This window comes from Exiguobacterium sp. RIT594, assembly GCF_003339585.1.
GTDB lineage: Bacteria > Bacillota > Bacilli > Exiguobacteriales > Exiguobacteriaceae > Exiguobacterium_A.
Window position 1 is genome coordinate 1,778,686 of the sequence record NZ_QPKF01000001.1, and the last position, 114,940, is coordinate 1,893,625.

The following is a 114,940-nucleotide window of genomic DNA, read 5'->3' on the forward strand; positions in this document are numbered from 1 at the left end:
TCAGCAACCAGTTCCAGGGACGTTTGATCGTTTCCCACATCCTGCGGGACAGTAATAAAAAGATCGTCAATCCGACGGTCAGTTGAAATCCAACATCGTACAGATACGTATACGAGACTGCCAATTGAAATGCCCCGATTGTACCGCTGACCACCAAGGGATCCGGTCGCCGGTTGATCCGGTGACAAAACAGTAGTACCATGGCAACACACACTGCACGTGTGACCGGAGCACTCCACTCCGTCAACCATCCATACAACGGCAGGGTCATTAATAGAAATTCAAATCTCCGTTCCCGTGTCAACCGCAGTTTTTTTAAAAGCCATAACATCGTCACAATTAAAAAGGCGATATGTGAACCGGAAATAACAATCGCATGAAGCAAACCGAACTTTTTGAAACGTTCCATCGTCGTCTGATCCATCAAACGATCTTCCCCTAATACTAAGGCTTCCACGTACAAGGCTTGTTTGAGCGGAAGTTGCTCAATCCGCGTCATCCACTGCTGACGAATACGGCGTCCATTCGCCCCAAGTCCCGGTGTCTCAGTACATCCCCCCCACGTTACGACCTCATATTTCCCTCGTAACTGCTCGATTCGCATCCAACGGGCTTCATCAAAACCGCCCAGATTCACTCGAGGCAATACCGGCCGTTCCTCCAACTCGACTTCACACCGTTGTCCGATTCGCTCATAGTCGATGTCTGTTTTTTCATCTAACGTGGCGGCGACAACGATTTGCTGATTTTTGGATTCGGCGAGATAACGGATTCTGTCGCCATTCTGCTTCGCGTCCAGAATATCGATGACCTGAATCGGTTTAATCAGCTGTTCTGTCGTCATACTCATTAAAAATACAATCGTCAGTCCAACGAGGGAGAAAGCAGAGTACTTCGACATCGACCAGGATTTCAGTACAAGAATCATCGAACAAACCGCGACCAGCCACAGAGATTCTTTTAAAGCGATGAGTCCGATCATAAAAAACAAAGGCAACAGCGGCATCAGTAGACGATGAGATAAGCTTTCAGATTTTCCAACGTCTTCGGTCCAAACCCTTTCACATCGCCAAGATTCTCATATGTTGCAAAGCCGCCCTTTTCTTCTCGGTATTGTAAAATCGCATCGGCCTTTGCAGGACCGATTCCCGGTACTTCCAACAGTTGTTCTTCCGTCGCTGCGTTTAAATCAACTAATCCTTTTGGCACTTTCGCTTGTTCAGACCTTTCGGGCACTGCCTTCTTTGATGACTTGGTCTTTTTCCTGGTCGGAACAATCACTTCCTGACCGTCAATTAAACGTGCTGCTAGATTAAGTTGTTTGATGTCCGCTTCCGCCGTCACTTCCGCTCGTTTAATGGCATCTTGAACGCGATCACCGAGTCGGAAACTGTATGGACCGGGCCGCTTGACCGCCCCTTTGATATCAACCATGATTTTTTTCCGGATCAGCGTCTGATCCGACGACTGCTCTTCTGCCCGTGCTTCCTGTTCCCGCTCGACGACGGCCGGTTTTTCAACCAATGCTTCGTTGGAACATGAAGGCAGCGGAACGAATAAGACAACAATCAGTAAGAGAACAACCGCCAGCGTCGCTACCTGTTGCAAGCGTGGAATCGTCATCCATATCCCTCCTGTTTTCTCGACTGTATCAGTCTTCCCGCTGCTTATGAACAGGACTAATCTTCATTTTCCGGTGACGCGCCTCTCCTGACCGCCTGTATTCTTCCCTTTGATTAAATCATCCATCGGTTCAACAGAAAACAACATCAAAAAAACCATCAACATGATTTCTGTTGATGGTTGGATACTTTATATTTTTTCAGCAACGAAAAAAATACGTTCGGCTGTTTCAGTCGGTGCATCGGATGTAAAATCACCGGTTACGGCACATACACGAAAACCTGCTTCGCGCAACCAAGTGATATATTGTTCCGGCGGATACGTCCGTTGATGATGTGTCTCATCGACACGATCGTACCGGCCGTCCTCGCCTTCAATAAAGAAGGTCAGTTCATGGACAACCGATAACGGTTCTTCACCGGGATCCGCGAACCAGATATACGAACTTTGCTCGGCATGGGTGGCGTATGTTTTCCCGTTAAATAATGTCTCCATTTTATAAGGGGAATGAACATCAAACAACAACTTTCCACCGTCCGTCAACAAACGTGCTGCACTGTCGAACGTCTGTTTGACATCTGCTTCCGTCTGCAAGTAATTCAAGGAATCACATAAAATCGTTATCGCATCCACCGGTTCCGGCAATTCCAGTTCCCGCATGTCCTGTACCCAAAAATCAACGTGCCGATTGGTCTCCATTGCTTTTTCTTGGGCAATTTCAAGCATCTCTTCCGATAAGTCGACACCGGTGACTTCATAATGGTCAGCCAGTAACAAGGTTGCCGTTCCGGTTCCGCAACCGATATCCGCAATTCGCTTGCCGGGCTCGACCTGTTCAAGTACCCACGCGACCCATTCGGGATACGGGACGTCTTGCATCAGTTCGTCATAGACATACGCAAACTGTTCGTACGCCATTAGTCAATCTCGACTTCGACTTTAGGAGCATCTGCCCATAGCTTCTCAAGGTTGTAGTAATCACGGTCATCACGGTGGAAGACATGAACGACAACGTTCTCAAGATCTGCGAGGACCCAGCGTGCCGCGTCCATTCCTTCTAGTCGTTTGATCGGTAATTCATTTTTGTGCGCGACTTCTTTCACTTCACGCGCGATGGCTTGCACTTGTTTTTCCGAGTTCCCTTCACAAATTACGAAGTAATCCGCGATCGGTGAAATGCTCGACATGTCGAGTACGACGATGTCCTCGGCACGCTTATCATCAATTGCATTTACGATTAATTTTAATTCTTGTTCGACTGTCATAGGACGGTCCCCTTTCGTTTTTCCGGCACGAACGCATTATACGTCTCAATCGTCAACGGAAAAATCACTGTTTGTTTTTTGCATAAAAATGAAATCGTCTGAACAAGTGTCGCTATGACAGCTTGCGTCAAATCTTCCTGCGCGATTTGCCGAAGCTGTTCGACACCCGGATAATGACGATTCGGTTCAATCGCATCTGCGACAAAAATGACTTGATCGAGCAGCGGCATGTTCGGAGCACCCGTCGTATGGTTGGCGATGGCTTGATAAATATCAGCGTCTTCCACCCCGAGTTCTCGCTTGACGAGCTCTGCCCCGACCGGTGCATGCAATAATTCTTCATCATAATTGAGTAATTCATCCAGTCCAAGTTCCACTGCTACACGTTGCATCTCGGACACATTCCGATATTTCGCATAATCGTGCAGCATGGCTGCCAAAGCAGCCTTGTCTTCTTGAACTCCGTATTGTCGTGCCATTTGAATGGCGGTCTCGACGACACCGAGTGTATGGATGTAGCGTTTTTCAGGCAATGTTTCCTTAATGATTCGTTTCGCTTCTTCAAGTCGCATAGAGGTTCCACTCCTCGATTAATTGTCGGACCGGTTCCGGAACGAGATAACGAATACTGCGTCCTCTCGCCACCCGTTGCCGGATATCGGTCGAAGAGACTTCAAGCAACGGCATATCGACTGCTGTGACACGCGCACCTTCCGGAATCAGATAACGACTGCCCGGACGTGCGACTGCCCCGAACTCGATTTCCTTGTACAACTCTTCCGACCGGTGCCATGTCCCTAAACTGACTAATGAATCCGCACCAATCAGGAAAAAGAATGCATGCTCGGGATAACGTCTCTTCAGTTCCCGGATTGTATCAAACGTGTACGATTTCGTTTCCCGTTCGAACTCAATCTCGGAGACTGAAAAATCCTGATTGTCCCGGACGGCTGCTCGGACAAGTTCCAGCCGTTTCGCCGCACTCGTCACGGTCGATTGTTTGTGCGGAGGCAGTTTTGCCGGCAAAAACCAGACCGCATCCAGTTGAAGTTGCTCTTTCGCTTGTTCGGCAATCAGCAGATGACCGATATGGGGTGGATCAAACGTTCCGCCCATCAAACCGATCTTCATCGCGGTAATTGAAGTGTCTTATTCTCTTTCGATTCCTTGTAGAGAACGATGACTTTTCCGATGACTTGAACGAGTTCGGCATTCGTTCCGTCAACGAGCTCAGCCGCGACATCTTTCGGAGCGTCAGCACAGTTTTGAAGCACTTGTACTTTCAAAAGTTCACGTTTTTCGAGTGCATCCATCAAGTCTGCACACATCGCTTCACCAACACCGTTTTTTCCGACTTGGAAAATCGGGCTTAAGTCGTGAGCCGTTGCGCGTAAATACCGTTTTTGTTTACCTGTTAACATATTATGATTCCTCCAATTGCTTTCTAATCACCTGCTCGCCGAGAGCGATGTCAGGTTTATGACCGGTGAAGCGTTCAAATGCTTCAGCCGCTTGTAGTACAAACATTAAAACACCATCAAGTGTATCAAGCCCGTTTGCGGTCGCTTCCCGCAAAAGACGGGTCGGGGTCGGTCGATAAATAATATCACAAATCAAAGCCGCCGTCGCTGTCAATTCAATCGGCGTCTGATCAATCGCGGGCGCCATTCCGACAGAAGTCGTATTGATGACGACATCATATGGCGTCAAATCCAGAGTGCTTGACCACGGAACAGCAGATTGTCCGAATTCAGCAGCCACCTGTTCAGCCGTCTGATTCGTCCGGTTCATGACAGTAACATGACCGGGAAGCATCGGAATAATTCCGCGGGCTGCTCCGCCTGCTCCAATCACTAAACTGTTTTTCGCATTCGTTCGTGTCGCAAGGGCACGGGCAAATCCGGTTCCGTCCGTATTGGCACCGACCAGTTCCTCCCCGTCCCAGTAGACGGTATTGACGGCACCGGCGCGGGCTGCTGCCGGCTCCAGACGATCAAGAAAAGGAATGATGGCCGACTTATGTGGAATCGTCACATTGATTCCATCAAACTGCCGTTTTCTTACCTTCTGAACGAACGCTTCCAGCCCGTCCCCTTCGACATCTAACGTGGTATAACAACCGAAAAGCCCAGCCGCTTTCAGCCATGTTTCGTGCAACATGGGTGAAAGTGAATGGGCAATCGGATGACCGATGACAGCAAATTGCATCAGACAAGCGCCTCACGTAATGAGACAGCAACACCTTTTGGTGCATAGGCAGCAACTCGTCCGCCTTTTCCGTGAACTGCCACCCAACCGAGTCCACTGAAAACGATATCCGTTTTCATGTTGTCGCGTAGACTGAACTCGTGTCGAACGAGCGGCGGAAGCATCTCAAGCGTCTTCTCATTCGGCGGTGATAACAATTCTCCGTTATGATTCGCATACAGATCGTCTGCTTTATCGAGCTTCGTCCGGTGTACTTTCAAATCATTTGACATATAGATGACGAATGACCGTTTGTTGCCTTCCATGTAGTCAAGACGAGCCAGACCACCGAAGAACAATGTTTGTTGTGGATGAATTTGGAACACTTGCGGTTTGATTTCTTTTTTCGGCGTAATCAATTTCAAGTCTCTTGCATCCACGTAATGTGCCATTTGGTGATGATTGATGATCCCTGGTGTATCGTACAGATTACAGTTATCGTCCAGCGGAATGTCAATTAAATCAAGTGTCGTTCCCGGGAAGTGACTGACTGTGATGACCGCCTCTTCTTCTTCCCCGAATCGTTTAATGACTTGGTTAATCAATGTCGATTTACCGACGTTCGTACAGCCGACGACGTAAACGTCGCGTCCTTTGCGGTAATAATCGATTTTCTCTGCCAGTTCATCCACACCGTGTCCTTTTTTCGCACTGATCAGATGGACGTCGACCGGACGTAAGCCCAGCTCTTTTGATGTTTGGCGCATCCAGTTCATCAGACGGTTCGGATTAAGTGATTTCGGTAGCAAGTCGGCTTTGTTTCCGACGAGCAAAACATCATTTTTTCCGACGAAACGGTGTAATCCAGGTAACCAACTTCCATTGAAATCAAAGATATCAACGATCTTAACGACTAATGCATCTTTTTGACCGATTCCATCTAAGATTTTGACAAAATCATCGTCCGTTAATGCGACGTCTTGAATTTGGTTGTAATGCTTCAGTTTAAAACAACGTTGGCAAATGACCATTTCCCGGTCAAGTGCAGATTTAGGCGCATAACCAGGTGCTTTCGGATCCTCTGTCTGGATCGCGACACCACAGCCTGCGCAATTGATTTCTTCCATGTGTGTGTTGAGCCGCATCGGGACTTTCCCTTCTCTATTCAACGTAGCGCCCTGCACGCCACTCCAAGAGCGTAACTTCCGACCTTTTGCCGTACATGTTGCGACTGCTGCCTATCCTTTCATCTACCGGTATGACAGGGTCATTGTTGCTTATCTTGACGAAGCGTCTCAATCGGGTGTTTTAACGCTGCCGGATCTTCTTTGACACGTTGCGTCAATTTGTAGATGCCTTTACGTTTCATCCGACGGAAAATCAACCGTTCCATCAAGCGATTAAATTTTGTGACGACACCGTCTGTCTTGACGACGGGCTGAACGTGGATGACTTCGATACCTACTGAATTTGCGCCTAACACATCGGTAAACAATTGATCTCCAAGGAAGACAACTTCCTTCGCGTGATAACCAAATTCTGTCAACGCACGTTTGAAACCAATCGGTAAAGGTTTACGGGCCGGTGCAATATAATGTAAGCCAAGTGGATCCGCAAATTTCTTGACTCGATCGCCGTTATTATTCGAGACGATGATGACGTCAAATCCGTATTGGTTATTCACCATGTCGAGCCATGACACCAATTCGTCTGGAGCATCGGCAATATTCCAAGCAACAAGTGTATTATCAAGATCCGTCAAAATTGCTTTGACACCGTTTCGTTTTAACATCTCTAAGTCGATATCATAAATCGACGCCACAAAATGTTTTGGATAAAGTCGTTTAAACAAGAATAAAACCTCCAGATAATGGTCTAGCTCTATAGTTAAGTTTAAGAAACAGTTATGTTCTTATCGTTCGATTATAGCACAATCCATTTGATAGAGCGACGACCAAAAGAAAACGGAAGAGCACAGGTCTCTTCCGTTTCAAAAATTCTCTTCAATAATAGCGGATCCATAAATAGAGTTGCGACAAAATGAGTGTCACGATCGTAATCGGGGCCCCGTAAAGTAAGAATCGTCCGTAGGTGAACTTCTCCCCTTGACGCGTCGCTAGTCCCGCAACGATCACATTGGCAGATGCACCAATCAATGTTCCGTTCCCCCCGAGACATGCTCCGAGCGACAAAGACCACCACAGGACGTCGACTTGCGGGCTGTCCGGCGACAAACCGATTCCTGTCGCCACATCGTTGATCAACGGAATCATCGTCGCGACGAAGGGAATATTATCAATCGTTGCACTGGCAATACCGGATAACCAAAGAACAGCAGTTGCTGTCGTTTGGATGTCTCCGCCTGTCAATGTAATCGTTTTTTCTGCCAAGAAGCGGATGACGCCCACTTCCTGAATTCCACCTACCAGAATAAATAGTCCGGCGAAGAAAAAGATCGTCGTCCATTCCACTCGGGCGAATACTTCTTCCAATTGGTGGTTATTTTCAATCGTCAGCAGCATTAAGACAGTCGCTCCAAGGATTGCGATGGCCGGGGCTTCCAAATGAAGCCCGATTCGACTCAGTAACGGATGAATAACGAACAACGCAATCGTACTTATCAGGACGATACTACTGCGCGTGACTAATTTACGGCTGACGATGTAGCTGTTTTCGTCGATTTCCATTAATTTTTGTTGATTTTCCGGTTCCACGTGTAAGTGTTTACGGAAAATCAGATACAAAATACCGATCGTCACGACTGTAATCAACACAATCACAGGTGCGAGATTCAATAAAAAGGCATTGAACGTCAAGTGCGGATTAGCGGCTCCAATCATGATGTTCGGAGGGTCACCGATCAACGTGGCCGTTCCACCGATGTTGGCAAACAGGACTTCCGCCAGTAAAAACGGAAACGGCTTGATTTTTAAGACCTTCGTAATCGAAAACGTAATCGGAACAATCAACAGGACCGTCGTGACATTGTCTAAAAAGGCAGAACCGAGTGCCGTCAATCCGGACAATAAAATCAAGATTTTCACCGGATCTCCCTTTGTTTTTTTAGCCGCCCGAATAGCAATGTATTCAAACAATCCCGATTGATTGGCAATCGTCACTAAAATCATCATCCCGATCAATAAGACGATTGTTCCCCACTCAACGTATTCAAACAAGGCGGATTCCAACCGGACAATCCCGAATATCACCATTGCCAATGCACCTAACAAGGCGACAATCGCCCGGCTGATTTTTTCACTGATGATGAATGCATAGGTCACTAAAAAAATGAATAAGGCCCCGTAAATTTGAAGTGATGAACCCGATGCCCCCGTAAACATTAAAACCTGCATGACAATTTCCTCCTAAGCATGACGAAACGCTCCCTTCGTAACGGGAGCGTCTCCATTCATGAATTCCAATAACCGATGCGTTGCCCCATCAAAACCGGACCTTTAATATTCGCTTCTAGTGTGATGGCATCTTTCGGGCAAATCAAGACGACCGTTGAACCGAACGAGAAATAGCCGAACTCGTCACCCCGTCTGACTTCTCGATTTTGATTCGTTTGGACGATGGTATTCACGTTCAAGGCACCGACCATGACATGTTCAATTGCATGTTCACCATGTGTGATACGTGTGACCCGACGGTAGTTCCGTGTCAACGGTCGTTTTCCATAGGAAAGACCTAAATCGTTGACCGGTGCCGAATCACGTCCGAGCGTGTAACTTGTCCGGATTGTCCCGTCAACCGGTACATGGACACGATGGTAATTTTGCGGACTGAGGTAAAAAATCAATACCTGACCGCCGATGTAATTTTGAGCCTCGTGATGCGAGCCGAGCAGCTCGGACACCGAATACGTCTGTCCTTTGACGGTAAAACGGCTGTCTTCCGTCAAATCCTCGACAACGGATAAAACGCCATCACACGGGCTGACGACAGCCTGTTCTGAATTGTCAACCGGACGAACCGTTTCTTTTAAGTTTCGAACGAACAATTGATGGAGCGTCTTATATGATGCAAGGGGCTGATCGGCCTCTTGCATTTGTAAATCATACATTTTGACGAACGGTTGGATCAGCGGTCGGCTGACCGGGCTCATCGCAAAGCGGCGCAGTTGTTTCGCGACGGTTGGATGACCGTTCAGTTCAAACAGTTGTGTAAAAAACCATTTTTTAATCATTTAAATCACCTGACGATTCTTCTTCAGAATTTTTAACCGCTTTACCGGCAAAAAATTCTTTATAGGCGTCTTCTGTCTGCTCACCGGATACCCGGCTGACTTCTTTTCCGTCTTTGAAATGAACGACGGTTGGTGTCCCTTCGATGGCAAACGTATCCCAAGCCGACTGTTCAACTGCCAGATCAATTTGTTCAAATGGAATGTCCTGTTTCTCACCGAGCGGTACTAAATACGGCTTTACTTTCTCACAGTGTACGCATCCCGTCTGATAAAAATACGTGTAAAATTCATCGCCGGATTTCAGCTTATCCGCCACTTGACTGGCCGTTAAATTGCCGTTTTTCGATGCAGAATCCTCTCGATCCATAAACAGTAACATCGTCGCCCCGATTAAGACGATCAGCGCGATCACACCAGCTGTAATCCAGTTGGCTTTCGATTGCGGTTTTTTTGTTGGTTTTACACGGTTAGATTTCTTTGACACAGTATCCCTCCGTCATTTTGGCAACAGCCATTTTTTCTGAATCATTATAGCACGCCCCTCTGCAAGAATCGTATCGATTTGCAAAGCGTCATCAATCAGTAACAGATCAGCACGCTCGCCTTCCTGGATGAGTCCTCCGGAAATGCCATATGCTTCTGCAACGTTTGATGTAACCGTTCGGATCGCGTCCTTTAATTGTACGCCATGTTTCACCGCATCACGGACCGCATCCAAAATCGATGTCGGCTTTCCGGTCTCAAGACGAAGCAGTTTCCCGCTTTCATCAAAGGCGGGTAAGCTGGCCCCGGCGTCACTGGACATCGTAATCTGGGGTAACGGGATGCCGGCAGCAAGAGCACGCTGTAGTGCCTGACCTGCTGGTATCTCCCCTTCTTCAATGAACGCTTCCGTCGTACAGGTCGTAAAATCAATCCGTCCACCTTGTTTCGCCCAACGTAAACCGGCGTCAAATATCCGTTCGCTACGGTTAATGTGGGTCGGTAAAAATTGTGTAATCGGAAGATCCGTCGTTTCGACCACCTCTTCTAGCAGGTCAAGCGCGTGTTTTCCGTCACCGATATGAACATTCATCGTTCCCCGGACTCCCTTCAAAAGACCGGCAATCCGTGCTTGCGAAGCAAGGCGGGCCACCTCATGGACAGTCGGTTGTGTCGAACGATGGTCGTTAATGGCAATCTCACCGATCCCGATGACTTCGTTGATCAACAGGATATCTTCTGCAATCGATTTCGTAATTGAAACTGGCGGGACGGCGTAACTGCCTGACAAGAGGAAGGAACGGATACCTTGACTCGTATAACCCCGTACGTGGGCGAGCAGATCGATTCCGGTCCGCGTCCATCCATCTGTTCCCAGCAATCCGACGACGGTCGTGACACCGGCTTCCAAAAAATCAGTCGCCGAAAGGGGCGATGTCCGTGTCGAAAAACCGCCTTCCCCGCCTCCACCAATCGGATGAACATGTCCATCGAGCAATCCCGGGATCAGATGTTTGCCTGATCCGTCAATCGTCTGCGTAATCAGCCGGTCGTCCATTGTATAGGAACCGATGGCGAGAATCTTTCCGCCACCAACCCATACATCCGTTAATTCCCCGGCCAGGGTTACATTTTTAAGTACAATCATCGCTTGCCTCCTAAACTATAAAAAGCGAGCCTATCGTCCAAATGACGATATCTCGCTTTTAACTTATTCTGCCTTTGTCCCTTGACCAAGACCAAGATCTTCGTTGACTGCATCAAGTGCGAAGACGACAAGTGAAGTCACGACTGACATAGCTGTCGCGAATCCGAAGTTATACGTGACTGCATCGACCGCTGATACGATGAACACAGCTGTGTTCACGAGTAAGAACGACCAGAAGAATGTAACGAGAAAACGCATTCTTCCCCCTCCATTTCTTAACTTACTTTTTTAATGTCCTACGTTTCGTAGTATATCATTTTTTAGGACCATAGACAGCTTTTCTCCGATTTTTTTAAACGCTTTCCTGAATTCAAAAAGCAGACAATTCCAGATATTTTTCAGCCGATTATGCTACAGTAAGCGTAATGAATCCAGAGTGGAGTGAGTATCCTATGCAACGTCATCTGATTGCCGTCGATTTGGACGGGACATTATTACGCGACGACAAAACCATCAGTCAGGCCAACTTACACGCGTTAAGAACTGCACGCGACAACGGTCATGAAGTCGTCATCGCGACAGGGCGTCCTTTCCGGCATGCCAAACGCTATTACGACGAACTCGGATTGACGACACCGATCGTCAATTTTAACGGCGGACTTGTTCACCATCCGCAAGACCGTCATTTTGAAGTCAGCCATCATCCGATTCCGCTGAAAACCGTTCAGCACATCTTGGAATCGGTAGCGGACTCGAAAACACAAAATATCGTCTGCGAAGTAACGGATCATGTTTACTTCCAAAACGATCCGACCGGTATTTATGAATTCTACACGGATCATGCCTTATCCGTGACGACAGGTGATTTACGAAAGGTCTTGCAACATGAACCGACATCCCTGCTGATTCATGCGAAAGGCGAACATGTCCAGGAAATCCGGTCCGAACTTTCGAGCATTCATGCCGAAACGGTCTTAAACCGCCAATGGGTCAAACCGGAATATATGGTCGAGGTCATGCGAAAAGGTACGAGTAAAGCCATCGGTTTACAACAAGTCTCGCGTCATCTCGGGATTGAACAAAAACAGATCATTGCTTTTGGTGATGAAGAAAATGACTTGGAAATGCTCGAGTATGTCGGGCATGGTGTCGCAATGGGCAATGCCATCGGTGCGTTAAAACTGGTTGCTAACGGCACAACGAAGTCGAACCAGGAAGACGGGATTGCCTACTACCTGAAACATGTTCTCGGTCTGATTTGATGTCATTAAACAAAGCCGGCTTCTCTGTCCATCAGACAGAAAAGCCGGCCTTTTTTTGTTCAACCTCATCCTTTGCGGAAGTACCCGACTACAGAATCTGTTGCAACGACGTTGATGAACACCGTTTCGTCTGCATCGCGGCAAATCCGCTCGATATCGCGCAACTCGTGCCGTTCGATGACCATCATCAGCGTCGACTTCTCAGCCCGTGAATACGTACCGATTGCCGGCATCTGGGTGATGCCTCGAATGATGTGTTGGTGAAGTGCCGTCGTAATATCGTCGGCATGATTCGTAATGATGAAAATCGTCAACCGTTGATTGCTTGTATGGATTTCATCAACGACTTTCGACGTGACATAAATGAAGACAATCGTATAAAGTGCCGTCGACCAACCAAACAATGCTCCTGCAAGGATTGCAATCAGGAAGTTCAACACAAACAGGTATAACCCGACGCTCCGGTCGGAGAAACGGGCAAAAATCAATGCCACGATATCAAAGCCACCCGTCGATGCCCCGAATTTAATCGTAATTCCGGTTCCGATTGCCAGTAAGACCCCGCCAAATACGGCATTGAGTGTTTGATCACCCGGAATAACAGCATACTGAGGAATAAGTCCGATAAAAATCGTTGTCGCCAAAACCGATATCAATGTAATAATGGTAAAACTGCGTCCGAGCATTATCCATGCTAAAACAATCAATGGCAGATTCAAGACTAAGAACCAGACGTTTTCCCCGAAAGCAAACGCCGTTCCTTGTAACACCTGCGTTAAAATCTGGGCAAGTCCCGTAAATCCTGTCGAGTAAACACCACTTGGAATCAAGAACCAGTTCATCGCTACTGCGATGACGAACCCGCCAATCGAGGCGACAATCACTTTTAACATACTTTCCTTTACAACCGCTGTCACACCTTGTTCTCCTCTCATTCGTAAACTATCTTGGAACACTTTAGCACATAACAATTGTGTCCGGATAGTCAAGATGATGAAAGAATTGTATTTCTTTTTTTGGTAACGCTCTCATTTTCAGAAGTTGAACACATTCTTCCTCAAACAAAAAAAGGCGGCAGATTTGACATCCGCCCCCTTGTTTCATATGCGATAAAGATCCTTCTTTTTTTCGGGTTTTCTTAAACAGTCATTGAAGCTGGAATGGTAACCGCACCTTCTGCCGGCACTTCAACCGGTTCACCGTGAAGCTGTAACGTAAAGGCTTCACCTGTGTTTTGTTCAATGCACACTTCGTTCTGTTTGACTTGAACGAGAATGTGATGTCCTCGCCATTGCATCCGGAACGAATAACTTGTCCAGCCCTTTGGCAACATCGGCTTGAAGGACAATGTCCCCTGCTCGACACGCAGTCCGGCAAATCCGTGAACGATCGACATCCAGGATCCGACCATCGACGTGATGTGGAGACCATCTTCCGTATCGTTGTTGTAGTTATCAAGATCGAGCCGTGCCGAACGTTGATAGAGTTCCATCGCTTTTTCTTCATAACCGACTTCAGCCGCAATGATCGAATAGATACAAGGGGAAAGTGATGATTCATGGACCGTCCGCGGCTCATAAAAATCAAAGTTTTTCTTCTTCTCTTCGATCGAGAAACGATCCGTCAGGAAATAGAGTCCTTGCAAGACATCGGCCTGTTTGATGAAGACAGAGCGCAGAACACGGTCCCATGACCAATTTTGGTTTAACGGGAGATGTTTTGGATCAAGATCCGCGACCATAATCTGTTCCTTATCCATGAAGCCGTCTTGCTGCATGAATACATCCGGAACAGAATCGTCTTTCGGATAATACATTTTTTGATCGATCTCGGCCCAGTGGGCTAATTCTTCATCCGTGACAGCTAATTGATGAATTAATTCTTCGAGACGTGCCGGTTCTTCCTGCTCCAGGTGACGATACACTGTCTGCGCGTACTCGAGACACCAGGCAGCCATCAAGTTCGTATACCAGTTGTTATTGACGTTATTTTCGTATTCATTTGGTCCAGTTACACCAAGAATCATATAGACATCTTTATGCGGGACATAGTTGACGCGGCTCGCCCAGTAACGTGCGATTTCAACGAGCACTTCAAATCCGTATTGTCCGAGGTAGGATGTATCTCCTGTGTAGTTCGTATAGTTATAAATCGCATGGGCAATCGCACCGTTCCGGTGAATTTCTTCATGCGTAATTTCCCACTCATTGTGGCACTCTTCCCCGTTCATCGTCACCATCGGGTATAAAGCACCCTTCATCCCGACATTTTTATCCGCATTTTCTTTCGCTTGCGGGAGTTGGTTATGACGGTACTTCAACAAATTCCAGGCAACATCCGGCTTCGATGTCGCAAGATAGAAGTTCAGGCAATAAGCTTCTGTATCCCAGTAAGTCGCCCCACCGTATTTTTCTCCGGTAAATCCTTTTGGTCCAATGTTCAAGCGGGAATCTTCGCCTGTATACGTTTGGAACATATGGAAGATGTTAAAACGAATCCCTTGCTGCGCTTCAACATCGCCTTCAATCTTCACATCCGCTTCTTCCCAGTGTTTCAGCCAGGCCGCTTCATGCGCTGCAAGCACTCCGTCAAATCCGGTATCAAATGCGTCGTTGACACGTTTCATCGCCTGCGCCAATAAGTCTTCAATCTCATAATCACGATTCGTCACGAGTGCTACTAATTTTTCAGCTGTCACCGCTTCGCCTGCCGGTACCTGTTTTGTGAAACGATTCGCGACATACTGTAATGTACTTTCAAGCACTTCACATCTCGCACCCTCGACATCGGTAATCATCGCTGCCGTGACGTGCCAATCCAGTTTCTTCGTTTTAGAAGTAACATAGGCAAATCGCTCTTCCGCTCCGTGCTCTACAGGAAGCCAGAATTTTTCATCATAGTTGGAGTCTTCGTTTTCAACGTCAGCGTCAAGGTATGATTCGATGACCACTTCCGCATCAAAGTTGACGGGTGTGACGGTATATCGAAGTGCAGCCAGTTCTTTATCAACGATTGAAAAGAATCGTTTTGATTCAATTTTTGTTTCCTCCACACCATTTCTGATCAGCATCGTCCGCGTCAGAACTCCATGCTGCATATCGAGTTCCCGTTTGAAGTCGACAACTTCCCACTCGTTCAAATCGACATTTTTTCCATTGATTGAAACACGAAGTCCCATGATGTTTACCGCATTCAAAACTTTTGCGAAATATTCCGGATAGCCGTTTTTCCACCAACCGACTCGTGTTTTATCTGGGTAGTAGACACCGGCGACGTACATCCCTTGATGCGTGTCTCCCGAGTAATCTTCTTCAAAGTTTCCGCGCATTCCCATATGACCGTTCCCAATCGCCGTCATCGATTCAGCAAGGCGGTTATCCTCCGGATGAAAACCCTGTTCCGTAATTTTCCACTCATTAATATCAAACAATCGTTTCATTATAAGTCGCTCCTTTATTCTTAATCACATAGATGCTCAAACATCTTTTTTGTAAGCGTTTTTATTTTCTCTACATTCTTTATTCTACACATAATCATCGTTAATGCAATCGTTTGCACGAAAATAAAAATCTTTTTCGATTCGCACGGTCATTTCGTGTTCCTGATTGGTTTACGGTTCTTTTTTCTCCAAAAAAAAACACCACTTTTTCCTGAACGGACAAGTGGTGTTTCGGGAGGGTATTCAATTATTTTACCGTGCCGCCACAAGATTGACGCACAACTAAATAATGAGGAACAATGACACGTTTGCCATAAGGTGTCGCCTCTTCGTTCATTTGTTCAATCAGACAGTTCGTCGCTTCAAATCCTAAGCCGAAGATGTTGATTTCAACCGACGTCAACGGCGGACTGGAAAACTCCGCGATGAATAAATTATTGAAACTGACGACCGCCATTTGATCGGGTACGCTGATTTCCATCTCATTCAGCGTACTCATGACACCAAGTGCCATCATGTCATCACTGACGACAACAGCCGTCGGCGGGTGTTCCAGCGACATCAACCGTTTGACGGCGTCCGCTCCACCAGTCGTCATGAATGGTGCACTGACGATATAAGATTCATGGATGGGTAGTCCCTCTTCCATTAAAGCTGTCTTATACCCGCCAACCCGTTCCTGCGTGACCGCTAAATCCTGTGATCCTCCGACAAACGCGATGCATTCGTGTCCGAGTTGATGTAAATACTTCGTGACCTCTCGTCCTGCAAGATAGTTGTCCGTATCAACGTACGTGACATGTGAGGAATCACTAAATGGTTTCCCGACAACGACGAACGGAAACTTCGAATCTTGTAAAAATTGAACGACCTTGTCATCTGTTCGGGAATACAAGACAACAACGCCATCCACTCGACGACCCTGAACCATCGAGACAACGCCTTCGTAAACTTCTTCTTCCGAAACCCCTGTCGTCATATATAAGGAATAACCGTTTTGATGTGCTTTCGTACTAATGCCGCGAATCACTTCCGAGAAAAATGGATTTTGCAGTGTTTTCGTTGCCGCACTCGGCATGACAAGACCAATCGCTTGAGTCGTTCGATTGGCAAGACTCCGGGCATGAACGTTCGGATAGTAACCTAACTCCTCCATTGCCTGGCGGACACGTTCTTTTGTTTTTTGACTGATGCGCGGACTGTTGGCAATTACACGTGAGACCGTTGATGGTGCAACGTTCGCTTCTCTTGCGACATCCTTGATTGTTACTTGCATCCCTTTCACCTCATCATTTCCCTACAAATGTATTTTAGTGTGTTTCCTTTGTCCGATTGATCCGTCGTCGATGGACGAATAAAATGATTAAGGCAAGGATTGGAGCGATTGATCCAATCGCAACGAGCGAGACCCAGTTGACCTGTGAACGTTCCACGACATAGCCGTTCGCGCTGCCTGCATCGAGCGTCACTTCATAGGCATCTCCGTCTTGACGTACCACGTCAGAGAATAATAATCCCCGAAGGCGTTGATCGTCACCGATTTCTGATGCTTTCACACGCAACGTCGTTTTCTTTTCCCCTAAATTGATGGCATATAAGACAGACTGATCTTTAGTTTTTCGTTCGAAGACGGCCATATGATCGGTTTTAGCCACCAGCCGTTGTTTCCCTGTTTCGAAAGCCGGATAGTTATTACGCATCTTATTTAACGTCTGTACATATTCCTGCATCTTATCGTTTTTATCGAATTCCATCATCATTCGATTTCCCGGGTCTTCGCCACCAGGCATCGCGACCTCTGTCCCTTGATAGACGATCGGCATACCGGGTGCTGCATACAAGGCGAACAACGCTAAACGCAGTTGCCGTTCCTCATCAGCGGCTCCGCCAATCTTGGCTTCCGTAATGAAGCGTTTTAAATCATGATTATCAATAAAGTTCGCTAATGACATCGCTTTCGGATTAAACGTAGTATCTCGATTATAAACTGAATCGAGTTCTTCCGCTGAACCATTTTTGCGGGCGAACTGATCTTTGATCCCGTAGTAAAACGGGAAGTTCGTCACGGAATCAAATCCTAATTTAGAATAGGTCGCAATCTTACGCGGATCGCCGTCAAATACTTCTCCGAGTAAAAAGAGATCCGGATGTTCTTTTTTGACGGCCGGGATGAAAGTTTTCCAAAAAGCCGGTGGCACATGACGGACTGTATCGAGTCGGTAACCGTCGATTCCGGTCTCATCCACCCAGTAGTTCGCGACGTCAATCAAGTACTTCACGACTTCTTTATTTTCTGTATTAAAATCCGGTAAATCAAACAGCCAATTGTTCTCGACTTCCGCTTGATTGTTCCAGTTCATGATCGTCTGCTCTTTATGGAACCAGTCCGGTTTTTCTTTTACGAGCGGATGGTTTGGACCTAAATGGTTGACGACTAAATCGAGTACGACTTTAAGATCACGTTTATGTGCTTCTTTGACGAGTGTTTTAAATTCTTCTTTTGTTCCGAAGTGCGGATCGATTTCGTAATAATCGTCCGTCCAATATCCATGATACCCATTTGGTCGGTTTTTAAAGATCGGTGTCAGCCAAATCGATGTGAACCCTTCATCCTTGATGTAATCCAAACGTTTCGTGACACCTGTCAGGTCACCGCCCTGAAAAGCTTTTGGATCGTTTGGATCTGCCTCTAAATCATTACTTTTGTCACCGTTCTCAAACCGGTCGACCATGATGAAATACATTCGTTCTTTTTCCCACCCTGCAGCTTCGCTTGTCTGCGGAAACATTCCGATAGACAAGAGAAGCGGCAAGAGGAGAAGCATCACGCCTCGTCTCATGCCGCTGATTCCCCCTTGATTGATTAACCTTTCGTTCCGCCTGCCGTCAATCCAGATACGAAGAAACGCTGGAAGGCGAAGAACAGAAGAACGATTGGTACTGCTGATAATACGGCACCTGCCGCAAACAATGTGAAGTTATTATCGAATTGCTCCGAAACCATGTTGTACAATCCAACAGCTAACGTTTGTTTCTCCGGTGAACGGAGAACAAGTGACGCCAGGATAAAGTCGTTGAACGGTGCCATGAAGTTGAACAAAGCAATAACAGCAACCATTGGTTTTGCAAGTGGAAGAATGATCTGCCAGAAAATCCGAAGATGTCCTGCTCCATCCATCCGTGCCGCTTCATCCAGTTCTTTTGGTATTGTATCAAAATATCCTTTCGCAAGATACGTGTTCATCGGAATCGCTCCCCCTGCATACAGGAGAATCAATGCCAAATGCGTATCAAACAATTGCAACATGTTCAACAGAACGTAAATCGCGATGATGGCAACAAATTGCGGAACCATCTGCAGTACGAGGAACAGGATCAATGAATTTTTACGTCCGACGAACCGGTAACGTGAAAAGATATAACCTGTCAACGTAATCAATGCGACTGAGACGACCATTGTAATGACAGCGATTTTGATGGTGTTCAAATACCACATGCCATAATCCGTTTGTGTTGCATCAAATAAATCAAAGTAATGGATTAATGTCGGATTGCTTGGGAAGATATCCGAAGTGATGCTTTTTCCCGGGTTGAGCGATGTGCCGACAACCCATAAGAGTGGATACACGATAATTATTGAGGCGATCGTCAAAATGAGGTATGACAACGCCATATTGATTCGGTTTTGTTTTCTCATTAGATCATATCCTCATCTTTGAATGATTTTGAACGTTTAAACTGAATGACGGCAATCGTCATGATGAAGAACGACAGCACAAGTGTAATCGCCGCGGCAAATCCGTATTGCGGATTCGAACCAAGCGAGAGTTTGTAAATCCAGGAGATCAGGATATCCGTTCCGCCGGCCGATTGACCCGGAACAGCCGGTCCCCCGTTGTTAAAGAGATAGATGATATTGAAGTTGTTGAAGTTAAACGTATATTGCGTGATCAAGATTGGTGCTGTTGCAAACAAGATCATCGGTAGTGTGATCAAGCGGAACTTCTCGCCCGACGTCGCACCGTCAATCGTTGCTGCTTCATATAGATCTTCCGGAATCGACTGCAAGATCCCTGTCGTCAATGTCATGATGTACGGGAATCCGAGCCACCACTGGATGCCGATCAAGGCAAGCTTCGTATATGTCGGATCCGTCATCCATTCGGCACCGCCGTCAATTCCAATTGCCGGTAGCAATGTCGTATTAAAGACACCAAATGTCTCATTGAACATCGAACGGAAAATCAAAATCGTGATGAATGCCGGTACAGCCCATGACAGGATTAAAATCGAACGGAAGAAACGTTTTCCTTTTAATCCTTTTTGATTTAACAAGACCGCAAGACCAATCCCAATCGCAATGACACCGGTTGTCGAAGCAACGGTCCAGACGAGCGTCCATCCCAAGACACTGACGAACGTGTCACGGAAGATATCGACCGTAAAGATGTTCAGGAAGTTTTGAATCCCGATCCAGTCGACAAGCTTTGCAGGCGGTGAGTTGTTGAACTTATAGTTCGTAAAGGCAATCAAAAACGTGAAAATCAACGGTAAGACGACCGTGAAGACGAGGAGAACCAACGATGGAATCAGCATCGCGTACGGGAATCCATTGTCCCGGAAGTTCCGCAGCTGCATTTTCAAAGAAGGTACTTCTAATTCCAAATCACGAAGTTTACCGATTCGATACGCATCGATAAAGTTCCAGACGTAAATGGCGATACCAAACACAAGCAGAATCAATGCAATGATTCCCTCGACCATCAAGAAGATCGAGTGATCCCCCCTTACGCCTGGTACCTCACCGAGTGTAATCAATCCCCAGATCGCCCCGCGATCTCCAGGACCGTTCCCGGCACCTTTAAAAAACAGCTCGAAATTTACTAAAAAATATGACAGAACGACGATAAAGAATGTCGCACCTTTTAAAAATTGTTTATTGTACAGTTGCCCCATCCCTGGAACGATCGATATCGCTGCTGCAATCGTCCGGTGATTCGTTTTTGGCTTTGGTGTTTTCGTCGGTTGTGGTGTCGCAATGGCCGCCATCGTCTGTTCTCCTTTCCAAAGGTCATGTCTGACCTCAGGCTTCTCTTCCAACCATAAAGATAAGGGGGAATCCAAGATCCCCCTTTCTTTAATTCTGTGTCAGTGATTCAGTTGATTATTGATTGTTTGCTTCGATTTGTTGCTTGATTTGTTTTACAGCGTCATCAGCTGATTTTTGTGCGTCTTGTTTGTTTGTAGCAACGAGTTGAAGTGCTGCTGCCATCGGCTCCCAAACTTGACCCATCTCAGCGATGTTCGGCATTGGTACACCGTCTTTAGACTGTGCGAAGACGGCTGCTGCCACTTCGTTGTCTTTGATTGTTGCATCTTCTTGAAGTGAAGTGACCGGTGGGATTTCATTGTATTTCTCAAACATCGCTTTCGCGTTTTCTTCGCCAGTCAGTGACGCGAGGAACTTTTCTGCCCATTCTTGGTTTTCAGAGTAAGCTGAAACAGCATACGTCTTCACACCTACGAATGTTTTGATCGCTTCACCGTTTGGAAGCTTCGGAAGTGCCGAAGCACCTAAGTTGATGCCTTTTTCTTTATAGCTTGCGACTGCCCATGGTCCGTTCATGACTGCGACTGCTTTCTTGTCGCCGAACAATTGGTCCATTGCTTGACCACCGCCACCGCCGATCAAACCTTTCGGGAAGAGACCTTCTTTGTACCATTTACCGATGTAGTCCATTCCTTCAACTGCACCCTTGTTGTTAAGACCGATGTCAGCAGGATCAAGTTTTCCACCGTTTTCTTTAAAGACGTACCCACCGTATCCACCGATTGGACCGTGTGCGAAGTAGAAGTTATCCCAAAGTGCGAGGAAACCGTACTTTCCGTCTTTTTTCTGTTCTGTTGAGATTTTGTATAAGTCGTCCATTGAAGCAGGTGCTTCTTTTAACTCATCTTTGTTGAAAAGAAGGATTGGTGTTTCGACTGCTTTAGGATATCCGTAAACTTTACCGTCAAATGTAACAGCTGATTTAGCTGTATCGATGAAAGGTTCGAGTGCTTTTTCACCGTCTTTGAGTTCAGCAATCAACCCTTGGTCAACGACTGTTCCGATTTGATCATGTGGAAGAAGAATGATGTCCGGACCTTTTCCTGCTGGACCATCAAGAGCGACTTTCTTTTGTTGATCCGTCATTTTAACTTCTTTGACTTCAACTTTGACGCCTTCTTTTTCTTCAAATGCTTTAGCAGCGGCTTTCGTTGTTTCCGCTTTTTCTGTATCTTCCCAAATCACGATTTTCGTTGGTTTTTTACCACCTTCTGAACTTGTATCAGAAGAACCTGAATCCGTTCCACCGCCACATGCTGCAAGAGCACCGATTGCCATGACAGATACTGAAAGACCTGCTACTAATTTTTTGATTTCCATGTTCGAAAATTCCTCCCCAAGTTAACGTACGAATGATAAGTTCTGATGCACAACGTTTGCATAAAGGCACAACCATTTTCTCATGATAACAACCGAGCGGTTGTAAGCGTTTTATGAAAACGTTTGCATCACCTTTACATTTTTATTATACAATCTAAAATCCTTTTGACAAGTCCTTTTCTTTAAATATTTCCTTACATTCAAAAAAGATTTTCGAAAAGTATTCTTAAAAATCAATTGGATGCATTAGTTAAATCACTTTAAAAAGAAAACGTTTACATTCAATCGATTTGCACAACTAAGTGCAATCGATTGCGCTGATGTGGAAGAATTCCCTATCTCCTCTTGTTTTTTCTGGAATTCCAATTGACTTTAAGAAAGCGCTTCACTATCCTTAGGTCGAAGACAATTATATTAGAATGCAAGCGATTGCACATAGGGAGTGACCAAAATGCTGAAAGAAGCTGTTTTCCACCGCGCAATGTCACCGTTCGTCTATAAGTATGATGACAAAACGATTCATGTTCGATTGCAGACCAAAAAAAATGATGTAGATCACGTCGATCTTATCTGGGGAGATCCGTATGATTGGCATACCGAAAACCCGGACGATGCCGATTGGAATTTTGATCCGTCCAAATCGAATTATTGGAACACATTCGAAACACCTATGAAACGGAGTGGTTCAGACGAGTTGTTCGATTATTGGTTCATCGATGTCGTGCCTCCTTTTCGTCGTCTGCGCTACGGATTCCGACTCCATGACGGACATTCGAGCCAAGTGTTTACCGAGCGTGGTTGGTTCGATGAAAAACCGTTAGATGACACCGGGTACTACTTCTGTGTACCTTATTTAAACAAAGTTGATGTCTTCCATGCTCCGGACTGGGTCAAGGATACGGTTTGGTATCAAATCTTTCCCGACCGTTTTGCCAATGGGGATTCAGCCAATGATCCTGCAGGTACGCTTCCTTGGAACAGTACGGCACCTACAACGACAAATCTGTTCGGTGGCGATTTCCAGGGGGTCATTGATCAAATCGATTACTTAGTTGATCTTGGAATCACCGGTATCTATTTCTGTCCGATTTTTGAAGCCAAGTCCAATCATAAATATGACACGATTGATTATCTAGAAATCGATCCCCAGTTCGGAACAAAAGAAAAGTTCAAGGAAATGGTTGATTTACTGCACGAAAACGGTATTCGAATCATGCTTGATGCCGTCTTTAACCATGCCGGTTTCCACCATAAAGCATTTGCTGACATTCGGGAACACGGTAGTAATTCTTCTTACCGCGATTGGTTCCACCTCCGAAACTTCCCGCTCGTAACCGAGCCGATGCCAAACTACGATACGTTTGCCTTTGTTCCGGAAATGCCGAAGTTCAATACGGAAAACCCGGAAGTAAAAGCATACTTACTCCATGTCGCCCGTTACTGGGTCGAAGAATTCGGAATCGACGGCTGGCGTCTTGATGTTGCTAACGAAGTCGATCATGCCTTCTGGCGTGATTTCCGTTCTGTCGTTAAAGAAGTGAATCCGGAGACGTATATTCTCGGAGAAATTTGGCATGACTCACAGGAGTGGTTACTCGGTGATCAATTTGATGCCGTCATGAACTATCCGTTCACGAATGCTGCGCTCAATTTCTTTGCACTCGATAAAACATCCGCTTCTGCCTATGCCAACGACATGTCACATGTCCTATTTTCGAACACGGTCAATGTCAACGAAGTGACGTTTAACTTGATTGGTTCACATGATACGCCACGTGCCTTAACGCGTGCCGGAAACGATAAAAATAAGATGCGCCTGCTGCTGTTATCCATGCTGACATTCTCCGGAAGCCCGGTCATCTATTATGGCGATGAAATCGGGCTAGACGGTGATCAGGATCCCGGTTGCCGGAAATGCATGCCGTGGAATCCGGAAGAGCAGGATTTAAATCTACTGATGTATACGAAACATTTGCTTCAGTTGCGAAAGCAGCATAAGACACTTGCCAATCACGGGCATATCTCATTCGTCCATGCCGACGATGAAACGAATACCATCATCATGCGCCGGATGAGTCAAGACGGGACATATTACGTCTACTTCAATAACTCCAATCATCAAGCTACCATCCCCGCTCCTCAGTCTGGTCAAGGAATGGATCTCTTTTCAAACACGCCGCTTCCTTCATTAGAGGTGACGCTCGCTCCATATACCGGAACAATCATTCAAGTAATTTGATTTTCAGACAGCCTTTTTGCTCAATAGCAAAAAGACTGTCTTTTTTCATTTCTGTTACAAGCCAATTAAGGCTTTTGATTTAGGGTAAAGAGGAAAGAAAGGAGGGAATACTCTCTCATGGAAATATTTCTTTATGCGGGGTTGATTCTGATTGGCTTATTCGCAGTCAGTTATCTCAGTGAACGGTTTCATCTCCCGAGCATTCTTGCCTTCATCCTAATCGGAATTGTACTTGGCCTTTACTACGATTTGCCGGAAGAGTTAAAGCTGGGTGGGGAAGCTGGCATCATCGTCTTGTTTTTCCTGTTAGGTCTAAAGTTTTCTGTCGCTGACTTATTAATCCAGTTTCGGAATATTTGGAAAGCCGGACTGATTGATCTTATCCTGTCGTTTGGCGGTACCTTCCTCTTGACCTTGGCCTTTGGGTTTTCCGTACCCGAAGCGTTTTTAATTGGTTGTGTCCTTTATGCAACAAGTTCATCGATTTCCGCTCGTCTGCTCGACCGGGAGCCAGACAAACACAAAGACGTGAATCGGTTTGTCCTCTCGTTACTCATCTTTGAAGATTTGGCGGCACCCCTTTTATTAACAAGTGCCCCGTTTGTTCTCGGAACACAAGAGTTCACCTTCGTAAAAGTCGGAACGATTTTTCTTGGATTTATTTTCTTATTCAGTGCATTGATTTTTTTAACGGTCTTCATCCGCCAAAAATCGAGAGTCGTCGACTCCCTTTATCGGCACCCGGACGCCGGGATCGGAATCATCGGATTAATTTTGACTTTCTCAGGAATTGGAATTATGTTTGGTTTGTCCGAAGTCCTTGGTGCGTTCATCGTCGGGATTTTACTAACTGAAATCAAAGAGACACGTTATTTGAAAAGACTAGTCACACCATTCCAAGATTTACTGTTACCTTTATTCTTCATTTCGTTCGGGATGTCGTTTGAGATGACGGAAGGACTTCCATTGGACTGGTTTTTCTTTGCATTAGTCGTTTGGGGACTTTTGTCGAAATTTCTTGTTGGTTTCCTGGGTGGACGATCGTTTGGACTCTCCAACTATCATGCGATTGAGTCCGGATTCTGTTTAGGACCGCGCGGAGAATTCTCGATTCTCTTCATCACGCTTGCCAGCGGAGCTTTTGTTACGTTGACCGGATTGTATATTTTCGTTTCCGCCTTTCTTGGAATCATGCTATTTCGAATCTCAACCGGCCTAACGGATCGCACTCATGCGACCGCTCAAAAGATCAAACAAAAAATCAAGTGAATCACAATAGGACCTTCCGGCGGATTGCCGGAAGGTCCTATTGATCGTTCACACTGTCATCAGCGACCGCTGAAAACGGGCGCCTTTTTCTCTAAAAACGCTTGAACCGCTTGCTGGTGGTCTTCTGTCTTTCCGGCACGGGATTGATAGATAATCTCCTGAGCCAGCATATCCTCGAGTGTCGATTCGGAACTTGCGGCTTGTAACTGTTTGATATACCCGATGACTTTCGTCGGACGATTGGCAAGTAGCTCGGCAAAAGAGGCCACTTCCTGCTCAAACTGTCCGGTCTCAACACTTTTTGTTACCAAGTGATAGTCGTACGCTTGCTGCGCCGTAATCGTTTCACCTAACAGAGCCAGTTCCAACGCTTTGGCCGATCCAATCAACCGGGGTAAGAAGTACGGAGCACCGGCATCCGGAACCAGTCCGATATTGATGAAGCCAAGGGACAATTTTGCGTCATCGCGTACGATCCGGAAATCACAGGCTAATGTAAGAGAAAGTCCCGCCCCGGCAGCTACGCCATTAATGGCAGCGATGGTTGGTTTCTTTGTCGTTGCCAATGCCCGAATGACCGGGTGGTAATATTTTTTTAAGTAGTCCCCATGGTCCATACCGGGTTGTACGGTTTTTAAATCTTGCCCCGCACAAAATCCGCGCCCGGCCCCCGTCAAAACGATGACCCGGACAGTATCATCTTGATTTGCCTCTTCGATGGACTCCGCTAATTCGGTTAAAAGTGTTGATGTGAGCGCATTCAGCCGTTCCGGACGTGACAACGTGATGGTCGCAACCTGCTCTTCGACGGTATAACTGACTTCAGTTTTCATTCCATTCCCCTCCATTTCAAAAATGAACATCCATTCATTATGATGTATTCGTGATGTTTTATGAAAATCCTTTTAAATACCTTCTTTTTTTATGAAAGCTCCACTTTTGCTCTTTCATTATGAAAATTGAAGGCGTATAGTTTCCAAAAGATACAGAAAGACAATACGTTTTAAGGACTTAAAGGGGAATTAAATTTATGAAAACAGTTAAACAACAATCATTATTCCAAATTACATGGCCGCTATTCATTGAAATCGCGCTTCATATGAGCCTCGGAATCATCGCTACATTGATTCTCAGTTATTATTCTGACAGTGCAGCAGCAGCTGTCGGTGTTTCCAATCAGGTGCTGAACATTTTCATCATCCTGTTTAACATCACATCCGTTGGAGCAACAATCATCATCGGTCAATATCTAGGGGCGAAACGGATTCAGGATGCCCGCCAGACCGCACGATCTGCTTTTTCCATCAATCTATACATCGGTTTAATCATTTCCGTCCTTGTTGCCTTGTTCGGAAAACAATTGCTCGGATTCTTCTCTTTAGAAGGAGAAACACTCGTATATGGCGAAACGTTCTTAAAGATTGTTGGTCTCTTCTTATTCTTGGAAGCCATCTCTCTTACACTCGGTGCCATCTTACGCAGTCACGGTTTTACAAAAAATGCTATGTACGTCACGTTACTGATGAACTTCGTCAGTGCCTTCGGTAATGTCATTGCCGTCCTCGGATTATTTGGTATTCCTGTCCTTGGAGTCGCCGGAGTCGCTTGGTCCATCGTCATTGCCCGGTCTGTCGCCGTCGCTTTACTCTTTTTCGTTGTTTACCGGAAACTGTCTTTACGATTTAAGTTAAAAGATTTGGTGCAAATCAACCGACGCGATATTAAAAGTATCATGAACATCGGAATTCCTTCTGCCGGAGAAGGTGTCTCGTATCAGTTTTCTCAACTGATCATTACCGGCTTCATCGCAACCATCGGAGAGTCTGCTCTCTCTGCACGCGTTTATGTCTCAAACATCACAATGCTTTGTTTCTTATTCACATTAGCCATCGCACAAGGAACACAATTATTAGTCGCCCGCCAAGTTGGGGCTCAGCAATTCGAAGCAGCACATACTCGTGCTGTAAAAACGCTGAAAATCGCTGTTTTTGCCAGCTTCGTCTCTGCCGTTGCACTGGCCTCTGCCGGGACATCCATTCTGTCCATGTTCACATCAAGTCCGGAAATCATCGCCATCGGTATTCCGTTGTTATGGGCGAGTGTCATTCTTGAACCGGGCCGTGCCATGAATATCGTTCTGATGGGAACATTAAAATCAGCCGGTGACGTCCGTTTCCCTGTCGCAATCGGTATTCTCTCGATGTGGGGAATCGCTGTTGTGCTCAGTTATACACTCGGCTTGCAATACGGACTCGGATTACTTGGTATCTGGATTGCCTTCTCTGCCGACGAGTGGTTCCGCGGTATCTTTGCCTTAAAACGTTGGAACAGTCGGAAATGGGCTCAATATGCTGTCGTCAAAGGAGAACAACATGACCACAACGAACGTCGCGAGACTTCTAAAGCAGTCTGACATCCCGTTTGACTTGCTTTCCTATCCTGTTGATGAACAGGATTTATCCGCTCAACATGTCGCTAGAAAGATTAATTACCCGCTTTCGTCTATTTTTAAAACATTAGTTTTAGAAACAGACGCCCATCAATATGTGTTTGCTGTCATTTCCGGCGAAGAGGAAGTCAGTTTAAAAGCCGTCGCCCGCACAGTGTCTGCCAAGAAAACACATTTGGTACCAATGAAGGACTTGAAGCAACTAACGGGGTACATCCGAGGGGGTGTCGCCCCGATTGGTGCGAAAAAGCCTTTTCCGGTTCTTTTGTCGGATTCGGCTCTGAATCAGGAATTCATCATTATTTCGGCTGGGAAACGTGGTCTGCAGGTCAAACTCGCTCCTGATGATTTTCTCCGCTTCACGAACGGGATTGTCTTCATGAACCGCTGATATCTATCAGTTGTTTATGATATGATGGATAGTATCGAAGAAGTGGCAGGAGGAATCATTTTGTGGAAAGAACGTGTGCGTAACTCTATTCCGAACCTCTTTACGTTCGGAAACTTATACTGTGGTTTTCTTGCCATCGTCATGGCGGCGCGGGGAGATTTTCAAAATGCGACCTTACTGATCGTCATCGCAATGATGCTCGACAGTCTGGATGGTCGGATCGCCCGGATGCTTGGTGTCGCGGGTGACTTCGGAAAAGAGCTGGACTCACTCGCTGATGTCGTGACCTTTGGTGTCGCTCCAGCCATGATGGCCTATTACACTTATTTTTATGATTTTGGAGAAATCGGTTTGCTGATTGCGGCTTTGTTCCCACTATTTGGTGCCTTTCGCTTAGCCCGTTTCAACCTTTCAGCTACCAATGTAGCTTCAGCTTATTTTTCCGGTGTCCCGATTACAGCAGCTGGAGGTATTTTAGCTGTCGTCACCCTGTTCAGCGGACGGATGAATGATTTAATGGTGCCGCTCGTCTTTACGGCTCTTGCTTTTTTGATGGTAAGTCGAGTCAAAATTCCGAGTTTCAAGGATATTCCGGTACCGCGACATACATTCGTCATCACATTTACACTGCTGTATGTAACGTATGTGATGATTGCCCGTAGCAACGAGTGGTCGACCTTCTGGTTCGTCGCCGTTCCGCTCTATATCGCTTTTTTATTATTTTCCTTCATCAAAAAGAAAAAACAAAAAAATCATCAAATCGATTAAACAGACCGCTTCATACGGTCTGTTTTTTTAATACCATGAATTCCACCTCCATCCTGGCTCGTCGCCCTTTCCTACAGGTATACTAATATCAGAATAAATTAAGATGGAGGTACGCTTATCATGGATCGGTTTCAAAAAAAACTTTGGTTATTTTTCACGATTTGGTTTTTCATCGGACTGATTTTAGTCGGTTTCTCATTACTGCCCCCTTGGCTTGAGTGGGCGAACGCCGTGTTCTTATTTGCATCCGGCTTATATGCCGCTCTTTATCTTTGGGATGCCCTACCAAAAGGACGCTTCATCATTCCGGTGATTTTCTTCGGTTCAATTCTTATCGAATCCATCGGCGTCCATACGGGGTGGCCGTTCGGTACATACGCCTATGAAGCAGATTTTGGTGTCCAACTGCTCGGTGTACCGATCACGATTGGTGCCGCCTGGTTATCCGTCATGGGAGCAAGCCTTGCCTTCTCACGCCGGTTTCCATTTCGCTTCAATACTGTAACTTTGGTGCCGCTGTTTGCCGTTTGGTTGGATTTAGCGATTGATCCGGTAGCAGCTAACGTCAAATCGTATTGGATTTGGCAAGATGGTGGATTCTATTATGACATCCCGACCCAAAACTTTTTGGGCTGGTATGGAACGGCACTTTTCTTTGCGCTTCTGATTTCCCGGTTCGAACAGCAGGTTACCATTACGGCACTTGAACGAAACAACCAGTATCTGTTTTTAATGCTCCATACGCTGTTCGGTCTGACGGCAGGTGTCGCCGGCCTTTACGGCGTCACGTTGATCAGCCTTCTCGCAGGTGTCACGTATTGGCTCACACAAGGAGGTGCTCCTCTTGCAAAAAGCAAACAAAAGCAAGTTGGCTGAACATGCTTTTCATCTATACGTCAAAGAACGTTTAATCCGAAAACAATTCCACCGGATTCTCTACCGGGCGGATGATTTACCGACCCCCGGCCTGATGCTCGCGACGCACGGATCGTGGTGGGACGGCATGATTTTGTTTCATCTCGATCAGACGGTTTTGCGTCACGATCCTTATGTCATGATTGATGAGCAGGGACTGGAACGCTTTCCTTTCTTTACTCGACTTGGCGGTTTTTCCATTGACCGGAGTTCGTTTGCGGAAATCAAGCAAAGCCTGCAATATGCAAAAAATCAACTCGCAAACGGTAGCAGTGTCTGGATGTTCCCTCAAGGAGAAGAACGGCATCAGGAAGAACGGCCGCTTCAGCTCAGCAGCGGAGCAACACATCTGGCAAAATCAGCCCGCTCCATCTCCCTGTTTTCGTTTTACTATTCCTTCAGTCATGAACAACAGCCGGACGTCTATATCCGGACCCGGACGATCCAGCTACCCGATTCACGAAGTTCGGAGCAGTTGCGTTATTTAACAGATGCGATGACCCGACTGTATGATGATGTCCGGACCGACGCAATCGAAGAACGGATTGAATCGTATCGTGTGTTGACTACGAGAAAGGAACCGCTCCCCGTTAAAACGGAACAGTGGTTACAGGCAATCCGTTCATGATGGTAATACTGTTTGTCGTTGCAACTCTTGTTTGTCTCTACACGTTCATCAATCTGTCCTTCTTACCGAAATTAAGCGAACCTGTTCTTCCACCTAGTCTTGCAATTTGTATTCCGCTTCGAAATGAAGAACGGAATGTCGAGAAACTGATTCATTCGTTACGACAAGCACTTCATCCGAATATGCATGTCTACTTATATGAAGACCGCTCGACTGATCAGACACGCGACTTGTTAATCCGGCTTGTCGGCAGAGAGGATCAGTTCACAATCATTGATGGTCTCGATTTACCATCCGGCTGGGCGGGGAAAGTCCACGCTTGTCATCAACTCGCGAATGCGACTCATGAAGACTATCTGTTATTCTTAGACGCTGATATCACGTTGACAGCAGATACGATTCCCCGGCTGTATGCGACGTTGCAGAATGAACACGCTGTGTTCCTGTCGGGTTTCCCGTCATTCCCTGTTCCGACTTTTCTCGGAAAGTGTCTGATTCCGATGCAGCACGTCTTGATTGCCCAACATCTGCCGATTGCCTTTCGGAAGGTCAAACACCCTGCCTTTGCAGCGGCAAACGGTATGGTCGTCCTCGTCGAACGGCAAGCTTACGAACATGTCGGCGGACATCAGGCCATTCAAATGGCACTCGTCGACGATTTGGAGCTGTGTCGTGCTTTTAAACAAAACGGTTTTACGACGACACTTGTTCATGTGGCTCCCTACGTCAGCTGTGACATGTACGCGACTAATCGCGATGTCTGGCAAGGTTTCCTGAAAAATGTTTTCCGCGGTATGAACGATTCCTATGCAGTAGGAAGCTATTTCCTGTTGTTTTACCTTATCCAGGCCGCCGCTTTACCGCTTGTGATCCTATTTCCATCATTTTGGACAATCGGGGCTTTTTTAATGATCATGATGGCCCGTTATCGCATTGACCGGAAGGCAATGATTTCTCATGCCTGGTTTTGGCATCCGCTTGCGGTCATTCTTTATGTCATATTGCTCGCGACGGCAATGATTCGAAGATTCAATAAAAGGGAAATCAGTTGGAAGGGTAGGACATATTCTTAAGGAGGCTTCATTGTCATGAAACATATCGCAGTCATCGGAGCGGGACTTGGCGGTTTGAGTGCCGCCATCTCACTGGCTTCAAAAGGGTTTAACGTCACTGTCATTGAACGCAACGAACACATCGGTGGAAAGATGATGCCGATTACGTCAGAGGGACACCGGTTTGATTTCGGTCCCAACACCATCACGATGCCCGAAATCTTTCAATCCGTCATTTTGGAATCGGGAGCAGATCCGGATGATTACTTTACCTTTGAAAAATTGACACGTCATACCGTCAATCACTTTCCGGATGGACGTTCGTTAACATTCGCCAGCGGTCGTGAGGCGATGCGGACCGAAGTCGACCGCTTCACGAATGGTCAGCTTGCTAAAAATGACATTACTGGCTACCAGGACGAGGTGAAGGGACTGTACAACATCGCTAAACAACAATTTTTCATCAATATCGACTCGTATTTTAATTTTTCTTTATTACGCGACATGATCAAGGTTCACCCGTTAAAGACACTTCATGGACTGCACAAAAAATATTTTAAGGATCCCCAGCTGATTCAAGCACTTGACCGCTATGCGACCTACATTGGAAGCAGTCCGTTTCAAGCACCCGCTACATTCGGTTTGATTGCCCATCTCGAGTTAAATGACGGTGTGTATTTCACACGTGGCGGAAATACGGCCATCGCCGAAGGATTTGCCCGTCGTGCCCGTGAACTTGGTGTTACGTTCCGCTTAGGAGACGAAGTGACACAGATTGAAGTGACGAATCAGTTGGCAACGGAAATCGAACTCAATCACGTCGATTACCTGTCTGTTGATTTCATCGTTTTAAACGGGGACTTACTGACACAGTATCCACGATTGATATCAGAAACCGTCCGACCTGACTTCAAAAATCCAACACCGTCACAAATGGAACCGTCGATTTCTGCTTATGTCCGGTGTATCGGACTTGGACGCCGTATTGATGGACTCGCGCATCACAATGTCTTTTTCTCTTCTGATTATGAAGCCGAGTTTGAAGCTTTGTTCAATCAACATCGTTATGCGGAAGAGCCGACCATCTACATCTCGAACTCTTCGGTCACTGCACCGGAAATGGGAGAAGCCGGCGATAATCTGTTTGTTCTTGTAAATGCTCCCGCTACTCATAAAGGATCGGCCATTGATTTTGATACGTACGATACAATTATTAATCAACGTCTGCAACAGTTTGGAATCGATATCACGTCTGACGTTTTATTCGAACAGCGGATCACTCCGCAAGACATCGAACAAAAATTTTCAGCGTATCATGGTTCGCTGTATGGTCTTTCTTCGAACGGCACACGCGGGGCTTTCATGCGTCCAAGCAACCGTTCAAAGAATGTTCACAATTTGTTTTTTGCCGGCGGATCGACGCATCCCGGTGGCGGTAGTCCAATGGTGACGCTTTCAGGAAAACTGGCAAGCGAACGAATCGTGTCCGCTGTCGCTTCCTCCCTGTGAACGTTATGTGAATTGCATATCAATTACTTGTACGGACAACTTAGATTTGATACGATTACTTCGAGTTCAAGAGGTAGTGATTGACCCCACATCCTCAATCAAGCGCATGGTGACTTCCCCGAGTCAAAAGCGTTTAGGAACTTAACATATCTGTTTTGTCTCAATCATTTGTTCAAGACCCACTTGTTCAATGGATACACCACCGTAAACTGTTTGGCATGACTTACGACGTTCCCCCTTAGATCGTCTCATCCCAATCAGTTTACAGACGGCTCAATCATTAACAGATCCATCCCCGTGGATCGCGACCTGTCTTATTGGAACTATGTATCTGATTTTGCACAAACAGATTTCAGTTTAGACTCCCCGGTCTAAATTCCATAAAAAAAAGACCTTGGTCCCCGCCGAGGTCTTTTTTTTATGGAGTTTTCGTTAAATCGTAGCGAGTAACTTCATCTTTTGCCACCGGCTGACATAGGCACGTTTTGTGAACACATCATATTGATTATCACGTGCCGCGTCCAAAATGCCCCGGTAAAGTAAGGCTGCCACCTTCAGCGCACGGCGACTCTCTTTCGGGTAGCGGTCAAACGAAGGCGTTGCTGCATCATATAAATACTCGGCTCTTAAAGCCAATGCTTCCCATAATCCAGCAAAGTCTCCAGAAGGAGTTCCTGTTAATAACGATTCTGTTGTCACACCGTACTGGTCCATCCAATCTTTCGGTAAATAAACACGTCCCCGTTTTGCATCCTCGCCGACATCCCGAAGAATGTTTGTCAATTGCATCGCGATTCCGAGTTGAATGGCGGACTCCCGTAAATCATTTTGTTTGGGTGCAAGAATCGGCAACAGCATCAAACCAACCGTACTCGCGACATAATAACTGTATTTTTCCGTTTCTTCCAGTGAGTGGTACCGATTTTTTTCGATGTCCCACCGCATGCCTTCTGCCAGTTCTAAAAACGGTGTTTCATCCATCTCATACCGCTTAAAGACATCTGCGAGTGCAATCCAAAGTGGTTTATTAATCGAGTGACCCGACCGGAATAGACGAAACTCTTCCAAAAATTCCGCTAAGCTTTCTTTTGGTGTCGCCGATTCATCCACCGTATCATCGAGATGACGACAAAACGTATAGATGGCGTAGACTGCCATCCGATCTTGCTTCGGCAGTAAAGAGAAGGCTTTATAAAAGGTTTTTGATCCACCTTGAATCGTTTGTTCACATACCAGATATGCGTTCGTCACTGTATCCATTTTTCCACCTCATCTCTTGTTCCATTCGATTGACAAGTAATGTCGCTCCCATCATTACGATCGGAACGCCTCCACACGGATGGACAGATGCGCCTACTGCATACAACCGTTCAATATCAGCATAAGGTTTGGCTTGTGTTTTCAAGGCGGCTGATTGGCGAATCGTCGGTGCAATCCCAAAACTTCCACCTTCATACAATCCAAAATCTTGTGCGTCTTGAGGTGTACGTATTTTCATTTCTGTAACTTTACTCTGGAAGCCGGGTAGATGCTGCTCAATTTTAGCTAAAATCCGATCGATGAATCCATGAGCTTCGTACCGGTCCCGGTCAAAACCGCGTGGTGACGGAACCAGTGCATAAACGACACTGTCATCCACTTCCGTTAATGTATCATCCACCTTACTCGGATTAAACAGATACACCGCCGGATGCTCCGGCAACTCATCTTTTTTGAAGATCGATGTCATCAAAGGTTGAAGATCGCTTGGCATCAGGAAGCGATGCACTGGTAAATCCACTTTTCCCTTTATCTTAAAGTACAATAACAGTGTACCGCCGGATGGAACATATTTTTTAGGTTGTTTACCTTCCACCAGATATTCCATCAGTGGGAACTCGCCATTCAACACGACGGTGTCATACAGATGTTCCTGTCCATTGACAAGCACTCCTTTAGCCTGGCCTTCTCTAATCATTACACGTTCGACCGGCTGATTAAACTCGAACCGCACACCCCGTCGAACCAGTTCCTCGTACATCCGCTCCGCTAAAGAAAAGTATCCACCTTTGACATACCAGACACCCTCTTCCTGTTCCCGGTAAGGAATCAGTCCATAAATCGAAGGAGTCGTATAAGGATTACCTCCAATGTAAAACGTCGGAAAACTGTAAGCCATTCGTAAATACTTACTTTTAAAATAACGCTTCAAATGATCGTGCGCCGTCTCAAGTGCATGCATTTTCACAAGTGGCGCTAACATATCCGGCTGTAATAAATCACGTTTACGGAAATAGGTCCGCTCTAAAAATTTCGATACACTGACGTCATAATCCTTTGCTTTTTGTTGCATAAATTCTTGGAACCCGCGACCTTCTCCAAATTGACGCTCAATCGCAACCGTTTGATCGACCACATCCGCTTGTTTTGTCACGATCGTTCCGTCATCGAAATGCAAATCATACAACGGGTCAATCCGCTCCAACTCGACACCTTCAAGACCGGCTTCTGTCAGTTGTTCCTGCAATTTCCCGGGCATCAAGACGATTGTCGGTCCCTGGTCAATTCTTCCGCCTGTCTCGAAATCAACGGAGGCGAGTCGACCGCCTGGACGTGACTCTTTTTCAAAAATTGTGATTTCCACTTCCGGATATCGTTTTGTTAACAATAACGCGGCGTGTAAAGTTCCGACACCTGCTCCGACGAATCCAATCTTCATTTTCCGACACCTACTTCACTTGTCAATAAGTCTGCCGTGATCCGCGCTGATTCAAAGATGGTCGGAAGTCCACTACCAGGATGTGTTCCGCCTCCGACTAAATAAACATGATCCAGTTCTTCAAAACGATTGTGTGGTCTAAAGTACATCATTTGTGTTAATTGATGTCCCAAATTAAATGTTGCCCCCTGGTGCACGCCCATCGCTTCCCAATCATCTGGTGTAAACATCTCTTCCACTTCGATTGCCGCTTCGACACCTTTATAAGGAGAACGGTGTTCGAGTGCATCAAGGACACGGCGACGTAATTTAGGTCCTTCAATCGCCCAGTCAAGTTCGGAATAATTATTCGGAACGGGCACTAAGACGTACAAAGATGATTTCCCTTCCGGTGCAAGTGTTCCGTCGATGATTGATGGATTTTGGACATAAAATGAAAAGTCATCTGATAATTCCAATGTCTGAGTCATCTCCCGGACATTTTTTTCATAATCATCCGCAAAATAAATCGTATGATGCGGGGCATCAAATGATTTATTGACACCTAAGTACAGCATGAACGTCGAACAAGAGAACTTTTTACGATCGATTTTCGGACGCGACCATTTTTTCAGAACACCTTCCGGAACAAGATGATTCATCGCATGGGCAAAATCTGCTCCGACAACGACATCATCGTATAAAACATGTTCACCCGACTCGAGAATGACTCCTGTCGCGGTCGTCCCTTCCAAAATCAATTGGCTGATCCCTGTATTGAGATGGACGGTTCCACCCAATTCTTCCACCGCCCGTTTCATCGCTTCCGGAATTTGATTCATTCCACCGATTGGATGATGAACACCGTAAGCATGTTCCATATAAGACAAGATGGAAAAACCGCCTGGGCATTCCCATGCTGACATACCTAAATATTTGGCTTGAAAAGTAAAAGCGTATTTCAATTCTTCACTCGTAAAATAATCGGACAGGACGTCGTATAACGAACGTCCGAGAGAAAGACGCGGTAGCGCCGTAATGACGCGTGGAGACAGATAATCTGTTAATTTATCGTGCTTCGTCTGCAGTATCGGCATCAGTTTCGAAAGCTTCAAGGCTTGTTCTGCCATGAAACGGTCATATCCTTCTCCATTTCCCGGAAAGTGCTGCTCAATCGTCTGTTTCATCCGATCACGATCCGTCGTCATCGTAAAGTGATCTTTCCCCCCATTAAAATAGAGCGTGTACATCGGATCCAGCGCTTTCAAATCCAAATAGTCCTTCATATCCAGACCGATACTCGTAAATAACTTTTCTAAGATATGCGGCATATTTAAAAAGGTGGGTCCACGATCAAATTTATAATCCCCGACCTGTACGCGAGATGTTCTTCCCCCGACAATCGGCTGTTTTTCATATACGGTGACATCTATTCCTCTACCTGCAAGCAACATCGCACAAGCGAGCCCTCCAGGTCCTGCTCCAATAACGGCTACACGCTGCTTCACACGAATCTCTCCCTTTTTCTCTACTCGTTTTAACTATTATACTAATCACATACTACTCCCCACAAATTTGAACTGTCCTGAAACTGTAAAAAACGCCAAGCTTCCTTTAGGAAGTGGCGTTTGCAGTTACGATATACCAAGCTCCTTCTTTTAAAAATGGTGAAATCGACACATTTTTAAAACCTGCAGCATGAAGTTGTTCTGTTAATTCTTCTTTCCCCGGCAACGGGTAAAGATTTTCATGTAACGTCATGAACGCATTGAACGCAGCAGAAAACGGTGCCCCATGTTCGCTGTCGCGTAATGGTGTGACCAGAATGACCGTCCCGTCATCTTTAACGAAACGCCGGACACCTTCTAAAAGACGAAGCCGTTCTTCTTTCGGGAAATAATACAAAATATTATTCATCATGACACCGTCATATGTTTCTGTGACGTCGTATGTTTTGATATCCCCGACAGTAAAGTCAATGTCTCCGGTCGTATCCCGTCGTTTCGCTTCCGCGATGACCGATTCCTCGATATCAATTCCTGCCAGTCGTAGTTCAGGCAGTGCTTCGTGAATTTTACGTAAGTAACCACCGTAGGCACAGCCGATATCAAGGAGTGATGTCACATTTTGACTGCGGATGATGTGACGGACAGCAGGAAATGCTACAGTTTCCACCAACGCAGATGTTTCTGCTACGATATCACCGTGCTCTTCTCCATCAAACTTTTTTTGTTGGCCATGTTCCAAAAATTGCGGATAGGAGAATAAGGCCGGCAAATGAAGTTCCATCAACTCGGATAACATAAAGCCGATGCTTCTCTCATCTGTTTTTGATAATTCAGGTAAAACATGACGTGTCGCTGTATAGCGCAAGTCTTTCTTTTTTAAATGTCCTACCGCCAACCCGACTTCAAACCAACGGGATAAAGCTTCTGTCGTCAACGGCTGCTTAAGACGGACTTGTGCTTCGGCTCGTGTCGCCCCTGATCCTAAAACATCAAACAGACCATACTTATATCCAATATAACCGTGCCATAACGGTAAAATCGGTTCTGCTCGCTTCATCCACTTTCTTGCCCGGAAAACTTTTGTCCATTCTTTCAACTGTGCCACAAGCGTTCCCCTCTCGACTGCGTAATATATCCCTTTTCCCAAATAACAACAGATTGTAAACACAAAAAAACACACGTTTCTCTCCATCGTGAGAAACGTGTGTTTAAACCAAGCAAACGGATTATCTTTTCCCGTTTTGATTAAAATCGATTTAGAAGAATTGCATGCCGTACGGTAACGAGTAACCAAGGAAAATCGTTACGAGTACAAGCACTCCAAACCCAAGTAAGAAACCAGAATAAGATTTTCCCTTTTTCAAACGAACGAGTGTCAACTCACCCAAAATCAAGACGAGAAGACCCGCAGTGATTTTCGCATGGTACAAACCATCCGGATTAGCGGACAGACCCATGATTGTGATGTAGAGATAAAGTCCTGTCGCAAACGTCAAGAGCAGCAAGAGACGAAACGCCATGTGAACGCCTTTGGCAGCACTTTTTCCATTTTTGTACATCGAGAATGCAACAAAAAATGTAACGAGCAGTAAAACCCATAATAAAACGTGTGTGTGTACAAATGCAGTAATCGGCATTTGAATTCCCCCTTTATTCATTCTCCATTCATCGTATCTGATTTTCTCTTTCAGATATAGTGTTATTTTCCTGACATATCAATCCCGTCAGAAATAACGGCGTACTCCGAGACGTGTGTCGGTAGCTTTACGGTAAACGTGCTGCCCTGCTTTTCAATCGACTCGACCGTAATCTCTCCGTCATGTCCTTGGACGATTTCCTTACAAATTGCAAGACCCAGACCTGTCCCGCCAATTTTCCGGCTGTCTGAATTATCCACCCGGTAAAACTTATCGAATAACTTCGCTAACGCCGATTTCGGAATTCCGATTCCCTCGTCTCGTACGGCAAACTGGACATGATGTCGATTTGCTTCCAATACGACTTCGATTTTTCCGCCCAACGGAGAGTACTTGACGGCATTGTTCAACAGATTGTTCATCAGCTGTTTCATCTTTTCCTCATCAGCTTCAATCAGCGGACGAACGTCTGTTAAGGAACGGAACGTGATTGTATGGTTTGTTGTCGACGCCGCATAGAATTGCGTCGTTTCTTCTAGAAGCGGTTGTAGATCAAGTAATCCTTTTTGATAGGATTGAATTCTCGCTTCCATCCGTTGAACATCAAGAAAATCATTGACGAGATTCGACAAACGTTCCGTTTCTGAATGGATGGTTTTTAAATACTTGTCTTGTTTTGAGAGGTCCATCTTCCGGTTCAACATCAACTCTGTAAAGCCATAAATGGATGACAACGGAGTCCGTAATTCGTGGGAGACAGTCGAGACCAACTCTGATTTCAGACGGTCCATCTCTGTTTCCTTCGTCACATCACGCAAGACGAGCATCGTCCCTTTTCGAATTCCTTCGACTTCAATCGTTTCCACATAAAACTGAATAAAGACAACTTGTTGATGGATTGAAAACTGGAGACTGTCTTTTGGAACTTCGCCTCGTAAAATGCCTTCCATGTAGCGTGCAAACACTTCCGGTTCATCGACCACTGCACGAATTGTATTGAGGCACCCTTGAAGGGTTTCGTTTTTTGCTGCTCCATATTGAAGCTCCGGAAATAAATCATACAAAGGACGATTGACGAATACTTCGTCTTTCCCCGGTTCGATATAAATGACCGCTTCGCGGATTGAGTCCAAAATCCGTTCTGTTTTTGTCTTTTCACGGTTCATTTCATCAAATAAGCGCATCCGGAGCAACGAAAGAGACAGCTGACGTGAAAATGACATGATGTCACGCATCTGTTCATTCGTAAACTGATCCCGGTAACGAACCAGATAAATGAACGCAATCGCCTCTTCCGATGCCGGATCGAGAATCGGGACTGCCGTCTCATACATATAGTATGGATACGGTAACGGATGATCACTTGCGACCTGTTTAGAGGAATGGACGGCTTTTTTCAATGACTCAGCACGTTTCAATAAAGAAAGATCGCTTCCTAACAACCGCTCCGAAAGTTCTTCTGTCATCCCGTGTGTCACAATCGAGTAGGCAGATCCTTCATCGACGAAGACAAGTGCTCCGATTTCCGAATCCGTGATGGCAATTAACTTTTCAATGATTTCCGGATAAGCCGTCAACGCTTCCCGTGCTGCCAACGTTTCAGTCAAATCATTACGGTATTGCAGGTGTTGTTCGTTGCGCATCGTCAACTCGAGTGCTTCCTCCAGTTCCTGCTGCTGCGCCTGCAATTCTTCCTGTTGCGCCTGCAGTTCTTCCTGCTGTGCCTGCAATTCTTCGTTTTTGGCTAAAAGATGTTGTTTGTTTTCGGAAATCGAACTCGCCATTTGATTGAAGGACAACGCTAAAATTCCGATTTCATCTTTCCGTCCAGAAACGTTGACATGTTTGATGTCTTCACCACCGGCTAGACGCTGACTGTTTTTGACGAGTGATAACAACTCTGCTGTAATTTTACGAATGAACGGATAAACGAAGAAAATCAATACACCGACTAATACGATGATGTTCGACAGCCAAATCAATTGGGTCGTCTGAATTTCCCGCTCCAACTGTCCGCTGGTTTTTTCTGACCAGTCTTCTAAAAAGTCTCGATATCCGCCGAGTGCTAACTCACTTTTATTGATTTCCGACAAGACATCAATGTTTCCAGAAGTGTCTAGCTTGATTCTTCCATTCGCCTGCAGCTCTTTTCCGAGCGGTAAGGAAGTTAGTGTCTTCCCTTCCAAAAAAGATTCCGTGACCGTTCCGGATTCCTTCGCTTCCACATACGACTGGATCAACGGTAAAATCGACTCGAAGTAGTACGCATAGAGTTCACGTGAAGAACGAGCATAATCTTTTCCTTGTTGATAAATTGAATTTTCTTCAAACCAGCGTGTTTGTTCATCAATGGTTTTCCGTTGATTAACCATCTTCTGATAAATTTCCTGATCACCAATCAGCGCATAGCCCCGCATGTTAAACTGCAGGTCCTGCCATTCTTCCCACAGGGTGCCGGCACGGGCACTTCGTTCTCTGATGTCTTCTAGCTTCAATCGGGTTTCTTGTAATTTCGTATCGGTATAATTGTAGACAATCAGTGAAGAAATCATCAGTGTCGTTAACACGATATAAAAGGAGGCCATTAACTGGCGTCCGATTTTTCGATTAATCCACTGGATGATCACTCAATATTCCTCCTACGACACCAATCAATTCGAGTGGACTAAACGGTTTAGAAAAGAAATAATTCGCTCCGATTTCTTCTGCCCGTTCCCGATCGGATTGTTGGCTTTTCGCTGTTAACATCATGATTTTTAAATTTTGTTTATCTGGATGACGTCGTACTTTTTCTATAACTTCAATCCCCGTCATTCCCGGCATCATATAATCGAGCAAAACGAGATCATAATGCTGACTCATGATTTTCTGATAGGCTTCATCACCATCTGTTGCTTCATCAATCGTATACCCTTCGTCTTCTAATGTATCGAGCACCAACATGCGTAACACATCTTCGTCTTCCGCTAATAAAATACGTGCCATCTATAAAACCTCCTACGGTATCTGGTTATTCTTTTTACATACCTTTTCATTTTACACAGTTCTTTCATATTTAGAAATGAAAATCGTCTAACGAATTCGTTCTGTTCCCTGAACAGGTGACAGAATCAATTCGTCAGACGTGAGGCAATCAGTAAATTTCAATCACTTCTTGGAGTGCAAACGCATAAATTAATTTCCGGCTGATCTGAATGTGTAAGATGGCTTCCAGCGCTTCTTGATATAAATTCAATTGTGTTGCATAACGTGTTCGCAACATCTCTGCCTGATCCTGACCGTCAGTTGTTTCAAAAACCTGGTCCGATTTATAATCGAGCAGAATATATGTTTCGCCGTCGCGAATCAGACAGTCGACAATCCCCTGCATGACGGCCTGATCACTTGGACCATGCCAATCTGTCCGGAACCGGGCTGAATCAATCTTATAGGTGAAGGGCAGTTCGCGGTAGACATCTCCTGTCACAAGACGCTGTTCAAACAATCGCCCGATTTCCGAAGCAAAGAACATCGTCAATTCAGGCATAGCTTCCTGCATCGTCTGCGCTTCCAAGTCTGAAATGCGTTCTGCCTGTTGCCAGTCGAGAATCTGCTCTTCAAGGGGACGACCGGACTCATACAACTGCATCGCTAAATGCAAGACCGTCCCGCGTTCTGCTCCCGTTAATGTCGGACCTAAAAATTGGGGTGTCCGGTAATAGGTCGATTGCCGGTAGGTCGATTCAAAAGCAGCCCGTTCGAGTTGTTCTGTCCGCTTCAACTCCGTAACGGTTTGTTTCGCAGCGGTATCCGTCGCGACTTGATACGGATATTGATATGCAAAAGCAGATTCAATCTGCGCATTCAGCGTCTCGTCACCCGCATAATCAATTTTCTCAAGGACACGGACGTGTTCGAGCTGCTCGACCATCTTGCTCAATTCTTGATAAGGAGCAATCTCGTCATGTGCAATGACCCGGAATGACCAGCTTTGTTCCTGTTCGCTCAGTAGGAAATTACGCAAAACAGCTGGTGCCACCCAGTCCGCATAGGTCTTGGCATTTCGGCGATCCAGTTCCGGCAACAAAAGCTCATCGAGCGGTTGATCCTGCCATTTGGCAAGTTGATCTTCCAAACCTTTGATTGCCCCTACAAGAATCAGTTTTTCTTTCGCACGTGTCATCGCAACATACAGAACACGCATCTCTTCCGCTTTCATTTCGCGGTCCATTTCCCGGCGGATGACTTCTTTCAGAAGCGTTCCGGAACGCAGGCGTTTAACGGGATCAATCGCATCCAGCGCAATGCCATACGTTTTATGCAGTTGAATCGCTTGGATTTGATCCTGTTTATTAAACTGCTTGCCTAACTGGCTGACGATCGTTACCGGGAATTCCAGTCCTTTTGATTGATGGATGGTCATGATCCGGACGACATCTTCGTCTTCCCCTAACGAACGGGCTTCTGAAAAATCTTCCCCACGTTCGACTAAACGATGAATCAAACGTAAGAAGCGGTACAATCCCCGATAACCCGAGGCCTCATACTGATGGGCTCGTTCGTACAAAGCATTTAAATTCGCTTGTCGGCTCCGTCCGCCGTTTAAACAACCGACGTACTCAAAGTAACCAGTTTGATCAAACAAGGAACGAATTAAGCTCGCAAGCGACTTCCCGCGTGCTTCCGTGCGCCAGTGTTGCAACTGACTGAGCGCTTCATCGACACGCAAACCGAGCGGTGTCTGTTCTTTCGCCACAAGAGTAGCTGCTTCGTAGAACGACCCGTCTTTCGATTTAGCACGAATCCGCCCTAAATCCCGGTCCGTTAATCCAAAAATCGGTGACCGCAAGACACTGGCAAATGGGATATCCTGCAACGGATTATCAATCGTCTTCAAGAGCGACATCATGATTTGAATCTCGGTTGCTTGAAAATAGCCGCCCGTCGTATCCGCATAGACAGGAAGTTCATATTGTTCAAAGACGTCGACGAGTGCCTGGACCCGTTTTCCTCTCGAACGTACGAGGACGACGATATCACGGTATTCACATTTACGGAATCGTTTTTGCTTTGCATCAAATACGAGATACGGATTTTCATCATTCACCATCTCGATGATACGTGTCGCTATGACTTGAGCTTCCAATTCTTCTTTATTCGTGTCTGTTTGGTCCACCAACAGCAATTCGGGATCGACTTGGGTTGATTCGACGTACCCGAGATTCCCTAGCCGCAGATAAGCTGCTTCGTCATAATCAATTTCTCCGACGGCTTCGTCCATGACTTGGCGGAAAATATGATTGGTTCCATCCAAGACTTCTAAACGGCTTCGGAAATTTTTCGTCAAATCAATTCGTGTCCCGACTTCTGTTTGTTGGAATCGTTTAAACTTATTCAAAAATAATCCGGGCTCGGCATGACGGAATTTATAAATCGATTGTTTGACGTCACCAACCATAAACAGATTTCCGGTTGCTTCATCTGATTTTGAAACAAGCCGCAGAATCCGTTCCTGCACTTCGTTTGTATCCTGATATTCATCCACTAAAACTTCGATGAAACGTTCTTGCAACAAGCGAGCAACATCTGTCGCCTCTCCGTCCTGTTCCAAGATGGCTAATGCAAAATGCTCAAGATCGGAAAAATCAACGATTCCCCGCTGCTGCTTCGCTTCAAGATAAGCTGCCGAGAAACTTCGAACGAGCGTGACGATCATCTGGACATGTCCCAGTTGAGAACGTAAATCTTCCAGGTAATCGACCCCGTCCTTCTCAACGAACAAATCACGCATTTTTTTGAGATCACCGACGAGACGCGTCCGTTCGGTCTGGAATTTCTTCATTTCTTCGTCCCCGCGGATTCCTTTCCAACGACCGAATTCAACAGCTTGAAAAGCAAGAGCGACGGTCGTCCAGCGGTCCTGTTCCGGATTAATCCGCCGGATCGGTGCGACGTCCTGCACCAACATGTCTGCCATCTCGTCGTATCCGGCTTGTCGGAGACGATACGATAATTCCATATAACGATTGATGACCGGTGCGACACGTTCCCATTCAAGTTCAAATAATCGTGTTAATAAACTGGACTCATCCGGATCAATCGGTTGATCGTACTGCGCAATTAAATGGTCATAAAATGCTTCCGGATCCGGGAGGGACCGGGAAAATCGATATAAGTTCGAGATTAAAGTCAACATTGCTTGATCGTCCCGGTCTGATGTGTAACTATCAATCAATTCATAAAACGCCGGATCTGCTAGAGCATAGTAATTCTCAAACACTTCTTCCAAAACATCATCCTGCAATAACAGCAGCTCTGCTTCCTCCGCAATGCGAAACGCCGGATCAAGACCAATCCGGTAATAGTTTTCGCGTAAAATCGATAAACAAAAGGAATGGATTGTCGTGATTTGAGCACGGTTCATCATTTGCCGTTGTTTTTTTAAATAAAGATCATCTGGAGCATCTTTAATTTTTGCTTCGATTGCTTCGATGACACGTGTTTTCATCTCTTTAGCTGCTGCGTTCGTAAACGTCGCGACAAGAATCCGGTCGGCTGTCAACGGATCTTCCTGATTGATGACACGTTGTGTCAACCGTTCGACGAGTACGGCTGTTTTTCCCGAACCGGCAGCAGCGGACACTAAAATATGTCCACCCCTTGCATCAATTGCCTGTTGTTGTTCATCCGTCCACTGCACACTCATTCCGTCTCCTCCTTCAACCGTTCCAAGACTTCTTTTTCCGACAACGGTTTCAATTGCCGGTAGTCGTTTCCGAGAGATTGATCAAACTGACAGACGGAACGGTATTCACAAAATGTACATGGTGTCCGTTCCTGATAATCAAACGGATCAATCGCAATATCTCCTGCATACATTGCCTGGCTGCTCGTTTTCAATTCATCCCAGGCATGATCCATCAGCGCCGTCAATTCTTCTTCTTTGACGACACCTTTCGTGTGCGACTTATGAAGACCGGTTTTCGTGAATGTCACTTTGACGAGCGGCGACTTTTTACGTTCATCGTACGCAATCTGATCCATTGCCCGTAATACTTCATCATTTTCAACGATGACGCCTTGCATTTGGTACGATTCGAGCAGCAACCGGTTCCGTTCGATTTCATCCGCCGATAAATCTCCGCGCATCATCGGGTTTTTGACGTGGAAATACAAGGCACCGGCCGGTTTTGCCTGCTGATTAAACAGAACTTCCGACTGTTCAACGACTGTTTTTAGATACAACAGCATTTGAATCGCCAACCCGTAATAGATTTCTGCAAAATCCAACTCTTTGGCACTCGATTTGTAATCGATGACCCGGACGTATAGTTGATCGCCAATCGTCGCCTGATCCACCCGGTCAATTCGACCGGTGAATTCAATTTCGGTACCATCCGGTAATGTGAAGCGAAGTGGCGGAAACATGGCGTTCCCAAAACTGATTTCAAATAAATCAGGTTCGAACTCAGAGCGTTCCGCTTGTTTGACGAGCATTTTTGCGGTTTGTTCGACGACGTCCGTTAATTTTTTCTTGATGTATCCAAAACGGTTCGAACTCATCAAAATCGCATTTTGAATTTCCGGTGTCACCTTCTCGACAGCTTCTTTCGCGAAATCACTGCACGATTGGTCATCCAGTTCACGCCAGCGTTTTCCTGAAGCTTTGATGTTCACTGACAAATCATTGAGTGCCCCGTGGAACAGGTTCCCGATGTCCGGCGCTTCGAATTTATATAATTTCCGTTCTTTTAACCGCAATCCATACCGGGCAAAGTGTTTATAGGAACATGCATTGTAGGTCTCAAACCGGGAGACGCTGGCTTTGATGGTGTCACCATACAGGTTACGCGCCAAATCATCCGGTAACGGTTCTGCATGATTTTGATAAAACAAGGCACTGGAAAACAGCGCCATTCGTTCGCGGCCCCGACCGTTTTCGAGCAAACGATTGTACACATCAAACCAGGACGGTTGAATCGGATAACGACGTTGCAGCCGTCTCAACTCGATTGCCGCTGCCGCTGCCGCCCGTTCCGGACTCGTCACGAACTGAAGTTGATCATCCGGTGCATGATCACCGGCTTCTGCAAAGGATGTTTTCACAGGGCGATCCTGCAACAGTTGATGTTTGATCTGCTTGACGATGGATGCCGGCTGAAGGGCTTTGCCGTCCTCGTCAACCAGCGCATAACTGATATGCAACGCTTCACTTGGCGCTGTCACCCCTTGATAGAGGTAATACAACTCGTCGTCAAATACGTCCAAAGAGGCTTTACCGACCGGAATGCCTTGATCGTGGAGGAAGTCATGATCTCCTTCTGACAGCAATTTAGACTGATCTTCCACGAGTGGAATCAATCCGTCATTGGCCCCGAGTAAAAAGACCACTTTCACCTGTTGTAAACGTCCGCGAACGTAATCCGTCGCAATCACTTGATCGAGCGAAGGCGGAACAAGGGAGAAGCGGAGACTTTCAAGTCCAGTCTCGACCATCTGGACGAATAGTTCTGTCGTCAATGTGGCTTCCGGTGCCGCAGCTTCCAACTGTTCAAAGAGATGCAGTACCGCTTCGTACACCTGATCATGTTCTCGTGCTTGGCTGAGTTCATTGACTTCGAGTGCTTGTTGCTTCCAAACCGTTAACCGGTCCGTCAAGTGATGTTCTTCCAAGAAACGGTATAACGCCCGTGTATATTCACTCATCGTCTTAGATGCTTTGAATCGCTTCTCCAGTGGTTCAATTGCTTCGACCAGGAATTGACGCCATTCGTTCAGTTCCTGTTCTTCTTGTAACTCAGCATCCGTCAAACTGATTTCATCAGCTAGACGCCGCTTCAATTGCCAAGGTTTTTTCCACATCGAACCTTTGATTCCCCGCTCCAGGACAAATGTTTCCAGACGATCAAGTGCTAATCGTGAATCCTCTGCCGGAAGTGGAATCAGCTCTGTTTTCAGCAGACGAAAAACAGATTCTTCCCGGTATCCCGTCATGACGATTTCAAGGACGGCATGGACTAATTCGACAATGGGATGATGGACCATCGATTCCCGTTGGTCCAGGAAGTACGGAATATCATACAGTTGAAAAGCACGTTCTAAATGGTCGGCGTACGGTTCCAGGTGGCGGACAAGAAACGCGATGTCCTTGAACCGATATCCTTCATGGCGTACCAGTTGAATCATCTTTCTGACAGCCGCTTCCGCCTCAACTTGACGATTAACTGCGGCAGAAAGCGTCAACCCATTCACTTCGTCATCTGTCGCCGGGTATCCGGGCGACAGTAACGCTTGTTCAAGCATCTGTAACCCTGTCGTCTGAAATTTAACGGTCTGTGTGTAATAGATGTCTTCATGCGCAATCTGTCGTTCTTTCATCTGTTCGATCAACTGCATATAGCAGCGTTGTGACACACCAAACTCAGACTGTTTCGCATAGACGTCTTCGACATCCAGTGTAAAACTAAGATGCATCTCTTTCGTCAATTCCATCAATCGCAGTAAGACCTGCTGTTCCTGCAACGAAAATTCATAAAATCCATCAACGAAGACTGAAACGCCACTTAAATCAGCTTTCGGTAACAGCTCAATCAACGTCGTGAAATAATCGTCCGCATGAAGCGCCTTATTTGAGATTCGTTCAGTAAAGCGTTCGTAAATCAGCGCTAAATCATTTAATTTCGGTGAACGTTCGGGAGATGCACTGCTGATTTGACGCAACATATCCGGATTTACCAAAGAACGTTTAAACGAGGCAATCAATTCGTCCAGTCCTTTGTAAAAGCCGGGCATATTTTTCGTCCGTTTAAAAATCTTCAATTCCTCTTCCGCTTCTTCGACGACTTGACGCAGTAATAACTGTGTCCCGGTCTCGTCTAAAAAGGGAATCGCCTGGTTTCCATGATCCCGGATGATATGGAAAGCAAACCGGCGTAAACTCATGACTTCCATCCGGACAAGACCCGACAGGCGGGAATCCGTCGCAATACGCCGTTCCATCTCAAAAGACATCTGATCCGGTACGATGAAATAGATGGATGGACCAAGCGGTTGCTCAGCTAACCGGTCAATTACCTGCTCAATTAATGTTGTCGTCTTGCCTGTACCGGCACGACCTAAATGCATGTAATTCATTGTGTCAGATCAGCCGGCACCTGTTTTCGTATCATCAGGTGGGCTGATCTTCACCTCCTTTAATTAATATCGAGGAGCTTTATGCTGTCTTTTTTCCGTTCATATGAGATGAATATTGAAAACAACAAGCGCGCTCATCTATAAGGATGATTATATGTACTATTATCTCACAAATACGAACAAACGTCCGTTTTTTAATTCCGATAACTTGTTTTCTTTTTCGTCCTCTTCCCTGTCCATTTTAGATCATTTGTCGATCGGTTTGTGTGGAGTTGCAAAAAGCGGGTAAAGATTGAGATAATGATTGTCTTCATCAGCTGGAACAGAAAGAGGGACAAGCATGCTATACGAAGACCTTGGTCAAAAAGACGCACTCGAACAGCTTGTCACACGATTCTATAATCGTGTGTATACAGATGATGTTCTCCGTCCGTTATTCCCGCCGGACCGCCAACGTGTCGAACAAGCGCAAATCCGATTTTTGATTCAACTCACAGGTGGTCCAAAACAATACGATGGGCAGGATGAACGGATGAATCTGGCGATGATCCATCGCCTTTTGCCCATCAAAGAAGTACACGCTGTGCGATGGATTGAATTGATGACGCTGACCATTGAAGAGACCATCGAGGACACAGAGGCAGCGACGCGTTTAATTGAACGCTTACGAATCGGTGCCTTCAATGTGCTACGCATTTGTGATGCCCATCAGAACGGATGAGGGATTTTTCTTTCTCATCGGTACGTTTCAATGTAAAATAAGAACTGGAGGCGATAACTATGACTGAAGAACAAGATAAAAAGAGTGAATTGGTAAAAAGCGCACTCGAACAGGCTGAAGCAGCTAAAACGACAGAAGAACCTGTTGAAGAAGAAAAGTCAGATGAACAAAAACGTTTAGAACATATTCGGGCACTTGTGACGCTTGAACGTGGCTCTGATTATTACCGGGTTGTCTTCTACGATGATCATAAACATTTGATTTTCAAAGAACTCGATTACGATCGAGTCGAATTCGTCGGCCGATTCTACAATGACAGTTTTGATCCAACCAATCAAAAAGAACTAGAAGAAATTTCTGAGAAGGCTCTTGCGACATCGATTCGTAAACGTTTTTTATAAGAAACTGCAGTCTTCCTCACATAAAAGCCGTGCTACCCTCATTCATTCATGGGGAGAGCACGGCTTTTACTATATCCAGACGATTCGTCATCTTCTTTAAATTATAGCTGTTCTTTTGTATTTCGTTTTTTCCGGCGCATAACGTACGCCAATACTCCACCGGCAACTGCCAATCCTGTTGCCGCCAGTACAGGGAAAAGTACTTTTTTCGACGTCAGTTTTTGTTTCACTTGCTCCAAGCGAGATTCCGTAACCTCTTTCTGAGCAACAGATGCACGACGGTTGATGGTCATGTGTTTTGCAGCATCCGTTACGACGATTCGTTTCGTCACCCAACGCCGATCGCCTGACTCGTCGACGACAAGTTGACGGGCACGCTTGACACCTTTGACTCGTTTACCCGGCGTATTTTCCGGTCGAACGATACGTGAACTGATAAAACGACGTCCGCCGTTCACACCAAATCCAGGTTGTAATTTTCTTCTGTTTAACCATTCATATGATTCATTCATCGTGTAGCGGTCTTTCGACCGCTTCACCTCCCTTTAATTCTCTCTCTCGCACTTTACTGTCTATTCGCTGTATTAAGTAGTGATTCCTGTTAGATTGTTCCACTTATCGCGCTTTATTAAACGTCATCGGCCGTTCTTCTTGAAATCTCCGTTGCATTTCGTAAGCCAATTCCAGTGTTTTGATCCGTTGCCGTTCGATGCTGTAAGCCGAAGCATCCGTATCAATCCGTTGTCCTGTTTGAAATTCCACTTGAACGGTATTCCCTTTTTTTTGAACAGTTTTCATCTGCTTAAAATTAATCCAAATACATTCCGCCTTCTCCTTCGCAGTCGTCGGGAAGAAAATCGTTTGCGCCTTCCAATCAATTAAGACCGGTGTCTTTCGATTCGGTCCCAGGATATGCCGAGCCGCTTCAATTCTTCCGCGCATCGACGAACCAAAATACAAACAAGATTCTTCAATTAATTTGATTGGATGACCTTCTAAGACAACTTCTGACTGTTCTTGAATAAGTAAGGTTTGCGGTTCACCGTATGGACCATATTTCGGTACAAGGGCTAATGTTTCTTCCGTAATTTTATGTCGCATCCTGATTTCTCCCTTCCTGTATTAGTATGGTTATATCAAATTCAACACGACTTCGTCTGAAGGAACTCGTTATTTCCCAAAATAAAAAACGAGATATGGCTATCTCGTTTTTTAAGATTTTATTTTTTTCCGGCTGTTTCTTCGTCAAAATGCCTTGGAAAATTAAATTTCACGCAAACTTTATTTTCTTCATTTCCCGCAGTCAGATTATCAATCGTCACTTCTCCTTCGTGCCGTTCGACAATCCGCTTAACGATGTATAATCCAAGACCAAACTTGCCTTCTTTTCCACGCGAAAATTGATGGAACAGCGGAGAGGACGTTTCTAACGGCGGACCGTCGTTCAGGATTTCGACTGTCGCAGACTGCCTTGTGCCGGACAGACGAATCTCAATCGTGGACTCCGCATAACGAATCGCATTATCCAATACATTTTCCAGCGCCACACGCAATTGTTCCCCTTCGCCTAACACGATGCCCGCTTCGCCGGAGATTTTCCACGTCAATGCTTTTGTGCCGACAAACCGTTTTTGAAGCAAGTGAACCATCCGGTCCAAGTCCACATGATCCCATGTTGAACGATCCAGTTCAAAATAATCAAGTTTCGTTACATATAACAAAGCTGCGACTTTTTTCTCCAATCGTTCCGCTTCTTCTTCGATGACGGAAACAGAACCTGTCAAATCACCGTCCGGATAAATTCCGTCCGAAATTGACTGGGCATAACTGCGAATGACCATGATCGGTGTTTTTAAATCATGTGAGATATTTTGAAGCAAGGATTTTTGAGCTTTGTCCTGTTTTTCCAAGTCCATTCGCATCGCATCGACTGACCGGGCCAATCGCCCGATTTCATCGCCACGGTCCAAAGGTAGAGGTGTATCCCACTTCTGAGCTGCAATCTTACCGACCGCCCGCTCAATCTCGATTAAGGGATGGGTCAGTCGTCTGGCTAGCCAAAAGGCAATGAATAAGGTCAGGATACTGACGATTGCGACAACCCAACCGATTTTCGAAAATAACTGAGTGATCAGTTCCTGTCGATAGGCATCCCAGACATATGAAACACGGTAATAGGTTTCCCCTTTAATCTCCATCTTTAAGATACTGTAGTAGACATCTTCCTTATCGAGACGGGTCGTATATTTTTGCATCTCTTTTTCTTGATCGATGGCATCCCGATACATTTGATTGACCAACTGTTGCGGTGCTCCGCCATAGTACAACTTTCCATTTTTCGATAACAATAAGACGTTGACCGAGCGCGACTCCTGTTTCCGCCGGTCAAATTCAATCGGATTGTCTTGTAACATCTCGATGACAGAGGCATCTTCCGAAAAAAAGACTTCACTGTTTTCGAGTGTCGCATAGACTTGCTCATCGATGAAGTTACCAATCGATGATCGCATGACGACTAATATGACAATGGAGAGTGTTGCAATGACCAACAGGAACATCGCCCAGATTTGAAAACCCAGACTCCGATTTTTCATGCAGCCACCAGACGGTATCCGATCCCGTAAATCGTTTCAAGTTCTAGTTTGGAAAGTTTTTTTCGTACACGGCGTACGAGGTCATCGACGACACGGTCTGAACCAAAATAATCGTCGCCCCATACGCTTACTAAAATTTGTTCCCGGGACATCGGTGTTCCGATTTGCGTGGCAAACAGAATCAGTAAATCATATTCTTTTGAGGTCAAATCAATCTCTTGACCATTCTCTTCGATAACTCGTTTTTCCGGATAAATCGTATAGTCACCATACCGGATGAGACCGGTTTTAGGTGTCGCATACGCACGTGCTAAAATTTTCTTTACACGAATGACCAGTTCACGCGGTAAAAACGGTTTAGCGATGTAATCGTCCGATCCCATCTCCAGTCCAATGATTTTATCAATGTCTTCATCCCGGGCCGAAATGAAGATGACCGGCGTCGTTTCGTCATGTGCTTTAATCCGTTTGATCAACTGAAAACCGTCCAAGTCCGGCAACATGATGTCAAGGATCCACAAATCAGGTTTTTCAATGATGGCAGATGCCGCCGCTTCCCCTGATGTAAACGATTTTACTTGCCAACCTTCCTGTTCCAAATACTTGACCAAGACGCGGTTCAAGTTCACTTCATCGTCAACTAAATAAATCGTATGCATCATCATCACTCCTGCTTAAGTTCTTTTTTTCAGTGTAACAAAGGATTTCCGCAGAATTATGGGAGAATCTAAAATTATACAAAAAAACGCTCTTTTCTGAAGAAAAGAGCGGCGTTCAGTCCAACTAATTATTTTACAAGGCGCAACGACGGATATGTCGCGCGTTCTGCGTGTGTTTTGGTATTTGCCGATACATGACGACGTTCCGTTTTCACTACATGAGTCAGGAACGTGGCACCGCCGCCTAGTAAGACGGTTACACCAGCCATTAAAATAATTTCCATTGTTTTCGCCACCCTTTTCTATCGCAATTGATAATCAGTATCATCCTCAAGATGACTATATCATGCTTGATAGAAAATGAGAAGCATTCTCAGAGAATTAATCGGTTAAAAATTTTCGTTGTTCTTCTTCATGACGTTTCCGAATGATTTCACGCCATTTAAACTCGCCCTGTTCCAATCCGTTAATCAAGATCTCGGCGGTTCCGACGTTTGTCGCAAGCGGTAAATCATAGACGTCACATAATCGAATTAAAGCCGACACGTCCGGCTCATGGGGCTGTGCTGTCAGTGGATCACGCAGAAAAATGACAATATCAATTTCTCCCCGGGCGACCATCGCACCGATTTCCTGATCTCCTCCGAGCGGTCCCGACTTACAGCGGTGGACCGTCAGTCCTGTCGCCTCCATGATGCGTTGCCCTGTCGTACCCGTGGCATATAACGTATTTTTGGCAAAGTAAGCTTCATACGCTCGTGTAAACATCATCATCTCGTCTTTTTTCTCATCATGTGCAATTAAAGCAATATTCATTTTCTCTCCCCCCTCCTTACCTATATGCACACAAAAAGAACTTCAGAAACCTGAAGTTCTTTTTTCTATATTAAAATCATGAACCAGTTGGTTGTTTTTTCAAGACGGTCCGTAAAATCTTACCTGTTGTATTTCGTGGCAATTGTTCAATGAATTCAATTCGTGTCGGACACTTATACTTCGCAAGTGAGATGGCACAGAAGTCCAGGACTTCCGCTTCCGCCAACGGTTCACGCACGACCACAAATGCTTTTACCGCTTCGCCCATTTCTTCGTCGGGTACACCGATGACGGCGGCTTCGACAATCGATGGATGTTGATATAAGATTTCCTCGACTTCACGCGGATAGACATTATATCCGCCGACGATAATCATATCTTTTTTTCGGTCGACGATATAAAAGTATCCATCCTCATCTTGTCTTGCCAAGTCGCCGGTGTAGAGCCATCCTTCTTTTAACGTCGCTTGCGTTTCTTCCGGCATTTTGTAGTAACCGGTCATGATGTTCGGACCGCGTACGATTAATTCTCCGACTTGACCGATTGGGACTTCCTGCCCGAGTTCGTCGACGACCCTGTTTTCGACATCGATGATTGAAGGTCCAATCGAGCCCGGCTTTTGTACTCCGTCCAAAGGATTGAAGCAGGTGACGGGAGACGCTTCGGACAGACCGTATCCTTCAAGGATATGACAGTTAAAGGTTTGATCAAAGGATTGAAGCAGCGGTACGGGTAAACTCGCTCCACCTGAAACGAACAAACGGATCGATTCAAACGCATTTGTATATTCCGGATGCGCCTTTACTGTCTGTAACAGGAAGTTATACATCGTCGGCACACCCGCAAAAATCGTCACCTGTTCTTTTTTCGCCAGTTCAAACGTCTCCTGTGGTGAAAAACGTGCAGCAATGACAACCGTTGCCCCGTGTGCCAGTGATGCATTGACGACGACCGTCAAACAAAAGACATGGAACATCGGTAACACAGCGAGTGTTCGGTCCTGTTCCGAGACATGTAAGTATTCCCCGATGGAACGGGCATTGGAAGTCAGGTTTCGATGTGATAACATCGCTCCTTTTGGTTTCCCTGTCGTTCCGCTCGTATACAGGATGACGGCGGTCTCATCGAGTTCATACGTCACTTCCTGAATCGGATGTTCAATCTCCAGCCAACGCTCAAGCGTCGTAAACTGAACATTTCCAAGACGTTCTTCCGGACCAACCTGCCCGTTAAACGGAACGGAGACGACGACAGAAAGATGCGGTAAATGAACCAATCGCTCTTTTGCTGCTTCGACAAGCGGTGCGATTCCTAAAATTCCTTTAACATCCCCGTTCATTAAGATGTAACCGAGTTCATCCGGCGTATAGGTCGGGTTGATTGGGATGGCAACTGCCCCCTGCTTCATAACAGCATAATACCCAATCAAAAAAGCCGGACTGTTTCCAAGTATTAGAGCAACGTGATCCCCTTTTCGAATTCCATGTGACTCGAGTGCTCCGGCGGCCCGGTGAAACTTCTCAACAAATTCACGATAACTGACTGCGACATCTTCAAATACGTAGGCGATGCTGTCCGGACGTTGCCGAGCTGTTTCTTCCACCGAATGAATCAATCCCATCATAACTAGCTTCCCCCTTCGAATGAATAACCGTTCATTTTTAACGCAAAAAAAATCCATACATGACGTGTCCGCCTGTATGGATAGTGTAGCATTTTATGGAAACGTTTTCACGTTCTTTCTTTTTAACCGTTGACGATGACGCCGCCGTTTAGATGCAGGACCTGCCCCGTCATATAACTTGAATCGTTACAAGCTAAGAAGACGTAAGCCGAAGCCATTTCTGCCGGTTGTCCCGGACGATCCATCGGTGTATTTTTACCAAACGTTTTTACAGATTCATCCGGGAACGTATCTGTAATCAATGGTGTCCAAATCGGGCCGGGTGCAACCGCATTGACACGGATTCCCTGTTTCGCAAGGTTCATCGACAGACTGCGTGTAAAGCTGACGATAGCACCTTTCGTTGATGAATAATCAATCAACAGCGGATTTCCTTCGTACGCCGTCGAAGACGTCGTATTGATGATGGCTGAGCCGAGCGTCAAGTGAGGTAAGGCCGCGCGTGCTAGACGCATCATTCCGAAAATATTTGTTTTGAATGTTTTTTCCATCGATTCATCTGTGATGTCGAGTAATGAATCTTCCGGCTTTTGCATACTCGCATTGTTGACGACGATATCAAGACGACCAAAACGGTCGATGGTTTTTTTGACGAGTTCTTCACAATACGCACCGTCTCCAATATCCCCTTGCGAAAGTAACACTTCGCCACCGAGTTCTTCGAGACGGGCTTTTGTTTCTTCAGCACCTTCTTGATCACCATAAAACGCAATGACGATTTTAGCTCCTTCTAATGTATAGGCAATCGAAATCGCACGTCCGATACCTGAATTACCACCCGTTACGATTGCAACTTTGCCTTTTAATTTCCCGGCAGCACGGTAATCGTCCCGTTCGTAATATGGTAACGGTTGTTGATCTTCTGTTTTTGGTAAGCCTTCAGAAACTTTTTCAAAATTAATGAAGTCGTTTAATGTACCCTCTAAAAAGTTATCTTTATTGTAGCCCATGAAAAAAGCTCCCCCTATGCAAGTTGATAGAGAGAGTTTTCCCAAAAAAGCTTATGCTAAAACGTCAAGCACTTCGTCCAGCTCAACGGCACCAAAATATTTCTTTAATTCATACTGACTCAATACTTCGCGTAACGAAGACCGGTCATACCGTTTTCCTTCGAGTGCCCGAGCAATTTCCCCGGCATCCTCGACTCCGAAGAAATCACCGTAAATTTTCGCTTCTTCGATGACTCCCTTTTTCACATTCAAACGGAAATCGATCGTTCCGATCGGGAAACGTTTTTTATGAATCACATCAAACTTCGGTGATTTACCGAAATTCCAATCCCAATTCCCGTATCGTTCTGCTGAAATCGCATGGACTTTTGACCAGTCTTCGTCCGTTAAGACATAACGTTCCATCTCTTTTCCTTCATAAATGGATTCTAGGAGATGTTCGACGAATTCATCCATCGTCAACGGCTCTGTCAAAAATTCAGAAATGTTCGCGACCCGGCTGCGGACCGATTTAATTCCTTTTGAACGCATTTTTTCTTCACTGACGACCAACGCATTGACGACTTCCTCAATGTTTGAATCAAGCATCAATGTACCGTGGCTGAACATCCGGCCTTTTGTCGTAAACTGCGCGTTTCCGCTGATTTTCCGGGTTCCAACATGAATGTCATTACGACCGGACAGCTCTGCTTCGACACCCAATTTGTGCAGTGCTTTTACGACCGGCTCCGTGAATTTTTTATAGTTGTTGAACGAATCTCCATCATCTTTCGTCAGGAAACTGAAGTTCAGGTTGCCGAGATCGTGGTAAACGGCACCGCCGCCTGATAAGCGACGGACAACATGAATGCCGTTTTCTTCAACGTATTTCAAGTTGACTTCCTCGTTCGTGTTTTGGTTTTTACCGACGATGATCGACGGACCGTTGATGTAGAACAGGAAATAATCTTCTTCGCTGACATTTAAATTGTTCAAAATAAAGTCCTCGACAGCAAGATTGATCCGTGCATCGTGAATATCTGGATGGAAAATGAATTTCATAAGTTTCGTGTACTCCTTTGACAATCAAATTTAGTTACAGCCGTCAACTCCACAGGCATCACCTTCAGCGACAATCTCTACTTTTTGTTCTTGTTGCACCCGGTCCAATACTTGGCTGAATGCTTCAACAGGTTGCGCTCCGGAAATGGCATACTTCCGGTCAAATACAAAAAACGGGACACCGGTCACACCGAGTTCACGAGCCATATCTTCTTCCTGACGCACTTCATCGGAAGACTCGTCAGATGCGAGGAAGGTTTTTACCGTTGTTGGATCGAGTCCGACAGCAGTCGCGATTCGCATCAAAATCGAATCGTCGTTTAAGTTCTCCCCGTTCATGAAATAAGCTTGGAATAACTCTTCTGATACTTCATCCATCTTATCATGCTTTTTCGCAAGTTGAGTCAGACGGTGAGCCTTAAATGTGTTTGCCGGAACAACGCGGTCCATCTCATAGAACAGACCATCAGTTTTCGCCGCATCGACGACACCTTGCGACATTGATCGAGCTTGATCAACTGATGTCCCGTACTTTGATGCTAAAATTTCGTACAATCCCATCGTTGGTGTTTCCGGTGCTGACGGATCAAGTTCAAAACTTTTAAATTCCACTTCAACGTTTGTTGCTCCATTCTCCTGAATCGCTTTTTCCAAACGTTTCTTACCGATATAACAAAATGGGCAGGCATAATCTGACCAGACTTCAACTTTCATCGTGTTCCCTCTCCTTCATGTAGTTATCATGTACATTTAGCATAATCGCCCGGGCGTTCGCTTGCAATGAATCTGATTTCATAGGACAGTAAAAAACTCCTTCGCGAAAAGCAAAGGAGTTTTTGTCGAACAAGTATTTATTCTGTGACGAGTGCGTGAGCCGCGTCCTCAATTTCGATTTCAAGTTCTTTTGTATATTCTGCTGTTTGTGCAGCTGTCCAGTTCAAGTGACGGGCCATCTCTTTGATGACTGCTTCTTTATGCTGGCGTGCCCAAGAAATATCGAAGAAGACGGCGCCGGTCCGACGGATGAAGAAGTCGATTGGACGTGCCACCATTTCGTGGTTGATTCCGTAATGAAGCTGCGCATAGACATCACGCGGTAATTCTGTTTCCGCCGCATCATACTCTGCCGCATATTCAAGAACGACCGGTATGTTCGAACCGTATCGTTTCGCAAGGAATAACACTTCTTCTGATGTTAATCCGTTTGCTGGTGCTTGTGATTTCAAGAACTTCGCGTACCCGGCTGCTCCTCCTACATGGCCACCTGAAATCGGCATGTTTTTTGTCGCACATCGTGCATAGGCACGGTTTGTTTCTTGTTTTAATAATTTGGCGACAAGATCAACGACGTGCTCACCCATTTTACGGTAGCCTGTCAGTTTTCCGCCGGCAATCGTAATCAAACCGGATTCAGACTGCCATACTTCGTCTTTCCGCGAAATTTCAGACGGGTCTTTTCCTTGTTCATAAATCAATGGACGAACACCAGCCCAGCTTGATTCCACATCTTCGGCTGTCACTTTCACTTCAGGGAACATGTAATGAATTGCATCGAGAACATATTCCTGGTCTTCGACTGTAAATTTCGGATGTGATGTGTCTTTGTCAAAGAACGTATCCGTTGTTCCGACATACGCTTTTCCGTCACGTGGAATGGCAAAAATCATCCGGCCATCCGGTGTATCGAAATAGACGGCTTGTTTCAGCGGGAATTTTGACTGGTCGATGACGACGTGAACCCCTTTTGTCAAACGGAGTTGTTTGCCGACTTTCGAACCGTCTTTTTCACGCAATTCATCGACCCAAGGGCCGGTTGCATTAACGACTTTTTTCGCACGAATTTCATGTACGTCTCCTGTCGCAAGATCCGTCACACGCATTCCGACGACTTTTCCGTTTTCATACAGAATTTCTTCCGCTTTCGTGTAGTTGACGACACGTGCTCCGTGAGCAACCGCTTCTTTCATGACTTCGATCGTTAAACGGGCGTCATCTGTCCGGTACTCGACGTAGTAACCGCCGCCTTTTAGACCGTCTTGTTTTACAAGCGGTTCTTTTGCCAATGTTTCTTTGGCTGACAACATTGAACGCCATTCTGAACGTTTAACGCCTGCCAGGAAATCATAAACACGTAATCCGATTGACGTACTGAACGGTCCGAATGTACCGCCTTTATGCATCGGTAACAACATCCATTCCGGTGTCGTAACGTGTGGTCCGTTTTCATACACGATTGCCCGTTCTTTCCCGACTTCGGCAACCATTTGGATTTCGAATTGTTTCAAATAACGTAAACCACCATGTACCAATTTCGTTGAACGACTTGACGTTCCCGCTGCAAAGTCTTGCATCTCAACGAGTCCAATCTTCATGCCACGTGACGCGGCATCGAGAGCGATCCCGGCTCCCGTGATTCCTCCACCTACGACAAGTAGATCAAGTTCTTCACGCGTTAATCGATTGTAGACCTCTGCACGGTTTTTGCTTGAAAATTGTTGGTTTGCCATGAATAGTTCCTCCTGTATAGGTTCGAAAAAAAAGAGACCACAACAAACAGACTGACGGTGTCAACTGTTGCTGTGGTCTCTCCATATTCTCCGACCGGTTTATTAACTTGTACCTAATATAACATATGTCACATCATTTAAACAACATCGCCGCTTGAACAGCTTTTTTCCATCCGGCGTAAAGATCTTCGCTCTCTGCTTCCGCCATATTCATCTCAAAGCGACGATCCATCTTCCAGTGCGCCGAAATCTGTTCTTGATTCTCAAAGAATCCGACAGCCAGTCCTGCAAGATATGCCGCCCCAAGAGCCGTCGTTTCATTGATTTCCGGACGCTCGACCGGTGCTTGAATGATATCACTCTGGAATTGCATGAGGAAATCATTTTTAACGGCCCCGCCGTCGACACGTAAGGCAGACATTTCGATTCCGGAATCCTGTTCCATCGCCGTCAAGACATCACGCGTCTGATACGCGAGTGACTCAAGTGTCGCCCGGATGAAGTGCTCTTTTTCCGTTCCACGCGTCAGACCGAAGACTGCACCACGGACATCGCTGTCCCAGTAAGGTGTCCCGAGACCAACGAAGGCAGGAACGACGTAAACACCGTCTGAAGACGTCACACGCGTCGCGTAAGCTTCCGTTTCCTTCGCATCGTTAATCAGGCGAAGACCATCCCGTAACCATTGAATCGCTGAACCGGCCACAAAAATACTGCCTTCGAGCGCATACTGGACTTTTCCGTCGATTCCCCAGGCAATGGTCGTCAAGAGACCATGTTCCGATGTCACAGCTTTGTCGCCTGTGTTCAGTAACATAAAACAGCCCGTTCCGTATGTGTTTTTCGCCATTCCTTTTTCAAAACAAGCCTGACCGAATAAAGCAGCCTGCTGATCTCCGGCAGCTCCGGCAATCGGAACCGATTCACCGAAGAAATGATAGCCAGCTGTATGGGCATAAACTTCAGAAGACGGACGGACTTCAGGAAGCATCGCTTTTGGGACATCGAGAAGCTGAAGTAATTCGTCATCCCATTTCAGTTCATGGATGTTATACATCAACGTCCGGCTGGCATTGGAATAATCCGTGACATGGGCTTTACCGCCTGACAACTTCCAAATCAGCCATGTATCAATTGTTCCAAACAACAGTTCACCACGTTCTGCCCGTTCCCGTGAACCTTCTACATGATCAAGAATCCACTTTACCTTTGTTCCGGAGAAATAGGCATCAATCAATAAACCTGTTTTTGCACGGAATAGTTCGGCATGACCGGCACTCCGCAACTCTTCACAAATCTCAGCTGTTTGTCTCGATTGCCAGACAACTGCATTATGAATCGGTTTTCCAGTCTCTTTCTCCCAGACGACTGCTGTTTCCCGTTGGTTCGTGATACCGATCCCGGCGATTTGTGTCGCCTTAACGTTAGCTTCCGTTAAACAGGTTGCAACAACTGCAAGGACACTCCCCCAAATTTCATTAGCATTGTGTTCAACCCAACCCGGTTTTGGAAAGTACTGCGTAAACTCACGTTGTGCGGAATGAACGATTTCTCCAGAACGGTTGAATAAAATCGCCCGTGTACTCGTTGTTCCTTGATCTAATGACAAAATGTAGTTCTCCATCTCTTCCCCATCCTTTGTATCTAGTAAGTTAAGCTCAAGCTGACTTCGACTTCACTGACGTTGATTTATTCGGACGAACACCGAATTTATAGCATAAACCTAATATGATGATTGTCACAAGTCCGACAATCACAAATGCCGGTGTATCTTTCCCGGAGAAGACAGATCGGTAAAACAATCCACCGAGACTTCCACCAAGAACCGGACCAAGTACCGGAATCCAGGCATAACCCCAGTCAGAAGAACCTTTTCCTGCAATTGGTAAAATGAAATGTGCAATCCGCGGACCTAAATCACGTGCCGGATTCATTGCGTATCCCGTCGTCCCCCCAAATGACATTCCGAGACCGACAATCAAGACACCGACAACTAGTGGATTCAGACCGTCTGAAAACGTATTGGCTCCAATCGATAAAATTCCAATGACGAGCAAAAATGTCGCAATCAATTCACTCATGACGTTCGCAAATGTGTGTGGAATCGCAGGTGATGTCGCGAAAACACCCAGTTTTGCCGCCGGGTCTTTCGTTTCTGCCCAGTGTGGTAAGTAATGAACGAATACGATACTCGCTCCGGCAATTCCGCCTAATATTTGTGCCACGATGTATCCCGGAACGTCTGCCCAGGAAAAAGATCCGTCAAAAGCAAGACCAAGTGTTACGGCCGGATTCAAGTGGGCACCACTGAATTGACCCACCGCATAGGCAGAGAGCGCCACTCCAAACCCCCAGGCTAACGTAATGACGATCCAGCCGGCGTCTTTTGCGTAGGATTTGGTTAATGTGACACCTGCTCCGACACCGTTCCCGAATGCTACGAGAAGCGCTGTTCCTAAAAATTCTGCTAGTACCGGTGACATATGTGTTTCCCCCTTTGTATGTGAAAAAAGCAACAAAAAAAGAGATTCGCGCCTCGGCTTTTTGAATGTTCTCAAAAAGCGTGAAAGCGTGAATCTCCGATTTCTCCGTCACTTCGTATCAACTTGTTTTCACTATAACAATCGATGAAAACGCTGTCAAACGATTTACGTGATCTTTATCATAGCGTTTTCATTTGTTTGGTTCAAAGTATTTCCATAACTCTTTATTGGATGTCGTAATACTCGATGCTCCAGCCGCGATTGCCTGTTCTACTTCCTCAACGGTATCAATCAATCCACCCGCGAATACCAGTTTGCCGGTTTTTCGTTTGACCTCTTCGATATACTTCGGCATCAATCCCGGTAATACTTCGATATAATCAGGTTGCGTCCGCTCCATAAGATGATAACTTTTTTCAAGTGAACTCGAATCAAGTAAAAACATCCGTTGCATCGTCTTGACCTTTTTTTGACGGGCTTTTAAGATGACGCTCGCTTTTGTCGAAATGACCCCATACGGCTTTAATTCCTGGCAGACATATTCGGTCGCAAATTCATCGTTTTTTAATCCTTGGACTAAATCCATATGCAAAAACATTTTTTTATCATACCGGTGTGCCAATTCATAGACGGCCTTTAAACGCGAGACATGCATCTCGAGTAGTACACCGTACTCATAAGGACTTTTCAACATTTTTTCAAAGTCTTCCAACTTTCTGACAGACGGTAGAATCTTTTGACCAAAGTACGTCATATAGCGTCCTCATTTCTTTGATTTGTTCTTAGTATGTCGTCTCCGCAATGTTTTCCGCAATCCTCTTTTTATGAAAACAAATGAAAAGAACGATTAAATTAGGGTATAGCTTAACGATACTGATTTGAAATGGAGGTGAGAAGCATAGGGAGAAGCTTTTCCCCTGTGCCTCGCATGAGTCAACAAAAAAGAATCATCATTTATTTATTTTCCATCCTTATCAACGCCCTCGGCAACAGCTTCATGGTCACGGCCGCTATCGGGAGCGCCCCGTGGACATCTGCCAGTGAAGCGTTAGCCCGAATTTCGCCGTTGACCGTCGGACTCGCCATCGTCGTCCTGCATATTTTTGCGCTGATCAGTGCTTTACTCCTGGGCAGCCGTTTCAGTTGGTGGACGATTTTACTTAGTTTTTCCCTTGTCGTCCTGTTCGGGACAGCGATTGATTTCTTTTTATCGATTCACCAGCTCCTCTATACACCGGTCGCCTTGTGGGCGCGTATTTTGTATATGATCATCGGGATGCCGCTGATTTCGCTGGGACTTGCCCTGTATCTGCAAATCGGTTTCGTCCTGATGCCGCCCGATTACTTGATGAAGTCGTTGATCAGCCGATTCAATAGTACTTCGATTGGTGCAACGGTCAGCTTGGCAATTCCTTTTTTGATTGCCAGCATCTTGTCGTTCGTCGAACACGAATTGATCGGGATCGGTGTCGGAACGTTCGTCTTTCTGGTGTTAAATGGTCCCCTGATTGAATTTTTCCAAAAGACATTTCCAATCACCCGTCGTGTTACCTGACGAAGAAAATCCTGTCCGCGCTGTGAATGTCACAGTGGAGACAGGATTTTTTTAGATTTAAAGATATGATTTTTTTTGGAAAATCAGGATTGATCCGCCGAATAACACCAAGATGTGCGCCAGAACGAAGATGACAGAAAACGTCAATGTCGTTCCCATCGGTTCTGCCGTTCCGTATGTCAAGGCGCCTTTGAAGTACATCGACCAGTCCAAATGCATCAAAACAATCCATTTCGCGATTTCCGGTTTGAAGGCGAGTAACACATTCCCGACAATCGACGTAAAGAACTGGGCGAGCACGGTAAAGCCGATAATCATTCCGACAGAGCGGAAGACAAGTGAGAAGAATAACGTCATGAAAATTGTAAAAACCGGACTAACGAGCGACAACACTGTATCACGCCACTGGATGCTGTCACCGGCTTCAGAAAAGGCAAACGAAGCAGCATACGTAATGACCGCGATGAAGATGAATTGTCCAAGCATGACTAAAATTGAGAACAACAGTTTTGAAAAATAAATCATCATCCGCGAATATGGACTCATCAATAAGTGTTTCATCGTATCGTAGCGGACTTCATTCCCGACGGTTTCCGCCGTGAAGACAATCGTAATGATACCAAGCAGGCCGAATAAAATCGTCGAAACCAACGTATAATAATCACTGCGGGTCATGTCAAAATCATTCATTTTCGCGATAATGACAAGTCCGACGACGATAACGACGTATAGAGCTAAGACGATTTTTGATTTTTTCATCGTCCACCATTTCATCCATTCATTTTGTATGAGCGAAAGCATGTGAATCCCCCTCTTTTTTCGTAACTTGCAAGAATTGTTCTTCCAGTGTCATCCGTTTCACAATCAGTTCGTGTAAATCGGCAATCGGTACGATCAATCGAGCGATGGCCGGCGTCTCACTTTCAGGTGCCGTGATAATGATGTGGTCGTTCAAGCGTTCTGCCGGATAGTTGGCAATCCGTAACGCTTCAATGACGTCGCGTACATTATTTTCCGGAACACGAATCATGATTTTGGCTCCTGTCTCATTTCGGACAGACTCGACCGATTTGATGACACCTTGGTCGATGATCGCATACCGGTCACTGATTTGTTCCATCTCACCTAACATATGGCTGGAAATCAAAATCGCGATATCCTGCTCGCGTGCCATTGCCCGGAGATATTCGCGCAGTTCGGCAATCCCGGCCGGATCCAGTCCATTCGTCGGTTCATCCAAAATCAAAACCCGCGGATTATGTAACAAGGCCCGGGCAATTCCAAGACGTTGCTTCATCCCGAGTGAATATTCACCGACTTTTTTCGACAGTTTTCCTTCAAGACCGACAAGTTTCGCTAATGCCTCATAATCCACCTGGGTCAGACCAGGAATCAGATTCTTGGCATGAACAAGATTTTGCTTTCCCGTCATGTATGTGTAAAATGCCGGATTTTCGACGATAGCACCGATTTGTGTCAATGCTTTCGAGCGTTCATGGACGACGTCAAAACCGTTGACGGTGACTGTCCCCTCATCCTGTTCCATTAGTCCTGTAATGATTCGGATGGTCGTTGTTTTCCCTGCCCCGTTTGGTCCAAGAAATCCAAATACTTCTCCCGGTGCTACTTCAAAGCTGACATCCTTTAAAATCTGTTCTTTGCCTAAACGTTTTGATACGTGTTCGATTTTCAGCATCTTATTTCCTCCTCTTGCTGTTCTTCTTACTTCAGTGTACGTGATTCAACGTAAAAAAGTTCCTATCCTTACAATTATGTAATCCATTTCCAATTAAAAATCGTATACTAAAAGATATTCACTACTCTCTTTAACTGGAGGAATCCGGATGCCACTTCGATTCGTTCCTGTGACAAAAAAAGATTTTCCAACCATTCAATCCATCTATGCTGAAAACCCGCACTATGTTCAACTGGAAGGTCGATTACTTCCTTTATCAGAACACGAATTAGAAGCAGAATTTTTAAATCCCGATACGATTAGCCTCCTTTGTCTTGACGGGGAAGATATACTTGCCCTCATCGATTATTTACCGGAACACCCAACCGATCACTCCACCTGGATCGGTTTGTTTTTAATACCTGGAAGACTGCACCGGCAGGGTATCGGTTCGATGATTTATCGGATTTTTCACGAACACCATCTACAGGATTGTCCTGTCATTCGTCTAGCCGTCCTACCTGCAAATATATCAGGACATCGCTTTTGGGAACATCTCGGTTTCCGCTTCGAACGATATGGAAAATCCAATCACAATCAACCCGTCGAAGTTTTCATCAAAATGAAATCATCCGATGATCATATGCTAAAATAATGAGAAGAATCCTGTTTATCTCATTAATGGAATTGGAGTTTATTATGAAAACATTTTCTATCCGTTTTGATGTTTTACTCGCCTTATTGATTGCCGGTCTTTTTTTCGTCATGACACTTTCCTTGACGTTTTTAATCAGCAATCGTGCAACAGACCGTCTGCAGGATGAGGTAGGAACGACTTTGTCTGCCACTGCCTATCAGTTATCCGATAAACTGGATCACTATATGTGGTCCCGTACTGCTGAAGTGAATGTCTTACGGACGTTACCGACGATTCGTGACGAACAAAATCCGGCTGAAACACGCAATACGCTTGAACAGTTGCAACAACAAATCCCTGACTTCTCATGGATTGGCGTCATGGATCCGGATGGACAAGTCGTTGCGTCGACAGGGAAAATTCTAGAAGGTCAGTCAATCAAAGCGCGTCCTGTCTTTCAAGAAGCACAAAAAAAACCGTTTATCGGAGATGTACATGATGCTGTTTTACTGGCTAAACTACTTCCCAACCCGAGCGGCGAACCGTTACAGTTCGTCGATATCAGCACACCGTTATTTATAAACGGAAAAATGAGTGGTGTCCTCGCCGCACATCTCAGTTTTGAATGGGCGAAGGAAATCGAACAAAGCTTCCAAAGTTCCACCGCACAGATTAAAGATGTCGAATTCTTCATTGTCAGTAAACAAAACCGGACGGTCCTTCTCGGTCCGAAGCAGTGGCGCGGAAAAAACTTACCGTCTGCCTGGTTGACCGGAAATCAAAAAGGATACCGGATTTCCGATTGGGAAAAAGGGCAGGAATACTTAACCGGTGTCGCCAAAAGTAAAGGCTATAAAAACTACGACGGTCTCGGCTGGACCGTTCTCGTCCGCCAACCGAGTCAAGTTGCCTTTTCAGATGCAAGCACTCTGAGAAATTACATCTTGATTGCCGGATTGATCGCTTCTCTGCTGACTGCCATCATCGGTTGGTTCGTAGCCCGGTTGTTGACTCGCCCCCTAAAGAAAATCACGCAGGCAGCAGAAGCCATGCAACACGATCGGTCAAAATCGATTCCGTCACATACCGGGATTCGTGAGATAGAAGTACTGTCCTTCGCGTTACGCGAACTGACGACGAAATTGACCCATACCGAACAAGAACGAACGACCTACGAGTCACTTGCCCTTCATGACGCTTTGACCGGGCTGCCGAACCGGAATGGTTTATCTGATTATCTGGATGAACTGTCTCTCAAAACTCATGATCAGATTTACCTGTATCTCGATTTAGACGGATTCAAAGCGATTAACGATCAATACGGGCATGCGATGGGCGATTTATTATTGATTGAAGTTGCGGATCGTCTTCAAAAATCCTTACGCTATGAAGGGATTACGGCACGGCTTGGCGGTGATGAATTTTTAATCATCCTCAACGAACCAATTTCGACGGAGGAAATCGACCGGTACGGAAAAGATATCATCCACACGCTTTCTTACCCGTATCTTTTGAATCAACAGACTTTATTTATTGGAGCGAGTATCGGAGTCGCCATTCGTTCGACAGAAGAATCGATCGAACAGGTCATTCACCGTGCAGATCTTGCTTTGTATGATTCCAAACACCGAGGCAAAGGATGCTTGACCTTCCATCATTAAGAGGCGTCATTGACAAGATCACCGCTTCTTCGTAATGTGAACGCATAGAAGAAGCAATCCCCAACTACTTACAACAAGGAGCTGACAGCATGAATCAGTGGACACGCGAAGCACGCTATCGCCCGCTTTCCGATCTTGCACCGGAAGTGTATCAACTCATGAAAGAAGAAGTACGCAACTCACCTTGGCGGTTTTCTTTCCACATTCAACCCCCAACCGGTTTGTTGAACGATCCGAACGGATTTGTTTATCACAATGGAACGTATCATCTTTTTTACCAATGGTTCCCGCTCGGCCCCGTTCATGGATTGAAATACTGGTACCACATGACTTCAAAGGATTTAGTGCACTGGTTTGATGAGGGAGCAGCCCTTATTCCAAACGATGATCCTGATTCACACGGGGCTTACTCCGGAAGTGGTTTCATTAAAAACGATCAGGTCCATATCATGTATACAGGAAACAAACGGGATGCAGATTGGAAGCGCCACACGAGTCAAATCGTCGGCCACCTTCGTTCGGACGGCCGGATTGACAAGCATCTGCCTCCTGCCATTCCAACCGTTCCAAACGGCTATACCGAGCATTTCCGTGATCCTAAAGTGTTTCAGCATCATGGTACATGGTATTGCATCATTGGGGCTCAACGTGACGATTTGACCGGCTGTACAGTCATGTATCAATCCGAAGATGCGGAAAGCTGGACCTTGATGGGCGAACTCGTCACCCGTTACGATCAATTCGGTTACATGTGGGAATGTCCTGATTATTTTGAACTGGATGGAAAAGGATTATTACTGTTCAGTCCGCAAGGGATTGCTCCCGAAGGAGATCGTTACCAAAACATCTTCCAGTCGGGATATTTGATGGGACAACCACTCGCCCTTCCCGAGCTTGCTTTCCAACATGAAGATTTTGTGGAACTTGATTTCGGATTTGATTTTTATGCTCCCCAGACGACACTTGCAGCAGACGGACGCCGGATTCTTGTCGGCTGGATGGGTTTACCTGACATCTCGTATCCAAGCGACCGTTATAACTGGGCACACGGTTTGACGTTGCCGCGAGAACTGACACTTGAAAATCAGCAGTTGCGTCAAAAACCCGTTCAGGAACTGATATCACTCCGTAAAGAAACGTTGTACGAACAGGAACTGGAGTTGGTCCGTGAAGTCCTGCCTGCACAAGCAGAAATTTTCGAGCTTGAGTTGTCCCAGTTGCAACTTTCTTCCGACCAATTGGAAGTGAAGCTTCGTGTCAGCGAGCAGGAAGAAACCGTTCTTCGATACGATCAACAAACGAATCGATTTACCATTGACCGCGGACAATCAGGGGCAGAAGTGCCGGCCCTCGAATATGGTACGACTCGTTCCGTTATATTGACTGAATCGCTGCACACATTACGGGTCTTCGTCGATCGTTCGTCAATCGAAGTATTTCTAAATGACGGAGAAGCTGTTGCTTCCGCCCGGATTTTCCCGAAAACGACGAGCCAGGGCATCGTTCTGACAGGTGATGCGACGGCTCAATTAGCTATTTACAGCCTGTAAGCCATTCATGATTATCTTCCCAACAAAAAAGCACATTCCTCACAGATCAGCTGAGGAATGTGCTTTTCATTGAGGAGCTGTTTCTTTTTGAAGATCAAAGGCTAATATGTGTTGTTCGCCAATCGGGCCCATGACAGATTGTAACGTATCCACATAACCTGTTTTGAAGTACAAGGATTTTGCTGCGATATTCTTTTTATTGACCGCTAACGTAATTGCTGTCACTTCCGGAAAATGCTCATTCACGAATGCCGGTAATTGCATCATTGCTTCTTTGGCATATCCTTGTTGCTGATGTCGTGCATCGATTGAAAAAGCCCGTAACAGGACACTGCGTTCATCTGTCCGGTGTGTTTTCGGTGGATTTAAGTGCAGGATGAAGAATCCGACGACTTCCTTTTCTTTTTTAATGACGACAGGAAACTTATCTGGATTGTTTAACGCTTCCGATACGACCTCGGTCGGAAATGTCGTAAATTGGATTTGTTCTTCCGGAAGAATAAACGCATCACATTGTTCATAATGTTCGTTCGTATACATAAACAGCTTTACTTGAGACATACTTTTTCCGCCTTCCATTAGTCAAGGAGACACAACACTCCCCTTACATCTATTTCCATTTTACATGTTCTAGATGTTTTAGCCAATGCTTCAGGAACGTTCCTGTAAAAGTTTTTATCTTTACTTATATTCCACTTCTTGTGTAGACTTAATCAATTGTCCGGCTGAAAATGCTAAACTAAGAAAAGAAAATTGAGTTTACAAAGGTAAGAGGTGAATAAACCGATGTCCCCAGACTTTTTTGAACGCATGGAGATGGAAACCGGGACCAGATTAAATACGGTCCAGCGCCAAGCGATTGAGCACGATCGAGGTCCGCTCCTATTACTCGCTTCCCCGGGTTCAGGAAAAACAACAACATTGAATTTTAAAATTGCCTATTTGATTCTCGAGAAAAAGGTGAATCCCCGGTCCATTCTCGGATTAACTTTCAGTAAAGCTGCTGCTCATGAGATGGCAGAACGTTTTCACGATTGGTTTCATCATTTAATCGGGACGACGGCTTCCTTTTCGACAATCCATAGTTTTGCCTTTCAAGTCGTCCGTGATTATGCGGCAACACATCGCCTTCAGTATACGATTATCGAAGGAGCCGTTGAAAAATCGGCAACACATCGTCCGGAACAGCCGTTGCATAAACGAATGATTCTTCGCCGGATTTTCCAAGAAATTAACCGGAGCGTCATTACGGAAGATCAGATGGATGAATTATTGCGAATGATTTCTTTCGTTAAAAATCGGTTATTGGCAACGAAGGATGTTGAAACATTAAAAACGACCATTAAGCATTTTCCAGAGATTTACTCTGCTTATGAACAATTTAAACTGCGGGATCCCCTCCATCCGCTGATGGACTTTGATGACATGTTGACGTATGCCAATACGATTCTGTCAGAAGATGCGTTACTGCTTAGATCGTACCAACGGCGTTTTGAGTATATTTTAACGGACGAAAGTCAGGATACGTCGTTAGTCCAGCATCAACTTGTCGAAAAACTGGCATTGCCTCACAATAACCTTTGTGTCGTCGCCGACGATGATCAAACGCTGTACAGCTGGCGCGGTGCAGATGTATCAAAAATCATCCATTTTAAGGATACGTATCCCGATGCGACTGTATTGTACATGGAACAAAACTATCGTTCCTCTAAAGAAATCGTCGAAACCGCCAATCGGTTCATCCAGCGTAATAAGGTCCGTTATCCGAAGAAGATGTATACGGAAAATCCCTCTTCCCGTGCCATCACCGTTGAAACGTTACCGGCGTACGAAGACCAAACGCGGTATGTCATTCGTCAATTACGCGAGGAAACGAATTTTAAAGAAGTAGCGATTTTATACCGCAACAACTCGTCCTCGATCAATATCATGAATGCCCTTGATCTAGCCGGTATCCCTTTTTATATCAAGGACGTCGACCATAAATTCTTTAGCCATTGGGTTTTAAAGGATATCTTACATTTCATCGAACTGGCCAACGACCCTTCTAATGTGGATGTTTTGGCGCAAATTCATACGAAATTTGCAGGCTATATCTCAAAAGTTCAATTACAGCGTCTGTATGAATTACGAAACGGCGAAAATGTATTTGATGTGTTGATTCAACATGTCGAGATGAAGTTTTATCAAAAAAAACAGCTCAAAACCATTAAATCGGTCTTCAACGCTATACAAACCGCCCGACCTGCCGCTGCTTTGGCACTGATCCGTAATGAACTCGGTTATGAAAAAAATCTGAGGAAAATGAGTGACAGTCTTGGATTCAGCATTGATTTTTTACTTGAAATGCTCAACACGATTGAAAATGTCGCAAGTGATCTTCCGACCTCCCTTGCCTTTAAGGAACGGATTGTCCACCTCGAACAACTCATGCGTCAAGCAAAATCGAACAAACAGCAAAATGCCGTCACGCTGTCGACTTTCCACAGTGCGAAGGGACTTGAGTTCGACCGTGTCTTCATGATTGATCTGATCAACGGTGTTCTTCCGTCGTCTGATAACATTAAATCGTATAAAGACGGGCAACTCGAAGAAATGGAAGAAGCCGTCCGTCTGTTTTATGTCGGGATGACACGGGCACGTCATGACCTTCATCTGTTGTCTTACCGCTATAAATCAAAACCGGTCGAAGAATCCTTATTCATCGCAAATATCCGGCAGATTCTCAACCCGGATCAAAAGGCACAAAAAGAAGCCCGCTACGCTTCACGTTTGAACAACCAACCGGCCGGTCCCCTTCTTGCCGTCGAGAAGAACATGCGGATCCGGCATACATCCTTCGGTGAGGGAACGATTGTTCATGTAATGGACGACGTTCTCGAGATTCAGTTTGATAAGGGCATCGATAAGCAACTGTCCCTGCAAGTCTGTTCCGAAAACCATCTGTTAACGATTCTTTAAAAAAGACTCATTTTCCACTGGAGCTCGTCCGGTGAAAAATGAGTCTTTTGTTGATCATGTCATGCGTTCATCATTTTGACGGACCAGTGCATCACGGATTTCCGTAAGCAATTTTTCTTCCGTCGTCGGAGCTGCGACTTCTTCCGTCGTCTCCTCTTTCCGACGAAAAGCATTGATGCCTTTCACAAACAAAAACAAGGCGAAAGCGATCAAGATGAACTCAATGCTCGCTTGCAGAAATTGACCGTATAACAAATTAGCATTTCCGACCTCGACGGACAATCCTTTGACATCAATTCCACCGATGATAATACCGATCAACGGCATGAAAATACTGTCGACCAAAGATTTGATGATGCCACTGAAGGCAGCTCCGAGGATGACCCCTACCGCCAAATCAATGACATTTCCGCGAAACGCAAACTCCTTAAACGCTTTGAACACTGCCGGTTGCCCCTCTCATTTTACGTCCATGCCCGATCAGCCAACTGACGAATCGCATAGCCAACCCCATTTTCATTATTTGTTTTCGTCACTTGATGGGCAATCGCTTTTGCGTCGTCATGACCATTCCCCATCGCAATCGCCATACCGGCCACTTTGAACATCGGAACATCATTCAAGTTGTCCCCGATGACGGCGACTTCTTCGATCGACACTCCAAGGTGCTTTGCCAGTGTTTTGACCGCTGTTCCTTTATCGGCACCAAGTGCCATGACTTCGATGTTGTCATGACCGGACGACGTCACGTATACACCCTCCACTTTTTGTTCGATTTCTTCCCAGATTTTCTTCATCAGCTCCTGATCAAAAGAGAAAGAAATGAATTTAAAGACTTGGTTAGTTTGGTTACGGATGAACGAACGGAAACCATCAATCATTTTCACATCTTCGTTGACATAATAGCGGTCATGGAAAAATTCCAACACATTTTTTGCCCGGTCGCTTTCCTGACTCATTTCCTTCAGCGAATCATAGGCCGCGTCAATCGTCGCCCCTTGTGCTGTGACAAGTCCTTTGTCACAAAACATTTCAAAGAAAACTTCATATTGACTGATGATGCCGTAAATTTGTTGCGCCTGTTCCGTCGTCAGCGTCGTCGCACTCAGCTCTTCGCCGTCGGCTGTTAAGACACGCGCTCCGTTAGACGCGATGATCGGGCACGTGATTCCTGCCTGATCCGTCAGTTCTTTCGCATTTAAGTAGTTCCGTCCTGTCGCAATCGCAAAATCAATGCCTTGTTCTTTTGCAGCTTCAATCGCCGCAATCGTTTCCGGTTCTATTTTCTGTTTACTGGATAACACCGTACCATCCATGTCTGAGATCAATAATTTGATTGCTTTTGCCAAAACGTTCACTCTCCTTTATCTTTTTCCATTTTACTATACCATTTTCAGCATGATATTCCTGTTCCGACCCTTTTGATGCCGCTCAAAGGATCGGAGACAACAATCGGGAAATACTCTCTTTAAACTTAATGAGTCGGGATCGTTTTGCATATTTTTCAGCCGTCAGTTGCTCACAGACAAGACAGTCTGCCTCAAACAGACGGGCCAGTTCTTCTGCAACATGCTGATCGTAGACGATCGAGTTCATCTCAAAGTTCAATCTGAAGCTCCGGGCATCGATGTTCGTCGTTCCGACGGATGCGATTTCCCGATCGACAACAATCGTTTTCGCATGGAGAAACCCCGGTTCATACGTATAGATTTTCGCCCCATAATCAATCAACTCACCGGCCGCTGCCGTCGTCGCCCAATAGACGAACGGATGGTCCGGCTTGTTCGGAATCATGATCCGGATTTCGACACCTGCCAGTAACGCCATTTTGCAGGCGTCCATATAACTGGTATCCGGAATGAAGTAAGGCGACTGAATATAAATCGATTGTTTGGCGGATAAAATCATTTTAATCAGCAGATTTTTGAGATGTTCCGTTCTTGAATCCGGACCCGACGTCACAATCTGCATCGGCAGCTCCTGTTCAATCGAATGGGCGCCATAATAAAAAGCATTTTTTGCCGTATAGCTGTCACTGGCCTGATTCCAGTCCAAAATGAACCGGTCCAGTTGATTGTGGACGACTTCTCCTTCTAACCGGAAATGCGTGTCGCGCCAGTAGCCGAATTTTTCGTCGATCCCTAAATACTCCGTTCCGACGTTAAAGCCGCCGATATAACCAATCTTACCGTCGACGATACATGACTTCCGATGGTTCCGGTTGTTGAGACGGAAGTTGATCAAACCGATTGTCGGCGGGAAAAAAGCGAACACTTCCCCGTTGTATTTCATCAATTCCTTAAAGTCGGACCGTTTCAAATCCCGGGAACCGACTGCATCATAGAGCAACCGGACTTTGATTCCTTGTTTCGCTTTATGTGTCAAAGCGGCAATCAATGCTTGTCCCAGCGAATCCTTTTGAATGATGTAGTACTGAATGTTAATTTCGTGTTCCGCATTTACGATGTCGGTCATCATCCGATTAAATTTTTGCTCGCCGTCCGATAAAATGACGACCTCATTTTTAAAACTAAGCAACGCATCGTTCGAGGCTAAATTCATCCGGATCAGTTGGTCATACCGGACGATAGCAGGATGACGCTGTTGTGTCTCGAATTTATCCAATTCGGTTAATTGAAGCGTCACGCGTCGTGATTGTTCTTGTTGTTCCGTTTGTTCGACGTGATAAAAATTTGTTTTTTTCAAGAGACGTCCAAAAAATAAATAAATCAGAAACCCGATCAACGGAACAAAATACAAAATCAAAACCCATGCCCATGTTGCGCCAATGTCTCGTCGTTCCAAAAAAATAACGGTGACGACCGCCAATAAATTCATGATAATCAAGCCGTAAGCCAATATGACGAGCATCGTACTCAACACGTCAAGCACTGGATCTCCTCCTTTGTTCTACCTGTCACCTTTTCCCGCTGCAATGTATAAGGTATTCCTTATTTTCAAAGTAAATAAAACAAAAAAGTGCAGGAAACTCCTAAAAAAGATGGAGTTTCCTGCACTGGATAAGATTTTACGTTTCATTGACGGATTCATCCGCGTGGGATTGTTCCAATTCAATTGATTCAACCATTGTTTTTGCACTGGCTACACAATCCGGCAATCCTACCCCGTCATAGGCAAGTCCTGCGAGATAAATGCCGGGATATTGTGCCAATACTTCCTCCCGGACGCGCTGAATTCGATCGGCATGACCGACTGTATATGCAGGAAGACCATCTACCAACCGGCTGATGATGACTTGTTTCGGTTCTAATGCCCGTCCGCAAATCTTTTCTAAATCCTGCAACACAGCTTGTTGCAGAACTTCATCTGATTCATAAACCAAATGATCATTGCCCGGTCGACCGACGAATGCACGCAGGACCGTATGATCCGGAGCGGAATGATTCCATTTTTGATCGATCGCCGTACAGGCCGTGATGGAATACGGTGCCCGTCGATTGACGACAAAACCTGTTCCTTCAATCGGTAACGACTCTTGTTGATCAAAAATCATCGTAATCGTTGCCGTCGAGTGCGTCGTCAACTGTTCAAGCTCCGGCAAGTGGGCATCCGGCAACAATTTGACGACTTGAGGATGCGGAATCGTCAAGAGTACGTAATCTGCATACTCCGGACCATGATCCGTTTTCAACCGGTAGCGTCCGTCTTCACGTGAAATCTCAAGCAATGGCGTTTCCAGCCGCACTTCCGAACGTTCGAGCATCTCTTCCAATCGTTCAATCAACGATTCGAGTCCTGTTTCAAGCGATAAAAACTGTCCCGTCGCTTTGATTGTTGTTTGCGGAGTCTGCGGCAATTGATCGAGCGGACGCATTAAACGCATCCCTTCAAACAATGAACCGGCTTTTTGTTCGTTCGCGACGAATTGGGGATACGTCGCAAACGTACTCATCTGATCGATGTTACCGGCATAAATCCCGGATAACAAAGGTTCAATCAGTTTTTCGACTAGTGCATCCCCGAGCCGCGGACGTAAATACTCTCCGAGCGGAATGTCCTGTTCAGGAATCCTTAACTCCTCCGATGGATGTAACAACAAGTCAGCGACTTCCTGTTTTTCCTGTTCTGTCAGTAACGTCGTTTCCCGAAACAGATCAAGATCCGTCGGAATTCCCATGACCGCCCCCTTAGGAATCGGGTGAAGACCACCCGTATCCAAAATAAAAGCTTGGGACGTGTTATTTCGGACCAGTTTTTCACCCAGTCCGATTGCTTCAATCAAATCCGTCAAAATATGTTTTCGGGCGACGTAAGAATCCGGTCCGCGTTCAATCGTAAAACCATCTTCTCGGTACGTCGCGACTTTTCCGCCCAGACGTTCTCCGGCTTCAAGCAACGTGATGTTCAAATCAGGAAAAGTACGTTCTGCGTAATAGGCAGCGGCAAGACCAGTAATACCACCGCCGACGATGACGAGACGTTTACTTGACATAACTGCCGACCTGTTTCGAAACAGCCTCGGTGACTGCTTTCATGAAGGCAGGATCTGCATTCGGCATAATCGGACGTGCGTAATGAATGCCCAGTTCGTCACAGACGACTTTACACTCATAATCATTGTCGAACAGGACTTCCAAGTGATCGGCAACGAATCCGACAGGAACGTAGACGAATGCTTCATACCCTTTTGCTTCATAAACGTCACGCGTCAAATCTTGTACATCTGGTCCTAGCCAAGGTTCTGGCGTTTGTCCGGCTGATTGCCAGCCTGTGATCATATGTTTGACACCGGCACGTGCCGCAATCAGATCTGCTGTCTCTTTTAATTGTTCCGGGTACGGATCACCGTTCGCGATGATTTTTTCCGGTAAACTGTGTGCGGACACGACCAAGACCGCTTTTTCTTCCGGTACCGGTAATGCATCAAACGTTTTCCGGATTTCTTTACCCCACCAGTCAATGAACGCTTCTTCTTTGTACCATGACTCAACAGAAGCCAAATGAATGCCGTGTTTATCTGCCACTTCTTTCGCCCGACCGTTGTATGAACGGATGCTGAACGTCGAGTAGTGCGGTGCAAGTACGACCGTGACTGCTTCTGTGATACCGTCTTTCGCCATTTGTTCTACAGCATCCTCGACGAACGGTTCAATATGCTTCAGACCCAAATACAGTTTGAATTCGATTTCGCCCGCATATTTTTCCGACAATTGGCGGTGTAATTCTTCCGCTTGATCGATCGTAACTTGCGCCAGCGGTGAAACACCACCGATTGCTTCATACCGTTCTGTCAGTTCAGCCAATGCTTCTGGAGACGGTTTCCGTCCGCGACGGATATGTGTGTAATACCGCTCAATGTCTTCCGGTTTGTAGGGCGTACCATACGCCATGACGAGTAATCCTAATGTTTTCATTTCGCTACCTCCATTTTTTCTTTCGAGTAATCATGGATATATGCAGTGAGACGTTTTAAGACTTCCGGATCCACTTCCGGGAAAATACCGTGTCCTAAATTAAAGATGAAACCGGGACGTTTCATTCCCATATCAAGAATTTCTTTTGTTTTCGCTTCGAGAATCTCCCAAGGGGCAAGCAGGTAAGAGGGATCCAGATTTCCCTGTAAGGTTTTCGTCAGTCCGCGTTCACGTGCTGCATCTACCGACAACCGCCAGTCGAGTCCGACGACGTCGAGCGGCAGATCATGCCATTCTTCCGCCAAGTGACTTGCTCCGACACCAAACATGATCATCGGAACGCCTGTTTCTTTTAATTCCGTAAAAATACGTTCCATCGTCGGTTTGATATACAGGACATAATCATTTCGGCTTGTCGTCCCGACCCACGAATCAAAGATTTGGAATGCCTGGATACCGGCATCGACTTGTGCCTTGATATAATCAATGACCATATCTCCGAGTTTCTCCATTAAAGCATGCCATACATCAGGATGACCATACATCAATGCTTTCGTTTTATGGTAGCCTTTTGACGGACCACCCTCGATCATATAACTGGCTAGTGTAAACGGAGCTCCCGAAAAACCGATTAACGGCACTTCAAGACGTTCACGCAACAGCTTAATCGTTTCAAAAATGTAGGGAATATCTTCTTTTTTAAATGGTTGGAGCGCTTGAACATCATCCATTGTCCGAATCGGGTTAGCGATGACAGGACCAATGCCGCTTTTAATCTCGACGTCGACACCCATCGAAGGCAACGGTGTCATAATATCTTTATAAAGAATCGCTGCGTCGACTCCCAACTGCTTCACTGGTAGTTCTGTGACATAGGCGCACAACTCAGGGTCATGGGTAATCTCAAACAATGTCCGTGTCTTTTTGATTTCACGATACTCCGCTTGATACCGACCTGCTTGCCGCATATACCAGACCGGTACATGGCTTACTTCTTCGCCACGAATGGCTCGCAAAAATGTATCATTAAAGTTTTTCATCATAACTACCCCTTTATACTCGTTCTAACGCCCCAAAATAACGCACGATAAGTTTGTGAACACAGAAACATTATATCTGAAATTCAGAACGGTGTGCCAATAAATCGTTTACAAAATTACAGTTCTGTTACGCGTTCATCAAATGTTCACCGTTTCTTATAAAGTCCGAAGGCAGCATTCAACTGTCCACGAATTAAATCGGAACGTTGCTGTTCCGTTACTTTCCGTTCCTTCTCGCGGATTTCATGTGTCCGCCACCCATCTTCGATCTTTTCTGCAACTTCTACCAATCGTTCAATATCTGTAAACGAGTATTTTCTTGTTTTCCCGTTCGTCCGCTCCGGAAAAATCAATTTCCGTTCTTCATAGTAACGAATTTGACGTTCCGATAACCCGGTCAATTCGCAGACAATCCCAATCGTCATCACCTTCTTCTCCCGGTAGTTCATCTTCGTCACTCCTTTCCTTCAAAATACCATGTCAGATTTTCTGACACAAGACGTTTCTTGGAAAGGATTTCCGTCTAAAGTAAACACATACTTTAAATTGATAAAGGAGGAACGACGATGAACTTAGAAGAAATGCTAGTCTCGGTTGATACGTTTTATGTCTTATTCGCCACTTTACTCGTCTTTACGATGCAGATTGGATTTTTATTACTTGAAACAGGAATGTTACGGGCAAAGAACGCCGGGCACGTCGCGGTTAAGCAATTAATCAGCTTCTCCGTTGCCGCCCTTGCCTTTTGGGCAATCGGATTCGGACTGACGTTCGGTGATGGTCCTGGTTTGATTGGCACAGAAGGATTTTTCCTCCAAGGAGGATTTTCTAGTCTTGACTGGTCAAATGTAACAATCGATGTCAAGTTCCTCTTCCAACTGTCGTTTGTTGCCGTCTCCCTTGCTATCGCCTGGGGTGGGTTTGCGGAACGGGCAAAACTATCTGTCTACCTGTTGTTCGGGACGTTCTTCGTCGCCATTATCTACCCGATCATCGCCCGTTCCGTTTGGGCCGGCGGCTTCCTCGGTTCGCTCGGAATGCAGGATTTCGCCGGTTCAACCGTCGTCCACTTGCAAGGCGGGATTGCCGCTCTCGTCGCTGCTCTGATCCTGAAAAAACGGATTGGTGCTGAACAAACACCTTTACTCGGTCATAACGTCATCTACTCCGTCGTCGGCGCCTTCATCCTTTGGTTATGCTGGTTCGGTTTCAATGCCGGTTCGACATTAACGATTGCTGACGGATTCTTCAGCTATGTGGCCTTGACAACCTTGCTTGCGACGGCTGCCGGAGCACTCGGTGCACTTGCCATTTCCTTCTGGCATCGCCGGGTCGCAGATATCCCGTCGATCATCAACGGCGTCCTGGCTGCTCTCGTCGCCATCACAGCAGCTTGTGCCTTCGTCGAACCGTGGGGAGCCGTCGTCATTGGTTTCCTGGCCGGTGTCATCACGTACGGTACAAGTATCCTGCTTGCCCGTCGTGTCGATGATCCATTGTGTGCTTTCTCTGTGCATGGTGTCGCCGGGATTTGGGGCACACTCGCTACCGGATTCTTCGCTTCACCGAGACTGGTTGAGATCACAGGAATTGGTCAAGCCGGATTGTTTTACGGCGGTGGTTTTACACAACTCGGGGTTCAGACTCTTGGTGTCGTCTTCGCAGTCGTCGTCGTCAGTGTCTTAAGTTATGCTTTCCTCAAGTTACTCGACGTAACAATCGGTCTTCGAATCACACGTGAAGATGAACTGCGTGGACTCGATGTCGCCGAGCACGGACAAGCCTCTTACGATCTCCCGGCACCGGTCAGCAAAGAGTTGCACCCTGCGTATGAACAGGAAGAATCGACCGAAAAAGTCAATTGAGCAGTATCCTCAAATCCCCCTTTGCCGTGATGGCAGAGGGGGATTTTTTCTTTGATGCTACAGTTATTTTTTTCTGGCGTAATATTCAGCAACAACGAGTGCTAAAACAGCGCCTGCGACGACGGTCGAAAAACCGCTGATCAGATACCCGATCAATGTCAAAACCAACACTTGTAAAAACGACGTAATCCGAAGAACTTTCCGTTTTGAAGCCGTCGCATCTCCAAACGGCAGCAAGCGGGTCAACAGATGCGAGTCGATTGCCCGTGTAAACGGAGCCAATTGAAAGCTCGTCAGTCCGCTGAAGGCGGGAACAGCAAGAACGACTAACCATTCATTGTCTTTTCCAAGCCACATGAAGACGGCTCCGATTAAGGTCAAACGAATAATCAAACCGATCCCGTCCGTACTTCGAATGAATTGTTTCATGTACAGATAGTCAAATGTCCGGTTACGGTCAAACCCGATTTTTTCTACCAGAAGACTTAAGAGACGCCGGCGCTTATATGTCGTCGACAATCGCGGAACATCGACAAACCAGTTTGCGATGCGGTAAAAACGGTCACGTGATTCCTGTTCCAGTGCAATCCAGTCCATCAACGGTAACTGATCCTGTTTTTTCAAATGAAGTGTCAGCAACAACAGACTCGTCACCACGATGCTGAACGAACCCATTCCCAGCATGACGAGAACGCCGGCACCGGTTGCATATAAGAGGACGATCCGATGACCGACCCCTTCGAGTTTCGATAAGTTAGCTGCGGCACCAATCATGCTTAGGGCTACAAACAAACTGAACAACCCGATCGGTGAAGTTTCTTCTGTCCGAACATATAAGACCGCGACAGCGAGAAACGGGATGACTGCCCGGATCATGCCAAACAGAGCGTTATAGGTTCGAACCCGCTTCATGTAACCGGTAAGGTGTGGCAGACTCGGAAGCAAAAAGACTTGGTCCGCTTCGGTTAAAAAGGTTCGTGTCGAGCGATAAAAGGCTAAGAAGATGAACAGACTGCCCATTACCAGGTTTCCTGGGAATGACGGATCCAGTTGATCTAAAAATCGTCCGTACACGACAAGGCCGTACAAGACGACGAAATAGACGGTAAACAGCAACCCGCCGTTCGCCATATACCGGGTATATTTCGTCATTTCCGCCATAGCAGCCTGGTATCGTGTGCGCCATAAAACGGAACTTGTCATCGTTCGGCCTCCTCGATGGCCGCGACATAGATATCATCAAGGGAGCCGTCCTTCAAATCGTACCGATCTCGAAGTTCTCCGGTTGTCCCTTCTGCAGCGATCCGCCCTTCATGCAGTAAGATGAACCGATTGCAATGACGTTCTGCCGTCTCTAAAATATGCGTCGACATCAGGATTCCTTTACCGTCCGCTTTTAATTCACTGAAAATCGTTAACAATTCACGAATGGCGAGCGGATCCAGTCCGACGAACGGTTCATCGACGATCAACAACTCACTGCCCGTCACCAGAGCGCAGAGAATCATTGCTTTTTGTTTCATTCCTTTGGAAAAAACACTTGGAAACCACTCTAACTGTTTAGTCATCCGAAGCCGGGTTGCATAATGATCGATTCGTTCCTGAGCTTTTTTTTCCTCCACTGCATATCCTTGCGCCATCAAGCGCAAATGTTCACGTAAAGTCAATTGTTCATACAACATCGGTTGCTCTGGAATGTAGGCGACTTGTTTCCGGTATGTTTGTTCATCCTGTTCTAAACTGACACCGTTGATCAAGATTTCTCCTGACTTGACCGGCAACAAACCGAGGATATGTTTAATCGTCGTTGATTTTCCGGCACCGTTCAGACCGATTAAGCCGACCAATTCTCCTTGGTTTACCGATATATTGATATCATGGAGGACTTTTTTTGCTCCATATCCTCCTGATAACTCATTTATTTTTAACAACACTCTCATCGACTCCCTTCATTAACCATCCTAGACAATTCAATCTCACTTTTCTAGTTTGAGTCATTTTTTTATTAAGAAAAGGTTTGAATACATCTTTTTACGGTAATTACTCTAAGTGTAATCGTTACATCAATATATGAAAACGACTTACAAAAATTGAAAGTAGCATTTTAAATACGAGTTTCGCTAAGAGGTAACTGGTATAATCGTCTAGCCATTTTAATTTTAATGTTTTTACCTCACTGGTTGAAATGATTATTTAAAGGCTTTCATCTTTCAATGTGTTTACAACTGCCTGAAAACAGGTAAATCTAAAGTAAGAAAAGGAGGGTTCCAAATGGGATTCTTATGGGCTTTAATCGTCGGTGGATTAATCGGTTGGGTAGCTAGTCTCATCATCGGGAAAGACGTACCAGGCGGCATCATCGGTAACATCGTTGCTGGGTTTGTCGGAGCAATGATCGGTCAAGCAATCTTCGGTACAATGGGACCGGATATCGCTGGTTTCGCAATCATTCCAGCTATCTTAGGTGCTATCATCTTAATCTTCATCGTGTCATTGATTCTTCGTTCAGTACGTCGTAAATGATTTATTGAAATAATGATCAGTACGTAAATTTTATTAAAGGAGTGTTTTTAAATGGGATTCTTATGGGCTTTAATCGTCGGTGGATTAATCGGTTGGATCGCTAGTCTAATTATCGGTAAAGATGTACCAGGTGGTATCATCGGTAACATTATCGCAGGTTTCATCGGAGCAATGATCGGTCAAGCAATCTTCGGTACAATGGGACCGGTTGTCGGCGGATTTGCAATCATTCCAGCTATCTTAGGTGCAATCATCTTAATCTTCATCGTATCGTTGATTCTTCGTTCAGTACGTCGCAAATAATCTAAACTACTAAAACTAAAAGGAGTGTTTTAAATGGGATTCTTATGGGCTTTAATCGTTGGTGGTATTATTGGTTGGTTAGCAAGTCTTATTCTCGGTAAAGATGTACCAGGTGGAGTTATCGGTAATATCATCGCAGGTTTTGTCGGTTCAATGATCGGACAAGCTCTTTTCGGAAGTTGGGGACCGTCAGTTGCCGGTTTCGCAATCGTACCAGCTATCCTTGGTGCAATTATCTTAATCTTAATCGTTTCGTTCATCCTTCGTGCGGTCAACAAACGATAATCTGATTCACTGCAAAAAACCACTAAAGACGTCATGTCTCTAGTGGTTTTTTTTGTTTAATCTGCGGATTTTTTTAGTTACGTAACTCCAGCCACATTTTACCTGATCGTTCAATGACACGTTTTTCTGACTTGATATTCAACCACCCTAACAAGTCGTCAAAAAAGCTTGATGGATATTTCCAGACCGTCCCGACTGATTCCGTCGATTTAGATTCCGGTTTGCCGGCGACTGCCTCGAGCTCAGACGTTGTTTTATTCAAATCAATTAAGATACTTTTGACTTCCTGATTCTCATACACCACTTCAAATCCGTCATATATCGTTTTGTTGGCCATTTGGTTTGTCGGAGGGCCAAATGATTTTTCTACTTCGGATTGGCTTCGGCCGATATAATCCGTCATCTCTTCGACCGTCTTACCGGTTCTTGCCTTTACTTCCGCTTCGAGCAGCTTCTCGATATCGACACCGTATTGTTCCTTCTTATCCGGTGCAATCTGTTGTGCGAGTTTAAAGACAACCGTCGTCGTTCTCTGATCTCCTATTTGAACGGTCTCAGTCGCCTGTCCCGTCTTTCCGTTCGCTTCCACGCGTGCTGACACCTCATACTCGCCCGGAAAACGTTTAATGGTTAAGGGAGCCTCTTGATCCGCATTACCTGCTGGCGCATCATCGATTGAAATGGATGCCGTTTCCGTATCAACCTTCACTTCCAATGTCTGTTTATTCAAATGCAAAGTGTACGTGTCGAACCAAAATCGTCCCAGCTGTTTTTTCAATGAAAATAAATCTTGTTGCTTAGTCCGTTTTGTTTCTTTCGGATAATTATTTTGATCAGATTTAATTTCGGCTACAGCCCGTTCAAGCCGTTCCGGGTCTGCCTTCAACCATTTCATGAGCTGATTTGTTTCCGCAAGCTTTAACGGTTTGTTGTTGAGATACACTAATTGTTGAAACGTTTCCCGGTCTTGTTCCTGCACCGCCTTTTGAAACACTTGATCTGTTTGTTGCCGTTCGGCAGCCGGTTTGATTTGACTCCAGCCAATCCAAGCAACCAGAACAGCGAGTACAATGATCCCTACGATGAGTCCGATTCGCTGATTTCGTCTTTTCTTTTTCTCATATACAGTGATGCGAGACGGCATCTTCGTCTCCCCTACCTTCTTTTTTAGGATTTCCTTTAGTTTAGAAACCCTTCATATCCTTGTCAATTGCCCGCAAGACCGATTCAGTCGAGTATACTGAAGCTATATCCATCTGAAGGAGTGAGTCCATTGCAAAAAGAAAACTGTATTTTCTGTAAGATTGCCAACCACGAGATCCCGAGCCATAAAGTTTTTGAGAATGAAGAAGTGTTGGCTTTTCTCGATCTATCACAAGTAACGAAAGGTCATACGCTTGTCATTCCAAAACAGCACGCTGATAACGTCTACGATTTATCCTCAGAAAGTGCACAGGCTGTTTTTGCGACCATTCCGGAAATCAGTCGTGCTTTACAACAGGAAACAGGTGCTGCCGGAATGAACCTTTTATCGAATACCGGGAAAGTTGCCGGACAATCCGTTTCTCACTTCCATCTCCATCTCATTCCGCGCCACGACAAACACGATGGCTTTGGTGCGAAATGGGAAGTGCACAATGAAGAGTATACGGCTGAAGAATTGGCAACAATCGCCGAATCCATTAAAAATCGTCTCTGACGGTACCCAAAACCGTTCAATTACTGACTCATTTTAGAAATATTGCCGAAATAGGTTTCTAATATCGAATTTTCGGTAAAATAATATGAAACAAATATTTTAATATCGAAAGGAGGTAAACTATGTCGAAGCGTCCCCATCGTAACTGGGTCGCTTTTGGTGCTACGCTGTCGCTTGTGACTTTTTACGGTTTGAAGGCGCTTCGCCAAGGTACTAAAAGTGACTCTTCGAATGGTAAACAACGTCGAAATTCTTATTCTACAATCGTAACGAACGTGCAGGATTTGACGCAAGAGGGAAAGAATCTAATAGAGACAGCCAAACTTTCTGGTACGACTTTTAAAGAGGAAGTTACAAAAGATGTCTCCCAGTACCAGTCAGAGGTTCAAGAATCACTCGCACGTCTTCAGAAATTTGCTGATGAGGCAAAACAAGACGTCGATCATCTTACTCCCCAAAAATAACGTTCCGCTGCTTCGATTTGTTTTTGTATAGTTTGCATTTTGCGCGTTTGAGCCATTGTCACCTTTCGAAAGGATGAGTCAGATATGGAACACGAAAAATTATATCCTGGACAAGAAGCACTGTTATACAGTCATAAAATTGTCCAATTGAGCAAAGCACTATGGAAAACGGTAGAAAAAGATTGGCAAAATTGGATCAAACCTTTTGATTTAAATATTAACGAACACCATATCTTATGGATTTCCCATGCACTGGGTGGTGCCTCGATTTCTGAAATCGCCAAATACGGTGTGATGCACGTCTCGACTGCATTCAACTTCTCTAAAAAATTAGAAGACCGCGGACTTTTGACGTTTTCAAAAAAAGAGACGGATAAACGAAATACCTACGTCCAACTGACCCCGGAAGGTGAAAGCCTGTTACTTGAGACAATTCAGGCATTCCGCCCAGAAGAGAACGGTGTTTTCCGTGCTTCGTTACCACTCCAGGAACTTTACGGTAAATTCCCAGAGCTGACAGATATATCAGCAATCGTTCGTCGTCTTTACGGCGACAGCTTCATGGACATTTTTGCCGAGACATCAAAAATGATTACAGAAGAAGCAGACCGGCGTCCACAAGACCCGGTGATTGACTCGATTAAAAAAGCATGACCTTTGCATGAATTCTTCGAGTTAACGTTCTAAGCCTTGAGGCCTAGGACGTTTTTTTCTGTCTTTTGAAAGTAACGTTCCCTTTACCGTTCTGTCTCAAAACGTTGCGATGCCTCACAATTTCCCACAAAAATAGTCCTCCCCTCCTGTACTTGATGTGATAGCATGGTGTAAGAGCAAATCACTTTCGATTTTGCGGAGAGCTGTCAAGATAACGAAGATATGATATGATAGAACGGTTGAAATAAATGGTAAATTAGGGGTGTATGTATGAAAAAGAAACTTTTAAGTGTAGCAGCAGTGGCAAGTGTATTCACATTAGCAGCATGTGGTTCAAATGACGAAGCTGTCATCAACTACAAAGGCGGAGAAGTCAATAAAGCGGACGTTCAAGACGAGGCGTACCAAAAAGCAGGCGCACAAATTGCTTTCCAACAAACGATGAACAAACTGCTTGAAAAAGAATACGGTAAAAAAGTAACAGATAAAGAAGTAGAAGCTGAAGTCAAGAAAACAAAAGATCAGTTCCCAGATAAAGAACAGTTCAATACGACACTTCAAACAGCTGGCATTAAAAGCGAAAAAGAATTCGAAAAAGTGCTTCGGACACAAATGCTCTTAACAGAAGCAAAATCAGCAAAATCAAAAGTTACGGATAAAGAAATCGAAGATCGTTTCAATCAGGAAAAAGTGGAAGTAAAAGCGAGCCACATTCTTGTTGAAAAAGAAGCAGATGCAAAAGCAATCAAGAAACAACTTGATGAAGGCGGCGATTTCGCTAAAATCGCTAAAGCTAAATCAACGGATACTGGCAGCGCAACAAAAGGTGGAGATCTTGGATACTTCACAAAAGGTAAAATGGTCGAGGAATTCGAGAATTATGCGTTCAAGGATGGCGTTGAAGGTAAAATTTCTGACCCGATCAAAACACAATTCGGATATCACATCATTAAAGTAACAGACCGTAAAGAGAAAAAAGACTTTACGCTCGAAAAAGAATCTGATCGAATCAAAAAGGCATTAGCTGAAGAAAAAGCAGCTCAAGTCAATCCAAACGACATCTACCGTTCATTGATGAAGAAGTATGATGTTAAAATCGAGAACAAAGACTTCAAGGATGCGTTTGACCTCGATAAGCAAGAGCAACAACAAATGCAACAACAGATGCAACAGCAACAGCAACAATAAGCTTAAAAATCCCTGCTTCCATCTTGGAAGGCAGGGATTTTTTTGGTTATGCTTTTATTCCTATTAACGAATCGGAGCCCGTTCATATTGTTTCGGTAAACTGACCTCGTCTTTGAGTTCTGCTGCCGCATGGTAGACCCAGTAAGGTTGACGCAAAAGTTCACGAGCAAGCAGGATGACATCCGCCCGTTCACTGCGAATGATTTCTTCTGCAAGCGTCGCCGTCGTAATCAGACCGACGGCTCCTGTCTTGATTCCAGTGGCTTGTTTGATTTCAGCCGCATACGGCACTTGATAGCCGGGATACACGTCCGGAACTGCATTGGCAACAACCGCTCCAGAACTGCAATCGAGCAAATCGATCTTTCGTTTTAACAGTTCCTCCGCTAACGGAATATAATCCGTCGCCGTCATCCCGCCTGTTGCATGGTCTGCTGCTGAAATCCGGACCCATAATGACAAGTTGGTTTTTGCTTGAACTTCATCAATGATTTCAAGCAAAAAGCGCATCCGATTTTCCATTGATCCACCGTATTGATCTTGGCGTTTATTCGACAACGGGGATAAGAATGTATTAATCAAATAGCCGTGCGCTCCATGTAATTCGATGAAATCATAACCCGCTTGTTCGACACGAAGTGCCGCCTCGACGAATTGTTGTCTGATGACATCGATTTCCTCCACAGTCAGTTCATGCGGATGGTCGTATGAATCATCAAATCCGATTGCTGATGGTGCGACAGGCGGTTTAGCCGTCGTACTTTTCCGCCCGGCGTGCGCCAGCTGAATGCCTGCTTTTGCCCCCGCCGCTTTCACTTGATCTGCAATTCGACGCAGTCCGTCGATATGTTCATCCGACCAAACACCTAGATCACCTGCTGAGATTCGTCCGTCCGGTGTGACAGCCGTTGCCTCTAGGATGACACCTCCAACGCCCCCAACAGCACGTGAGGCATAGTGTGTGACATGCCAATCGGTTACAAGGCCATCGTCTTTCGCACTATACATACACATTGGTGCCATGATGACACGATTCCGGAACGACAGTCCCCCGATTTGGATTGCTTCGAACAGTTTGGTTTTCATGAATTCCACTCCTCTGATCAATTTCAAATTCTTTTGAATCACTTCAAGTCATCTCTTCATAGCTTGGGACGATAAAATGATCGATTGTCTAACGCAAATGACCGTTCAGAAAATTGTCCGGGCTCGACATACTCAAGCAAACGGTCCATCATCGTCATCCGGGCATCCAGATTATCAATCAAAAATAATACTTCGGCTTCACGCATCTGTGGGGCGACAGCCGATCCCCACTCCGGACGACCATGGTGGCTCAGGACTAAATGTTGTAAGACCGTCAACACTTCTGCATCGATTTGTAACTCCGCCCCGACTTTTTCCAATTCTGCGACCATCAATGAGATATGCCCGACAAGCTTACCGGGAAGTGTGTATTCCGGTGTCACAGGATCAGACAGCTCCTTGATTTTTGCGTAGTCATGCAGGACGACACCTGCAATCAACAAATCACGATTTAACGTAGGATAAAGACGGGCGATTTGGTCAGCCAGTTTTAGCATCGACAGGACATGATACGATAAACCGGAATAAAATGCATGGTGGTTTTTGACTGCAGCTGGATGTGTGAAATACGCATCGAAGTCCTTGATGACCAGATGCTTGACCAGCTTCTTCATCTCGGCATGTTGCATCGATTCGATGAAGCCAAGTACTTCCGTTTCAATCTGTTCCCGCGGAAGAGGAGCCGATTGAATGTAGTCTTCCACATTCGTATCGTCCAGGACAGTAATTTGCTTCAGTTTCAATTGTGTTCGTCCTCGGTAATCCATCACTTCACCTGCCGCGTGGACGATAAACTTCGGTGCATATTTTTCAAGATCACTCGTATCCCACATCTTTGTTTCAATTTCTCCCGTTTTATCTGCTAAAATCAATGTCAGATAAGGTTTTCCGTTTGCAGCAATTCCTTTTAATGCCTGCTTGATCATGACCCGTTGATCGAGCATTTCTCCAACTGCCAACTGACCGATACCTTTCATTTCACAACACATCCTTTTTATTTATCTAGACTCATTTTGATTTGGAACTGTTACATAGTTCTCTGACTGTCAGACGTCACTCTACCATTCTACTATATAGGAGCTCAAAACATGGAATCCGACTCACTCTTTACATGGCATCGTTTTTTAACACTTGCTGAATTTGAAGAATACTTTCATTCTGAAACACCAACCGATGCCTTTAAGTTGGACTGGCTGAATCAACTGTCGACAAAAGATATGAACTTTACCCGGGTCGAACTCGATTTATTGTACGGCTCCATCGTAACCTGGCAAAATCCGGCTGATAAAAGCGACCGCCGCTCCATCTGTTATTATCTTTCACCTACGGAACTGATTACAATCGGCTTATCGGAACATACGGTTTCCTTAATTGAACCGTTCGAGACTACGACTCCTTTCGAAGCTTTTTATGCCCTGTTATCTCTTCAAATGAATACCTACTTCCCGGGAATCGATGCTTTTGAAACCGAACTGTTTTTGAGACAAGATGAGCTCCGGGGAAGCATCGACGAAAATTCGCTTGATAGCATTTTTGGCTTACGCGATACCATCGAAAACTGGTCCGACTTGGTCGTCCCGTTCCGTGAGCTTGTTTTAGCAGGTCCCGAAGCTTTCGTTCGGCAAAGTACGTATACGGATGCTTTACCTTACCAACTGGCCGAAAAACGGGTGCAACGTCTGTTGATGCTGATTGAACACTATCAAAAAGATATTGAAGTATTGCTCGATCTGTCGACAACCGTTTCGAACTTCAGAGGAAATGAAATCATGAAAGCTCTGACGATTTTCACAGCTGTCGCCACACCGATGATGGCACTCGGTGCGATTTGGGGAATGAATTTTAAAAACATGCCCGAGCTTGACTGGAAATATGGATATGCCAGTGCCCTCTTTTTGATTTTCCTTACGACCGGCGGAATCTTTTATTGGATGAAACGCCGCGGCTGGTTAGGAGCGCTCGTCCGGATGCCGAATAAAAAATCGCGACTAAAAAATAGATAACAGAACATAAGTTCGTTATACTAAGTGTAACGAATTAATGGATTGAAAGAAAGGAGGAGACGATGATGGGACGAAAAATCATTCATGTCGACATGGACGCGTTTTATGCTTCTGTCGAACAGCGCGATCGACCACATTTAAAAGGTGTTCCTGTCATCGTCGGTGGTCCTCCTCATGCGCGGGGTGTCGTTGCGACCTGTTCGTATGAAGCACGCAAATACGGCATTCACAGCGCGATGCCTTCACGGCGAGCATTCCAGCTCTGTCCGCGGGCCGTTTTTCTGCGTCCCCGTTTTGAAGTGTACCGTGAGGTCAGTGCCCAAATCATGGAGTTGTTTCTTGAGATCACACCTCTTGTCGAACCGCTGTCGTTAGATGAGGCCTATCTGGACGTCACAGAAAACAATCTGCAGATGACAAGTGCGACACATATTGCCCAGTACATCCTGGCTGAAATCAAAAGACGAACAGGTTTGACTGCTTCCGCCGGCGTATCGAACTCAAAGCTTGTCGCTAAAATTGCTTCCGGCCATCAAAAGCCAAACGGATTAACCGTGTTGCCTCCGGATGATGTTTTACCTTTTTTATCCGAATTAAAAATCGGGGATTTACACGGAGTCGGAAAAGTCACGGAGCAAACACTTCAGAAACATGGTTTCCAAACGGTCGCAGATATTCAACAATCACCGATAGCTGAACTGCGGGGATTACTTGGTCGGGACCGGGGAACCGAACTGTATACGATGGCGCACGGTCAAGACGAGCGAATGGTCCGTCCGCACCGGGAACGGAAATCCATCGGCTCTGAAAGTACGTTCGAAGAAGATACAGAAGATATCGATACCATTTTCGAAACGCTAAAACGCGAAGCATTGTCCGTCGTCAAAACACTGAACCAAAAAGAACTGGTCTGCCGAACCGTCACGATTAAATGGAAGACGGAAGATTTCCAGTCGCGCTCTAAACGTTATACGTTTTTAGAAGAAACGGCTGATGAAGAAACGTTGCTCCGGGTGACGACCAAACTGTTTAATGAAATTGAATTTAAAGGTCCGATCCGCCTGATTGGTATGAGCGTCAGTCATCTTGAAACCCCACCCCTCTCCAAACAATTAACGTGGCAAGACATTGATTCCTACTTGTAAAATGAATATCTATTCATTACACTTAAGTTAGTCATTTCGGATAAGGAGGAATCAGCCATGCTTTATACGATTACCGCATTTTCAGATCGAGGACAAACGTTACTGGATGATACCTTTGACGCTCCCTCCGATTCTGAGGCACGCCAAGAAGGTATCCGCCGTCTGAAAGAAGCAGACTTGGAGCACCGCGGGGCACGTGTGACCCGCGCCGGACAACTGATTCATTTTGAACGGGCTTACCTCCCACGCCTGGTTCCAATGGAAAAAACATCATAAAAAAAAGCCTCGTTCCGATGAAACGGAAGCGAGGCTTTTTCATGATGTTACTGAACGTCGTCTTGATTTTGTTCCATCATTGGTGCGTATAGTTCTTCGAGTGGCTTCATGATAATCTGTGTCACTTCCGTCAACATCGTGTGCATACGTTGTTCTTCCTGCATCAGTTGACCAATCAATGGATTGTTTTGGACTTCCAGCATCTTCGCTTGTGCCGATGCCATGTCCTCAGGTGTGATTTCTTCACCTTGCATTTGTTTTTGTTGTAACTCAAGTTGCACGTTGCGGAATGAAGCGAATAGCTCATTTGACATTGGATCCGCATTGACTTGCGCGTACAAATCCTTCAGTGTCGTGTATTCTGATGTTTCGCGTAGTGCACGTTCTAGCGTGTAAGCATGATCGTATAAGTTTGTTTCAGACATGTGTAAACCCTCCAATTTAGTTAAACGATAAGAAGTATCGCTTGTATCATTCCAATTAAACCACCTAATAGTCCTCCAAGCCAAGTGATAGCCCGGAATTCCCGTCTTGAAATCGACAAGACGATTTCTTCCAGATACGCGGTATCGAGTAAATCGACTTCCTCACGAACAATCGTTTCGAGATCAAGTGTCGCCATGATTCGTTCGACTTGTTCGACCAGACGGACTACCACTTGTTTAGAAAGCATCGGAACCATTTCTTGACTGATCCGGGCTTCAAGCGGTTGCAGTAGTTGATATAATTGCGTATCCAATAATTTCGTCAATGGGATACGCGTTAAAATTTCTGATTTCATCCGCTCGATGATTTGTCGTTCCGTCTCCGCTCCAAGCAGTTCTTCAACCGGCCGCTCCAGTAACACACTGATTTCTTGTTCGACCATTTCACTGATGAACCGGTGTGTCGACTTTCCTTGTATTACCCGTTTGAGTTCCGGTTGAATCATTTCCACGAGATTGACATTAGCCAGCAGCATTCCGAACATGCCTCCGCCTAATTTACTTTGAATGAACTGAGCGACTGTTTCTTCCAGTTTCATTTTTCCCGCCGGACTGTCAAAGTACTGTTCAGTCTGGTGAAGTAATGCTGCAACAATCCCGGGAACCGCTTCTTTGATTTTTGTCGTTCCGCCATCCCCGATGACTTCTGTTAAACGTGCTGTTTTAATCGAAACAGCCATCGTTGCCAGTTCCTGGTCGATTCGTTGTTCGATTTGTTGTTGTAATTTCCCTTCCGGATTCGCAACAAACCGTTCAGCAATTTCGCGAATCGTTTTCGTCGAGCGCGTCCACTTCTGTAACTCCTGCTGAATCATCCGGGTAATGGCTTCATATACGACCGGTTGCTGAAGCCGCTTGCTGATTCCTTCCGGAGTCAATAAATGTTTGACGACTGTTCGTCCGAGATTCGCCGCTAGTTCGTCACGACGTTTTGGAATTAGTCCCGGTGTAAATGGAATCCGGTACTTGCCGATATACTTTGCTTCAAGCGGACGAAATAACATCCGGATTGCAAGATGATTGGTGATTGCTCCAATCAATGCTCCAATGATGATCATTCCAATCATCTTTATGACTAAATCAACTTCTACTTGCATAGATCCTCGTTCCTTCCGATTTTGGTATTGTGGTAAAGTCTTAGTAGAACTTTTTAGGGAGGCGCCTCGTATGTTACATCAATTAACCATCTTATTTAAGGATCATCTCTCCACCGATCCTACCGTGTACTGTACCGATAAGTATACCGTATATCAGTTAGCCGATGGACTTCGTTTCGGGATTGAAAATATGGTTCTTACCCCTCGTGAACTCGACTTACTCGACCTGATTGCAGAACGGGTCGTTACATCCGATTCCAATCAGATTGTCTCGTGGCGTCGGCGGCTGGAACAACAGCAAAGCGAAGAAGCAGAGCCGTTTCGGATGATCCATTTCCTATTTGAACAGCTTGACGTCCGGACCGGCGAAGATTTACAACAACTGCTGACATCTTTTTTTCATCCGTCGAGTTGGATCGTTCCGTTGACGTCCAATCGTCTTGTCGTCATCGAACGGGAAGAGTCTGTCTCAGAAAATGATTTACATGATTTTTTCACGGCTCTTCAGTCTGATTTCCTGATGGACGGCAAGGTATTAATCGGACAACAACGTCAATCCGGAGATTTAGCAGGGCAGTTTCGATTGGAACAAGCTGCCTTGCGTGAACTTCCCTTATTACACATCGAACGTTTTCTGCCTGCCCTGATGCGGTTGACGTTACTGTCGACAGATATCCGTAACGATTTGATTGAACGGTTCATTACACCGCTTGAACACGAATCGCGCGAGACAATTGATGCCTTTTGCCGCGCCAACTTAAATGTTTCACTGACGGCCAAACATCTTTTTTTACATCGAAACAGTCTACAGTACCGGCTCGACCGATTGACAGAACAGACGGAAATCGATATCCGCTCGTTTGAGGGTGCGATGTTCCTTTATACGCTTCTTCTTGTAGCATAGTGACCAAATGATAACGTTTACATTCAGGCATGTTGTCCATATGATTTTTGTACCAGTTCTCCTATACTAAGTCTTGTAAGCGTTATAGTAACCGATTACTTAATTTACAGGAGGATGTACACATGGCAGATATTCGTCTTGAGCATATTGATAAAGTTTATTCAGGAACAGCAAAAGCAGTGGATGATTTTAACCTTCATATTAAAGATAAGGAATTCATCGTTTTTGTCGGACCATCAGGTTGCGGTAAATCGACGACACTACGAATGATTGCCGGTCTCGAAGAAATTTCAGGCGGAGATTTCGTGATCGATGGAAAACGAATGAATGATGTAGCACCTAAAGATCGCGATATCGCGATGGTCTTCCAGAACTACGCCCTTTATCCACATATGAACGTCTTTGACAACATGGCTTTTGGTCTGAAACTCCGGAAGTTCCCGAAAGACGAAATCAAACAGCGTGTCGACAATGCCGCACGTATTCTCGGACTCGAAGAATACCTGGAGCGTAAACCGAAAGCCCTCTCTGGTGGACAACGCCAACGTGTTGCCATCGGTCGTGCCATCGTCCGTGATGCAAAAGTCTTCTTGATGGATGAGCCGCTCTCGAACTTGGATGCTAAACTACGTGTTCAGATGCGTAAGGAAATCATCCAGTTGCACAAACGTCTTGAAACGACGACGATTTATGTTACGCACGATCAGACGGAAGCGATGACCCTTGCGACTCGGATCGTCATCATGAAAGCCGGTCTGATCCAACAAGTCGGAACTCCAAAAGAAGTCTACGACCACCCGGATAACATGTTCGTTGCTGGTTTCATCGGTTCTCCTTCGATGAACTTCCTGACAGGTAAACTTGCGGAAGACGGTCTTTTCCATGTCACAGGCACAGAAGAGAAATTCGAAGTGCCTGAAGGCAAGATGAAAGTTCTCCGCGAACGCGGCTATACAAGTAAGGATCTTGTTCTCGGAATCCGTCCGGAAGATATCCATGCTGAATTGATCTACCAAGACACACAAACAGCTCACCGCTTCCCGGCACATATCGAAGTATCTGAGCTCATGGGAGCCGAGTCTTATCTCTATTCAAAAGTCGGTAACCAAGCGTTCACAGCACGTGTTGACTCGCGTTCACACGTCGAGATGGGTTCAGATTTAGATCTCTTCTTCGACATGACAAAAGCGCATTTCTTCGATGCTGCAACAGAAGCAACAATCCGTTAATTTTCAAGAGTCCAGCAACTGAAGTCAGGCTGTCCATTTATGGGCAGTCTTTTTTATTGACAGACGTTCCTGTAACTTTGTATGATACTGCTTGTAGTCTTAAATTAATCCTATTCGAAAACTAGGAATTGAAATCATTCATTTATTTAAAGGAGAGAGCGCTATGAAACACGGACTAAAGCTAGCAGTAGCAGCACTATCAACAGCGGGGGTGTTAGCGGCGTGCGGCGCTTCTAACGAAGAAGCAAACAAAGACGAAAAAATCGTGACGGTCGGAACAGAAGCAACGTACCCACCTTTTACGTATAAAGAAAAAGGCAAACTGACAGGCTATGATATCGATGTCATGAATGAAGTCGCAAAACGTGCCGGCTATAAAGTCGAGTACAAAGCGATGGACTTTAAAGGATTGATCCCGGCACTTGATTCAAAACGGATCGACGTCATCGCAAACCAGATGGGAATCACAGATGAACGGAAAGAAAAATATGCGTTCTCTGATGCCTATACAGTTTCCGGTTCAACAATCATCGTCAACAATAAAACAAATGACATCAAGACGCTTGACGACTTAAAAGGAAAAACAGTTGGATCGACACAAGGTTCACTCTACGCGAAAACAGCGGAAGAAGCCGGTGCGAAAGTCAAGTACTACAAAGGTGCAAACCAAGTCTTGAAAGATCTTGAAGCAGGTCGCGTCGACGCTGCCATGAACGATCGTCTGTTCGTCCTGACAGAACTTAAAAAAGCAGGATACAAAGTAAAAGCTGTCGGTGAGACGTTTGATAAAAACGAATCTGGTCTGATGATGGCGAAAAACAGCAAGTATGCTGAAGACTTTAACAAAGCACTCGCAGAGATGCAAAAAGACGGTACACTCGCAGATATCGGGAAAAAATACTTTAACGAGGACATCAGTAAGTGATGGAATTGTTTACAATCGTCCGCGATAATGCGGACGTTTACGGAAAGGCGATTGGCACTACACTTCTTGCAAGTGGATTTGCCATCGTCTTTGCGCTTTTTCTCGGTCTGATTCTTGCCGTCATGCGGGATAGCCGTTTTGCCGTCTTAAGCGGTTTCGCACGATTGTATGTTTCTTTTTTCCGGGGAACTCCACTGTTGCTGCAAATTCTGATTTTATATAATGGTCTGGTCGTCCTGCAATTGACCGGCTTCCAGGCGTTGGCATTCGGTCTGTCGCTTCACTTCTCTGCCTATATCTCAGAGTCCTTCCGGGCAGCGATTTCATCTGTCGATCGCGGACAATGGGAAGCTGCAGATTCACTCGGAATTCCACGCCGGAAGACGTTTAAGGATGTCATTCTCCCACAAGCTCTTTCACGTGCCATTCCTCCCCTGTCAAACTCGGTTATCGATATTATCAAATCGACTTCACTCGGGACAATTGTAGCCGTTGAAGAACTGACGTATGTATCGGATCAGATTTCAGCAACAACCTATCTCGTCATGCCGTTGTTACTGTTCTCAGCTGCGATTTATTGGATCATGTCGACATTAATTCAAGCGGTGCAACATCGTCTTGAAGCCCGATTCAGTATTCCTGAATAGAATAACTACACTTGGAATCGTTACACATTCCAAGTGTTTTTTTTAATCTTTTTCAGGTTTAATACTAGCCAACGCGGGAATAATCAAGTATACTAATAAAAATCAGAATTATCTGATAACTTTAAAAGGAGCGTGGCCGAGATGAAACAAGTAATTGAAGCTTTCCGTAGACAAGATGCAGAGCAGCGGATTCCAGTGCTGCGCCTCGAAATCGATTATGAGCTCAGTACGCTCTTCGATGCCATCCAGGTCCATGATCAAGCAGCTGTTACTGCCAGTAAAGAACGTTTAGATAAATATCGTCAGGAAATGCTTCGCCTCGAAGCATAACCCTATAGATACTCCCATCTCAACTCCCCCTTGAGATGGGACTTTTTTTGTAAAAAAAATAGCCCGAAGGCTATTTTTCAATCGACGTCGCGTCCACGGGACGCTTTTAAGATTTCAAACCACTGTTCACGTGATAACTCGAGTCGCGTCGCCCGGACAGCAGATTCGATCCGTTCGATTTTTCCAGAACCGACGATTGGCATGATGCGTGCCGGATGTTTGAGCAACCAAGCGTAGGCTACTTCATCGATTGCTTCTGCACCGATGTCACGTCCGATTTCTTCGAGCTTGTCGCGAAGCGGCGCAAACTGCTCATCTTTGAATAAGCGCCCTCCAGCTAGTGGACTCCACGCCATGAGCGGCATTTCATTTTCGTGGCATAGATCAACAGAACCGTCTTCGAAGTGCTTCAGTTCTGCAACAGACAGTTCAAGCTGGTTTGTGACGAGCATGAACGGCAGTCGTGATTGAATCAGACTTTGCTGTGCCGGTGTATGGTTTGATAAACCAAACGTCCGGACTTTGCCTGACTCTTTCAGCTCAACGAAGGCTTCTGCAATTTCGTTAGGATCCATCAATGGATCCGGACGATGGATTAATAACGTATCAATGTAGTCGACTCCCAGTTCCTTTAATGAACGTGTCGCGTGTTCAATGATATGTTCTTTTGTTGTATCGTAAAATGATAGTTTTTGATCCGAGAAGTAGTTTCCCTTCATCTTGATTCCTGTTTTTGTGACGATTTCCATCCGTTCACGGAGTTCTGGTTTAAGAGCCAGGGCTTCGCCGAACAATCCTTCGTTCGTATAATCGCCGTAGATGTCGGCGTGGTCGAATGTTGTGATGCCGAGAGCCAAACATTGTTCAATCAGTTCAAGACGCTGCTCTGCAGTCATTTCCCATTCGTTTAATCGCCATAAACCATGTATAACTCTTGAAAATGAAAGATCTTCCGTTAACTGTATCCGTTCCATCATTACTCATCTCCCTATCTCTATATGATGCTTCATCGTTCACTTTACATGAAATTGGTAACGGTTGCACGAGTTACGCCCTCTCATAAAAAAAACCGGCCAAGAGTTTCCTCTTTACCGGTTTTTAATTGGAACGCAGGCCTTACTGAATCTGTTCCACTTCTTGCATGACTTCATCTTCAATCATCTGACGTTTACGTGTTGTCTCTGCAGCATCGGGTGATGTCACACTGAAATAGAATTTAATTTTCGGTTCAGTCCCGGATGGGCGAAGGCAGAACCACGAACCGTCTTCTAACGTAAATTTCAAGACATTTGATTTTGGAAGGTTAATCGGTGATGGTGTGTGCTGTACCAAATCATGCGAAATGCTTGCATCATAGTCTTCAAATAAGACGACTTTTTCACCGGCCACTTGTTTTGGCGGATGCTCACGGAATGTATCCATGATCCGGCCGATTTGTGCTACACCGTCTTTCCCTTTCAGTGTCAATGAACGAAGTGACTCTTCAAAGTAACCGAACTGCTCATAAATGGCTTGTAATGCCTCATAGAGCGTCCGTCCTTCCTTCTTGTGATAGGCTGTCATCTCAGCAGCAAGGAGGCAGGCCTGGACGGCATCCTTGTCACGGCAGAAGTCCCCAATCAGGTAGCCATAACTTTCTTCATAACCAAACAGATATTCATATTCTCCGGATTCATTGTATTGTTTAATTTTTTCACCGATAAATTTAAAGCCGGTTAATGTGTTCTCAACATGCAAGTCGTAGTGTCTTGCAATCAAAGCTCCCAGTTCCGATGTGACAATCGTTTTCGCGACAAAACCATTTTTCGGCAATGTCCCTTGGGCCGCTTTTTGCGACAAGATGTAATCAAGCAGTAACGCACCTGTCTGGTTTCCTGTGAGAACGACCCACTCTCCGTCCGCATCCCGTGTCGCAACGCCGACACGGTCGGCATCCGGGTCCGTCGCAAGCAACACATCCGCATCAACCCGGTCTCCGTACTCAATCGCCAACTTAAATGCTGCATGCTCTTCCGGGTTCGGAGAAGAGACTGTCGGGAAGCTGCCATCCGGCTTCGCTTGTTCTTCGACGACCGTCACATGCTCAAAACCATAATTCTTTAATCCTACCGTGACCGGTACAAGGCCTGTCCCGTGAAGCGGAGTAAAGACGATTTTTAAAGGTGCTGTCAACTCATCCTGAATCGTCGGTAACACACGAATCGTTTTTAATTGTTCCTGGTATGCATCATCGAGCTGTTCGCCGACACGAACAATCAATCCGTTCGCGCGCAAGACCTCTTCCGCTTCAAGCTCGATTAAAAGTTCGTCCTCGACTTGATCGACGTAAGAGACAAGATCGTCCGCTTCTTTTGGCGGCAACTGTCCACCATCATTCCCGTAGACTTTGTAGCCGTTATATTCCGGCGGATTGTGACTCGCCGTAATGACGATTCCGCCTGCTGCCCGAAGTTCACGCACGGCAAATGACAATTCTGGTGTTGGACGGAGTCCGTCGAACAAGTAAGCTTTAATCCCGTTACTGGCAAGCGTCTTCGCTGCTTCTAGTGCAAACTCCGGAGAGTAGTGACGGGAGTCATGTGCGATGACGATTCCCTGCGCGACTGCTTCCGCTCCTTCTGCCTTGATAAAGTCAGCAAACCCTTGTGAAGCTTTACGCACCGTGTAGACATTCATCCGGTTCGTTCCGACACCGATCTCACCACGCATACCGCCTGTACCGAATTCTAACTCTTTGTAAAAGGCTTCTTCAGCTGCTTTGTCGTCTGCCGCAAGCGTCGTCATTTCTTCTTTTAGTTCAGTTTCTAATCCTGCAAACTGATTCCATTTTTGATACGTCTCTTTCCATGACATGTAGTATCCACTCCTTTAAGTTTGTTTGTACGAGATATTTGTTACGACTTGCGATAAAACGGTACCTTTCATATGATTACTTTAGAAAGGGTCAAGGTGATGTTCATGTTTCCAACCATTCAAATGACTGACTTGCAACAACTTGTCCATACGGATCAGATTCGTTGGTTTGATTGTCGCTATGATTTGCAGCAACCCGATTATGGTCGTGATGCGTTTAAGGAAAGCCATGTCGCGGGCGCACAGTATCTAGATTTATCTACTGATTTGTCAGGACCACGTTCCGAAACGGGCGGACGCCATCCACTGCCTTCAAAGGAGCAATGGATCCACACGTTGGAGTCACTCGGGGTCCAGCGCGATGATTTCATCGTCCTCTATGATGATGGTTTCCCTTACGCAGCACGTGCCTGGTGGCTCTTTAAATGGGCCGGGCATGAACGTGTCGTCGTCCTTGAAGGCGGACTGTCATCTTATCTCGCATTTGACTTCCCTATGAGTACGGAATCAACTGTTTTTGAAAAATCGACTTATCAAGCCGACTTTCAAGACGACATGCTGATTCAATATGAAGAGGTTAAAAATCGGCCGGCAGAAACCTATCTCGTGGATTCCCGGTCGCCGGATCGGTTCCATGGTCAAAACGAAACGATTGATCCCGTCGCCGGTCACATCCCGGGGGCCGTGAATTGCTTCTTTGAAAAAGCGATCTCACCAGACCGCCGCTTGAAAGATGCGGAAGATTTGAAGGAATTGTACGCTGATCTGCTCGAAGCGGAGTCTCCAATTCTTTATTGCGGCAGCGGCGTGACCGCCTGCGTTAACGTCCTTGCCTTGCACGCTTTAGGGAAAACCGATGTCCGGCTCTATGCAGGATCGTACAGCGACTGGATCAGCCAAACGGATGAAGTCGCCCGATAACGTACACGAAAGTCCGATTTTCATCGGACTTTTTTTAGATTTGTACCGGTTTGATGTTCCAAATGGCATTGGCATATTCTTTAATGGTCCGGTCGCTCGAGAAGACACCCGATTTTCCGATATTCATGATGACCATCTTGTACCATTTTTCAGTGTCCTGATAAGCACGCCCAATTCTCTCCTGCGCTTGTTGGTACGATAAGAAATCTTTTAAAATCAAGTATTCATCATTGTACGTCAAAAGAGAATCATAAATTGCCTGAAACTCACCTGTCGGGAAAAGCGATCCGTCCACGAGTCCGTCGATTACGCGACGAAGTTCAGGTTGTGCACTGTATTGATCATACGCACTGTAGCCGCCGTACTTTTTATAATTCATGACTTCTTGTGGAGTCAGTCCAAAAATGAAGATATTTGGATCTTCCACCTCATCACGAATCTCAATGTTCGCACCGTCCAGTGTCCCGATCGTCAAGGCGCCGTTCATCATGAATTTCATATTTCCCGTTCCTGACGCCTCATAGCTCGCTGTCGAAATTTGTTCACTGACATCACTTGCCGGGAAAATCTTTTCTGCAAGCGAGACACGATAATTCTCAAGGAATACGACTTTCATATAAGGGCTGACGTCCGGATCCGAATTAATCAGTTTCGCTAAAGAATTGATATAACGGATGACTTCTTTAGCATAGTGATAGCCCGGGGCCGCCTTTGCCCCAAAAATAAAGGTCCGTGGTGTCATTTGGAACGATTGATCTTCTTTTAGACGGTAGTACAACGAATGAATATGAAGCGCGTTAAGTAATTGTCGTTTATACGCATGAAGCCGTTTGACCTGCACATCAAAAATCGAATGTGGATCTACCACGATTCCTGTCTCATTCTCAATCAACTCTGCCAATTCCTTTTTACTCGCAAGCTTGATTGCCTGGATATCCTGTTGAAGCGTAGTATCCTCTGCGAATTTCGTCAGCTTTTGTAAATCAGACGGATGATTGATCCAACTGTCCCCGATTGCTTCCGTTACACGATTTGCAAGTGCCGGATTCGATAACAGGAACCAGCGTCGATGTGTGATCCCGTTCGTTTTATTATTGAAGCGAAGCGGGAACATCTCATAAAACAACCGCATTTCGCGTTGCTTGAGGATTTCCGTATGGATTTGGGCTACACCGTTCGTCGAGTGGGTACCGACAACGGCTAAGTTCGCCATGTTGATCATTCCGTCCGCAATAATGGCAATTTCACGCATATTCGCTTCCAGATGCGGATAATTATCCAGGACATCCTTACAGAATCGACGGTTGATTTCTTCGACGATTAGATAAATGCGCGGTAATAGATTGCGGAACAGATCAACCGGCCAGCGTTCCAAAGCTTCCGAAAGCAACGTATGGTTTGTAAAGGACATGACACTTTTCGTAATCCGCCATGATTCCTCCCAAGAGTATTCCTCTTCATCAATCAAAATCCGCATCAATTCAGGAATCGCAACGACCGGATGCGTATCGTTGATATGAATCGCAATTTGATTTCCTAAATGCTTCAGCGATGTGTTTCGTTTTTTATGTGACAATAAGATACTCCGGAGTCCTGCCGAGACGAAGAAGTATTGCTGCTTCAGACGCAAGACTTTGCCTTCATATGTCGTATCATCCGGATATAAGAATTCAGAAATCGTCTGAATGGCTTGTTTATGGCTCAGTAGGTCTTTGTAGTTGCCGCGGTGTTGGCTTAACAGTTCATCGTCGTCATACGGTGATTCAGCACTCCACAGACGTAAGTTATTGACGATGCCGTTCTGATAACCGACGATCGGCATGTCATACGGAACAGCACGAACGATTTCTGCCGGTTCATGATGGACACGATACTTGCCGCCCTCCACTTCCTCGAGCCACACGTTTCCTCCAAAAGGAATATCAACCGCTTTGTCGGAACGACGGATTTCCCACATGTTGCCGTTCTTCAGCCAGTTATCCGGAAGTTCGACTTGGTAGCCGTCGATGATTTTTTGCTTAAACAATCCATATTGATAGCGGATGCCGTTTCCATGGCCCGGTAAGCCGAGTGCCGCGAGTGAATCAAGGAAACAGGCTGCTAAACGACCGAGTCCTCCATTCCCAAGACCCGGTTCCGGTTCTTCTTCCGTCAAATCAGCCAAATCATAGCCGAGTTCTGAAAGACCGCTTCGTACCTCTTCTAAAACATCGAGACTCAACAAGTTATTGTAGAGGAATCGACCAAGTAAAAATTCAAGCGAAAAATAATAGACTTGTTTACTTTTTTTATGGATGTAAGCTTCTTTCGTCCGCATCCAATCCGTTGTGACGTATTCCCGTACCATATAAGCTAACGTCTGGTATACATCATTTTCTGTTGCATCATCCAACGCTTTACCATGCATGGAAATAAACCGCTCATTAAACCTCTTCTTGAACTTCTCTTTGTCTTGGAACATCTAAAAACCCCATTTCCCGTAATCCCCTTCAGTCAACAGACGGTGCGATTAAACGATAGAGCGCCAAATATTCATCAGCGGAGCGAATCCAGCTAAAGTCTTCTTGCATCGCTGTTTCGATCAGATGTTTGAATACAGGTTTATCATGATACGTCTCAATCGTCCGTTTAATTGCATCCAGGAACTCTTGCGCATTATAATTCGAGAACGAGAAGCCATTTCCCTCTAAAGTGAACTGATTAAATGGTTGGACAGTGTCACGCAAGCCACCGGTTTCCCGAACGATTGGCAACGAACCGTACTTCATCGAGATCAGTTGGCTGAGACCACACGGCTCGAAACGTGACGGCATCAAGAAGGCGTCACTGCCGGCATAAATCCGTTGGGCGAGTCCGACATCAAAACCGATGTAGGAAGCTACCTTGTCCGGACGAATCGTTGACGCATGCTGGAACAACCCTTCATACTCTGCTTCTCCCGAACCAAGAATGATGAACTGTGCATCGAGTTCGAACAGATCAGGCAGGATATGGGCGAGTAAATCGATTCCCTTTTGGTCGACAAGACGTGAGACAAAGCCAAATAACGGCACATCCGGATTGACCGGTAAGCCAAGTTCCTGTTGTAAGGCTGCCTTGTTCGCTGCTTTACCTTCTTCAACCGTCTTCACATCATAATTTTCTACCAGATGTTCATCCGTATCCGGACTGAACTGTCTGTAATCGATTCCGTTCAAAATTCCGCGGACGTCGACGGCACGGTGTTGCAAGACTGGTTCCAGTGTTTCTCCGTAGTAGGGATCCATGATTTCATCCCGGTAAGACGGGCTGACAGTCGTAATTTGATTGGCATGGACAAGACCAGCCTTCATGTAGTTGACGAGTCCGTTATGGGCAATTCCGTCTGCAGTGAAGTGTTCATGACTGAGACCAAGCAGATCACCTAGTACTTCTTCCGGGAAGACACCTTGGTATTGCAGGTTATGGATTGTAAAGACCGTTTTGATTTCCTGATACCGGTTGAGATGTTGGTAGTGAATCCGTAAGAACGCCGGTAAGACGCCGGTTTGCCAGTCGTGGCAATGGATGACATCCGGTACTTCCTCTGCATCGACACGCTGAATCATTTCAAGGACCGCTCTTGAGAAGTACGCAAAACGCTCTGCATCGTCATAATGACCGTAAATCACACCGTCTCGCTTAAAGTAGTATTCATTGTCGATAAAATAAAACGTCACACCGTCTTGTTTCAGACGCAAGACTGCCCCAAATTGTTGACGCCATCCGACCGGGACGATGAAATCAAATAAAAATTCCATTTCCAGCTTGTATTGCTCTTTAATTTGACCGTAGTTCGGTAAAATGACCGAAACTTCCGCACCCTCTTCAGCAAGCGCTAAAGGGAGCGAGCCGACGACGTCAGCTAGCCCCCCTGTCTTGATGAATGGTGTCGCTTCTGTGGCAGCAAACCATACCTTCATAATGACATCCCCTTTTAAACGATTGTTTGTTTCTTGATGACAATCGGTTCTTCAGCCGTTCCACGGATGACTTGTCCGCGTTTCACTGTTACCTCTTTGTCAAGGATTGCGTATTCAACGACTGCTCCTTCTTCGATGACTGATTTTTGCATGATGATCGAGTTTTTAATACGCGCATGTTTTCCGACTTTGACACCACGGAAGAGGATACTGTCCGTTGCCGTCCCCTCTAACTTACATCCGTTCGCGACAAGTGAATTCTTGATTGTCGATCCCGGTAAGTAGCGCGTCGGTGGTTCGTGCTTGATTTTCGTGTAGACATGCTGGAAGTCATTGATTGCTCCCCATTGTTCGAGTAACAGCATGCTTTCACGGTAGTACGAACGAAGGGAATGAATCACTTGTGATGTACCCGTGTATTCATAACCATGGACATGAAGTCGGTTTAACTGCGAACGGATGATACTTTGCAGCAAATCATATTCCCCGCGACCGATTGCTTCGTCCACGAGACGGACAAACAAGTTTTTTGACAGGACGACTGTTTCCATGTAGAACGTCTCATCCGATGGTTCATACCCGCGTGAACCGATTGCCGTCACACGATTTTGCTCGCTGAAACGAATCGGACGGCAGTAGTTACACGGCAAATCGCGCTTCGTATAAACGACCGTAATATCGGCATTGGATGATTTATGTTCACGCAGCACATCGCGATAATCAACAGCGGATAAAATATTTGATCCTGAAATCACGACGTAGTTCTCTTTACTGCGTAAAAAGAAGTCGCGGTGTAAATGGAAGTTTGATAAATCACCACGGAATTCATGGGCATCTTGTGATAAAGCCGGCGGGAAGATGTATAATCCGCCGTTTGACCGGTCCAAGTCCCACTCTTTGCCGGATCCAAGATGATCCATCATGGCCCGGTATTTTTCAAGTGTAAAGACACCGATATTCGCAATCTCATTTTGAACCATGTTTGTTAATGTGAAATCGATGAGTCGATAACGACCTGCGAATGGTACGGCAGCCAAGTTGCGGTGTTCCGTCAATTCTTTAAAGAATCCTTCTTCACCGCTCAGATTGATGACTCCTAGTAAATCTGTTTTCATCGGTACTTCCCCCTTATTGGATCGCTTCTTTGATGACTTCATTTTTCGGAATGACACTGTTCGCTTCGATGACAAAGACTTCGCCGTTCGGTGTTCCGATTGTTGCCCCGTCTTCTACGACGACGCCGTCTGCGAGAATCGCCCGGTGAATCGTGACGTCTTTACCGATCTTAACGTTCGGGAAGATGACCGAATCCTTCACAAGTGAACCTTCTGCGACGTCAACGCCGTAAAAGAGAACCGAATGATTGATTTCGCCTTCGATATGGCATCCTTCGTTGATGATCGAAGTATCGATTGAAGCATTGTTCCCGATGTACTGTGGTTGTTGGTTCGGGTTGACGGAGTGTACTTTCCAAGACGGTTCATACAAATCAAACTCCGGATCCGCTGCAAGTAAATCCATGTTGGCTTCCCAAAGTGACTGAATCGTTCCGACATCTTTCCAGTATCCCTTGAATTTATAGGCACGAATATTTAAGTTTTCATATAACATGTTCGGAATGATGTTTTTCCCGAAGTCAAAGCTTGATTCTGCATCCCCTGCATCTTGAATCAAGTGACGTTTCAAGACATCCCAGTTAAAGACGTAAATTCCCATCGAAGCCAGGTTCGATTTCGGATTTTCCGGTTTTTCTTCAAATTCATTGATTCGAAGATCTTCGTCCGTATTCAGGATCCCGAAGCGCGGTGCTTCTTCCCAAGGGACTTCGCGAACAGAAATCGTGACGTCTGCTCCCCCTTGACGATGCTCCTCGATCATTTTTTCGTAATCCATCTTGTAGATGTGATCCCCTGACAATACAAGCACATAATCTGGATCATATTGGTTGATGTAACTCATATTCCGGTAGATGGCATTCGCCGTTCCTTCATACCAGTTTTTCCCGTTCTGGGCTTGGTATGGTGGCAGAATCGTTAATCCACCGTTACGGCGGTCAAGATCCCAGGCACTTCCGATTCCAAGATAGCGGTTCAGTTCAAGTGGTTCATATTGCGTCAAGACTCCTACTGTGTCGATTCCTGAGTTCGTACAGTTGGATAACGGGAAATCGATGATTCGATATTTTCCTCCAAACGCGACCGCCGGTTTTGCAGTGTGTTTCGTAAGTGCTCCTAGACGTTTTCCTTCTCCGCCAGCAAGCAACATCGCGACGACATTCTTTTTAGCCATTTCGTCCCCTCCAGTTTGTGCTCTTTTTTTCCATCAATCATGTGTTCTAATTTATACAGATACTCTTATATACCCACCTTTTCTCTTTTTAATATAACATTCCTGCAAAATAGGTTTATTAAAATACAAATTTCTTAAATTTTTCTACTGTTTTCTTCATAAAAGACCGATAATAGGAATGAAATGCCGTTTGAAAGGAGTTTTCATGAGAATCACGACCGGATACACCTTAGTGTTGGCTTTAGCTTTTAGTTTAGTACTAACACTTTTTTCAGTTCGTAATCAGTTGGATCTTGCCCAGGATTTATTCCGTTGGGCAGATCAAAAGACGACTGACCGCCCCCTCGCATCGTATCAACCGATTACTGTCACGTACCAAAAAGAACGCCTCGAGCTTTATGACGGGTTACGCCGGAATGATTTGAAAGCAAATGCTTTACCGCCAAAGGTCGAACAGGCGTTTATCGCGATTGAAGACCGGCGATTTTATCAACATGACGGTTATGATATCACCGGTATTTTGCGAGCGTTTACAGAAAATCAATCAGGTGATAACAAAGGTCAGGGCGGGAGTACCATCACCCAGCAACTGGCACGGATGACTTATCTTTCCACAGAAAAAACCTATACTAGAAAAATAAAAGAAATTTTGATCGCAATCGAATTGGAACAAAAATATTCAAAAAAAGAGCTTTTAACGGCGTATGTCAATCAAGCTTATTTTGCGAATAATATCTACGGCATCGAGCTCGCAGCAACATCCTATCTTGGAAAACATGCAAAAGATTTAAACTGGGCGGAAGTCAGCTATTTGGCTTCGATTCCAAACAATCCGTCTCTTTACAATCCCTTGCGGTTTCCGAAAAATACAAGCAAACGCCAACAGCGTATTTTAAAAGCTTTGCAGCAGACGCAAAACATCTCAACCAAAGCCCGGAAGCAGTCCGTCAACATTTCGTTCCATAAGCCGACCATCCGTTATCCTGATTACATTGATGCCAGCGTATCAGAAGCAATCCGCCAAACAGCTACTTTAAAAAACTTGAGCATGTCACAGGCTGAACAGTATTTACATCAACATGGCGCCGTCATTCAGACTTATCTTGATCCGGCAGAACAGACGCGGGCCAAACAAGCGATTCAACAGCTTCCTCGACCGATTGAAGGCGCTTACGTCGGAATCGACGGAGATACACGTGGTGTAACAGCACTTGTCGGAAATAAGTCCAATGTACCGGGACAGCTCAACCGGGCGGTTCAGTCTTACCGTCAGCCTGGATCAACGTTAAAACCATTGCTTGTTTATGGTCCCTATCTTGAAAAGACGAAAAAAACATTAACAAGTCGATTAGACGGAAGTCCTGTTTGTTTTGACGGGTACTGTCCGCAAAACAGTAGCAACCGGATTCTCGGAAGCGTGACGATTGCCGATGCGATTGCTTACTCTTACAATACACCAGCCTTACGTGCTTTTTCTGTTTCGTTCAATGAAGGATTGAAGGCAATCCGACCGTTCCGGTTCAGTCAATGGACCGAAGAAGATAATTCCTACAACAGTGCATTAGGCGGGTTGAAATATGGCGTCAGTCCACTTGAACTGACGAATGCCTATACAACCTTCGTCAACGACGGACTGTACAGCCCATCCTCCATGATCCGGACGATTACGACCGATCAAGGGGTGTTGTACCGTCATCCGGCTGAACCGGACCGGATCTGGTCGAGCCGGACGAACCAGTTACTCCGAAAAGGTCTTCATAACGTCATGACCTATGGAACAGGACGCTTGGGTTATGATCCTAATCCTGCCTATACCGGAGGGAAGACCGGTACGACAAATGACAATAAGGACATGTGGTTTGTCGGCATAAAGAATCAACATGTCGGAGGAATCTGGCTTGGGGCAGATATTCCCCGTGCCTTCCCAAGCGAAGCGAACAGTACATTACAGGTCAGAACGTGGGCTTCGATTGTCCGATGACTTATTTCGGGAACAGGACGGCTTGTCCGAGCGAATTGAACAGGCTCAGTCCGACCCAGGTCAATCCGGCCAGTAACATGCCCCACGCCAGAAAAAGAAATACCACTAGTCCGATGGCTCCTGCAGAGGAGGTCATTTTACTGATTTGAAACACGTAAAAGAAAAAATAGATTAAGAAAGAACTTGCCAGTACGAGACAAACTAACGGGAACGATGTCATGAATGCAAAACTGATGCATCCTCCGATCAACAGGAGAATACTCCCGGGGCGTAGCATGCTCAATGTCGTTCCCACCTGTTCTTTGATGAAAAACGCAAACCCTAGCTGATTGATTGTATCTGAGATTAGTTTCAAGGAACTGAAAATCATGAAATAAATGATTAAAAAGCCGAGCCATACGAGCAACTTCGTGTTACGTGCACTAAGTATTTGTAGTAGCTCGTCATACACCCCGACATCATTTAACCACGTCAGTGCAAGCTCAGACGTAGCAATCGCAAGAGACGTACTGAACAGCAGGATGCTGATCAGAGGGGCATAACTCAATAAGTAGACGTTCGTCCGCATTTCGAATCTCCATTCATAGAAATTTCATATGTAGCACACAATTACACTAACAAGTATACTATAATAGATTATATCGGTTATTGAGACTAAAGGGGGAAGCAAAAATGGCATTTATTTTAATGGTAGGCGTTAGTCTCGCTTTCTTGACAGCGATTTTTACCGCAGGCTACAACAAAAAACCTGAAGGTAACGAATAAAACAAATCCCCCTGCCCGTTCATTCGGGTCAGGGGGATTTGTTGGTTTACAGTAGATTTGCATATCCTTGTTGCCGGAGTGCTTCATACACGATGATGGCAGCCGTGTTCGAGACATTGAGCGAACGAACAAGATTCGATTGCGGAAGACGGATGCAACGATCCAGATTCTCATCGATGACGTTTAACGGTAATCCTTTTGTTTCGCGTCCGAACACAAAAAAGTAGTCTTCTTCAACGTTCGACAAATCCACTTGGCTTGGATATTTTTCGCCATACTTCGTGATATAGTAGAACGTCCCATCCGGGTGTTTATCCCACAATTCTTCCAATGAATCATGATACCTCACATCAACGAACTCCCAATAATCAAGACCAGCCCGTTTCAACTGTTTATCATCCGTTGAAAACCCAAGTGGTCGAATTAAATGTAAGACTGAATGCGTCGCTGCGCACGTCCGTGAAATATTACCTGTATTTTGTGGAATTTCTGGTTGATACATGACGACGTGAATGGCCATTAATTCTTCTCTCCTAACTCATGCGCAAGCAGCGCTTCTTTATGGGCAATGCCACTGGCAAAACCCGTCATTTTACCGGATGCCCCAATGATCCGGTGACAGGGATAAATCAAAGCGATTGGATTTCGATTCAAAGCACCTCCGACTGCACGGGCCGCCTTTTCGGAACCAATCATTCGTGCCAGTTGTCCATAACTTGCCGTCTGGCCGAACGGAATCAATTTCAACGCTTCCAAGACACGCTGCTGGAAGACGGTCACTTCCAGCCGGCAAGGAACGTCATCCAATGCACCCGGCTGTCCTCGTTCATATGCTTCAAGTGCATCGGCTAGGAAATCAGGCAACGGTGCCTCATAATAAGCAGCTTCGTCAAGATATTGCTTCAGACGATTCATGTCATGTCCAAAATCGAGATAGACGACTTCCTCTTCTTCCCACCCGATAACCAACTCACCAAACGTATAGGCCAATTTTTTATACGGCATGTCCGCTCCCCCATTCCTCAAGCAAACGATTCCCTTCCACTTGAACATCTTCCGCAGAATCAGTCAACAGACGCCCTTGGATGTAGTCTTGTGCTTCTTGACCGGCAATCCGACCAATTGCCCAGACGGCAAGGGCTCGCATATCTTCCCGCTGATCAGTTTCAGCCATCACCCGTAAAGCTTCGAGTGCCGTCCAGTCTTGATAATGTACGAGCGCACAGATGGCGTTACGTTGAATTGGTTTTTTCCCACGCCATGCACCCGATAATGAACCAAACCGTGTTTTGAATTCACGATTACTAAGAGAAAGCAACGGAATGAGTAACGGTTTGACCTGTTCCGGATCAGGTTGCAGTTCGCTGTGTTGTGTTGCATGTTTTTTCCGGTTGTATGGACAGACTTGCTGGCAGGTATCGCAACCGTATAAACGATTTCCGAGGGCATATCGGAAATGTTCAGGAATCAGGGTCTTCGTTTGCGTAATGAACGAGATGCAACGTTTCGCATCGATGACACCCGGTTCAATCAGTGCATCCGTTGGACAAGCATCGAGACATTTATTGCAGGAACCGCACAACTCTTCGACGGGCTCATCCGGAGGCAGATATTGATCTGTAATCAATTCCCCTAAATAAAGATAAGAACCATGTTCCTCGCTAATGATGGAACAGTTTTTCCCGCTGAATCCGATTCCTGCCCGTTCGGCGACCGCACGATCGACTAGTTCTCCCGTGTCGACCATCGAACGCGATCGAGCTCCGGGGATCAGTTCTTGAATTTTTTCTTCCAGCAATGTCAAGCGTTGCTTCAGAGCCTGATGATAGTCCAGTCCCCAAGAAGAACGTCCAAAGATTCCCCGCCGCTCCCCTTCTTTTCCACGCGGAGCATCCTTGAGCTTACTTGGATAAGCGACGGCGATTGCGATGATGGAGACGGCATCATCCAGTAACAGCGTTGGTGTCGTCCGCCGCTCAAGATCGGGTTCCTCAAATCCGGAAGCATATCCTTTTTCTTGTTGTTGAATGAGACGCTGTTTCATCACCAAAAAAGGATCCGCTGTCGTAATACGGAATTCATCGATACCAATCTCTTTGGCATACCTCTGCAATTCTTTTTTCAACAATTCCCCCTGCATCGTATCTCTCCTTTCGCTTGTTTATCTCCATGCTAAACAAAAAGAGCAATGTGTCAATTAAAAACGACACGTTGCTCTTTTCAGGTAAGCGGGTGAAGGGAATCGAACCCTCATCATCAGCTTGGAAGGCTGAGGTTTTACCACTAAACTACACCCGCATAATCAGGTGAATCTTAAATGAGATCGTACAAAGGTAAAAGCGGGTGAAGGGAATCGAACCCTCATCATCAGCTTGGAAGGCTGAGGTTTTACCACTAAACTACACCCGCAAGATACCGGTGGTCGGAATCGAACCGACACTCCAAAGGAACACGATTTTGAGTCGTGCGCGTCTACCAGTTCCGCCACACCGGCACAATCTCTTGCAAAACTATTCAATTAAGAATTATTGGAGGCGCCAGTCAGAATCGAACTGACGATAGAGGAGTTGCAGTCCTCTGCCTTACCACTTGGCTATGGCGCCATTTATTGGAGCGGAAGACGGGATTCGAACCCGCGACCCCGACCTTGGCAAGGTCGTATTCTACCACTGAACTACTTCCGCACAAAAAGCTGGGCTGGAAGGGATCGAACCTTCGCATGCTGGAATCAAAATCCAGTGCCTTACCACTTGGCCACAGCCCAATAATAAAAGGGCGACTGATGGGAATTGAACCCACGAATGCCGGAATCACAATCCGGTGCGTTAACCACTTCGCCACAATCGCCATAATAATAAAACAGGGGCAGCAGGAATCGAACCCGCGCTGACGGTTTTGGAGACCGTAGTTCTACCGCTAAACTATGCCCCTAAAGTGGTGGGGGGGGGCGGATTCGAACCGCCGAACCCGAGGGAGCGGATTTACAGTCCGCCGCGTTTAGCCACTTCGCTACCCCCCCACAAATGGGAAAACATTAAAAATCATATGGTGGCTTTGGACGGAATCGAACCGCCGACACGAGGATTTTCAGTCCTCTGCTCTACCGACTGAGCTACAAAGCCTTAATAATGGCGGTCCTGACGGGATTCGAACCCGCGATCTCCTGCGTGACAGGCAGGCATGTTAACCGCTACACCACAGGACCGTATGTAATAATTGCGGGGGCCGGATTTGAACCGACGACCTTTGGGTTATGAGCCCAACGAGCTACCAGACTGCTCCACCCCGCGATGATAAAAAATGGTGACCCGTACGGGAATCGAACCCGTGATACCGCCGTGAAAGGGCGGTGTCTTAACCGCTTGACCAACGGGCCGTTTTATAATTGAAAATGTTATGGCGGAGAGCAAGGGATTCGAACCCTTGAGACGCTTATGACGCCTACACGATTTCCAATCGTGCTCCTTCGGCCACTCGGACAGCTCTCCATTGCATGTGGTGAAGAAGTAATAAATGGCTCCGCAAGTAGGATTTGAACCTACGACCTACCGGTTAACAGCCGGTTGCTCTACCACTGAGCTATTGCGGAACG

108 protein-coding genes and 15 tRNA genes (1 of these 123 cut by a window edge) are annotated in these 114,940 nt (G+C 45.7%); 35 read left to right on the forward strand and 88 right to left on the reverse strand.

The window, feature by feature from the left end; translation table 11 throughout:
• The 15 genes from DVG79_RS09230 to DVG79_RS09300 all read right to left on the reverse strand — a co-directional run.
• Positions 1-928, reverse strand: partial view of a DNA internalization-related competence protein ComEC/Rec2 gene (locus tag DVG79_RS09230; protein WP_233494565.1) — the beginning only. It extends 1,154 nt beyond the left edge of the window; only the first 928 of its 2,082 coding nucleotides appear in the window; the start codon lies at positions 926-928; its stop codon lies beyond the left edge, outside the window.
• 77 nt (positions 929-1,005) lie between these two features.
• Complete coding sequence (locus DVG79_RS09235) at positions 1,006-1,623, reverse strand: helix-hairpin-helix domain-containing protein (protein WP_114596446.1); 618 nt, start codon at positions 1,621-1,623, stop codon at positions 1,006-1,008.
• A gap of 189 nt (positions 1,624-1,812) precedes the next feature.
• Positions 1,813-2,541: a class I SAM-dependent DNA methyltransferase gene (locus DVG79_RS09240; RefSeq protein ID WP_114596447.1), complete on the reverse strand. Its 729-nt coding sequence runs from the start codon at positions 2,539-2,541 to the stop codon at positions 1,813-1,815.
• Entirely contained in the window at positions 2,541-2,888 is a 348-nt protein-coding gene (rsfS, locus tag DVG79_RS09245) for a ribosome silencing factor (RefSeq protein WP_012369674.1), read from the reverse strand. Before rsfS ends, DVG79_RS09240 begins: the two co-directional genes overlap by 1 nt.
• Entirely contained in the window at positions 2,885-3,460 is a 576-nt protein-coding gene (gene yqeK / locus DVG79_RS09250; RefSeq protein ID WP_114596448.1) for a bis(5'-nucleosyl)-tetraphosphatase (symmetrical) YqeK, read from the reverse strand. The genes rsfS and yqeK overlap by 4 nt, the downstream gene beginning before the upstream one ends.
• The gene (gene nadD, locus DVG79_RS09255) at positions 3,450-4,019 is read right to left on the reverse strand and encodes a nicotinate-nucleotide adenylyltransferase (RefSeq protein WP_114596449.1); all 570 of its coding nucleotides are present in this window, start codon (positions 4,017-4,019) and stop codon (positions 3,450-3,452) included. Before nadD ends, yqeK begins: the two co-directional genes overlap by 11 nt.
• Positions 4,016-4,309: a ribosome assembly RNA-binding protein YhbY gene (gene yhbY, locus DVG79_RS09260; RefSeq protein WP_012369671.1), complete on the reverse strand. Its 294-nt coding sequence runs from the start codon at positions 4,307-4,309 to the stop codon at positions 4,016-4,018. Before yhbY ends, nadD begins: the two co-directional genes overlap by 4 nt.
• A 1-nt stretch (position 4,310) precedes the next feature.
• Positions 4,311-5,096 (reverse strand): shikimate dehydrogenase, encoded by a 786-nt coding sequence (gene aroE, locus DVG79_RS09265; RefSeq protein WP_114596450.1) that lies wholly within the window; start codon positions 5,094-5,096, stop codon positions 4,311-4,313.
• Complete coding sequence (gene yqeH, locus DVG79_RS09270; protein WP_026829033.1) at positions 5,096-6,202, reverse strand: ribosome biogenesis GTPase YqeH; 1,107 nt, start codon at positions 6,200-6,202, stop codon at positions 5,096-5,098. Before yqeH ends, aroE begins: the two co-directional genes overlap by 1 nt.
• Before the next feature lie 140 nt (positions 6,203-6,342).
• Positions 6,343-6,927 (reverse strand): YqeG family HAD IIIA-type phosphatase, encoded by a 585-nt coding sequence (locus DVG79_RS09275; RefSeq protein WP_026829034.1) that lies wholly within the window; start codon positions 6,925-6,927, stop codon positions 6,343-6,345.
• A gap of 151 nt (positions 6,928-7,078) precedes the next feature.
• On the reverse strand, positions 7,079-8,428 hold the full coding sequence (locus DVG79_RS09280; RefSeq protein ID WP_114596451.1) for an ArsB/NhaD family transporter: 1,350 nt from the start codon (positions 8,426-8,428) through the stop codon (positions 7,079-7,081).
• A gap of 56 nt (positions 8,429-8,484) precedes the next feature.
• Positions 8,485-9,264: a phosphatidylserine decarboxylase gene (locus tag DVG79_RS09285; protein WP_114596452.1), complete on the reverse strand. Its 780-nt coding sequence runs from the start codon at positions 9,262-9,264 to the stop codon at positions 8,485-8,487.
• Positions 9,257-9,748, reverse strand: coding sequence for a thioredoxin family protein (locus tag DVG79_RS09290; RefSeq protein ID WP_114596453.1), 492 nt, complete (start codon positions 9,746-9,748; stop codon positions 9,257-9,259). Before DVG79_RS09290 ends, DVG79_RS09285 begins: the two co-directional genes overlap by 8 nt.
• A gap of 12 nt (positions 9,749-9,760) precedes the next feature.
• Positions 9,761-10,894, reverse strand: a complete 1,134-nt coding sequence (gene iadA, locus DVG79_RS09295; RefSeq protein ID WP_114596454.1) for a beta-aspartyl-peptidase — start codon at positions 10,892-10,894, stop codon at positions 9,761-9,763.
• Positions 10,895-10,957: 63 nt separating this feature from the next.
• The gene (locus DVG79_RS09300; RefSeq protein WP_012369663.1) at positions 10,958-11,152 is read right to left on the reverse strand and encodes a YjzD family protein; all 195 of its coding nucleotides are present in this window, start codon (positions 11,150-11,152) and stop codon (positions 10,958-10,960) included.
• Between the two features lie 194 nt (positions 11,153-11,346).
• On the opposite strand from DVG79_RS09300, the gene DVG79_RS09305 reads away from it, so the two are divergent.
• Entirely contained in the window at positions 11,347-12,156 is an 810-nt protein-coding gene (locus DVG79_RS09305; RefSeq protein ID WP_114596455.1) for a Cof-type HAD-IIB family hydrolase, read from the forward strand.
• Positions 12,157-12,221: 65 nt separating this feature from the next.
• On the opposite strand, the gene DVG79_RS09310 is transcribed toward DVG79_RS09305, so the two are convergent.
• The 7 genes from DVG79_RS09310 to DVG79_RS09340 all read right to left on the reverse strand — a co-directional run bounded on the left by DVG79_RS09310 (position 12,222) and on the right by DVG79_RS09340 (position 22,019).
• Positions 12,222-13,073: a YitT family protein gene (locus DVG79_RS09310; RefSeq protein WP_012369661.1), complete on the reverse strand. Its 852-nt coding sequence runs from the start codon at positions 13,071-13,073 to the stop codon at positions 12,222-12,224.
• Between the two features lie 221 nt (positions 13,074-13,294).
• Positions 13,295-15,595 carry a glycoside hydrolase family 65 protein gene (locus DVG79_RS09315; RefSeq protein ID WP_114596457.1) on the reverse strand — a complete coding sequence of 767 codons (2,301 nt, stop codon included), beginning with the start codon at positions 15,593-15,595 and terminating at the stop codon, positions 13,295-13,297.
• Between the two features lie 247 nt (positions 15,596-15,842).
• Entirely contained in the window at positions 15,843-16,871 is a 1,029-nt protein-coding gene (locus DVG79_RS09320) for a LacI family DNA-binding transcriptional regulator (RefSeq protein ID WP_026829042.1), read from the reverse strand.
• Between the two features lie 34 nt (positions 16,872-16,905).
• Positions 16,906-18,435 carry an alpha-amylase family glycosyl hydrolase gene (locus DVG79_RS09325; RefSeq protein ID WP_114596458.1) on the reverse strand — a complete coding sequence of 510 codons (1,530 nt, stop codon included), beginning with the start codon at positions 18,433-18,435 and terminating at the stop codon, positions 16,906-16,908.
• 23 nt (positions 18,436-18,458) lie between these two features.
• Positions 18,459-19,292, reverse strand: coding sequence for a sugar ABC transporter permease (locus tag DVG79_RS09330; protein ID WP_012369657.1), 834 nt, complete (start codon positions 19,290-19,292; stop codon positions 18,459-18,461).
• Positions 19,292-20,644: a carbohydrate ABC transporter permease gene (locus DVG79_RS09335; RefSeq protein WP_114596459.1), complete on the reverse strand. Its 1,353-nt coding sequence runs from the start codon at positions 20,642-20,644 to the stop codon at positions 19,292-19,294. Before DVG79_RS09335 ends, DVG79_RS09330 begins: the two co-directional genes overlap by 1 nt.
• 115 nt (positions 20,645-20,759) lie before the next feature.
• Positions 20,760-22,019, reverse strand: coding sequence for an extracellular solute-binding protein (locus DVG79_RS09340; protein WP_026829045.1), 1,260 nt, complete (start codon positions 22,017-22,019; stop codon positions 20,760-20,762).
• Between the two features lie 457 nt (positions 22,020-22,476).
• On the opposite strand from DVG79_RS09340, the gene DVG79_RS09345 reads away from it, so the two are divergent.
• Positions 22,477-24,264: a glycoside hydrolase family 13 protein gene (locus DVG79_RS09345; RefSeq protein WP_114596460.1), complete on the forward strand. Its 1,788-nt coding sequence runs from the start codon at positions 22,477-22,479 to the stop codon at positions 24,262-24,264.
• 117 nt (positions 24,265-24,381) lie between these two features.
• Complete coding sequence (locus DVG79_RS09350) at positions 24,382-25,533, forward strand: cation:proton antiporter (RefSeq protein ID WP_114596461.1); 1,152 nt, start codon at positions 24,382-24,384, stop codon at positions 25,531-25,533.
• 59 nt (positions 25,534-25,592) lie between these two features.
• Here DVG79_RS09350 and DVG79_RS09355 read toward each other — a convergent pair whose 3' ends face one another.
• Positions 25,593-26,366, reverse strand: coding sequence for an enoyl-CoA hydratase/isomerase family protein (locus DVG79_RS09355; protein ID WP_114596462.1), 774 nt, complete (start codon positions 26,364-26,366; stop codon positions 25,593-25,595).
• Positions 26,367-26,563: 197 nt separating this feature from the next.
• Between DVG79_RS09355 and DVG79_RS09360 the strand changes: the two genes are divergently transcribed.
• The 7 genes from DVG79_RS09360 to DVG79_RS09390 all read left to right on the forward strand — a co-directional run bounded on the left by DVG79_RS09360 (position 26,564) and on the right by DVG79_RS09390 (position 33,245).
• Positions 26,564-27,946 (forward strand): MATE family efflux transporter, encoded by a 1,383-nt coding sequence (locus DVG79_RS09360; protein ID WP_114596463.1) that lies wholly within the window; start codon positions 26,564-26,566, stop codon positions 27,944-27,946.
• Entirely contained in the window at positions 27,906-28,373 is a 468-nt protein-coding gene (ybaK, locus tag DVG79_RS09365) for a Cys-tRNA(Pro) deacylase (protein WP_114596464.1), read from the forward strand. Before DVG79_RS09360 ends, ybaK begins: the two co-directional genes overlap by 41 nt.
• Before the next feature lie 21 nt (positions 28,374-28,394).
• Positions 28,395-29,141 (forward strand): CDP-diacylglycerol--serine O-phosphatidyltransferase, encoded by a 747-nt coding sequence (pssA, locus tag DVG79_RS09370; protein WP_012369649.1) that lies wholly within the window; start codon positions 28,395-28,397, stop codon positions 29,139-29,141.
• A 120-nt stretch (positions 29,142-29,261) separates the two neighbouring features.
• The gene (locus tag DVG79_RS09375) at positions 29,262-30,017 is read left to right on the forward strand and encodes a carotenoid biosynthesis protein (RefSeq protein ID WP_114596465.1); all 756 of its coding nucleotides are present in this window, start codon (positions 29,262-29,264) and stop codon (positions 30,015-30,017) included.
• The gene (locus tag DVG79_RS09380; RefSeq protein ID WP_233494566.1) at positions 29,977-30,684 is read left to right on the forward strand and encodes a lysophospholipid acyltransferase family protein; all 708 of its coding nucleotides are present in this window, start codon (positions 29,977-29,979) and stop codon (positions 30,682-30,684) included. Before DVG79_RS09375 ends, DVG79_RS09380 begins: the two co-directional genes overlap by 41 nt.
• Entirely contained in the window at positions 30,681-31,757 is a 1,077-nt protein-coding gene (locus DVG79_RS09385; RefSeq protein WP_114596467.1) for a glycosyltransferase family 2 protein, read from the forward strand. The genes DVG79_RS09380 and DVG79_RS09385 overlap by 4 nt, the downstream gene beginning before the upstream one ends.
• Positions 31,758-31,772: 15 nt before the next feature.
• A complete protein-coding gene (locus tag DVG79_RS09390) occupies positions 31,773-33,245 on the forward strand; it encodes a phytoene desaturase family protein (protein WP_114596468.1) in 1,473 nt (490 codons plus the stop codon).
• 432 nt (positions 33,246-33,677) lie between these two features.
• Here DVG79_RS09390 and DVG79_RS09395 read toward each other — a convergent pair whose 3' ends face one another.
• The 9 genes from DVG79_RS09395 to addB all read right to left on the reverse strand — a co-directional run bounded on the left by DVG79_RS09395 (position 33,678) and on the right by addB (position 49,180).
• Positions 33,678-34,505: a phytoene/squalene synthase family protein gene (locus DVG79_RS09395; RefSeq protein WP_114596469.1), complete on the reverse strand. Its 828-nt coding sequence runs from the start codon at positions 34,503-34,505 to the stop codon at positions 33,678-33,680.
• Positions 34,471-35,943 carry a phytoene desaturase family protein gene (locus DVG79_RS09400; protein WP_114596470.1) on the reverse strand — a complete coding sequence of 491 codons (1,473 nt, stop codon included), beginning with the start codon at positions 35,941-35,943 and terminating at the stop codon, positions 34,471-34,473. The genes DVG79_RS09395 and DVG79_RS09400 overlap by 35 nt, the downstream gene beginning before the upstream one ends.
• Complete coding sequence (locus DVG79_RS09405; protein ID WP_114596471.1) at positions 35,940-37,430, reverse strand: phytoene desaturase family protein; 1,491 nt, start codon at positions 37,428-37,430, stop codon at positions 35,940-35,942. Before DVG79_RS09405 ends, DVG79_RS09400 begins: the two co-directional genes overlap by 4 nt.
• Before the next feature lie 106 nt (positions 37,431-37,536).
• Positions 37,537-38,535: a class I SAM-dependent methyltransferase gene (locus DVG79_RS09410; protein WP_114596472.1), complete on the reverse strand. Its 999-nt coding sequence runs from the start codon at positions 38,533-38,535 to the stop codon at positions 37,537-37,539.
• Positions 38,536-38,686: 151 nt separating this feature from the next.
• The gene (locus tag DVG79_RS09415) at positions 38,687-39,067 is read right to left on the reverse strand and encodes a DUF1516 family protein (RefSeq protein WP_026829060.1); all 381 of its coding nucleotides are present in this window, start codon (positions 39,065-39,067) and stop codon (positions 38,687-38,689) included.
• A gap of 62 nt (positions 39,068-39,129) precedes the next feature.
• Positions 39,130-41,694 (reverse strand): ATP-binding protein, encoded by a 2,565-nt coding sequence (locus tag DVG79_RS09420; protein WP_114596473.1) that lies wholly within the window; start codon positions 41,692-41,694, stop codon positions 39,130-39,132.
• Positions 41,675-42,052 (reverse strand): response regulator transcription factor, encoded by a 378-nt coding sequence (locus DVG79_RS09425; protein WP_114596474.1) that lies wholly within the window; start codon positions 42,050-42,052, stop codon positions 41,675-41,677. The genes DVG79_RS09420 and DVG79_RS09425 overlap by 20 nt, the downstream gene beginning before the upstream one ends.
• A gap of 148 nt (positions 42,053-42,200) precedes the next feature.
• Positions 42,201-45,752: a helicase-exonuclease AddAB subunit AddA gene (addA, locus tag DVG79_RS09430; RefSeq protein WP_114596475.1), complete on the reverse strand. Its 3,552-nt coding sequence runs from the start codon at positions 45,750-45,752 to the stop codon at positions 42,201-42,203.
• Positions 45,749-49,180 (reverse strand): helicase-exonuclease AddAB subunit AddB, encoded by a 3,432-nt coding sequence (gene addB, locus DVG79_RS09435; RefSeq protein ID WP_114596476.1) that lies wholly within the window; start codon positions 49,178-49,180, stop codon positions 45,749-45,751. The genes addA and addB overlap by 4 nt, the downstream gene beginning before the upstream one ends.
• A gap of 340 nt (positions 49,181-49,520) precedes the next feature.
• On the opposite strand from addB, the gene DVG79_RS09440 reads away from it, so the two are divergent.
• Together DVG79_RS09440 and DVG79_RS09445 are read left to right on the forward strand one after the other, a co-directional pair.
• The gene (locus DVG79_RS09440) at positions 49,521-49,901 is read left to right on the forward strand and encodes a truncated hemoglobin (RefSeq protein ID WP_114596477.1); all 381 of its coding nucleotides are present in this window, start codon (positions 49,521-49,523) and stop codon (positions 49,899-49,901) included.
• Between the two features lie 59 nt (positions 49,902-49,960).
• A complete protein-coding gene (locus tag DVG79_RS09445; RefSeq protein ID WP_014969716.1) occupies positions 49,961-50,302 on the forward strand; it encodes a hypothetical protein in 342 nt (113 codons plus the stop codon).
• Positions 50,303-50,403: 101 nt separating this feature from the next.
• Here DVG79_RS09445 and DVG79_RS09450 read toward each other — a convergent pair whose 3' ends face one another.
• The 14 genes from DVG79_RS09450 to DVG79_RS09510 all read right to left on the reverse strand — a co-directional run bounded on the left by DVG79_RS09450 (position 50,404) and on the right by DVG79_RS09510 (position 63,790).
• Complete coding sequence (locus tag DVG79_RS09450) at positions 50,404-50,841, reverse strand: hypothetical protein (protein ID WP_233494567.1); 438 nt, start codon at positions 50,839-50,841, stop codon at positions 50,404-50,406.
• Between the two features lie 76 nt (positions 50,842-50,917).
• On the reverse strand, positions 50,918-51,403 hold the full coding sequence (locus tag DVG79_RS09455; protein WP_012369630.1) for a competence protein ComK: 486 nt from the start codon (positions 51,401-51,403) through the stop codon (positions 50,918-50,920).
• A 119-nt stretch (positions 51,404-51,522) separates the two neighbouring features.
• Positions 51,523-52,896, reverse strand: coding sequence for a HAMP domain-containing sensor histidine kinase (locus tag DVG79_RS09460; protein WP_114596479.1), 1,374 nt, complete (start codon positions 52,894-52,896; stop codon positions 51,523-51,525).
• On the reverse strand, positions 52,893-53,558 hold the full coding sequence (locus tag DVG79_RS09465; protein WP_114596480.1) for a response regulator transcription factor: 666 nt from the start codon (positions 53,556-53,558) through the stop codon (positions 52,893-52,895). The genes DVG79_RS09460 and DVG79_RS09465 overlap by 4 nt, the downstream gene beginning before the upstream one ends.
• Before the next feature lie 125 nt (positions 53,559-53,683).
• Entirely contained in the window at positions 53,684-53,839 is a 156-nt protein-coding gene (locus DVG79_RS16190; RefSeq protein ID WP_167498376.1) for a hypothetical protein, read from the reverse strand.
• 97 nt (positions 53,840-53,936) lie between these two features.
• Positions 53,937-54,371 carry a methylglyoxal synthase gene (locus tag DVG79_RS09470; protein WP_114596481.1) on the reverse strand — a complete coding sequence of 145 codons (435 nt, stop codon included), beginning with the start codon at positions 54,369-54,371 and terminating at the stop codon, positions 53,937-53,939.
• A 76-nt stretch (positions 54,372-54,447) separates the two neighbouring features.
• Positions 54,448-55,992: a fatty acid--CoA ligase family protein gene (locus DVG79_RS09475; RefSeq protein WP_114596581.1), complete on the reverse strand. Its 1,545-nt coding sequence runs from the start codon at positions 55,990-55,992 to the stop codon at positions 54,448-54,450.
• Positions 55,993-56,117: 125 nt separating this feature from the next.
• On the reverse strand, positions 56,118-57,005 hold the full coding sequence (locus DVG79_RS09480) for an SDR family oxidoreductase (RefSeq protein WP_114596482.1): 888 nt from the start codon (positions 57,003-57,005) through the stop codon (positions 56,118-56,120).
• Between the two features lie 51 nt (positions 57,006-57,056).
• Entirely contained in the window at positions 57,057-58,046 is a 990-nt protein-coding gene (gene lplA, locus DVG79_RS09485; protein ID WP_114596483.1) for a lipoate--protein ligase, read from the reverse strand.
• A 30-nt stretch (positions 58,047-58,076) separates the two neighbouring features.
• Positions 58,077-58,760, reverse strand: a complete 684-nt coding sequence (locus DVG79_RS09490) for a DsbA family oxidoreductase (protein WP_114596484.1) — start codon at positions 58,758-58,760, stop codon at positions 58,077-58,079.
• 137 nt (positions 58,761-58,897) lie between these two features.
• The gene (locus DVG79_RS09495; protein ID WP_114596485.1) at positions 58,898-60,553 is read right to left on the reverse strand and encodes a glycerol-3-phosphate dehydrogenase/oxidase; all 1,656 of its coding nucleotides are present in this window, start codon (positions 60,551-60,553) and stop codon (positions 58,898-58,900) included.
• Between the two features lie 133 nt (positions 60,554-60,686).
• Positions 60,687-62,177: a glycerol kinase GlpK gene (gene glpK / locus DVG79_RS09500; protein WP_114596486.1), complete on the reverse strand. Its 1,491-nt coding sequence runs from the start codon at positions 62,175-62,177 to the stop codon at positions 60,687-60,689.
• Positions 62,178-62,211: 34 nt separating this feature from the next.
• Positions 62,212-63,036 carry an MIP/aquaporin family protein gene (locus DVG79_RS09505; RefSeq protein WP_114596487.1) on the reverse strand — a complete coding sequence of 275 codons (825 nt, stop codon included), beginning with the start codon at positions 63,034-63,036 and terminating at the stop codon, positions 62,212-62,214.
• A gap of 190 nt (positions 63,037-63,226) precedes the next feature.
• Positions 63,227-63,790 (reverse strand): glycerol-3-phosphate responsive antiterminator, encoded by a 564-nt coding sequence (locus DVG79_RS09510; protein WP_026833733.1) that lies wholly within the window; start codon positions 63,788-63,790, stop codon positions 63,227-63,229.
• A 174-nt stretch (positions 63,791-63,964) separates the two neighbouring features.
• Between DVG79_RS09510 and DVG79_RS09515 the strand changes: the two genes are divergently transcribed.
• Positions 63,965-64,591 carry a YczE/YyaS/YitT family protein gene (locus tag DVG79_RS09515; protein ID WP_114596488.1) on the forward strand — a complete coding sequence of 209 codons (627 nt, stop codon included), beginning with the start codon at positions 63,965-63,967 and terminating at the stop codon, positions 64,589-64,591.
• 57 nt (positions 64,592-64,648) lie between these two features.
• On the opposite strand, the gene DVG79_RS09520 is transcribed toward DVG79_RS09515, so the two are convergent.
• Together DVG79_RS09520 and DVG79_RS09525 are read right to left on the reverse strand one after the other, a co-directional pair.
• Complete coding sequence (locus tag DVG79_RS09520; RefSeq protein WP_114596489.1) at positions 64,649-65,392, reverse strand: ABC transporter permease; 744 nt, start codon at positions 65,390-65,392, stop codon at positions 64,649-64,651.
• Positions 65,370-66,287 carry an ABC transporter ATP-binding protein gene (locus DVG79_RS09525; RefSeq protein ID WP_114596490.1) on the reverse strand — a complete coding sequence of 306 codons (918 nt, stop codon included), beginning with the start codon at positions 66,285-66,287 and terminating at the stop codon, positions 65,370-65,372. The genes DVG79_RS09520 and DVG79_RS09525 overlap by 23 nt, the downstream gene beginning before the upstream one ends.
• Before the next feature lie 148 nt (positions 66,288-66,435).
• Between DVG79_RS09525 and DVG79_RS09530 the strand changes: the two genes are divergently transcribed.
• The 3 genes from DVG79_RS09530 to DVG79_RS09540 all read left to right on the forward strand — a co-directional run bounded on the left by DVG79_RS09530 (position 66,436) and on the right by DVG79_RS09540 (position 70,114).
• Entirely contained in the window at positions 66,436-66,921 is a 486-nt protein-coding gene (locus DVG79_RS09530) for a GNAT family N-acetyltransferase (RefSeq protein ID WP_114596491.1), read from the forward strand.
• 44 nt (positions 66,922-66,965) lie between these two features.
• Entirely contained in the window at positions 66,966-68,564 is a 1,599-nt protein-coding gene (locus DVG79_RS09535) for a sensor domain-containing diguanylate cyclase (RefSeq protein ID WP_114596492.1), read from the forward strand.
• An 89-nt stretch (positions 68,565-68,653) separates the two neighbouring features.
• Positions 68,654-70,114: a glycoside hydrolase family 32 protein gene (locus DVG79_RS09540; protein WP_114596493.1), complete on the forward strand. Its 1,461-nt coding sequence runs from the start codon at positions 68,654-68,656 to the stop codon at positions 70,112-70,114.
• A gap of 66 nt (positions 70,115-70,180) precedes the next feature.
• Here DVG79_RS09540 and DVG79_RS09545 read toward each other — a convergent pair whose 3' ends face one another.
• Positions 70,181-70,675 carry a GNAT family N-acetyltransferase gene (locus DVG79_RS09545; RefSeq protein WP_114596582.1) on the reverse strand — a complete coding sequence of 165 codons (495 nt, stop codon included), beginning with the start codon at positions 70,673-70,675 and terminating at the stop codon, positions 70,181-70,183.
• A gap of 225 nt (positions 70,676-70,900) precedes the next feature.
• Here DVG79_RS09545 and DVG79_RS09550 point away from each other — a divergent pair, with 225 nt between their 5' ends.
• On the forward strand, positions 70,901-73,075 hold the full coding sequence (locus DVG79_RS09550) for an ATP-dependent helicase (RefSeq protein ID WP_114596494.1): 2,175 nt from the start codon (positions 70,901-70,903) through the stop codon (positions 73,073-73,075).
• Between the two features lie 54 nt (positions 73,076-73,129).
• Here the strand turns inward: DVG79_RS09550 and mscL are convergent, their stop codons facing one another.
• From mscL to DVG79_RS09585, 7 genes are all read right to left on the reverse strand, one after another.
• A complete protein-coding gene (mscL, locus tag DVG79_RS09555) occupies positions 73,130-73,519 on the reverse strand; it encodes a large-conductance mechanosensitive channel protein MscL (RefSeq protein WP_114596495.1) in 390 nt (129 codons plus the stop codon).
• 20 nt (positions 73,520-73,539) lie between these two features.
• Positions 73,540-74,433 carry a Cof-type HAD-IIB family hydrolase gene (locus tag DVG79_RS09560; RefSeq protein WP_369835034.1) on the reverse strand — a complete coding sequence of 298 codons (894 nt, stop codon included), beginning with the start codon at positions 74,431-74,433 and terminating at the stop codon, positions 73,540-73,542.
• A 73-nt stretch (positions 74,434-74,506) separates the two neighbouring features.
• Positions 74,507-75,967 carry a cardiolipin synthase gene (gene cls / locus DVG79_RS09565; protein ID WP_233494568.1) on the reverse strand — a complete coding sequence of 487 codons (1,461 nt, stop codon included), beginning with the start codon at positions 75,965-75,967 and terminating at the stop codon, positions 74,507-74,509.
• A gap of 136 nt (positions 75,968-76,103) precedes the next feature.
• Positions 76,104-77,528 (reverse strand): protoporphyrinogen oxidase, encoded by a 1,425-nt coding sequence (gene hemG / locus DVG79_RS09570; protein WP_114596497.1) that lies wholly within the window; start codon positions 77,526-77,528, stop codon positions 76,104-76,106.
• Positions 77,518-78,450: a ferrochelatase gene (hemH, locus tag DVG79_RS09575; RefSeq protein ID WP_114596498.1), complete on the reverse strand. Its 933-nt coding sequence runs from the start codon at positions 78,448-78,450 to the stop codon at positions 77,518-77,520. The genes hemG and hemH overlap by 11 nt, the downstream gene beginning before the upstream one ends.
• Positions 78,447-79,493: a uroporphyrinogen decarboxylase gene (gene hemE / locus DVG79_RS09580; protein ID WP_026829088.1), complete on the reverse strand. Its 1,047-nt coding sequence runs from the start codon at positions 79,491-79,493 to the stop codon at positions 78,447-78,449. Before hemE ends, hemH begins: the two co-directional genes overlap by 4 nt.
• Before the next feature lie 143 nt (positions 79,494-79,636).
• The gene (locus DVG79_RS09585) at positions 79,637-79,939 is read right to left on the reverse strand and encodes a MerR family transcriptional regulator (RefSeq protein ID WP_012369603.1); all 303 of its coding nucleotides are present in this window, start codon (positions 79,937-79,939) and stop codon (positions 79,637-79,639) included.
• A gap of 117 nt (positions 79,940-80,056) precedes the next feature.
• On the opposite strand from DVG79_RS09585, the gene DVG79_RS09590 reads away from it, so the two are divergent.
• Positions 80,057-81,355 (forward strand): ammonium transporter, encoded by a 1,299-nt coding sequence (locus DVG79_RS09590; RefSeq protein WP_114596499.1) that lies wholly within the window; start codon positions 80,057-80,059, stop codon positions 81,353-81,355.
• Positions 81,356-81,418: 63 nt separating this feature from the next.
• Here the strand turns inward: DVG79_RS09590 and DVG79_RS09595 are convergent, their stop codons facing one another.
• On the reverse strand, positions 81,419-82,558 hold the full coding sequence (locus DVG79_RS09595) for an ABC transporter permease (RefSeq protein WP_114596500.1): 1,140 nt from the start codon (positions 82,556-82,558) through the stop codon (positions 81,419-81,421).
• Positions 82,555-83,295: an ABC transporter ATP-binding protein gene (locus DVG79_RS09600; protein ID WP_114596501.1), complete on the reverse strand. Its 741-nt coding sequence runs from the start codon at positions 83,293-83,295 to the stop codon at positions 82,555-82,557. Before DVG79_RS09600 ends, DVG79_RS09595 begins: the two co-directional genes overlap by 4 nt.
• A 331-nt stretch (positions 83,296-83,626) precedes the next feature.
• Between DVG79_RS09600 and DVG79_RS09605 the strand changes: the two genes are divergently transcribed.
• Genes DVG79_RS09605 through DVG79_RS09615 form a run of 3 tightly spaced genes read left to right on the forward strand, consistent with a single transcriptional unit; the run spans position 83,627 to position 84,466 of the window.
• Positions 83,627-83,878 carry a GlsB/YeaQ/YmgE family stress response membrane protein gene (locus tag DVG79_RS09605; RefSeq protein ID WP_026829092.1) on the forward strand — a complete coding sequence of 84 codons (252 nt, stop codon included), beginning with the start codon at positions 83,627-83,629 and terminating at the stop codon, positions 83,876-83,878.
• Positions 83,879-83,929: 51 nt separating this feature from the next.
• Entirely contained in the window at positions 83,930-84,181 is a 252-nt protein-coding gene (locus tag DVG79_RS09610) for a GlsB/YeaQ/YmgE family stress response membrane protein (RefSeq protein ID WP_114596502.1), read from the forward strand.
• Positions 84,182-84,214: 33 nt separating this feature from the next.
• Entirely contained in the window at positions 84,215-84,466 is a 252-nt protein-coding gene (locus tag DVG79_RS09615) for a GlsB/YeaQ/YmgE family stress response membrane protein (RefSeq protein WP_012369597.1), read from the forward strand.
• Between the two features lie 73 nt (positions 84,467-84,539).
• Here DVG79_RS09615 and DVG79_RS09620 read toward each other — a convergent pair whose 3' ends face one another.
• Positions 84,540-85,610, reverse strand: coding sequence for a TcaA second domain-containing protein (locus DVG79_RS09620; protein WP_114596503.1), 1,071 nt, complete (start codon positions 85,608-85,610; stop codon positions 84,540-84,542).
• A gap of 129 nt (positions 85,611-85,739) precedes the next feature.
• On the opposite strand from DVG79_RS09620, the gene DVG79_RS09625 reads away from it, so the two are divergent.
• From DVG79_RS09625 to DVG79_RS09640, 4 genes are all read left to right on the forward strand, one after another.
• Complete coding sequence (locus DVG79_RS09625) at positions 85,740-86,165, forward strand: HIT family protein (RefSeq protein WP_114596504.1); 426 nt, start codon at positions 85,740-85,742, stop codon at positions 86,163-86,165.
• Between the two features lie 122 nt (positions 86,166-86,287).
• On the forward strand, positions 86,288-86,629 hold the full coding sequence (locus DVG79_RS09630; protein ID WP_114596505.1) for a hypothetical protein: 342 nt from the start codon (positions 86,288-86,290) through the stop codon (positions 86,627-86,629).
• Between the two features lie 84 nt (positions 86,630-86,713).
• Complete coding sequence (locus DVG79_RS09635; protein WP_012369593.1) at positions 86,714-87,283, forward strand: HTH-type transcriptional regulator Hpr; 570 nt, start codon at positions 86,714-86,716, stop codon at positions 87,281-87,283.
• Between the two features lie 270 nt (positions 87,284-87,553).
• Complete coding sequence (locus tag DVG79_RS09640; RefSeq protein WP_114596506.1) at positions 87,554-88,471, forward strand: peptidylprolyl isomerase; 918 nt, start codon at positions 87,554-87,556, stop codon at positions 88,469-88,471.
• Between the two features lie 63 nt (positions 88,472-88,534).
• Here DVG79_RS09640 and namA read toward each other — a convergent pair whose 3' ends face one another.
• Together namA and DVG79_RS09650 are read right to left on the reverse strand one after the other, a co-directional pair.
• Positions 88,535-89,557 (reverse strand): NADPH dehydrogenase NamA, encoded by a 1,023-nt coding sequence (gene namA, locus DVG79_RS09645; RefSeq protein WP_114596507.1) that lies wholly within the window; start codon positions 89,555-89,557, stop codon positions 88,535-88,537.
• A gap of 56 nt (positions 89,558-89,613) precedes the next feature.
• Positions 89,614-90,534 carry an HD domain-containing protein gene (locus DVG79_RS09650; RefSeq protein ID WP_114596508.1) on the reverse strand — a complete coding sequence of 307 codons (921 nt, stop codon included), beginning with the start codon at positions 90,532-90,534 and terminating at the stop codon, positions 89,614-89,616.
• Between the two features lie 111 nt (positions 90,535-90,645).
• On the opposite strand from DVG79_RS09650, the gene DVG79_RS09655 reads away from it, so the two are divergent.
• The 3 genes from DVG79_RS09655 (at position 90,646) to DVG79_RS09665 (ending at position 92,981) form a co-directional block, all read left to right on the forward strand.
• Positions 90,646-91,560: a magnesium transporter CorA family protein gene (locus DVG79_RS09655; RefSeq protein ID WP_114596509.1), complete on the forward strand. Its 915-nt coding sequence runs from the start codon at positions 90,646-90,648 to the stop codon at positions 91,558-91,560.
• A 65-nt stretch (positions 91,561-91,625) separates the two neighbouring features.
• Positions 91,626-92,705 (forward strand): DNA polymerase IV, encoded by a 1,080-nt coding sequence (gene dinB / locus DVG79_RS09660; RefSeq protein WP_233494569.1) that lies wholly within the window; start codon positions 91,626-91,628, stop codon positions 92,703-92,705.
• A gap of 57 nt (positions 92,706-92,762) precedes the next feature.
• The gene (locus DVG79_RS09665; RefSeq protein ID WP_114596511.1) at positions 92,763-92,981 is read left to right on the forward strand and encodes a YhzD family protein; all 219 of its coding nucleotides are present in this window, start codon (positions 92,763-92,765) and stop codon (positions 92,979-92,981) included.
• A 47-nt stretch (positions 92,982-93,028) separates the two neighbouring features.
• Here the strand turns inward: DVG79_RS09665 and DVG79_RS09670 are convergent, their stop codons facing one another.
• Both DVG79_RS09670 and DVG79_RS09675 read right to left on the reverse strand, forming a co-directional pair.
• The gene (locus DVG79_RS09670; RefSeq protein ID WP_012369586.1) at positions 93,029-93,406 is read right to left on the reverse strand and encodes a YlbF/YmcA family competence regulator; all 378 of its coding nucleotides are present in this window, start codon (positions 93,404-93,406) and stop codon (positions 93,029-93,031) included.
• A 20-nt stretch (positions 93,407-93,426) separates the two neighbouring features.
• Positions 93,427-94,563, reverse strand: coding sequence for a DUF445 family protein (locus DVG79_RS09675; RefSeq protein WP_114596512.1), 1,137 nt, complete (start codon positions 94,561-94,563; stop codon positions 93,427-93,429).
• 70 nt (positions 94,564-94,633) lie between these two features.
• On the opposite strand from DVG79_RS09675, the gene DVG79_RS09680 reads away from it, so the two are divergent.
• From DVG79_RS09680 to DVG79_RS09700, 5 genes are all read left to right on the forward strand, one after another.
• Positions 94,634-95,467, forward strand: a complete 834-nt coding sequence (locus DVG79_RS09680) for a PucR family transcriptional regulator (RefSeq protein WP_114596513.1) — start codon at positions 94,634-94,636, stop codon at positions 95,465-95,467.
• A 122-nt stretch (positions 95,468-95,589) separates the two neighbouring features.
• Complete coding sequence (locus DVG79_RS09685; RefSeq protein ID WP_114596514.1) at positions 95,590-96,696, forward strand: ABC transporter ATP-binding protein; 1,107 nt, start codon at positions 95,590-95,592, stop codon at positions 96,694-96,696.
• Positions 96,697-96,859: 163 nt separating this feature from the next.
• On the forward strand, positions 96,860-97,621 hold the full coding sequence (locus tag DVG79_RS09690) for a transporter substrate-binding domain-containing protein (RefSeq protein ID WP_114596515.1): 762 nt from the start codon (positions 96,860-96,862) through the stop codon (positions 97,619-97,621).
• Complete coding sequence (locus DVG79_RS09695) at positions 97,621-98,268, forward strand: amino acid ABC transporter permease (RefSeq protein ID WP_114596516.1); 648 nt, start codon at positions 97,621-97,623, stop codon at positions 98,266-98,268. Before DVG79_RS09690 ends, DVG79_RS09695 begins: the two co-directional genes overlap by 1 nt.
• Before the next feature lie 141 nt (positions 98,269-98,409).
• Positions 98,410-98,598 (forward strand): hypothetical protein, encoded by a 189-nt coding sequence (locus DVG79_RS09700; RefSeq protein ID WP_012369580.1) that lies wholly within the window; start codon positions 98,410-98,412, stop codon positions 98,596-98,598.
• A 77-nt stretch (positions 98,599-98,675) separates the two neighbouring features.
• Here the strand turns inward: DVG79_RS09700 and DVG79_RS09705 are convergent, their stop codons facing one another.
• Positions 98,676-99,572: an aldo/keto reductase gene (locus tag DVG79_RS09705; RefSeq protein ID WP_199505859.1), complete on the reverse strand. Its 897-nt coding sequence runs from the start codon at positions 99,570-99,572 to the stop codon at positions 98,676-98,678.
• A gap of 142 nt (positions 99,573-99,714) precedes the next feature.
• The gene (locus DVG79_RS09710) at positions 99,715-101,451 is read right to left on the reverse strand and encodes a phospho-sugar mutase (RefSeq protein WP_114596518.1); all 1,737 of its coding nucleotides are present in this window, start codon (positions 101,449-101,451) and stop codon (positions 99,715-99,717) included.
• Positions 101,452-101,556: 105 nt separating this feature from the next.
• Between DVG79_RS09710 and DVG79_RS09715 the strand changes: the two genes are divergently transcribed.
• On the forward strand, positions 101,557-102,372 hold the full coding sequence (locus tag DVG79_RS09715) for a sulfurtransferase (RefSeq protein WP_233494570.1): 816 nt from the start codon (positions 101,557-101,559) through the stop codon (positions 102,370-102,372).
• Between the two features lie 34 nt (positions 102,373-102,406).
• Here DVG79_RS09715 and DVG79_RS09720 read toward each other — a convergent pair whose 3' ends face one another.
• From DVG79_RS09720 to DVG79_RS09735, 4 genes are read right to left on the reverse strand one after another with little or no spacing between them, the layout of a single operon-like run.
• Positions 102,407-104,833, reverse strand: a complete 2,427-nt coding sequence (locus DVG79_RS09720) for a glycogen/starch/alpha-glucan phosphorylase (RefSeq protein ID WP_114596520.1) — start codon at positions 104,831-104,833, stop codon at positions 102,407-102,409.
• Between the two features lie 28 nt (positions 104,834-104,861).
• Positions 104,862-106,313, reverse strand: a complete 1,452-nt coding sequence (glgA, locus tag DVG79_RS09725) for a glycogen synthase GlgA (RefSeq protein ID WP_114596521.1) — start codon at positions 106,311-106,313, stop codon at positions 104,862-104,864.
• Between the two features lie 14 nt (positions 106,314-106,327).
• The gene (gene glgD / locus DVG79_RS09730) at positions 106,328-107,428 is read right to left on the reverse strand and encodes a glucose-1-phosphate adenylyltransferase subunit GlgD (protein ID WP_114596522.1); all 1,101 of its coding nucleotides are present in this window, start codon (positions 107,426-107,428) and stop codon (positions 106,328-106,330) included.
• Between the two features lie 13 nt (positions 107,429-107,441).
• Positions 107,442-108,602 (reverse strand): glucose-1-phosphate adenylyltransferase, encoded by a 1,161-nt coding sequence (locus tag DVG79_RS09735; protein WP_114596523.1) that lies wholly within the window; start codon positions 108,600-108,602, stop codon positions 107,442-107,444.
• 205 nt (positions 108,603-108,807) lie between these two features.
• Here DVG79_RS09735 and DVG79_RS09740 point away from each other — a divergent pair, with 205 nt between their 5' ends.
• Positions 108,808-110,583 carry a transglycosylase domain-containing protein gene (locus DVG79_RS09740; protein ID WP_114596524.1) on the forward strand — a complete coding sequence of 592 codons (1,776 nt, stop codon included), beginning with the start codon at positions 108,808-108,810 and terminating at the stop codon, positions 110,581-110,583.
• A gap of 1 nt (position 110,584) precedes the next feature.
• On the opposite strand, the gene DVG79_RS09745 is transcribed toward DVG79_RS09740, so the two are convergent.
• The 19 genes from DVG79_RS09745 to DVG79_RS09835 all read right to left on the reverse strand — a co-directional run bounded on the left by DVG79_RS09745 (position 110,585) and on the right by DVG79_RS09835 (position 114,937).
• The gene (locus tag DVG79_RS09745) at positions 110,585-111,151 is read right to left on the reverse strand and encodes a DUF5366 family protein (RefSeq protein WP_114596525.1); all 567 of its coding nucleotides are present in this window, start codon (positions 111,149-111,151) and stop codon (positions 110,585-110,587) included.
• A 243-nt stretch (positions 111,152-111,394) separates the two neighbouring features.
• Entirely contained in the window at positions 111,395-111,868 is a 474-nt protein-coding gene (gene trmL / locus DVG79_RS09750; RefSeq protein ID WP_026829115.1) for a tRNA (uridine(34)/cytosine(34)/5-carboxymethylaminomethyluridine(34)-2'-O)-methyltransferase TrmL, read from the reverse strand.
• Complete coding sequence (locus DVG79_RS09755; protein ID WP_114596526.1) at positions 111,868-112,353, reverse strand: methylated-DNA--[protein]-cysteine S-methyltransferase; 486 nt, start codon at positions 112,351-112,353, stop codon at positions 111,868-111,870. The genes trmL and DVG79_RS09755 overlap by 1 nt, the downstream gene beginning before the upstream one ends.
• Entirely contained in the window at positions 112,343-113,488 is a 1,146-nt protein-coding gene (queG, locus tag DVG79_RS09760; protein WP_114596527.1) for a tRNA epoxyqueuosine(34) reductase QueG, read from the reverse strand. Before queG ends, DVG79_RS09755 begins: the two co-directional genes overlap by 11 nt.
• Positions 113,489-113,575: 87 nt before the next feature.
• Positions 113,576-113,646, reverse strand: a tRNA-Gly gene (locus DVG79_RS09765).
• A gap of 40 nt (positions 113,647-113,686) precedes the next feature.
• Positions 113,687-113,757 (reverse strand) — tRNA-Gly (locus tag DVG79_RS09770).
• A 4-nt stretch (positions 113,758-113,761) separates the two neighbouring features.
• Positions 113,762-113,842, reverse strand: a tRNA-Leu gene (locus DVG79_RS09775).
• A 35-nt stretch (positions 113,843-113,877) separates the two neighbouring features.
• A tRNA-Cys gene (locus DVG79_RS09780) sits at positions 113,878-113,951 on the reverse strand.
• 6 nt (positions 113,952-113,957) lie between these two features.
• Positions 113,958-114,032: transfer RNA gene (locus DVG79_RS09785), tRNA-Gly, on the reverse strand.
• An 8-nt stretch (positions 114,033-114,040) separates the two neighbouring features.
• Positions 114,041-114,112 (reverse strand) — tRNA-Gln (locus DVG79_RS09790).
• 10 nt (positions 114,113-114,122) lie between these two features.
• Positions 114,123-114,195 (reverse strand) — tRNA-His (locus DVG79_RS09795).
• Positions 114,196-114,208: 13 nt separating this feature from the next.
• A tRNA-Trp gene (locus DVG79_RS09800) sits at positions 114,209-114,279 on the reverse strand.
• A gap of 4 nt (positions 114,280-114,283) precedes the next feature.
• A tRNA-Tyr gene (locus tag DVG79_RS09805) sits at positions 114,284-114,367 on the reverse strand.
• Between the two features lie 27 nt (positions 114,368-114,394).
• Positions 114,395-114,470 (reverse strand) — tRNA-Phe (locus DVG79_RS09810).
• A gap of 7 nt (positions 114,471-114,477) precedes the next feature.
• Positions 114,478-114,553: transfer RNA gene (locus DVG79_RS09815), tRNA-Asp, on the reverse strand.
• A gap of 11 nt (positions 114,554-114,564) precedes the next feature.
• Positions 114,565-114,638, reverse strand: a tRNA-Met gene (locus DVG79_RS09820).
• 11 nt (positions 114,639-114,649) lie between these two features.
• Positions 114,650-114,724 (reverse strand) — tRNA-Glu (locus DVG79_RS09825).
• A gap of 21 nt (positions 114,725-114,745) precedes the next feature.
• Positions 114,746-114,836: transfer RNA gene (locus tag DVG79_RS09830), tRNA-Ser, on the reverse strand.
• Between the two features lie 26 nt (positions 114,837-114,862).
• Positions 114,863-114,937, reverse strand: a tRNA-Asn gene (locus DVG79_RS09835).
• Between the last annotated feature and the right edge of the window lie 3 nt (positions 114,938-114,940).

What these genes read in the sequence shown, in the direction of transcription:
- DVG79_RS09235 (WP_114596446.1), bottom strand. Translation starts at nt 1,623, where the DNA reads ATGACGATTCCACGCTTGCAACAGGTAGCGACGCTGGCGGTTGTTCTC.
- DVG79_RS09240 (WP_114596447.1), bottom strand. Translation starts at nt 2,541, where the DNA reads ATGGCGTACGAACAGTTTGCGTATGTCTATGACGAACTGATGCAAGAC.
- rsfS (WP_012369674.1), bottom strand. Translation starts at nt 2,888, where the DNA reads ATGACAGTCGAACAAGAATTAAAATTAATCGTAAATGCAATTGATGAT.
- yqeK (WP_114596448.1), bottom strand. Translation starts at nt 3,460, where the DNA reads ATGCGACTTGAAGAAGCGAAACGAATCATTAAGGAAACATTGCCTGAA.
- nadD (WP_114596449.1), bottom strand. Translation starts at nt 4,019, where the DNA reads ATGAAGATCGGTTTGATGGGCGGAACGTTTGATCCACCCCATATCGGT.
- yhbY (WP_012369671.1), bottom strand. Translation starts at nt 4,309, where the DNA reads ATGTTAACAGGTAAACAAAAACGGTATTTACGCGCAACGGCTCACGAC.
- aroE (WP_114596450.1), bottom strand. Translation starts at nt 5,096, where the DNA reads ATGCAATTTGCTGTCATCGGTCATCCGATTGCCCATTCACTTTCACCC.
- yqeH (WP_026829033.1), bottom strand. Translation starts at nt 6,202, where the DNA reads ATGGAAGAAATCAATTGCGCAGGCTGTGGTGTCGCGATCCAGACAGAG.
- DVG79_RS09280 (WP_114596451.1), bottom strand. Translation starts at nt 8,428, where the DNA reads ATGCAGGTTTTAATGTTTACGGGGGCATCGGGTTCATCACTTCAAATT.
- DVG79_RS09285 (WP_114596452.1), bottom strand. Translation starts at nt 9,264, where the DNA reads ATGATTAAAAAATGGTTTTTTACACAACTGTTTGAACTGAACGGTCAT.
- iadA (WP_114596454.1), bottom strand. Translation starts at nt 10,894, where the DNA reads ATGATTGTACTTAAAAATGTAACCCTGGCCGGGGAATTAACGGATGTA.
- DVG79_RS09300 (WP_012369663.1), bottom strand. Translation starts at nt 11,152, where the DNA reads ATGCGTTTTCTCGTTACATTCTTCTGGTCGTTCTTACTCGTGAACACA.
- DVG79_RS09305 (WP_114596455.1), top strand. Translation starts at nt 11,347, where the DNA reads ATGCAACGTCATCTGATTGCCGTCGATTTGGACGGGACATTATTACGC.
- DVG79_RS09315 (WP_114596457.1), bottom strand. Translation starts at nt 15,595, where the DNA reads ATGAAACGATTGTTTGATATTAATGAGTGGAAAATTACGGAACAGGGT.
- DVG79_RS09320 (WP_026829042.1), bottom strand. Translation starts at nt 16,871, where the DNA reads ATGCAAGTAACAATCAAGGATGTCGCAAGAGAAGCGAACGTTGCACCA.
- DVG79_RS09325 (WP_114596458.1), bottom strand. Translation starts at nt 18,435, where the DNA reads ATGAGACGAGGCGTGATGCTTCTCCTCTTGCCGCTTCTCTTGTCTATC.
- DVG79_RS09330 (WP_012369657.1), bottom strand. Translation starts at nt 19,292, where the DNA reads ATGAGAAAACAAAACCGAATCAATATGGCGTTGTCATACCTCATTTTG.
- DVG79_RS09335 (WP_114596459.1), bottom strand. Translation starts at nt 20,644, where the DNA reads ATGGCGGCCATTGCGACACCACAACCGACGAAAACACCAAAGCCAAAA.
- DVG79_RS09345 (WP_114596460.1), top strand. Translation starts at nt 22,477, where the DNA reads ATGCTGAAAGAAGCTGTTTTCCACCGCGCAATGTCACCGTTCGTCTAT.
- DVG79_RS09350 (WP_114596461.1), top strand. Translation starts at nt 24,382, where the DNA reads ATGGAAATATTTCTTTATGCGGGGTTGATTCTGATTGGCTTATTCGCA.
- DVG79_RS09355 (WP_114596462.1), bottom strand. Translation starts at nt 26,366, where the DNA reads ATGAAAACTGAAGTCAGTTATACCGTCGAAGAGCAGGTTGCGACCATC.
- DVG79_RS09360 (WP_114596463.1), top strand. Translation starts at nt 26,564, where the DNA reads ATGAAAACAGTTAAACAACAATCATTATTCCAAATTACATGGCCGCTA.
- ybaK (WP_114596464.1), top strand. Translation starts at nt 27,906, where the DNA reads ATGACCACAACGAACGTCGCGAGACTTCTAAAGCAGTCTGACATCCCG.
- pssA (WP_012369649.1), top strand. Translation starts at nt 28,395, where the DNA reads ATGATGGATAGTATCGAAGAAGTGGCAGGAGGAATCATTTTGTGGAAA.
- DVG79_RS09375 (WP_114596465.1), top strand. Translation starts at nt 29,262, where the DNA reads ATGGATCGGTTTCAAAAAAAACTTTGGTTATTTTTCACGATTTGGTTT.
- DVG79_RS09385 (WP_114596467.1), top strand. Translation starts at nt 30,681, where the DNA reads ATGATGGTAATACTGTTTGTCGTTGCAACTCTTGTTTGTCTCTACACG.
- DVG79_RS09390 (WP_114596468.1), top strand. Translation starts at nt 31,773, where the DNA reads ATGAAACATATCGCAGTCATCGGAGCGGGACTTGGCGGTTTGAGTGCC.
- DVG79_RS09395 (WP_114596469.1), bottom strand. Translation starts at nt 34,505, where the DNA reads ATGGATACAGTGACGAACGCATATCTGGTATGTGAACAAACGATTCAA.
- DVG79_RS09400 (WP_114596470.1), bottom strand. Translation starts at nt 35,943, where the DNA reads ATGAAGATTGGATTCGTCGGAGCAGGTGTCGGAACTTTACACGCCGCG.
- DVG79_RS09415 (WP_026829060.1), bottom strand. Translation starts at nt 39,067, where the DNA reads ATGCCGATTACTGCATTTGTACACACACACGTTTTATTATGGGTTTTA.
- DVG79_RS09425 (WP_114596474.1), bottom strand. Translation starts at nt 42,052, where the DNA reads ATGGCACGTATTTTATTAGCGGAAGACGAAGATGTGTTACGCATGTTG.
- addA (WP_114596475.1), bottom strand. Translation starts at nt 45,752, where the DNA reads ATGAGTGTGCAGTGGACGGATGAACAACAACAGGCAATTGATGCAAGG.
- addB (WP_114596476.1), bottom strand. Translation starts at nt 49,180, where the DNA reads ATGAATTACATGCATTTAGGTCGTGCCGGTACAGGCAAGACGACAACA.
- DVG79_RS09440 (WP_114596477.1), top strand. Translation starts at nt 49,521, where the DNA reads ATGCTATACGAAGACCTTGGTCAAAAAGACGCACTCGAACAGCTTGTC.
- DVG79_RS09445 (WP_014969716.1), top strand. Translation starts at nt 49,961, where the DNA reads ATGACTGAAGAACAAGATAAAAAGAGTGAATTGGTAAAAAGCGCACTC.
- DVG79_RS09455 (WP_012369630.1), bottom strand. Translation starts at nt 51,403, where the DNA reads ATGCGACATAAAATTACGGAAGAAACATTAGCCCTTGTACCGAAATAT.
- DVG79_RS09460 (WP_114596479.1), bottom strand. Translation starts at nt 52,896, where the DNA reads ATGAAAAATCGGAGTCTGGGTTTTCAAATCTGGGCGATGTTCCTGTTG.
- DVG79_RS09465 (WP_114596480.1), bottom strand. Translation starts at nt 53,558, where the DNA reads ATGATGCATACGATTTATTTAGTTGACGATGAAGTGAACTTGAACCGC.
- DVG79_RS16190 (WP_167498376.1), bottom strand. Translation starts at nt 53,839, where the DNA reads ATGGAAATTATTTTAATGGCTGGTGTAACCGTCTTACTAGGCGGCGGT.
- DVG79_RS09470 (WP_114596481.1), bottom strand. Translation starts at nt 54,371, where the DNA reads ATGAATATTGCTTTAATTGCACATGATGAGAAAAAAGACGAGATGATG.
- DVG79_RS09475 (WP_114596581.1), bottom strand. Translation starts at nt 55,992, where the DNA reads ATGGGATTGATTCATTCGGTGGAAGAAACAGCTCGGCAACGTCCGGAC.
- DVG79_RS09480 (WP_114596482.1), bottom strand. Translation starts at nt 57,005, where the DNA reads ATGGGCTACAATAAAGATAACTTTTTAGAGGGTACATTAAACGACTTC.
- lplA (WP_114596483.1), bottom strand. Translation starts at nt 58,046, where the DNA reads ATGAAATTCATTTTCCATCCAGATATTCACGATGCACGGATCAATCTT.
- DVG79_RS09490 (WP_114596484.1), bottom strand. Translation starts at nt 58,760, where the DNA reads ATGAAAGTTGAAGTCTGGTCAGATTATGCCTGCCCATTTTGTTATATC.
- DVG79_RS09495 (WP_114596485.1), bottom strand. Translation starts at nt 60,553, where the DNA reads ATGGCAAACCAACAATTTTCAAGCAAAAACCGTGCAGAGGTCTACAAT.
- glpK (WP_114596486.1), bottom strand. Translation starts at nt 62,177, where the DNA reads ATGGAGAACTACATTTTGTCATTAGATCAAGGAACAACGAGTACACGG.
- DVG79_RS09505 (WP_114596487.1), bottom strand. Translation starts at nt 63,036, where the DNA reads ATGTCACCGGTACTAGCAGAATTTTTAGGAACAGCGCTTCTCGTAGCA.
- DVG79_RS09510 (WP_026833733.1), bottom strand. Translation starts at nt 63,790, where the DNA reads ATGACGTACTTTGGTCAAAAGATTCTACCGTCTGTCAGAAAGTTGGAA.
- DVG79_RS09515 (WP_114596488.1), top strand. Translation starts at nt 63,965, where the DNA reads ATGAGTCAACAAAAAAGAATCATCATTTATTTATTTTCCATCCTTATC.
- DVG79_RS09520 (WP_114596489.1), bottom strand. Translation starts at nt 65,392, where the DNA reads ATGCTTTCGCTCATACAAAATGAATGGATGAAATGGTGGACGATGAAA.
- DVG79_RS09525 (WP_114596490.1), bottom strand. Translation starts at nt 66,287, where the DNA reads ATGCTGAAAATCGAACACGTATCAAAACGTTTAGGCAAAGAACAGATT.
- DVG79_RS09530 (WP_114596491.1), top strand. Translation starts at nt 66,436, where the DNA reads ATGCCACTTCGATTCGTTCCTGTGACAAAAAAAGATTTTCCAACCATT.
- DVG79_RS09535 (WP_114596492.1), top strand. Translation starts at nt 66,966, where the DNA reads ATGAAAACATTTTCTATCCGTTTTGATGTTTTACTCGCCTTATTGATT.
- DVG79_RS09540 (WP_114596493.1), top strand. Translation starts at nt 68,654, where the DNA reads ATGAATCAGTGGACACGCGAAGCACGCTATCGCCCGCTTTCCGATCTT.
- DVG79_RS09545 (WP_114596582.1), bottom strand. Translation starts at nt 70,675, where the DNA reads ATGTCTCAAGTAAAGCTGTTTATGTATACGAACGAACATTATGAACAA.
- DVG79_RS09550 (WP_114596494.1), top strand. Translation starts at nt 70,901, where the DNA reads ATGTCCCCAGACTTTTTTGAACGCATGGAGATGGAAACCGGGACCAGA.
- hemG (WP_114596497.1), bottom strand. Translation starts at nt 77,528, where the DNA reads ATGTCAAGTAAACGTCTCGTCATCGTCGGCGGTGGTATTACTGGTCTT.
- hemH (WP_114596498.1), bottom strand. Translation starts at nt 78,450, where the DNA reads ATGAAAACATTAGGATTACTCGTCATGGCGTATGGTACGCCCTACAAA.
- hemE (WP_026829088.1), bottom strand. Translation starts at nt 79,493, where the DNA reads ATGATGAAAAACTTTAATGATACATTTTTGCGAGCCATTCGTGGCGAA.
- DVG79_RS09585 (WP_012369603.1), bottom strand. Translation starts at nt 79,939, where the DNA reads ATGAACTACCGGGAGAAGAAGGTGATGACGATTGGGATTGTCTGCGAA.
- DVG79_RS09590 (WP_114596499.1), top strand. Translation starts at nt 80,057, where the DNA reads ATGAACTTAGAAGAAATGCTAGTCTCGGTTGATACGTTTTATGTCTTA.
- DVG79_RS09595 (WP_114596500.1), bottom strand. Translation starts at nt 82,558, where the DNA reads ATGACAAGTTCCGTTTTATGGCGCACACGATACCAGGCTGCTATGGCG.
- DVG79_RS09600 (WP_114596501.1), bottom strand. Translation starts at nt 83,295, where the DNA reads ATGAGAGTGTTGTTAAAAATAAATGAGTTATCAGGAGGATATGGAGCA.
- DVG79_RS09605 (WP_026829092.1), top strand. Translation starts at nt 83,627, where the DNA reads ATGGGATTCTTATGGGCTTTAATCGTCGGTGGATTAATCGGTTGGGTA.
- DVG79_RS09610 (WP_114596502.1), top strand. Translation starts at nt 83,930, where the DNA reads ATGGGATTCTTATGGGCTTTAATCGTCGGTGGATTAATCGGTTGGATC.
- DVG79_RS09615 (WP_012369597.1), top strand. Translation starts at nt 84,215, where the DNA reads ATGGGATTCTTATGGGCTTTAATCGTTGGTGGTATTATTGGTTGGTTA.
- DVG79_RS09620 (WP_114596503.1), bottom strand. Translation starts at nt 85,610, where the DNA reads ATGCCGTCTCGCATCACTGTATATGAGAAAAAGAAAAGACGAAATCAG.
- DVG79_RS09630 (WP_114596505.1), top strand. Translation starts at nt 86,288, where the DNA reads ATGTCGAAGCGTCCCCATCGTAACTGGGTCGCTTTTGGTGCTACGCTG.
- DVG79_RS09635 (WP_012369593.1), top strand. Translation starts at nt 86,714, where the DNA reads ATGGAACACGAAAAATTATATCCTGGACAAGAAGCACTGTTATACAGT.
- DVG79_RS09640 (WP_114596506.1), top strand. Translation starts at nt 87,554, where the DNA reads ATGAAAAAGAAACTTTTAAGTGTAGCAGCAGTGGCAAGTGTATTCACA.
- namA (WP_114596507.1), bottom strand. Translation starts at nt 89,557, where the DNA reads ATGAAAACCAAACTGTTCGAAGCAATCCAAATCGGGGGACTGTCGTTC.
- DVG79_RS09650 (WP_114596508.1), bottom strand. Translation starts at nt 90,534, where the DNA reads ATGAAAGGTATCGGTCAGTTGGCAGTTGGAGAAATGCTCGATCAACGG.
- DVG79_RS09655 (WP_114596509.1), top strand. Translation starts at nt 90,646, where the DNA reads ATGGAATCCGACTCACTCTTTACATGGCATCGTTTTTTAACACTTGCT.
- dinB (WP_233494569.1), top strand. Translation starts at nt 91,626, where the DNA reads ATGGGACGAAAAATCATTCATGTCGACATGGACGCGTTTTATGCTTCT.
- DVG79_RS09665 (WP_114596511.1), top strand. Translation starts at nt 92,763, where the DNA reads ATGCTTTATACGATTACCGCATTTTCAGATCGAGGACAAACGTTACTG.
- DVG79_RS09670 (WP_012369586.1), bottom strand. Translation starts at nt 93,406, where the DNA reads ATGTCTGAAACAAACTTATACGATCATGCTTACACGCTAGAACGTGCA.
- DVG79_RS09675 (WP_114596512.1), bottom strand. Translation starts at nt 94,563, where the DNA reads ATGCAAGTAGAAGTTGATTTAGTCATAAAGATGATTGGAATGATCATC.
- DVG79_RS09680 (WP_114596513.1), top strand. Translation starts at nt 94,634, where the DNA reads ATGTTACATCAATTAACCATCTTATTTAAGGATCATCTCTCCACCGAT.
- DVG79_RS09685 (WP_114596514.1), top strand. Translation starts at nt 95,590, where the DNA reads ATGGCAGATATTCGTCTTGAGCATATTGATAAAGTTTATTCAGGAACA.
- DVG79_RS09690 (WP_114596515.1), top strand. Translation starts at nt 96,860, where the DNA reads ATGAAACACGGACTAAAGCTAGCAGTAGCAGCACTATCAACAGCGGGG.
- DVG79_RS09695 (WP_114596516.1), top strand. Translation starts at nt 97,621, where the DNA reads ATGGAATTGTTTACAATCGTCCGCGATAATGCGGACGTTTACGGAAAG.
- DVG79_RS09700 (WP_012369580.1), top strand. Translation starts at nt 98,410, where the DNA reads ATGAAACAAGTAATTGAAGCTTTCCGTAGACAAGATGCAGAGCAGCGG.
- DVG79_RS09705 (WP_199505859.1), bottom strand. Translation starts at nt 99,572, where the DNA reads ATGGAACGGATACAGTTAACGGAAGATCTTTCATTTTCAAGAGTTATA.
- DVG79_RS09710 (WP_114596518.1), bottom strand. Translation starts at nt 101,451, where the DNA reads ATGTCATGGAAAGAGACGTATCAAAAATGGAATCAGTTTGCAGGATTA.
- DVG79_RS09715 (WP_233494570.1), top strand. Translation starts at nt 101,557, where the DNA reads ATGTTTCCAACCATTCAAATGACTGACTTGCAACAACTTGTCCATACG.
- DVG79_RS09720 (WP_114596520.1), bottom strand. Translation starts at nt 104,833, where the DNA reads ATGTTCCAAGACAAAGAGAAGTTCAAGAAGAGGTTTAATGAGCGGTTT.
- glgA (WP_114596521.1), bottom strand. Translation starts at nt 106,313, where the DNA reads ATGAAGGTATGGTTTGCTGCCACAGAAGCGACACCATTCATCAAGACA.
- glgD (WP_114596522.1), bottom strand. Translation starts at nt 107,428, where the DNA reads ATGAAAACAGATTTACTAGGAGTCATCAATCTGAGCGGTGAAGAAGGA.
- DVG79_RS09735 (WP_114596523.1), bottom strand. Translation starts at nt 108,602, where the DNA reads ATGGCTAAAAAGAATGTCGTCGCGATGTTGCTTGCTGGCGGAGAAGGA.
- DVG79_RS09740 (WP_114596524.1), top strand. Translation starts at nt 108,808, where the DNA reads ATGAGAATCACGACCGGATACACCTTAGTGTTGGCTTTAGCTTTTAGT.
- DVG79_RS09745 (WP_114596525.1), bottom strand. Translation starts at nt 111,151, where the DNA reads ATGCGGACGAACGTCTACTTATTGAGTTATGCCCCTCTGATCAGCATC.
- trmL (WP_026829115.1), bottom strand. Translation starts at nt 111,868, where the DNA reads ATGGCCATTCACGTCGTCATGTATCAACCAGAAATTCCACAAAATACA.
- DVG79_RS09755 (WP_114596526.1), bottom strand. Translation starts at nt 112,353, where the DNA reads ATGCCGTATAAAAAATTGGCCTATACGTTTGGTGAGTTGGTTATCGGG.
- queG (WP_114596527.1), bottom strand. Translation starts at nt 113,488, where the DNA reads ATGCAGGGGGAATTGTTGAAAAAAGAATTGCAGAGGTATGCCAAAGAG.